The organism is Mycolicibacterium sp. P4_G11, from assembly GCF_056555145.1.
In genome coordinates this window covers 1-111,431 of record NZ_JBFUJW010000008.1, presented here as the reverse complement: position 1 = coordinate 111,431, position 111,431 = coordinate 1, and the positions used below count along the sequence as shown (strand labels likewise).

Here is a 111,431-nt window from a genome sequence, read left to right as displayed (position 1 = left end):
CGTTGGGCCGCCCCCTTCCGGCGGGCAGCGAGGGCATTCCCCGCGTGCCAGACGACCTTGAGCTGTCGCCGACCGAAACCCTCGCCTATGCCCAGGATCTATTGAACGAGGGTTTCGCGTTCAAGGCGCATGAGGTTCTCGAGGCCGCGTGGAAGAACGGCCCAGACGATGAGAGACCGCTGTGGCAAGGCCTGGCCCAGCTCGCAGTCGGCATCACTCACGTCCAGCGTGGCAACCGCAACGGTGCGATTGCTCTGCTTCAGCGCGGGTCTGGTCACCTGGGCGAGGTGCGCCGGCCGGCGCCGCACTGCGTTGACATCGACGGCCTAGGCTCCTGGGCCGGTGCGCTGATAACCGACCTTGCCGCAGATGCCGACATCTCACCGACACGTCTGCGCCCGCCGCTGACGACACGCTAGCGTGCGCTGCTGCCCTGAGACAGTCCGCAAACGGCTAAGTCAGCCCTAACGGGGACACGGCGGTAGTGAGAAGCTATTGCGGACAGAACCAATAGTGCCCAAGTCGCCCAAAAAGGCTTCAGCACAACGCTTCTAGGGCGTCGATCCGCTGACTGCCGACGTCGCCGCATCGGCGAAACGCTGTGTAGATGATGCGCCAGCGTCTCGTTCCGTGCGCGGGTGATCGACGCCGGCTATCCAAAATATCCCACAGGTCGTAATCACGATCGTGACCACCAGAACCACCGGCACCCGCCACCAACGACTGCGACACCACCACGACCGGTCGCCCGGCGAAAAGTCCTCCACGACGGTTCCCTCTGCATCCACGCGGTCTGATATCCGACGTCAATGTCAGACACGTTCTTGCAAGGTGTAGTCGGGAGTCCGTCCCGAAACCGAATGCCGCCCGACGGTGACCTAGCGCACAGCAAACAACAGTGCCGGCAACCGAGCGCGGCTTGTCGGCATCTCCTGGCATGTCGAAGTCATCAGCGCGCAATGGTTTTCGCCGGCGCGATGTGCGTGACGGGTGATATGTCGATCGGCCTCATGTGAGCCCGAACACCATGCAGGCGCGAGAGTTTCGGCAAGCCCCAGGTTCAGCGTTTAATGACAGGGCGCTCGGCGCTAGCGAATCAGCAAGGAGGCGCAATGGCCGGTCCCGACTCGACGGAAGACAGCGACGCGCTGCCACCGCCGCCGATCGCCGAGGGGCAGGTCCACGCCCCGTTGAACCCTGACCGGTCACCGCCGTACCGCGCGGCAGCTCTGGGGCTGGTGCTGTTCGCTGTGCTGGTGCTGGCGCTGACTTGGTCCCAGTTCCGAGGCTATTTCGACACGAAGGCAGTGCTGTACGTGATGTACAACCGGTCCGGATTGTCGATGGATCCCGGTTCTAAGGTCACCTACAACGGGGTGCCGATCGGCCGGCTGCAGGCCGCTGAGGCCCAAAGCGGTAGTGACGGCCGGACTCAAGCCAAACTCGTCCTCAGCGTTGATCCGCGGTACGTGAGCCTGCTGCCCGCCAATGTGGACGTCAAACTGTTGGCCACCACCGCCTTTGGCAACAAGTACATCTCGTTCACCTCGCCGGCGAACCCGTCGCCGCAGCGCGTCAACAGTGGTGACGTGATCAACGCCAGTGGCGTCACCACCGAGTTCAATACGCTGTTCGAGACCATCACCGCGATCTCCGACCAGGTCGACCCGATCAAGCTGAACGCGACGCTGACCGCGGCCGCCCAGGCGCTCGACGGGCTGGGGGACAAGTTCGGGCAGTCGTTGGTCAATGGCAACACGATTCTGGCCGACCTGAACCAGCGGATGCCGACCTTCCGGCACGACACCAAGGCCCTCGCCGACCTGACCGAGGTCTACTCGCAGGCGTCGCCGGATCTGTGGGACGGCCTCAAGAGTGCCGTGACGACCGAGCGCACCCTGAACGATCAGCGGGGCAACATCGACCAGGCGCTGATGTCGGCGGTCGGGTTCGGCAACACCGGTGGCGACATCCTCGAACGGGGCGGCCCGTACCTGACCCGGGGCGCCGAGGACCTGTTGCCGACCGCCCGGTTGCTGGACAAGTACAGCCCTGAGCTCGACTGCATGTTCCGCGGTTTCGCCACCGGTGCGCCGGCCGCGGCCAAGGGCGTGGGCGGTAACGGCTACTCGCTGGCGATGAATCAAGAACTGGTCGGCGCCGCCAACGCGTATGTCTATCCGGACAACCTGCCCCGGATCAACGCTTCCGGCGGTCCGATGGGTCGACCGGGCTGCTGGACGGTCAGCAAGGACATCTGGCCGATGCCGTACATGGTGATGGACACGGGCGCGTCGATCGCGCCGTACAACCACCTCGGCCTGGGTTCGCCTTTCGCGTCCGAGTACGTCTGGGGCCGTCAAGACGGTGAGTACACCATCAACCCATGACCGTCTAGAGGTCCTTGAGTGCCGCCGCGGTCTCGGCGAGAATCTCGTCGGAGAGTTTGGCGTCGCCGACTGCTCGGGACATGGCGAGGGCGCCGATCAGTGCGCTGAGCACCAAGCAGGCGCGACGTCGATCGGCAGCGGCGTCCGAACTTGGCGTCAACCCTGCTAGCAGCTCAAGATACTGCTCGACTTGGTGCCCGTAGGCCGTGCGGGTTCGATCCTCAGCATGCGAAATGTCTTGAGCCAGACCGGCCACTGCGCATCCAGCTTCGGGATGGGCGCGGTGGGCATGGCTGAGGTAGTCGTCGATGATGGTCTCGAACGCCTGTCTGCCGCCTTCGTCGGCCGCTGCCATGGTCCGCGCACTTCCCTGGGTTAGGGCGTGCTCCACCGCGGCGCCGACCAGTTCTTCTCGGGACTTGAAATGTCGGTAGAAGCCGCCGTGGGTGAGGCCGGCTTCCTTCATCACCTCTGCTACGCCAACGCCGTTGATGCCACTACGGCGTATACGGGTGGCAGCGATGTTGACGATGCGATCGTGGCTTGCCGCCTTGTCGGCCTGCGAACTGCCCACGAATGAACCTCCGAGCCTGGTGCGGCATCAGTCTGACGCCGGCGAACTTAGTGATTACCTCGTGCAGGCGAACGTACGCCATGGGATTGGCTGCACTCAGGTGAGCCGCTCTGCGTCGTCAGTTGGTGTCGTCGCCAAGATCGCCGAGGTGGTGGCCGAAACGTGCTTCGAAGTCAGGACCCACTTCACCGGCTCTACGTTGGATTCGGGCTCCCCGCTGCGGCACGGTGGGCCAGGAAAATGCGTCGAGGAACGCGTCCTGTGTTTGCAACAGATCATCAGCGGACGGCAGCGTCCTCCGGTTGATCAGCCGCTTCGCTTCGGCGAGTGCAGGCTTGTCGAACGACGCGATGCGCCGAGCGAGATTGTCGACGTAGGCATCGAGCTCATCGTCGGGCAGAGCGCGATTGACCCAGCCGTAGTCCGCGGCAGTCGCCGCATCGAAATCGTCACTGCCCAGGACGATTTCGAGTGCCCTGGCCCGTCCGACGAGCAGGGGCAGGCGCTCGATGCCGCCACCTCCCGGGAAAACGCCTGCGCCGACTTCGATTTGCGCGAAGATCGCACGCTCCAGACTGGCGAAACGCATGTCACATGCCAAGGCAATCTCCGACCCGCCGCCGCGCGTGCGGCCTCGGATGGACGCGATGGTTACCACGGGGGAGGTGGACAGCCGTGTCGTGGTGTCGATGAACGTTGGCAGGCCAGTCGGTCCGGGCGCCAACGGGAACTCGGCGAACTGGGAGACGTCGTAGTGATTGATGAAGAAGTCGGGGTCAGCACTGTCGAATACGACGACCCGCAACGTGTCGTCGGACTCGATGAGACCGACGACGCGCTGAAGCTCCAGGAGGGTGGCTGTATCCGACAGGTTGATGGGCGGATTGCTGAACGTCACCCGCCAATATCCCGCCGCTACCTCGTTGATCGTGAACTGGGTCAATGATTCGGTCATGCGGGGGTGTCCTTCATTCTCGAGCGCTGCGCACCCGAACCGGGTCCACACGCGCATTCAGCCGTCTTCAATCAGGATGATGATCATCATCTTGATTGTCAACCGTCGGACTGCGGCGGTGCTCGACCGGTGCGCATGAGGGTTGGCTAGTAGATCGATGAGCGCGCATGCCGGCGGCGCGAATGATCGGGACCGCATCGGCGAATAAATTGCGCCGCAGCACATTTGGCGATTGACAATAAGGATGATGCCCCTCTTCCTTATTTGGGCACCGAATGAAAGTCCCGCCTGCGCAATGTCGATGACGGTGACGCGGCGTCGATCCTCACAGGGACCTACCGTCCCGGTGTCGACGGTTCTGGAGCGGGGTCGGGCGCTGGCCTGAGCAGTCGGTGTGCGATCACGCCGATCACCAGCGCCCAGAACGCCGCACCGACACCGGCCACCGTCGTCCCCGAAGCTGCAACGACAAGCGTCACCGCGGCAGGGAGTCGCGCCGATTCGTCGGCCATCGCTCCCGCGCAGGCGCCGGCAAAAGCACTGAGCAGCGCCACACCGGCAACGGCCTGCACGACACCGGCCGGGGCGGAGAGAACAGCCGCTGTCAGTCCGGTGGAGACCAGGCCGAGCCCGCAGTACACCGCGCCGGTCGTGAACCCGGCGATCCAGCGGCGGCGGGGGTTCGGATCGGCGTCCGGTGCGGCTGCCAACGCGGCGCTGATCGCGGCCAGGTTGACGGCGTGTCCGCCGAACGGAGTCGCCAGCAAGGAACCGATCCCGGTCACCGTCAGCGCCGGACGCCAGGGAACGCGGTACCCGAAACCCGACATGACTGCGACGCCGGGGATGTTCTGCGCTGCCATGGTCACGATGTACAGCGGCACAGCGATGCCGGTGAGAGCTTGCAACGTGAAGCTGGGAGCCGTGAACTGCAGGTGGGGGATCCATGCACTGGCTGCGGGCAGGGCGTGGTTTCGGACCAGCGTCACCGCGATCACGAACAGGGCGGCGCCGAACGCGGCCGGTACCGCCCAGCGGGGTCGCAGCGCCACCATGATCAGCCACACAACCAGCACCGGCGCGATCGCGCCCGGATCGTGGGCCAAGGCGGTTACCGGAGCAACGCAGAGCGGGAGGAGGACCCCCGCGAGCATCGCCTGAGCGACGGGATTGGGGATGCGGGTGACCAGGCGTGCGAGCGCCGGCCAGAGGCCCGTCGCCAGCAGCAGCACCGCCGTGAGCGCGAACGCACCGACGGCCGCGGACCATCCGCCGGCCACCGCACCGGTCGTGACCAGCAGCGCCGCGCCGGGCGTAGACCATGCACTGGTGATCGGCATCCGGAACCGCCGCGACAACAGCATCGATGACGCGCCCATCGCCAAACTCACCGCCACCAAACCCGAGGCCGCCTGTTGCGGATTTGCGCCCGCTGCCCGCAATCCCGCGAGAACCACCGCGAACGACGACGTGAAGCCGACCAGCGCGCACACCACGCCGGCACTGATCGGGACTGCCTTCGAGACGTCCTGTTCCATCCGCACTCTCCGTTCTGAATACGGAACGTTCTGTAAACAGAACGTATCATGGCGAGATGTACGCAGGAGAGGTCGGTCGCCGGCTGCGAGAGCTACGGGTCGAGCGGGGTCTGAGCCTGTCCGAGCTCGCCCGCCGAGCGGGGGTGGGCAAGGGGTCGTTGTCCGAGATCGAGTCGGGCGGTCGCAATCCCACGGTCGAGACCCTCTACGCCCTGTGTGAACCCCTGGATGTGCCGCTGACCGCGCTGGTCGGCGAGACCCCGGGCGTGCACCCTGCCGCCGGCGGCGGGATGCGCACGGTGCTGCTCTCGGTGCGGCACCTGCCCCGGGTGACCGTCGAGGTGTTCCGCCTGGAGTTCCCCGACGGCGCCGAGCACATCTCGCCGTCGCACGGGGTGGGCGTTCGCGAGCACCTCACGGTCGTCGACGGCAAGGTGCTGGCCGGGCCGGTCGGTGAGGAGAGCCTGGTCGAGGAGGGGGCGACGCTGAGTTGGCTGAGCGATCGCCGCCACCGGTTCGCCGCCGTCGATGGTGCTGCCGAAGCGGTAGTGGTGATCACCACCCCGCGGTGAGGCCGGCGGAAGGACGCAAGCCGTCCGGTTAGGCGGGGAAATCCGCGCTGCGAGAGAGTGTTTCGCTGGCTCGGATGTCGGCCAGGTTCTGCTCCAGCGCATCGATCACGGCGTCGTATCCGCTGTTGCCCAGGACCAGTCGGCGCGGCGGCGGGTCCTGGGCCATCGCCGCGAGCACCGCACGAGCTCCGCGGCGCGGATCGCCAGGCTGCGCTCCGTCCATCCCGACGAAGGCGGCGCGGACCTGCTCCAGCATGTCGTGATACTCCGGAATCGACTCCGCGACAGGCTCGTTGGTGAAGCCGGCGTAGGCGTTCGTGCGGAACGCCCCCGGTTGGACCGCCAACACGGAGATTCCCTGTGCGGCAACCTCGTCGCGGAGTGCATCGGTGATGGCTTCGATGGCGAACTTCGTCGCGCTGTAGTAGCCGAATCCGACTGCCGACACCCGTCCGGCCACCGAGGACACGTTGACGATCCACCCGTTTCCGCGGGCGCGCATGCCTGGCAGCACGGCACGCGTCACGGACAGCACAGCGAAGAAGTTCAGTTCGAACATTGCCCGCAACGAGGTCTCGTCCATCCCCTCGATTGAGCCGTACCAACCGCGACCGGCGTTGTTGACCAGCACGTCGATGCCGCCGAAGTGCTCCTCGGCTGCGCGCACCGCGCGCTGCACCTGCGCCCCATCGGTGAGTTCCAGCGGCACGACGAGAACGGCATCACCGTACTGTTCGGCCCAGGTCGCCAGCTCTTGTGGACGCCGGGACGTGAGCACCACGCGGTCTCCCGTCTCGAGCGCCGCCTCGGCGAAGGCCACCCCGAAGCCGCCGGGCGTGCCCCCTGTGATGAACCATCTCCTGCTCATGGCTCGATCACCAGCCGGCTGATCGATGCGCCGTCCAACGTGAAGCGGTAGTGCAGGTCGACGACCCCGCCGGGGAAGTTGCCCTCCAGATGCTGCCCGACGTCGATGGTCGTGTCGGTGGTGGTCGCGCCGGTGAACTCGGAGGTATAGGTGTACTCGCCGGCCGAGGCGGTCAGCCAGGCCCCGATCTCGTCACGGCCTGTGTAGTCGCGCCCCTCATCGGTCACGACGGCATCGGCGGTGAAGGTGGCAACCGCGCGGCCGTCCTGCGGGGTGCTGAGCGCGGTCATGAACGTCTTTATGTTGCCCGGGAGGGCATCCCAATCTGTGATCATGACCCCACGGTGGAGCTTCCCGTAGGGGGAGGGTCAAGCCTGGGCCGCGATGTTGACCTTGCCCCAGGGGGAGACTGCAGGATGGCCTCAGCCGATAACGCAGGCGGCCGATCGCATGAGGAGGACGTCGTGGGCGCACAGGTTTCGATCGGTGACTTCGCCGTGATGACCAGCCTGAGTAGGAAAGCGCTACGGCACTATCACGACATCGGGATTCTCGAACCAGCTCACATCGATGCGCACACCGGCTACCGCTTCTACGACACCAGCCAGGTCGATCATGCGCACATCATCCGCCGGTTCCGCACTCTCGGCATGTCCATTCCCGACATCAAGGCGCTGCTGAGCACAGACGACGCCGCGACGCGCACCGAGATCATCACGACTCATCTCGAACAGATGGAGGTGCAGCTGCAGCAGACGCGTGACACCGTTGGCGCGCTGCGCGAGTTGCTTTCTCCCGTGCAGACTCCCGCCTTCGTGCAGGTGCGCCAAGAGCCGGCACTCGCCGTCTGGTCCATCGGCGCCACCATCGAGGTATCCGAGATCGACAGCTGGTTCGCAGCGACACTGGCGAGACTGCGGGACGCAGTTGCCGCGGCGGCGGGTGCACCATCCGCTGTCGTGCCGGGCGGCCTCTACGACCGCGCGCTGTTCCTCGAATCACGCGGCCACGCAACTCTATTCGTGCCCGCGCCGCAATCGACGGACCCAGCCGAGGGTGTCCGTGTCGAGGTGTTACCCAAGGCCGAATACGCGGTGCTCACCCACTCCGGTGGTCACGACGAAAGTATCGACCGCAGCTACGGGGCACTGGGCGTTTACGCCAACGAGCATCTGATCAGCGGCCAGGGGCCGATCCGTGAGCACTACCTCGGCAGCACGCCCTCTGATCCGACGGCGTTCACCGCCACCGAAATCTGTTGGCCGATCTTCAGCACCACCCCGCTGCCGGAATAATGGCAACGCTCGGCCGGCTCAGAGGCGTGCCCGCATCCAGTCCACGAGGGCCGCATTGTCGTCGTCGGACAACTCGATGCCGAAGGTGTCGGCCAACAACGCCGGCACGTCGCCGACCTCGACGTCGCGTGTGAAGCAAGATCCGTCGGGATTCGTTGTGGTCCAGATGGTTCCGTCGAGAACATGCTGGACGTCGGCGGCGAATCGCTGGACGAACGGCCGGGCGGTGAACGGTGATCGCGGCGAGGTCGACACGAAGTGGTTGCCGACCGCGTAGTCGATCGGGTACTGCGGGTCGAGCGTGAAGACGTGCCGGTCGAGCCATTCGACCTTGCCGTCCACACTCGACCGCTGCCACAACGTCCACTGGTCGGGGTGTAGCACTTCGGTGTCGGCGCCGAGCAGCGCACGGGACAGTCGCAACTGCCATCCGTCTTGATCGACCTCGTTACCCGCGATGAGTTCGATGAGTTCGATGGGTTCGAGTGGTCCGCGGCCGAATCCGACATCGCACAGCCAGCGTCGACTGTCGTCGAATTCGACGACGATCAGCGCGTGCGTCCGCGGGCGCACGGCCTCCGCGCCCAGGGTGACGCGGCCGGCGAGCGCGGTGAACCGGAAACCCAGTCGCTCCAGCGCCGCGGCGAACACCGTGACGTGTTCGTAGCAGTAGCCGCCGCGGTTGTGCCGAATCAGCTTGTTGTGCAGGGAATCCAGATCGAGGACGATCGGCCGGCCGAGCATGATCTCGAGATTCTCGAACGGGATCGACGTGGTGTGGGCGCGGTGCAGTGCCGCCAAGGTTTCGGGCGTCGGGAGTCGCTCGCCATCGAAACCGATGCGCGTCAGGTAAGCATCAAGGTCGAGTTCGTCGCCATGCCAAGTGGTCACAGCCCCACGATAGATGGGCTGGCCCTATGCCTGTTTGCGTGACGCTGAGTCAACTGCCGGCAGGTAGATGAGGTCGACCAGCTCGGCGAGGGTACTGGATTCAATTCCGTTTGAGGAAGGCGTATTCGACCTTGGCGGCCGGTCATCGTCACCGCGATCTACCACGAACGCGACCCCAACATCCCGTACTTGGACCTGACACAGGCAATCGAGTCCATCGCCTCCCAGCTCACGCACCACGCCCGCCAGTAAGAGTCGGAACGGCGTCCCAAGAATTTCCCAAGGCGGCCACGGCAACCTTGATGCCGACATGGTGGAGCGACAACAGCGGATGCGTCGTGAAGTCGGCGGCGGACTGACGTGCCGGCTGATTCAAACTCGAGGGAGTCAGATGTCTACGGGAATTCGGTTGACTGCGTTGATGGGTGCGGCCGTGATTGCCGGGGCTACGGCGTGCCAAACGCCGAGCTCTCCGTCAGTGACGACGACGGTCACCGCGCCGCCAGCGGCGACCACCACTGTGTCTGTATCGACCACCACCGCGAGTGCGACACCCAGCGCCACTGCGAGCGCAGCGCCGAGTCGCACGGCTGCGCCAACAAGCGCGGCGCAGACGACGCATCCGTGCGACCTGCTCACCCCAGACGTCGCCAGGAAATACGTGGGCGACGATGCCCAAAGGCAGTTCTCCTACGACGGTCACCCGCCGGTACCCGTCGGCGATGGCGCCTGCTACTACACGGGCCCCACCCGCGAAATCGAAGTGTCGATTCGGCCGAGGCCAACCGACCCGACCGCCCCCATCAACCATTTCCACGTCATCAGCCCGGACAACCGAGTCGACGCCCTCGGTTTCGAGGCCTACTGGTTCGGCCCCGGTGAGAGCCTCGTGGCAGTCAAGGACGAACTGGTGGTTTCCGTGAAGGTCGCAAATATCAAGGGTGACTGGTCAGATCAGGATCGCGCAGACGACGTCGAACTCGCGAAGCTGGTCGTTCCGCGCGTCGGCTGACGGCGTATCCCGGCGTGCTAACACTGCCCGCGTGATCGCCGATAGGACAGGCATGATTTCACCGCGTCCTGCCGCAGCTCTCGTCGCCGCGCTGTTGGCGCCGTCGCTGTCGGTGGCAACGGCCAATGCCGACGCCTTCGCGCAACTCGCAGCGATTCCGGTCGTGGCCTCCCCGACGTGCGGCGGCACCGTCAGCGCCGACGCGCAGGCGGCGCCGGTACAGATCGGTGACCAGGTCGGGCACGGCGTCGGAGTGTCGATTCGCTACGACGCCGGCATCTACGACGGTTCGTGCACCCTCACCGTGACGGCCGCATGGAAAAACCTCGACACCGGCGCAGCTGGACGTGGCGACATCACCTCGGTGTCGACCATCGACGGCCATTACGGATTCATCGGCTACGCGAGCACCTCGTTCGCGACGGGCAGCGGCACCGTGGTCATCACGCTGAGTTCGCACCCGGGCGCTGAAATGCGCGTCACGGCGTAAGGCGACGGTCAGTCGATGTCGTGCGGCGCCTGATGCTCGGGCAGGGCCGCGACGTCTTCGCCCTCGTCCACCAGGCAGGCGCGGCAGAAGTCGACGCCGAACGGCGTGAGATGGATCGAGCGACGGACGACCTTGTGCGCACGCACCGAGTGCATCGCGGCCAGGACGTCCGGTTGCGCCTCGACGACCTGGTACTCCAGCGGGTCGCGCAGTTGCTCCTGCGAGAACCAGATCAGTCCCAGCCGGAACAGATTGTTGAGGTAGGCGGGAACGTTATCCAGGTAGCGCAGCCCCGCCCGCGGGCCGATCATGTTGAGGCCCGGAGCCACCAACCTCGAGGACACCATGCCGATGGGGCCACCCGTGCGGACGTCGACCGCCGGCTGCGGTCCGCCGCGCAGGAGTAACAGCAGGATGCGGGCCTCGTCGGGAGCCATCTCCTCGAGAATGCGGGCGTATGCGGGGTGGCCGCGCTCGGTGTTCCACACGTCGCGTGAGCGGGTCAGCAGCGCCTGCCCCTGAGCCCGCAACGACTGCTCCATCTTGAGCTGGCGCTCTTGCTCTTCCTGCTGATGCGACACGTCGTGCGTCGTCGTCACCGTCTCGGTGAGCGAGGCACTGACCTGGACGACGGCCTGTGACACCGAGACGCCGTTCGAGACTGCTTTGGCCACCTCACCGAAAACAGCGCCGGCCTGGGCGACGCCGGCGATCAGCTCGCGGGCGGAGTCGGCCGCGGATGCCGGGTCAGCGGCTATCTCGAGTGCGCGACGACCGGTTTTGAGCCCCGCAACCAGCGTCCACTCGGCGGTACGTACCCAGGCTGTCGCGGCCAGGCGGACCAGGCCGGGCAGTGCTTCGCCGACGCCCGTGGGGATAAGCGACGAGGACTGCTCCGGTGGGGGAGAAAACGTGGCGCTGAACGGTCCCCACTGGGCGTGGCGCCGTCCGGAACCCTGACGTCGGTCGTCACTCATGCCACACCAAGTCCCAAGAAAATGCCGTAGTGAAGGAAGCCACCCGCCGCGCCCATGATCGCGCCGTGAGCGTAGAGCATCCACTCATCTTCCTTGATAGCCGACCGCAGCATCTCTACGAAGTCGGTGGGCGGAAGTTCTTTGGTGCGTTGGGCAATCAGCGTGCGAATTTTCCCTGACTGCGCCTTCGAGAACTCTTCGTCCTTGAAGGGTGTCAGCGTCCGGCCGACAGCCTCGGCGGCAAAGCCTGCCTTGATCGAGTCGTAAGCCTGGGCTCCGAGTGCTACGCGTGCGGCGCCCCGGATCGGGCCGGCGGCCCGGTCGATGGCCGGGCCCAGCGCGGCGCCCATCAGCTGGCGGGTGCGGTCGCCGCTCGGGCCGTCGATCAGGAAGTCGCCGATGCGTTCCAGCGTAATGACGTCGTCGGCAATGATCCCGGCGTAGACCTCGGCGGCCTGCTCCTGCCGCCGGAGGAACAACCCCTGGACCTTGATGCCGAAGTAGCGGGTCGGTTCGGTCGGTTCGAAGATGAGCCACATACCGAGCGCGTTGGTGATCCAGCCGACGAAGACGCCCAGCGTCGGGAGCATCCACCACGTGTGGAACCAGTGATCGATGAACGCGACGGGAATGCCCAACACGAACCCGAAGATGAAGCCGAAGTTGACCATCAGGTTGAGCTCGCGCTGGCCGATGTCCTTGAAGACGCGGATGACTAGGTCAGGGTTCTTGCGGAAGTGCTCGATGACCATGATCTTGGGGTCGAGCAACTGGTCGATGTGGATGCCGATCTCGGTGGTGATCGACTGCACCACTTCCGGTAATTGCGACTGGACCCTGGCGACGATCGCGCGTTTGCCGACGGTAGGTAGGTCGCGCCAGAACTGCGGGTCGTTGGCGACCATCACCTCATCGACGAGCTGCGGGATCTCGGGCTGGAAAAGCCGGACGATGTGCTCGGCGATCTTGTCCGGCTCGAGCTGCTGATAGAACTCCGCAGGCGTACCGAGCTTGGCAATGGCCTTGTCGGACGCGATCGAGCCCATCTTGGCCGCGCGCGCCGGCACGATGCCCTGCCAGCCGACACCGCCTTGCAGGATGCCGGGGATTTCCTGCAGTTTGTGCGGCAGCAGCCGTGCCAGCTCCCGCATCCCCGGGATTCTGAACCCGTGGAAGTTGACCGGGTAGAACAGCATGATCAGGCCGGTCCAGTTGATGAGCCAGCCGATCACCGCGGTGAACAACGGGATGCTGAGGAACGCGAACCACTCCATCGGGGTGTGGATCTGGCTCAACGTCCAGTCTCGATTGACAAACCAACTCCAGAATTCGCCGAACGTAGTCCTCACCGCCTTTCGTCGAGCACGTTGATCCGCGACCATGCGTGGCTTTGCCGCCTGTGCGAGTGCACATTATCGGTTGGTGCCGCGTCAGGTTGCTGTACTGAGCCACGCTTTCGCCTCAGCCCGGTATCAGTCGGAGTGGACACACTTACCGTGACTGCCGCGCGGACTCGTACTCAACCAAAAGGTTGACAAAGCTCGGTGCTGGCGCGCACACTCGTACTCAACCAAATAGTTGAGGAACAGAATGACGGACCAGTTGTCGAAAGTATTTGCGGCGCTGAGTGATCCGCTCCGTCGGGACATTGTCGCCCGGCTGACGACGGCCGACGCCACGGTCAGCGAACTCGCCGAACCGTACGACGTCAGCATGCAAGCGGTCTCCAAGCACCTCAAAGTGCTCGAGGACGCGGGACTGGTCAGCCGGGGCCGCGCGGCACAGACCCGCCCGGTGCACTTGGAAGCGCAGGTGTTCGACCTGATGACCAAGTGGATCGAGCGCTACCAACAGCAGGCCGAACAGCGTTACCAGCGCCTGGATGCGGTGCTGGCAGAGATGAATGACACCGAAGCGAAACCGCGACGAAAGGGCAAAGCATCATGAACACCGCACAGGCCGTGATCGAAGCCGACAAGGATGTGCCACTCATCCGCATCACCCGCGATTTCCATGCCACCCCAGCACAATTGCTGAAGGCACATACTGATCCCGAGGTGTTCGCCCGCTGGGTCGGACCCGACGGTATGGACACCCGGATCCTGGAGTGGGACGCCCGAGACGGCGGCAGCTGGCGCTATGTCGCGAGCCGCGACGGCCAGGAGTTCGGCTTCCGCGGCTGCTTCCACACCGTTGGCGAAGACAAGATCGTGCAGACCTTCACCTTCGAGGGCATGCCCGACGACGTTTCCCTGGAGACATTGTGGTTCGAAGATCTCGGTGACGGCCGCACCAGGCTGCATGCGCAATCGTTGGTGGACAGCTTCGAAGGACGCGACGCCTGGCTGGCGTCCGGGATGGAGACGGGCGTCGATCAGGGCTACGCGAAACTCGACGCACTGGTCGGCGGTCTCTGAGCGCGATGGTTGTTCTCAACGCACTCACGCTCGCCGACCGGCACCGCGCCGTCGCCGCTGGGTTCACCGAACATGCTGCGGCGGTGCGGGATTGGTCAGCTCCAACGCCGGTGACCGACTGGACCGCAGGCGACATCGTCGCGCATCTGGTCGGTTGGTTCACCGAGTTCCTCGGTGCGGGCGGTGTGACGCTGCCTGCAAGCCCACCCGTCGCCGACGACCCGCTCGCGGCGTGGATCGCACACGCCGCGGCGGTGCAGGGCCTGCTCGACAGTGACGCAGCCGACGGCGACTTCAGCCATCCGATGGCCGGTTCTCACCGGCTTGCCGACGCCATCGACCGGTTCTATACCGCCGATGTGTACATGCACACCTGGGATCTCGCCACGGCCAACGACCGAAAATCGGGACTGGACCCCGAATTCGCCGCGCAGATGCTCGCCGGGATGACCGAAATCGAGGACCTGCTGCGCTCATCGGGGCAATACGGGCCACCCGTCGCAGTGGCGGACGATGCGGACCCGGTTACCCGGCTGATGGGGTTCATCGGTCGGGACCCGGCGTGGTCGGGCGGCACGCGCCAACCCGCGTAGGGGCTTGCCCGGTATCGGCGTGCCGCCGTGATGCGACCATTGACCCATGACCGCAACGCTTGTCACGAACAATCTGGCCGGCGGATTTGCCCACCGCACGCTCTTCGAGCGGCTCGACCTGACGGTGGCGCCGGGCGATGTGATCGGTGTGGTCGGCTCGAACGGTGCCGGTAAGAGCACGCTGCTGCGGATTCTGGCGGGGGAACTCGCACCGCTGGACGGGGTGGTCAGCCTGGCGCCGGCCGACGCGTTCGTCGGCTGGCTGCCGCAGGAGCACGAGCGGGTGCCGGGGGAGACCGTTGCCGCGTACGTCGCGCGGCGCACCGGATGCGCCGCGGCGACGCAGGCAATGGATGCGGCGGCTGAGGCGCTCGCGGATTCGGCAGCGGACGCCGATAGCTACTCACACGCGCTGGATCACTGGCTCGCGACCGGCGCGGCGGACCTCGATGAACGACTGCCGGCGGTGCTGGCCGACCTGGGGCTCGACTCCGACGCGGTGCGGCCGGAATCGACTTTGATGACCGCGTTGTCGGGCGGCCAGGCCGCGCGAGTGGGGCTGGCGGCGCTGATGCTGTCCCGGTTCGACATCGTCCTGCTCGACGAGCCGACCAACGATCTCGACCTTGACGGTCTTGCCCGGCTGGAAGAGATCGTCGGCAACCTGCGTGGTGGGGTCGTGCTGGTCAGTCATGACCGAGAGTTTCTGGCCCGCACCGTAACCCGCGTCCTTGAACTCGATTTGGCGCAGAACAGGACCACCATCTTCGGCGGCGGTTACGACAGCTATCTGGAAGAACGCGAGGTCGCCCGTCGGCACCGTCGCGAACAGTACGACGAATTCGCTGATAAGAAGGCCGATCTCGTGGCGCGTGCACGCACGCAGCGGGAGTGGTCCAGTCAGGGTGTGCGCAATGCGATGCGCAAGGCGCCCGACAACGACAAGAACCGGCGCAGCGCACAAACCGAGTCCAGCGAGAAGCAGGCGCAGAAGGTGCGGCAGATGGAGAGCCGGATCGCCCGCCTCGAAGAAGTTGAAGAGCCCCGCAAGGAATGGACGCTCCAGTTCACCATCGGTGCCGCACCGCGGTCGAGTTCCGTTGTCGCGACATTGGACAGTGCCGTTGTGCGCCAAGGCGATTACGTGCTGGGGCCTGTGTCGCTGCAGGTCGACGCCGGCGAGCGGATCGGCATCACCGGCCCCAATGGGGCGGGAAAGTCGACCCTGCTGCGGCTACTGCTCGGTCGGCAGCAGCCCGATGAGGGCCGGGCGAGCCTGGGCGCGAACGTCGCCATCGGCGAAATCGACCAGGCGCGTGCAGATTTCACCGGTGCCAGCCGGCTCGTCGATCGCTTCGAGCAATTCGTACCGTCCTGGACGACCGCGGATGTGCGCACCTTGCTCGCCAAATTCGGGCTGCGCGCCGACCACGTGGAACGCACCGTCGACGAGCTGTCGCCCGGTGAACGAACCCGCGCGGGCCTTGCCTTATTGCAGGCACGCGGGACGAACGTGTTGGTGCTCGATGAGCCGACCAACCATCTCGACCTGGCGGCCATCGAGCAACTCGAGGAAGCGCTGAAGAGCTATGACGGGGCACTGCTGCTCGTGACCCATGATCGCCGGATGTTGCAGAACGTTCGGTTGGATCGCTCGTGGCTGGTCGACAACGGGCGCGTTGCAGAGCTATAGCTGGTGCTATCGCCTCAGGGATGCAGGTTCCACTGCCCGACGTCGGAGGCCAGGGCGTCGCTGACGTCCACTTCGAGCCCACCCACGACCGGGCCGGGGTTCGACGCGGTGCTCACGATGCGCTGGTACATCACGGCGGCCGGGTAGATCTTCCCGCCGGACCAGGACCGGGTCTGCCACGCCCACACGTGACCGGGCGTGGTCGAGCGGCCGATGACACCGTCGGCCGCGGCCCACTGGCACGTGTTGATGCCGCCGTAGACGCCGGTGCGCTGCGCACCGATCACCGAGTTGATGCCCCGAAACCACGGCAACGCAACGTTGTTCCACGTTTCGCGGTTGATGTCGTCGTCGACGGAGAAGAAGATCGGTGCGCTCTGGCCGCCGCCTGCCGCGGTGTGCAGCTGCCAGGCGGTGCGCGCATCGGCGACGCCGCCCGCGTATCCGCGGGTGAAGTCCGACGGCGCGGTCCCACCCGGCTTGCCGTATTGATAGTTGCTCACGATCGCCAGTCCCGCCGCGGCCAGCGACTTGGCGTAGGGCAGGGTGATCGGCTTGGCGCCCATGGTCGAGCCGGGGCGCGACGTCGAGACGTAGTTGACGACGCCGGCATGGCCTGCGGCCCGAATGTCTTGCGCCGGAATCTGCTTCATGGCGAAGTCGATCAGCGTGGGAGCGGCGGCTGACGCCGTCGGCATGCCGAGCCCTGCTGCGCCGAGGCCGGCCAGCGCCGATGCGGCGCCGGCATAGCGCAGCGCGTCACGTCGCGAGAACGGGCGCCGAAGGCCGGTGGTCTCCGGGAAGTCCTGCATCTCGAGATGTTAACAATGCGACAGATGTGAAAGTTGTGGCCGGTCCTTGCTGAGTTCAGATCGTGACCGGACTGTTTCATCGGTCAACGCGACGGCTCGCTTCGATTCAGAGTGACGCTAACGATGTCGATGGCGACCTTCCTCGCGGACACTTGAGTCCGGATCGACAAGGGAGAGTGGATGTATCAGGGCCGCGCCGTCCGGGCATCGCAGCTGGTGCTGACGGTGGAGCTTGCCACCGCATCCGGCGATGCGCTGGCACAGGTGACGGCCCTGATGGACGAGTTCGGCGCGTATCTCGCGTACCGGGTGCCTGGCGCCCGGGTCGAGAAGTCGGCCGTCGCCGCGGGCCCGGCTCGTAGTGCTCCACCGGCGCCGATAGGTGGATTGGTCATTGACCGAACTACCCGGCAGGTCAGCGCCGACGGTCGCCTGATCGCGATGGCGTACAAAGAGTTCGAACTGCTGGCATATCTGGCGCAACATCCCCGGCGGATCGTCTCGCGAGAAGAGCTGATCGAAAACGTGTGGGACGCGGGGTTCGCCTCGATGCGGACCATCGATACCCATGTGCGACGGCTCCGGGTGAAGCTGGGTGTGCATGCTCTGACGTTGACGACTGTTCGGGGCAAGGGCTATCGCTTTGATCCGCAGCCTTCGACGCGGTTCCGGGATCAGCGTCCGATCCGGTCTGCCTGATCGTCAGAACGCCGGCACGACGAGGTCTCCGTACGACCGGGCGATGAACGAGCGTAAGGAATCTGATTGCAAGGCTTGGGCCAACATTCTGATTGGTTCGCTCTCGTGGTTGTCCGGTCGCGCGACCAGGTATTCGGCATAGCCGCGATTCGCGCGATCGCAGTAGAGGGCTGACTGCAGGTCGATCTGACGGTCCATGGCGTAGTTGCCGAAGAGGAAAACCAGTTCGAAGTCCGCGAGGACATCGGCCAGATGAGCACTGGCGATTTCCTTGAACAGCAACTGTTTTGGGTTCTCGACGATCGAGTCGACGCCGGGGGTGGACAGCTCGTCATCACGCAGAGTCACCAGACCCAGGTCATGAAGGATGCGCAAGGCCCGCCCCACGTTCGCGGTATCGCCGGGCAGCGCGACCTGCGCGTACTGCGGCACCTCGCCAACGGCGGCAATCGATTCCGAATAGAGCGCGAACGGTTCGATGTGTACCGGTGCGACCGGGACCAGCCGCTGGGCCGACGAGGCATTGAATTCGTCGAGGAATGGCAGGTACTGAAAGAAGTTGGCGTCGATCGCTCTGGCGACCAGGTGCTGGTTCGGTTCGTCGAAGGTATCGAACACTTCGATGTGGAGGTCGATTCCGGCGCGCGCTAGGGCGGGGCGGACGTGCTCGAGGATTTCGGCGTGCGGCACCGGGGTCGCGCCCACGCGCAGGACGCGGCCCGCGCGATGTATCGATCGAATGGTCCCCACGGACAACCCCTTTGGCTATGCGCACACGGCGCTGTGTCACGAAGACTACCGACCCGCTCCCGAATCTGACGTGCCGAGTGTTACCGCATGTGACGCATTGTCAGCGCCGGTGTCCCGCCGGCTGGAGCGGGACGAGTGTGGCCAATAGCTTTTGCATACAACAATATTCGCCGAATAGTGAGGGGTCCGGCCATGTCGGTCGAAGATACTGCGGTGCGTACCGGCGGTGGGCCTCCTGCCGTCGCTCAGCGCCTACGCGGGAATTTGGGCATTCCGGCCATCGTCTTCATGGTGCTGGCCGCGGCGGCACCGCTGGGCGTCATCGGGGGACCGGTGCCGTTGGGCATCGCCACCGGCAACGGACCGGGGTTCCCGGCCACCTTCGTCATTGCCACCGTCGTGCTGCTGCTGTTCGCCATCGGCTTCACCGCGATGACGCCTTTCGTCCGCGAGGCCGGCGCGTTCTTTTCGTATGTGCAGCAGGGCTTTGGGGTTACTGCTGCCATCGGCGCCGCCTTCGTGGCGATCCTCACGTACGCCTCGATGGAGGCTGCGGTCTACGGCTTGTTGGGGCCGCAGCTCGGTGGATTGTTGAGCTTGGTCGGTGTACCGCAGTTGCCGTGGCCGGTGTGGGCATTGGCAGGGCTGGCGGTGATCACCTATCTCGGCTATCGCAACATCGAGCTCTCCAGTCGAGTACTCGCGGTCCTGCTCGTCGCCGAGATCGCCATCGTCGTTGTCCTCGACGCGGTCATCATCGGCCGCGGTGGAGACCATGGACTGTCAACGGGATTGCTCAACCCGGCGCAGATCGTCTCGGGGGCACCGGGAATCGGATTGCTCTTCGCGATCATCTCGTTCCTCGGATTCGAGGCGACGGCCATCTTCCGGGATGAGGCTCGCGATCCGGACCGCACCATTCCCTATGCGACGTACCTCGCGCTGGCCGTGATCGGCATCTTCTACACGGTGTCGAGCTGGGCACTGATCTCGGCGTGGGGTGATCACGAAGCTGTTGAGCGCGCGACGAATTCGGGTGGCACCATGCTCGTGGACACCGCGCAGCGCTACCTGGGTGTGGTGGGAGCCGACGTCATTCAAGTCTTGTTCGTCACCAGCCTCTTCGCCTGCATCTTGTCCTTCCACAACGTGGTATCCCGGTACCTCTTCGCGTTGTCCGGACGTGGCGTGCTGCCCGCTGCCTTCGGTCGGCCGCACACCCGCCACGGCTCGCCGCACGTCGCATCGCTGGCTCTGTCGGCACTGGTCCTCGCGGTCATCGGCGTCGCGACGGTGACTCAGCTGGACCCGAGCACGGAGTTCTACACCTGGCTGTCCGGGATCACCACGGTCGGTGTGCTGGTTTTGATGGTCCTCACCAGTGCGGCGGTCCTGACATTCTTCGCGAAGGACCGACGGCATCATTCGGTGTGGCGTGTCCGGGTTGCCCCGGCCCTCGGCTTGGTCGGCCTGGTGGCGTTCCTGGGACTGATCCTGGTGAACCTCAAAGACCTGGTCGGCGGCTCGTCGGGTCTGGCACTGGCCGTAATCCTGGTGCTCGTAGTGGGTTTCGTGGGCGGTGCCGTGCTGGGCTACCGCCGCGCCCGAACTGAGTCGCTGACGCCGGCCGCAGAGGAGGGCTGAGATGTCTGTGACCACCGAAGCCGCAACGGACCAGCGGCACAGGAGCGTTGTCGATCTGCTCGACTCCGGAGTCATCACCGAGGTCGAGGTGGCGTGGAGTGATCAGTTCGGCCACGCGCTGGGCAAGCGGGTGCCCGCCGACCAGTTCCGCAGTCGCGCCGAAACATCCGGCTTCGGCTTCTGCGATGGCGCGCTCGCGTGGAACTCCAACGCGCGAGTCATCGAAAGCCTCCGGTCGACCAACTGGAACACGGGTTACCCGGACGCTTTCGCGGTTCCCGACCTGAGCACCTTCCGGGAGTTGCCGTGGCGGCCCGGTGTGGGACACGTCATCTCCGACATCGTCACCCACGACCGGACGCCGTCACCGCTCGATCCCCGCGGTGTCTTGCGGCGGGTCATCGAGCGTCTCGAGGCACTCGGATACACCGCCAAAGTTGGCGCCGAGTTCGAGTTCTACCTGCTCAACCCCGACGGATCGATCTTCCAGAACGACGTCCACGCCTACTCGCTGCAGAACGCCAACACTCTCGAACCCCTACTCAGCGAGCTCTATTCGGTGTTGCGCTCATTCACCTCACTGGAGGGCCTGCTCACCGAATACGGTCCCGGACAGGTTGAAGCAAACCTGGTCTACAGCGACGCACTCGATGCCGCCGACAACAGCGCTCGGCTCAAGTACGCGGTCAAGGAGATCGCTCGCCGCAACGGCAAGCTGGCCACGTTCATGCCCAAACCGTTCTCCGAGCACTCCGGAAGCTCTGCGCACCTGCACATCTCGTTGTGGCGAGACGGCGAGCCGGTCCTCGCCGGCGCCGACGGCGCAGAGAGCCAGGTCAGCCTCCATGCCATCGCCGGCCTGCTCGAACACCTGCCGTCGATCACGCTGTTCGGGGCCCACTCGGTCAACGCGTACCGCCGATACGTCCCCGGCTCGTTCGCCCCCGCAACCTTGACGTGGAGTCGGGACAACCGGACGTCCGCGGTCCGGTCCCTTCTGGAGTCGACGCCGCAGGCCACCCGAATCGAGCTGCGCACGGGCGCATCCGACGCAAACCCCTACTGGCTCATCGCATCTGCGCTGGCCGCTGTCGTGGCGGGCCTGGAAGCCAGACGCAATCCGCCCGGCCCTCTGACTGGCAACCTCTACGACGTGGGGGTGCGGCTACCTGAATCGCTTGGCGTCGCCATCGCGCTGGCGCGTAGCGATGACGCCATCGTGGACATCTTGGGCGGGGACTCCGTGCACGACTTCGCCGAGATCGCACAGAGCGAGTGGGATGAGTATTCCGGTGCGGTCACTGACTGGGAGTTCCGGCGCTACCTGGAGAATTCATGACTGCCACACTGACCGCGCCCCGGTTCGGGGTGTGGGCGCCCGTTTACGGAACTTGGGGCGCCAGAACGCATCCCACCGAGATCCCCGACGCCAGCTACCAGCGGACGCGCGATCTCATCGTCAGGGCCGAAGAGCTGGGCTTCGATTCAACGTTGGTGGCCCAACACGTGCTCCATCCTGGTGGCGCTGAACACGATGTGCTGGAAACCTGGTCGACGCTCGCCGGGCTCGCCGAGGCCACCAGCCGGGTCGAGCTGATCGGCGCGATCAAGCCGTTGCTGTTCAATCCGCTGGTATTCGCGAAAACCGTTGCCAACATTGAACAGATCGCCGCCGACCGATTGGCGATCAACCTCGTCAGTGGCTGGTTCCTCCCCGAACTGGAGGCGATTGGGCTCGGCGACGTCAACCATGGTGATCGTTACGAATACTCCCGCGAATGGCTCGACGTCGTGGGCCGGCTGTGGCGCGGCGATGCCATCGAGTCGGGACTGGACGGGGCCGTGGCGGCGGGTGCTCAGTTGCGGCCGGCGCTCGAACGCACACCCCGGGTGTACCTCGGCGGTGAATCCGAAGCAGCGCGCGCGTTGGCGGCCGCGGAGGCCGACGTGTTCTTCCTGAACGGACGCCCGCCACAGGAGGCCGCAGAACTCATCGATGACATGCGGCGTCGTGAACGGAACAAGCCGGACCCCTTGCAGTTTGGCTTGTCTGCATTTGTGATTGCCCGAGAGTCGGCGGAGGAAGCGGAGCACGAGTTCCGGTACTTGCAAAGTCTCGTCGGCGGGGAGGGGCAACGGGACCGCACCGCTGGAGCCGATCCCGCCACCGCGATGTTCAAAGTGCATGAGGGTGTTGCGCGGGTGGGCACCAACGGCGGCACCCTGGCCGGCCTCATCGGCAGTTATGAGCAAGTGGCCGAACGGATCACGACGTTCGCCAACCTCGGTATCGACCTGTTCATGTTGCAGTTCCAGCCTCTGGAAACCGAGATGGAACGTTTCGCGACCCACATCCTGCCCCTGTTTCGATGAGCTGAGAAGGAAACTCCCATGACCGTTACGGCGTTGGCCGCAGGCTCCGTCGCTGACCGGCGGGCGCTGTTGGCGTCGGTCGTCGAAAAGCTCGGCGACGACGACGCCCACCATGAACTGAACCGCACCCTGCACCACGAGTCGACTAGGGCGATCGCCGACACCGGCGTACTGGCACTGCGGATCCCACCGGAGTACGGCGGCCCAGGCGGTTCCATCGTCGACGTCGTCGAGACGGTGATCGACATTGCGCAGGCCAGCTCCAACGTCGCCCAAGCGCTCCGCGCCCATTTCGGATTCGTGGAACGGCTCCTGGGCAACCGGGGCGATGAAGGTCTGCGTGCCCAGTGGTTCCCCGAGGTCCTCAGCGGAAAGATCGTCGGCAACGCGATCACCGAAGCGGTGGGCGCGTCCCCAGCAGCAGTGGGCACCACATTGCGTTCCACCGGTGACGGTCGATATCGGTTGGACGGCAAGAAGTTCTACTCGACCGGAACCCTGTACGCGGATCTGATCGCGGTCTCCGCCGAACGGGAAGACGGTCGCGAAGTGCACGCGATCATTCCCGTCGACCGGCAAGGCGTGACGCTGTACGACGACTGGGACGGCTTCGGGCAGCGACTGACCGCCAGCGGTGCAACAACATTCGATGCCGTGCCGGTCTACGACGATGAGGTCTCGCTGGTCCCTGAGGACCACCGGCTCGCCCACAGCCAGACTTTCCTGCAGCTGTACCTGACTGCGGTGGCAGTGGGAATTGCCAACGGCGTCCTGCGCGATGCCATCTGGTTCGTCCAGAACAAGGCGCGCCCTGCGGCACACGCACTCAGCCCCGCGGCGACGCAGGATCCGTTCATCCTGCAGGCAGTTGGGGAGATCGCGGCCTGGACGTCGGCGGCCACGGCGGTCACCCTCCATGCCGCGGAGGCGCTGGATCGCGTGGTGGATGCCGGCCAGATCGACGATCAGCGCGCCATCGGTGAGGCCGCGATCGAGGTGGCGAAGGCCCAACTCGTCGCGGAACGACTCACCCTCGACGCCGCGCAGCGGCTGTTCGACACCGGCGGTGCGTCGGCCACCGCGCGAACACTGAACCTGGACCGGCACTGGCGCAATGCGCGAACCATCGCAAGCCACAACCCGCTCGCGTACAAGTCCTGGGCGACTGGAGATTTCGTTGTCAACGGCGCGCTTCCGCCCAACTCCGGATACTTCTGAACCCGTGGCGACAGGAGTGGCCTCGCCCGTTGTTGTCGTGCCGCGCCGGTTCTCACTGGGAGACGACCCACGAGTCGTCGCGGCGAATGACCTCTTCGACCGGATTGTCGATCTGGTCGCCGATGCCGGGCTTACCCCGCTGGTCGTCGACGACCCGTTTGTCGCACTGTCCGGCGTCAGTGGACTCGTGCTGCCCGGTGGCGGCGATATCAACCCGCAACGGTACGGACAGGCCACTACCGAGGTGGTGTACGACGTCAACGACGAGCAGGACGAACTCGACTTCACCTTGGCGGCGCGGGCACAGGACGCCGGCTTGCCGGTGCTCGGCATCTGTCGTGGAGCGCAGGTACTGAACGTACTTCGGGGCGGCGATCTCCAGATCGACCTGGTACCAAGCGAAGTCCCGCACCAGAGCATCACCGCCGGCGAGCTGTTCGGTTGGCACACGGTTGCCCTGACAGCAGATAGCCGAGTCCACGCCGCACATGACTCTGACCGGATCGTCGTGGCGTCGGCGCACCACCAGGGCATCGCATCGCTGGGCGCCGGGCTGGTGGCGACGGGTTATGCTGCCGACGGCCTGATCGAGTCGTTCGAGGCCGTCGACGGTTGGGTGCTTGCGGTGCAGTGGCATCCGGAGGCACCGGGCACGTCGGAAGCGGTGCGGCGCGCGCCATTCGTGGCATTGGCGCGGCTGATCGAATCAGCTGCAACGCCCGACCGCAGCGCACCGACAGCCTGCTAGGACAACCGTTCGACGATGGGGCCCAACGCGAGTGCCGGCAGGTACTCCAGTCCGACCACGATCAGGGCGGCGCCGATCATCAGCCCCACGAACGATGGTTGGTGAGTGCGCAGTGTGCCGTCGGTGACTGCCCCGGAACTCTGCCTGGCGAAGCTGGCGGCCAGGGCGAGCACCAGCATCATCGGCACGAACCGGCCGATGATCATTGCCGCCGCCAGACCGATGTTGAATCCTGTTGTGTTTCCGCTGAATCCGCCGAACGCGCTGCCGTTACCCGCGACACAACTGGTCAACGCATACAGCACCTCGGACAGCCCGTGTGGCCCGGAGTTGGTCGTGGCGTTGGCGCCGGCCGGCAGCGCCATCGAGATCGCGACGCCGGTCAGTACCGTCACCGGCGGGGTGAGCACCGCCAGGCTGACCAACTTCATCTCCCGGGCGCTGACCCGCTTGCCCAGATACTCCGGCGTGCGGCCGATCATCAGACCGCCGAGAAACACGGCGAGCAGCGCGATGACGACCAAACCGTACAGCCCGCTGCCCGTGCCGCCGGGGCTGATCTCGCCCAGCATCATGTTGGCCATCAGCACGCCGCCACCAACGCTGGTGAAACTGTCGTAGGACGAGTTGGCCGCGCCGTCCGCGGTAGCGGTGGCCACCTGGCCGAACTGCGCACTACCGGGTATTCCGAAGCGAATCTCCTTGCCTTCCAGCGCAGTACCGACTGCGCTGGTGACGGTGCCGTGCGGCATCGCTTCCGACATCCCGACGGCCGCGGTACCCAATCCGAACAGTGTGACAACTACGGCCAGCAAGGCCCAGCCCTGACGCCGGTCGCCGACCATGACACCGTAGGTGCGGACCAGCGATAACGGGATGGCGGCCATGGTCACGATCTCGATGACGTTGGTCAGCGGTGTCGGGTTCTCGAACGGGTGCGCACTGTTGGCGTTGAAGGCACCACCGCCGTCGCCGGACATCAGCTTGATGGACTCCCACGACGCAACCGGCGCGGACGGCAAGGTCTGCGAGCCGCCGGCCAGGCTGCCGATCGCCTGTGCCGGACCGAAGGTCTCCATCACACCGAGTGCGGTGAGCAGGACCGCGATGATCAGCGCCATCGGGATCAGGATCCGGATGATGCCGCGCACCAGGTCCACCCAGAAGTTGCCGAGTTCGAATGTCTGACGACGCACGATGCCGCGTATCAGCGCGATGGCCACGGCGATGCCGACGGCGGAGCTGGCGAAGGCCTGCACGCCCAGGCCGACGGTCAGTCCGAAGTGACCGAGCGTCGACTCGCCGGCATAGTTCTGCCAACTGGTGTTGGTGACGAAGCTGACGGCAGTGTTCAGCGCGAGCAACGGCGTCATTCCTGGTACGCCCCAAGGTGCGGGCAGCTGGGTTTGCAGCATCAGCAGACTGAACAGCACGGCCACGCTGACCACCGAGAACGCGACCACCGATGCCGCGTACCAGACCCAATGCTGTTCGCGATCCGGCTGCACTCCAACTATTCGATAGATCAATCGCTCAGCACGCCAATGCCTTTCGCTGGAGTAGACCGATGCGATGTAGTTGCCCAACGGCACATGCAGCAGTGCCAGGATCGCGACGATCGTGATGAGTTGCAGCCACGCCGCCGGTCCCCAATGCATAGTCACTGCCCCTCCTGCGTCAGCCTGCGGCATGCCACGCGCCGCGGGGGCCGACGTTAGACCCGCATCCGAGGAATATGACCTGGTCTTGACGCGATCTGAACACCCGCTGTAAAGATCGCCTCCAGCTGCGTAAGGATTCCGTACACATCCCGTCCGCCCCGCCGGCGAGCGAGTAGACCGACATACATGGAGAACCCGCACTACTGGGTCGGCGGTGATCGCTGGCCCCAGCCGCTGCCCAGTTGGGCGCCTGCCTCCAGGCGGTGGTGGACTCGCCTGCTGGACGGCGACCACGTGTGGGGGTCGTTGAGCGTCTCACCCACCCGCTACGGCGTCACACGCTATTGGCTGGTCGTGTACCCACCTGGCATCGACAATGTCGAGCGCCGTTGGCTGCGCGCGTGGCGGGCGTGGCCGACGTGGGGCACCGTCCTGTGGCTGTTTTCCCTTCTGCTGCTTGGTGCTGCGACATCCTGGCTGCAGTTCGCCATTCCGACCGTCGTGTGGCTGGGAGTTGGGGTCGCGCTCTTCGCCCGGGTCGCACGATCGCACGCTCAGATTCGGACACTCTGCATCACCCGGTTCGCCGGCCGACCCGATGAGCAATTCGAAGCCGAGTACGTCGAGCTGAAAGTACTGGTGGGCAAGCTCCGGGCCGCAGACATGTTGCGTGATCAGGGCCGCTTGTCGGTAAGCGCTCACGAAGCGATCTGGTGGCAGGTCTACGACCGGCTCGGAGCAGCCCAAACCGCCAACGAACACCACTGTCCCTGAACGGTTTCGACTGAATCTGACAGACGGCCGTTCCACCTCACATCAAGGAGATTCTCAATGGTCATGGTTGCACGTCACCACCACGAAATGACGACTTCGCTGCTACCTTCGTGGATTGCATTGGCGCGACAGGGATTTCGACGCCTGTGGGCCCGACGGAATTTGACCCTTCAAGAACGGGCCAACTTGTTCGCTTCCTACACGCCACCCGCGCTGATCACGGCGTCGCTGGGCGGGCACATCCGTTGATCTGCGGCGGGCCGCCCGAAGTCCCATGGCCTGCACCGTCACCGTCGGTCGCGACGCTGCTTCCTGAAGGCGCTTACGCCGCGGATTGCGGTCACGTAGTGACTGCGATCCGCGGCATAGGCGTCGGTAACCGTAGGCAGCACCGCCAACGGCGCGATGTCCTACGAGGAAGCCCGGGCACTCACTGATGAAGTGAATAGCTCACGGTAACAACGGAATTACGCGGCTGCTGCCAGCTCCGGCGTGGCTGCCGGTGCCCGCCGCAACCGGAGGCGCGGCAAGCGCATCGTCGCGTATCGGTTGGGCAGGGAGAGCCGGAACACCTTCCGCCACGCCGACGCAACCTGTCGCGGCAGTGAGCCGCTGGTGTAGGTCAGCCCGTTGCGCTCGAAGAGTTCGGCGACCTGCGGCGCGATCTCCTGGTAGCGGTTACTGGGCAGATCGGGGAACAGGTGGTGCTCGATCTGGAACGACAGGTTGCCGGTCATGAAGTGCATCCACCGACCGCCGGAGATGTTGGCCGAGCCGAGCATCTGCCGCAGGTACCACTCGCCGCGGGTCTCGCCCTCGATGGACGCCTTCTCGAACGTCTCGACGCCTTCGGGGAAGTGTCCGCACATGATGACCGAGTGGGTCCACCAATTGCGGATGAGGTTCGCCGTCAGATTCGCGGTGAGCGTGGTCAGCGCCGACGGTCCCGACAGAAGCGGGTGCAGGACATAGTCTTTCAGCGCCTGGCGGCCGGTCTTGGCCAGCACTTCCTTGCCCTGACGGCGGAACTCTTCCTTGTCGGTCTTGCCCTTGAGGTAGCGGCCGATCTGCAGGTCGTACGCGGCGATGCCGTATTGGAAGAAGCAGGCGTTGATGAAGTTGGTCAGCGGCTGCATCAGGTAGAAGGGAGTCCACCGCTGATCTTCGTCGACGCGCATGATGCCGTAGCCGAGGTCATGGTCCTTGCCGAGCACGTTGGTGTACGTGTGGTGCAGTTCGTTGTGTGAGTGCTTCCACATCGCGGCGGGCGACGCGCTGTCCCATTCCCACGTCGTGGAGTGAATCTTCGGGTCGCGCATCCAGTCCCACTGGCCGTGCATCACGTTGTGGCCGATTTCCATGTTGTCGATGATCTTCGACACGGCCAGTCCGGCGGTGCCGGCGATCCATGCCGGCGGGAACAGCGAGAACAACAACACGGCGCGGCTGGTCAGCTCGAGCTTGCGCTGGCCGGCGATGACCTTGCGGATGTAGGCGGCGTCTTGTTCGCCGCGGCTGGCGATGACGTTGGCGCGGATCGCGTCGAGTTCGATGCCGATGTTCTCGATGTCGGCCTCAGAGAGGTGCGCGACGGGGTTGTTGAGTTTGCGTTGGATTGCGGTCATGGCGTAACTCCTTGTGTGAAGGCAGTTTTCGATCAGATGTCGATATCGCAGGCGCCGGCGGCTGCGCTGATGCAGGTTTGGATTGCGACGCCGTCGCCTTCGACGGCGGTGGTGAGGTCGCCCGTGCGCACGTCGCGCACTGCTCCTCGGCGGAGGGGGACGACGCAGCCGAAGCACACGCCCATCCGGCAGCCCGAGGGCATCAGGACGCCGGCGGCCTCTCCGGTGTCGAGCAGCGTCTGACCTCCGGCGGCCTCGGTGGTGGTGCCGCTCTTGCTGAATGTCACGGTGCCGCCGTCGCCGGTGGCGAGGATTTCGGCGCGGAACCGTTCGGTGTGCAACCGGTCGGCCATGCCGGCCGCGGTCCAATGCTGTTGCAGCGCATCGAGTAGTCCGGCGGGTCCGCACGCCCAGGTATGGCGCCCGGTGAGATCGCCGACCAGTTCCTGCAGGCGCGTCACGTCGACCCGACCGTCGGTGGCGGTGTGGACCTCGATCAGCCGGATCCGGCCGCGCGCAGCCAGTTCGCGCAGCTCGCCGGCGAAGATCATGTCGTCGGGCGTCGGCGCGCAGTGCACGACCACTGTGTTGGTGTCCGTGCTGTCGGCGAGGTTGCGCAGGATGCCCATGATCGGGGTGATGCCGCTGCCGGCGGCGACGAACAGCAGCTTGTCCGGCGTAGCGGTGGGAAGGACGAAGTCGCCGGCGGCCTGGTCGAGGTGCACCAGCGTGCCGACACTGGCGCGACGCACCAGGTAGTTGCTGACCGTTCCGTCTGTGACGGCTTTGACGGTGATCGCGATGTGCCCATCGGGGCGATCGGTGTGCGAGGTCAGCGAGTAGGTGCGCCATTGGCGTACCCCGTCGACATCGATCCCGATGCGGGCGTACTGGCCGGGGATGTGCGATTGCCATCCGCTGCCGGGCTTGATGGTCACGGTGACGCAGTCGCGCGTCTCGGGATGTACAGCGGTGATCCGGCCGCGCAGCGGGGCTCCGGAACGCAGGGGTGCGACGAGGTCGAGGTAGTCGCCGGGCAGCAGTGGGGTGGTGATCCGCTCGGCCAGCTCGAGCACACGCCGGCGCAATCCTGCAGCGGTCGGGCGAACTGATGTCGTGGTCATGCTCTTAGCTTCCATGAGCAGGCGGTACAAAGTCCTATGCTGGGAGGGTGATAGATCCGGATCAATTTGTTCGGAAAGAACAGTTATGACGGATCCCGCTGCCCGATTCAGTGGCCTGGACCTCGATGAGGAGATAGTTCGGGCGCTGGAAGGGGTGTTGCCTCAGATGGCCGAGCGGACCGTCGCGGCGGTCACGGCCGAGGTGCCGAGCTACACCGACGCGTTCAGCGGACCGATGGGGCAGACCATCGAGAACGCGGTACAGCTGGCGCTGGGCGCGTTCCTGCGTCTGACCACCCGGTCCCACGACACCGATCCGGGGCCGAGGCTGTCTCCGGCGCTCGACGGTGCCTACGACCTGGGTCGGGGTGAGGCCCGCACCGGCCGATCGATCGATGCCCTGCTGTCGGCCTACCGGGTCGGCGCTCGCGTGTCGTGGCGAGAGCTCTCGGCCACCGCGGTCGCAGCAGGACTGTCTGCGGCGACCACCGCGAGGTTCGCCGAAATGGTGTTCGCGTTCATCGACGAACTGTCGGCGGCCAGCGTGTCGGGCCACGCAGATGAACTCGCCGCCGCCGGCCGGGTCCGGCAACGCCACCTCGACCGGCTCGCCGCGGAACTGTTGGCGGGCGCGCCCATGAACCAGCTGCTCGCCAGTGCCGAGCAGGCCGACTGGAAGCCGCCGAAAACGCTGAGCGCCGTGCTGCTGCCGGAGGTTGAAACCCGCAAGCTGTCAGTCCTTTTCGCCCAGGAAACCCTCCACACGAGTCTTGACGTGTCTGAGGTGGACGCCGGTGAATCGCTGGCCGTGGTGCTCGTACCCGACGCCGACGGTCAGCAGCGTCAGCGGGTCCTCGACGCCATGACCGGCAGCCGCGTGATCGTCGGACCTTCGCGTCAGTGGTGGCAGGTGAAATCCTCCTACCTGCGCGCGATGCGCACCCGGGCCCTGGTGCCAGGTGGCTCCGGTGTCGTCGACACCGAAGAACACCTCGTCGACCTGGTGCTCAGCGCCGACCACGACGCCGTCGACGACCTACGTCGGCGCGTGCTTGCGCCGCTCGCCGGGCTGCGACCGAGCACAGCCGAACGGCTCGAGGAAACGCTACGGGCCTGGGTCCTGCACCTCGGCCGCCGAGACGCCGTCGCCGAGTCGCTGTTCGTGCACCCGCAGACGGTGCGTTACCGCATGACCCAGCTGCGCGACTTCTACGGCGACCGGCTCGACGATCCAGACGCGGTATTGGAAATCACTGTGGCACTTGGCCTTACCGGCGTGCGGACACCTGCAGCCACCACGACGCCGGAATCGAGCAGCGGATCAGCTGGCGGCGTTGGGTAGCAACGGAGGGCAGTCCCCGTGGGCATCGGTGGCCAGCTCGAAATGCCAGAGTTCGTTGGCGTAGATCTGACACAAGCCGAAGCGCCCACCATTGGCGATCAGCCACTTGTCGGCACTCTGGCCGCCGATGTCGACGGCCTGGCCGCTGACATGTTTGGACTGCTGCGGCGTCTGGACGTACTGCCGCGCAGCGTTGTAACTGCCGTAGGTCTGGATCGCGTCGTCGAGCAATTGCTGCTGGAACTCTGGAGAGCGCCAGCCGGAGGTGATCGTCATGGGGATCCCCTCGGCAGCCGCCGCGGTCGTCGCATGCTGGACCGCTGCCAACAAGGCCGGATCAAGCCGGCCGACCGCCGGATCAGAAACATCGAAGGGGCTCGCCGCATCGGCGGACGCGGATGGCATCGGTCCGAGCAGCGTGAGCGCACCTGCCAAGGCCAATACGGTGCCCGTGAGTCGCATGGGGGTCGAGACTACTTGAGGTTGCGAATCCGTCTCGCCGTCGAGCACCGGGCGCTACCCTCCGCTCAGGCCGGTGCTCATCGACCGTCGCCATCGCCGCGGAGGAGAAATCATGACCGGCACGACTTCGTCGGATCGGGCCGACGCCGACGCGGCACTCAAGGCGAAGCACCGCGCCCTGTGGGCCTCCGGCGACTACGCCACCGTCGCCTCCGACCTGATTTCGTCGCTCGGCCCGGAGCTGGTGCGCGCCTGCGGAATCCGGGCGGGAGATCGCGTGCTCGACGTGGCGGCCGGGTCGGGCAATGCGGCGATTCCCGCGGCGGCGCTCGGTGCGACGGTCACGGCGAGCGACCTGACCCCCGAGCTGTTCGATGCCGGCCGAGCCAGCGCTGCCCAGCGCGGCGTCGAACTGGAATGGATGACGGCAGATGCCGAAGCGCTGCCGTACGAAGACAACAGCTTCGACGTCGTGATGTCCTGTGTCGGCGCGATGTTCGCACCACATCACCAGATCACCGCCGACGAGCTGGTCCGGGTGTGCCGTCCCGGTGGCACCATCGGCATGATCAACTGGACGCCAACAGGTTTCATCGGTCAGTTGTTCGCGACCATGAAGCCCTACGCACCCCCGTTGCCCCCCGGCGTCAGCCCGGCGCTGCTCTGGGGCGACGCCGACCACGTGCGAGAGCTGTTCGGCGACAAGGTGACCGAGCTGACGGTTCAGCGGCAGACGGTGACGATGGCCCGTTGTCCGACGCCGGTCGAATTCCGCGAATACTGGAAGACCAACTACGGGCCGACCATCGCCGTCTACAACTTCAACGCTGACCAACCAGATCGAATCACGCTGTTGGACAGTGACTTCGAACAGTTCCTGACTGCGGCCAACCAGTCGACCGAGTCCGGTCGCACGCTGTATCAGGCCGAATACCTGCTGGTCATCGCGGTCAAGCGGTAGCGTTTTCCCGCAGCGAGATCGGCGGCGTCGTCGCGGCGGCCAATGCAACGGCGTCGATCGTCTGACACCGGTACGGGAGTGTCTCCAGCCGTGCCGTCATCGTGCCGAGCGGATCCTCGAGCACCCCGGTGGTTCCCGACAGGAACGCCCACTCGTGCTCGACGCTGCCGAAATAGACCACGGTGGCGAAGGTTTCGCCGAAGCGCTCCCACGATCGGATCAGCGTCTCGTTGCGCCAGAGCGTGGGGCAGCCCGCCTGGCCGACCACGATGGCGCCGATGTCGCCGCACAGCTTCATGAAATCGGCGCCGTAGAGGCGGTTGTGTTGGGCGGGCTCGGTTCGTTCGTCCGGCAGGTCGATGACGACGACGTCGTAGCGGGGGCCGGTGTGGTTGGCGACGAACTCGTATCCGTCGGTGTAATGCACCGTGACGGGGCCGAGTCCGGCTTCTGCGCTTGCCAATTCAGCGGGGGTGTAACCGTAGGGCAGATGTTCGGCACAGAGCCGGACGGCGTCGCGGTCGATGTCGACGTGATCGACGTGGGTGGCGCCGGCAGCGACCGCCATCTGGCTGGCCACGCCCTCGCCGGAGCCGATGATCAGTACCCGATCGACCGCCTCGGCCAGCAGCATTGCCGGCACCATCAGAGCTTCGTGATAGACGAGCTGGCTCAATTCGGTGCTCTGCCGGTCCGAGTCGCTGAACAAAGAAATGCCCTGCTCCGTCCGGCCGATCACCAGATGCTGGAACTCGGTGTGGACGTCACACAGCACGTCGGTCAGCTGCCAGGTGCGGGTGATACCGGGTGCCATCGGCTCGACGATCTGCTTGCCGGCGCCGCGAAACACGGTGTGGACGTGAGCATCTGCTGCGCCGACAGCCTGGCGCAGCAGCCGGACGGCCTCCTCGGCGTCGGCGGACTCGCCGCAGGTGAAGACGTCGACGAACATGGCGCCGCGCTCCGGGTAGCTGTGGATCGAGGCGTGCGACTCCGCGAGCAACGCCAGCACCGTCACGCCGTGCGGCTCGAAGCGCTTGTCCACCATGTCGCACACAGTGGCTCCGGCGCGTTCGACCGCGGTGCGCAGTAGGTGGCGCAGCCGCACGCGATCGTTGGCCAGTTCGCGATCGACGCCAGTGAACTCGGCCAGCACGTGACAGCCCGCGAAGCTGCTACCCGGTTGTGACTGCATCATCGACCTCCACGAATTCTGTTGCCAAAAAAGCAAATCCATTGAATGACGACGAATAGCTCGTCGTATACGCGCCGGCCGATTCGATCTCGGCCAGATCGCCCGGACGTAGCGTCACGGGCAGCGGATACCGCCGATACAGCACGTCGTCGCCGTCGCACGTCGGGCCGGCGACGACGGCGTCGTCGACGGGATCACCATCGCGGCTGGTGCGCAGCCGGTACCGGATGTATTCGTTCTCGGTTTCGGCGAGCCCGCCATAGCGCCCGATGTCCAGGTACACCCAGCGGCGGCCGTCGGTACCGGTCCGCACCGACACCACTTCGCAGTAGAGCGTGCCCGCCGACCCGACGATCGCGCGGCCCGGTTCGATGACGATATGGGGGAGCATCGGGAAGTGGCGCTGCAGCGCGTCGGCGATGGCGTCGCCCACGACCTGGACGCTGGGCACGCGCGAATCGTACGAGACCGGGATTCCGCCGCCCAGATTGAGCGTGGCCATGCCGGGTACAGCGTCGAAAACATCACGTGCGCAACGGATGCCGATCTCCCACGCTCCCGGGTCGAGCTGCTGTGAGCCGACGTGGAAGGCCAGCCCGTCCCCTCGCAGACCCAACCGGGCAGCCTGACTCAGCAGCCCCACTGCCTCGTCCGGTGCACAGCCGAACTTGTGCCCGAACGGTGTCACCGACGACGGGAACGCCGGTGCGATGCGGCATTCGACGCTCGACCCGGGCGCGTTCTCGGCGATCGCCTCTAAGCCGGCCGCGGTGTCGAAGGTGAATCGCCGCACGCCCCGCGCAAACGCGTACGCGACCTCGGCGGGCTTCTTGAGCGGGTTCCCGAACGTCATCAGGGCGCCGTCGACCCCGGCCGCCGCGCACAGGTCGATCTCGCCGACGGACGCGACGTCAAACGTGCAGTCAAGGCCGGCGAGGAGCCGGAGGACGGGTTCGGCCGGATTGGCCTTCACCGCGTACCGAATTTCGGCCGTGGGCAGCGCACCGCGCAACGCAGCAACGTTCCTGCGCACCGTCGCGAGGTCGATCCTCAGGTAGGGCCTACTGGGCACAGGCGGCAGACTACTGAACAGTTCCCGTCGGCGCGCCGTGATGACTCCGACCTGGCGATCAGCGTTGCACCGGTTGCTCGATCTGCTCCCGCAGAATGTCGCCGTGACCAGCGTGCCTGGCGAATTCTTCGATCATGGCGAGGAGCGTCCAGCGCATGCTCACGGTTCCTTCGCGAGGGATGTCCAGGGTGTCGTCCAGGGCGAAGCGTCCGGCGATCTCCCGCGATCGTCGGCTGGCGCGCTCGAACTCGGCGATCACGTCGGGCAGCGACTCGTCGTCGGAGACCGCGAACGTGCCTTCGTCTCGGTTGGAGTAGCCGTCGCAGTCGGCTTCATCGAGCCCCGCCCAGAACCGCTGAAACCAGATTCGTTCCGCGGCCGCCGCGTGCTTGATCAACGAGATCGGAGTCGTCAGCGACGCGACGCGCCGCTGACGGGCCTCGGCCTCGGGCAGACCTCGTACCGTCGCGATGAGTGCCTCGCGGTTGCGGTCCAGCATGTTCTCGAGGAGCGCCCGTTCGGCGCCATTGGTAATTCGGTTGGTATTCATGGTTGTTCGACCCGATCTGTGGTTGCGATTGAGGACATCGCCGTCGGCGGTATGTGGTGACTGCACGGACGACAACCGGATGCTGGATGCAGGACACCGGAATCGGCCGAGTCGTGAAGGCGGCCGCGCGTTGATCGGCGAGCGGAGGATTCAGCCGACGAGGTTGATCACGAGATTGATCGTGCACGCGATGATCACGGTGCCATAGATGTAGCTGAAGAGACAGTGCCGGAGGACTTCGGCCCGAATCTGCGAGCTCGTGACGTCGGTATCGGACACCTGGTAGGTCATCCCGAGGTTGAACGAGAAGTAGTAGAAGTCGCTGTACTGCGGATCGACACCGGGACTGTTGAAGTCGATTCCGCCGGGTTCGTCGTCGTAGTAGATGCGGGCGTAGCGCGCCGTGTACATGGTGTGGAGCAACGCCCACGTCGCGAGGATCGCGGCCAGCGACATGCCTGCGTACGACGCCTTGTCCGCGTCGTTGGCGGACAACAGGAGGATTCCGATGGAGGTCAGGCTGGCCGTCAGGATGAGGAACAGGACCAGATCGCCGATCTCGTCGTCGACGTCGGCTTCACCCGCGTGCTCCTTTGTCTGCTCGGGGCCCATCCGCCAGAGCGCCACGAGCGCCCATGAGACATAGCTCGCCGCGGTGACGATGACGACCGCCAGCAGGCCGACGGGCCAACGCTGCAACAGCAGCCCGGTCGCCAGGCCGACGCCGAGGCCCGCGGTCAAGCTGATCCAGAATCTGTTCGCGCCGGAGATTGAGGTCACCCACGCATTCTCCTGCGGTGGCGGTGATTTCGGCGCGCTTCTGGCGGCGTCAGCTCCCGTAGAGCCGCAGAGCCCGTGCGGCCTCTGTGGCGATGTCGCCGCTCAGCCGCGCGATGGGCGGACCGCCGCGTTGGTGGATCACGTTCGCCAGCACCACCACGTAGGTGTCGGACTCAGGGTCGATCCAGAGGGTGACGCCGGTGAAGCCGGTATGGCCGAAGCTGCCGACGGGAAACACCATGCCGCGCGGTCGCGAATGCTCGGTGTCGATGTCCCAGCCGAAGCTGCGCAGCTCCTGTCCCGGGATAGCCGGGTAGCTCGGTGCCAGCAGCGGATCCGTTGTGTTGGGGTGCTTTTCGATGGCGTACCGACTTGCGGCATTCGCTGCCTCAACTTGAGATGCCGTGTGCCCGGGCTGTTGCGGAGTCGCCATCAATGCCGCGGTCGACTGCTGGAGTGGGAACGGGCTCGGGCGGCCGGCGAGACGGTCGAGCAGAGCCTGCGCGTAGCGGCCGACGTCGGTGACCGTCGAGAACACGCCCGCGCTCCCTCCGGTGCCGCCCATGCGTCGAGCCGTCGGGTCGTGCACCGTCCCGCGGATCAGGTGATCGAAGTCGGGGTTGATGCCCGGGGTGTCGTCGTCATGCGCCGTCGGCGCGACGCGCGCCAACAGGTCGGTGCTCCACGTCCCAGCCGGGCACGGACCGGAGGGAACGCCCTCGAAAACGATTGCCGTACCGCGAACTTGGTGCGGGCCACAGGCCTTGGTGGCCGGGAGGTAGCGGGTATCGGCAAGCCCGAGCGGTGCAAAGACGTTGTCCTGCACGTAGTTGTCCAAAGATTCGCCGGTGATCTTCTCGATCAGCGCGCCGAGAATGATGAAGTTGAGGTCGGAGTAGTGGAATCCCTCGCCGGGGCCGAACTCCAAAGGCGCGGTGAGCGCACGACGAATACCCTCGGCCTTGTCGGCACTCGTCAGCCCCCACGGGCCCTGGTGACTGAGGTCGCCGCCGGTACCGGACGTGTGCGTCAACATCATCCGCACTGTCACCTGGGCACGCCGCGGGTCGTTGGTGGCGTTGAATTCCGGAAAATACGTCTGGATGGGCTCGTCGACCTGCACCAGGCCTTTCTCGTACAGCTGCAGGAAAGCCACCGTCGTCGCGATGCTCTTCGACAACGACGCGAGATCGAAAATGGTGTCGTCGGTCATCGGCTCGGCCGGGGACGCAGACCCGTCCAGTCCGGGCTCGTCGCCGAGCCGGCGCGCACCATAGGCCTGCCGGAAGACGACCTGCCCGGCGTGCCCGATCTGAATCACCGCGCCGGGCAACCGATGTGCCGCGATCGCGTCATTGACCAGGCGGGAGACCGCAGCGAATGGGCCGGCGGGGACGACGGTCGGTATCGGGACGGGACTCGGCGCCGCGGCAGCCGCGCGCGAGGCCGGCGGTGACGTGACGGATGCCGGTGGCGGCGCCGGATGCCCGCACGCCGCGAGGGCAAGCGCGACGGCGGCCAGCCGTGCGCAGCGAGACACCTTCACCGGTCCGACGCTAGCGCCTGACTCTGCTCAGCACGAACCCGACGATGAGCAGCCCGCAGAACCACAGAGGCAACGCGATCGCTCCGGAGTGCGACGACGGGTCCTGGGTCATCAGCAGGTAGATGAGCGCGAAGTACCCGAGGCACAGGTAGTTCGTGATCGGCGACCACGGTGCCTTGAAAACGCCCGCGCCCTCGCGGGCCCGGAATCGCAGGTGGCTCAGCACGATGATGCTCCAGGTGATCAGTTCGCTGCCGACCACGACGGGAATGAGGATCGCCAGGGCCTTGCCGGGGAGCACGATGTTCAGCAGCACCGCCACGGCGACGAATCCGGAGTTGAGCAGGAGCGCGCGCACCGGCACGCCCTGCTTGTTGGTGTGCGCGAGGAACCGGGGGGCCTGGCCGCTGGCGGCGAGGTCGTACAGGACCCGCGCGTTGCTGTAGGTCATGACGTTGGCGACGGACAACGCGGCGGTCAGCACGACAACGTTGAGCAGCGTTGCGGCGCCGCCGATTCCGAGGCCGACGAGCATCAGCACGAACGGGCTGCCCTCGGTGCCCACCTGGTCCCACGGCCAGATGATCAGCATGACGCCGATGGCACCGACGTAGAAGACCAGGATTCGCAGCAGAACCTGGTTGATGGCGCGGGGGATGTTGCGGGCGGGTTCTTCGACTTCGCCGGCGGCGGTGCCCAGCGACTCGATGCCGCCGAACGAGAAGGTGATCGCGACCAGCGAGATCATGAAGGCACCGAGCCCCTTCGGGGCGAAACCGCCATGCGCCCAGAGGTTTTGCAGGCCGTGCACGTTGTAGTCGCCCGCGCCGAAGATGATCGCGATGCCGAGCCCGATCATGGCGATGACGGCCGTCACCTTGATCAGCGTGAAGTAGAACTCGAACTCGCCGAATGCCTTGACGTTGATCATGTTCGCCCCCGTGATCAGCACGAGACAGACGGCAGTCGTGATCCAGCGTGGCAGACCCGGGAACCAGAAGGCCATGAACTCCGAGGCCGCCGTCAACTCCACCATGCAGACGACGACGCAGACGTACCACCAGTTCCAGCCGGCGATGAATCCCGCTGGCTTGCCGAGGTATTCGCGCGCGTAGGCCGACCATGACCCGGCCACTGGATGCGCGACGGCCATCTCGCCGAGCATCCGCATCACCCCGTAGAGCACGATGCCGGCGATGGCGTACCCGACGAGAACGATCGGCCCCGCGGTCTGCACCGACGTACCGGAGATGAGGAACAGCCCGGTCCCGATCGCCGAGCCGAGCGAGATCATCTGCAGGTGCCGGTTTTTCAGCTCGCGGTGCATCGGGGCGTCAGTCGTGGTGACGGCGACCTCCGGTCCCTCAGTGGGACGGGTGCTCGGAGCCATCGGGTTGCCTTCCATTCGCCGAATGAGTCCGTAGAGGCTATCCCGACGCGCTGGCGTACCGATCTGAATCACGGCACCGGAGTGAGTGCGACACTGGTGCCGTGACGACACCGGACCCGATCGAACCCGACAACAAGGACTGGACGTGGGTGCTGTCGCGCGCCTGCCCGGAATGCGGTTTCGATGCGTCGTCCCTGCAGTCCGCCGACGTCGCCGCCAGGATTCGCGACGATGCCGCCGACTGGGTGCACCGACTCGCGTCACCCGCTGTCCGGACCCGACCCCAGCCCGGCGTGTGGTCGACCCTGGAATACGGGTGCCACGTCCGCGACGTGCACCGAATCTTCGAGCACCGCGTCCGGTTGATGCTCACGGAAGACGATCCGCGGTTCCCCAACTGGGACCAGGACGAGACGGCGCTCGCCGATGACTACCCGTCGCAGGACCCCGCCGTCGTCGCGACGGAACTCTTCGATGCGGCGAACATCGTCGCCACCACGTATGCCAACGTGCCCGCCGACTCCCGGGGCCGCCGCGGATTACGCAGCAACGGAAGCGAATTCACCATCGCGACCATCTCGCTGTACCACCTGCACGACGTCGTCCACCATTCCTACGACGTCAGCCGCTGACTACTCGGCGGCGGCTTTGATCGCCCGCAGGGTTTGACGCATCCCTTCGCGCATGGATTCGGTGAAGGCGTCCTGCCCACCGAGGTAGGTGGCGATGACCTGGACCGTCGCATCCGGGCTGCCGTCGGGGCTCTCGCGCCGCTGCGTCAGTTTGGTCCCCTCCGGGGTGGGCTCCACGTGCAGGGACCAGATGGCCCAGTTCTCCTTGATCCGGAACGCGATCTCGCGACCACTGTCCAACCGCACCACGGTTCCGTGGGTCGTCCATTGGAAGCTGCCATTGGTGTTCAGGTTGGTGAACTCGACGCCGTCGGCGACCTGCTCGGCACCGTTGCGCAGCCGGGTTGATTCGACCTGTGGGCTCCAGTCCGCCATGCGGCGGACATCGCTGACCAACGTCCACACCGTGTCCGGATCGGCGGCAATATCGACGCTCTCCTCGAGCACCGGTTGCGGATTCGAAGTCATGTGGGCACCCCAATCGCGAAGTTAAGCGTCCGATCGGACGTATTTGGGAGCCTAGCTATCGCGGAGATTTACGTCCAGTCGAACGTATAAAATGAGGAGGTGGCAACCGACGATCAGCTCGATGGGCGACGCGCCCGCGGCGACGCGACGCGGCGGAAGGTCGCTCGTGAGGCGGCCATGATCGCGACGACGCACGGGCTCGACTCGATCACGGTGGGCGCGTTGGCCACTGCCACTGGGGTCAGCAAGAGCGGCATCCTCACGGTGTTCGGAAATCGTGAGGCCGTCCAGATCGCCGCGGTGGCCGAGGCACGGCACATCTACCGCGAAACCGTGCTCGCCAAGGTGTATGAGGCCGCCCCCGGGGCGCCGCGACTGCGCGCATTCATCGATATCTGGACCGACTACCTGCTCGCCGGGGTGTTCCGGGGCGGATGCTTCATCGCCGCGACCACGGCCGAATACGGCCGCCGCGACGGCCCGGTAGCGGACGAGGTCAGGAAGCTCAAGCGTGGCTGGCTGACGTTCTTGGAAACCGAGCTGACGGCCGCGGGCTCGACGAACCCAGCTGTCGACGCGTTCAAGATCGACGCGTTTCTCAACGCCGGTAATGCCCGACGGGAACTGTTTGCCGACGATACCGAGTTGGTGAGCGCCAAGGACCTCGCGATGGGCGTCGTCGACGCACTGGGCGATTAGTTCCTGCATTCCTGCTACTCGTGCGCTTTGCCGGCGTAGCTTCAGGTGCATCTGACGATGGGACCTGGGGGTTGCTATGGCGTCGAGAATGAGTGGCCTGTTGGCCGCGGGCGCGGGTCTGACGGCCGTTGCGCTATTCGGCGCGAACCCGCCGGCGCACACGTCGCTGGCGATCCAGCCCGCACCCGCCTGCTGGCCGTGGGAACCGAACTGCAGTGCCGGGGATTGGAACACGCCGGCCGACGACGGCATTCCGGGAGACAACGCGGCAGAAGGCGGCATCCCGGCCCCGGCCATGGTGCCCAACGTCGACGGCTCGATGAGTCCGCCTGGCATGCCGGGCGACGTGTAGCCCCAACGCGGGTTGGCGGTGCCGTCAATTAATTCGCCAATTCCGATTTCGTGCGGGTTGTCCGGCGTACCTTGAGCTACGCCGAACGTCCGAACGAAGGGACGACCCTCATGGCGGCCGATGTCGACTTTTGTGTCGTGGGTGCGGGCTTCGCCGGGTTGACGGCGGCGCTGCGCTTGAAGCAGGCGGGTCATTCGGTGGCCCTGCTGGAGGCCCGGGACCGGGTCGGGGGCCGCACTTTCACCGAGATGCTCCCGGACGGGACGTGGATCGACCGCGGTGGTGCGTGGGTCGGACCGGGACAGGACCGCATCAAAGCGCTGATGGCCGAATACGGGGTCGGCGAATACAAGGAGTATGTCGACGGCGACGCAATGATGATCGTCGACGGCAAGAAGCACCGGTACTCCGGGACGATCCCATGGGCGATGAGCCCATGGGCCATCGCGAACCTCGGCGCCGGCCTGCTCGAGATCAGCCAGATGTGCAAGGCGATTCCGTTCGATGCCCCGTGGGAGGCCAAGAAGGCCGCCGAATGGGACCGAATCACCTTGGGGGAGTGGCTTCATCGGAACATCCGCTCGCACCAGGCGCGCGAGATGCTCGACATGGCCATGGCCGGCATCTACACCTCGGCGGCTTCGGAGACGTCATTGCTGTGGGCTCTGCACCAGATGGGCTCGGGTGGCGGACCGACGTTCGTCATCTCCAACTCCGGCGGCGCCCAGGATGCCCGGGTGCGCGGTGGCATGGGAGCCATCTCCGGGCCCATGGCCGCCGAACTCGGTGACGCGCTGCATCTTTCGCGGCCGGTGGACCTCATCGCGCAGGACGACGACGGTGTCACGGTGCACTCGGAGCGGCTGACGATCCGTGCGCGGCACGCGATAGTCGCCGTCCCGCTGGCCGTCGCCACCCAGATCGATTATGAGCCAATGCTTCCCGTCGACCGGACCTTCCTGCATCGGCGGATGCCCGGGGGTGCCGTGTACAAGATCTCGATCGTCTATGAGACGGCGTTCTGGCGTACGGACGGTCTGTGCGGGCAGTCGGCCGCACCGGGCAGTCCGGCCACCCTGACCATCGACGCCTGCACGGACACCGGTACCCCGGGCATCATGTGCGTCATCACCGAAGGCCCCGCCGCGCGCAAGCTCGGGCTGCTCGACCCGGCGGAACGCAAGGCTGTCGTCATCAACGAGCTGGTCGACCGGTTCGGGCCGAAGGCCTCGTCTCCGGTCAGCTACCACGAGCAGAACTGGACTGTCGAGCGCTACTCCGGCGGCGGCATGATCAGTCACGCGCCGCCCGGCGTGCTCACCGAGTTCGGCCACGCCCTGCGCACCCCGTGCGGACGGATCCACTGGGCCGGGAGCGAGAGTTCGGCCATCATGTGCGGCTGGATCGACGGCGCGGTGCGGTCGGGCGAACGCGCCGCGGCCGAGGTGATGGCCGCCGAAAGCGTTGTGGCCCAGTAAGTCAGCGGCTCGCGCGCCAGCGGGCGATCTCGCGGCCGATCTCGGTCTCCGGTGGGCCGTCGAGGAACCACTCCTGGCCGATCCGGTACCAGTTGTTGGTGCTCTGCAGATGTCCGAGGGTGCCGAACGTGAGGAAATCGGCGCGCCGGGAAAAGACGTGCTCGGGCGGCAGCATCTGCTGCTTCATTCCGGCGAATTCGGTCTGGCGCGGGTCGATGGCTGACATGACGGCACCGGTGGCCAATTCGGGGGTGATGGTGAGGTCCTCGTCGACCATGTGCCATTCGCTCGCAGCCCAGATGTAGTCCAGGCAATCCTGCGCTGTCACACCGGATTCCGCGTCGACGATGCCGCGGTCGAGCATCAGGCGGTACAGGTCGTCGGCGCGGCCTTCGATGGCGGTGTGGAAGCAGTCCAGCTCGAATGCGACGTTGGCCGGATCCATGCGGTTGTACAGCCCGAAGTCGACGAAGCCGACCCGGCCGTCGGCGGCCAGCATGATGTTGCCGGGGTGCGGGTCGCCGCAGAACTCGTGGTTGGTGAACAGTGACCCGATGTAGAAGCGGTAGATCAGTTCGCCGATGTGGTTGCGGTCCGCGGCCGGCAGCGTCCGCATGTGATCGAAGCCCGCGGCGTCGAGGTATTCGGTGACCAGCACCCGCCGCGTACAGAACTGCGGCACGCTGTCGGGGACGACGATGAACGGGTGCCCGCGGTATTGCTCGGCCACCAGGTGCTGGGTGTCGGCCTCGCGTAGGTAGTCGAGTTCGCTTTCGAAGTTTCGGGTTATCTCGTCGAGCATCGCGGTGTTCGCCGACGGCCACAGCCGCCAGAGCTTCATCAGCAGCGCGAGGTTGCGCATGTCGGCCTGGATCGCCCGGTCCACACCCGGGTACTGGACCTTGACGGCGACCTCGCGGCCGTCGTGCAAGCGGGCTCGATACACCTGGCCGATTGACGCTGCGGCCGTGGGGTTTTCGTCGAAATCGGCGAACGCGGCCGACATCGAACCCAGGTCGGCTTCCATCACCGCACGCATGGCGCTGAACGGCGCTTGCGGTGCCTGATCACGCAGTGCGGCAAGCTTTTGCCGGAACTGCTCCCGATGCGATTCGGGCACCAGGTCCAGTTCGATCACCGACAGCATCTGGCCGAGCTTCATCGCGGCGCCCTTCATGGACCCCAGCACCGTCACGAGGTTCTCGGCCATCTCGATGGTGGCGCGCTCGGACAGCAGCTCCTTGGCGCGTTCCGACCGGCCGACCATGGACAGTCGGGTTCGGCCACCGCGCACCGCTTGCTTGGCGGCCAGGGCGCCCAACTTCCCGCCCCGCGCAATACGACCCTCAGGTAGTCGGCGTGCCACGCTGCCTCCCACGGAATCGGTGCGACGATCCCCTCAACGTACCGGCCCGATCAGGCGGGAGTCTCGTGCGCCCAGGACTCGGCTTCGCGGGCGATGCGTTGCCAGGCTTCCAGGCCCGCGAGCCGGGCCCGGGTTTCACCGTCCAGCACGGCGGAAAGCTCGAGCGCCTCCACAACAACGCCTTCGGCCATGGCCACCTCGAGTACGTGCACCACGACATCGACGTCGGAGTGCCCGAGCAGTTCGGTGACCGCGGGCCTCGCGAGCGCGGGGTCGATCCGGTTCAGCAGCGACAGCAGCGCGGCCAGCACTTCTGGTTTGCCCGCCGTTGCCGTCCGGGCCATCCGCAGCGACCGGTCCGGTCCGGCCGCACGCATGATGTCGTTCATGACCTTCGTGTCCGACACCAGGACGCCGGTCAGGATGATGCCTTCGTCATCGTCGATGGCCTGCTCGAACGCCACGATGTGGTCGTCGGTGGCGAATTCGACGAACCGCGACGCCGTCAGGTAGTCGCGCCGACGCAGCAGCTCCTTCGCTGCCGGGATCAGCAGTGTGGCGGGCAGCCGCGGAGCGAAGTGCGGGATGACGCGAGGATCGACGTACGGCGCCGCGTCGGCGAGGTAGGCCGGCTTCATGCCGGACAGGACACCGATGGCGCGGTCTCCATGCGCCAGGCCCACTGCACCGCCGACGCGCCCCGCGACTTCCGGCGGCACCGCACGATGAGCGACGGTGACCACCAAGGCATTTGGCACCAGGGGCGCCAGCTTGCCCACCCGGGCGAAGGCCTCGGCCTGTTCGTCGAACAGGGCGTCGGAGAGGGCGCCACGTAGGGCTTTGAGGTCGTCGGCGCCGAGCCGTTCGAGGCTGGACAGGTTTGCGGCATCGGTCTGTAGCAGCGCGGCGAGCAGTGACAGCTGTGCTCGGGTCAGGATGTCGGCCATCAGTGGGTCACCTTCCGAACAGGATCTTGCGGGCGGCGGGCCGAATCAGCCGGGGCAGGATCTTGAGCCCGTCGTCGAGTGAGTCGTTCAGGCTGCGCTGGTGGGCGACCTTCGCCTTCCTGAGCAGGCCGAGCAGCTGCGCTGATTCCTCGGGGGTGAGCTTCTCCAGCACCGCCCGTGGTTGTCCGAGCTCGTCGAGCAGGGGGTTGTCGGCAGCTGCAGTGGCCATGTCCATCCTAAATAACTAACACATTGGGATTGTAATGCTATCCGAAGGCGCGCAGTCGGACCAAAAAGTACCCTTAAGCTGGCTCGTTATCTGGATAGCGATAGTATCGAGGCTCGTTGCACGGAGGAATCGGAGGATGTGGTGGCTGCTCGGAAGGTGCTGACTCGGGCGGAGAGCCAGGCGCAGACGCGGCAGGAATTGCTGGACGCCGCGGAGCAACTGTTCTACGCAAACGGGTACCACGCCACGTCCCTGGCCGCGATCGCGGCGGAAGCCGGACGCACCATCGGCGCGGTGTACAGCAACTTCGAGGGCAAAGAAGCGCTGTGCCTCGAGGTAATCCGTAATCGCTCCATGGCCGAGCTGAATCAACTCCTGGGGCCGCTGGTGGCTGCCGGTGTCTCGACTGACGAGCGGCTCGCGGCCCTCGCGAGTTGGTGGGCACGCATCGGCGCGGAACCCAACCTCGTCGTGCTGACGGCTGAATACGTGACCAGTACCTTCCACAATCCAGAGCAACTCGCCAAGGCCCGTGAGGCGCTCGAACGGTTCAAGGAATCGACCCGGGTCCTGCTCGAAGACGCGGTGCCAGAAGGGGTTCCGGCGGATCACCCGCTGATGGACGACGCCATCGAGGTGGCCGTGGCCACCGGTGCCGGCATAGCCATGGCCCAGGCGCTGGGGACGATCGACGCCGAGCGGGGCGCCTCGCTGATGGTGGCCAGCATGCGGTTATGGTTCGACGCGCTGGCCAACGGCACGTCTGACTAGGCCGTCACCCTCGGCCGGGCGGCGGCGCGAAGTGCGCCGACCACGTCGGCCCCTGCGGCCAGGTCGGCGGCGTACCGTGCCCGGTGTTCCCACGTGACCCGTCGGCCACCTTGTTCGACGACGAACACTCCACCCAGCCGGTTCGGATCGCCGGTGCGTTGATACGGGTACATTCCGGCCCGGACGAAGTTGATGAACGCAGTCGCGTTCCGGATCGGGTTCAACAGTCGCCGTCGAGAGGCCAATCCCATTGTGCGATAAAGCGTGTGGTCCTGGGTGACCATCACCGGAAAACGGGAGCCGGCACGTTTGCGGAAGGTGAAGCCCTGGATCGACGTGCCGATTCCGATCAGGATCACCTGCGCGCCAAGCGCTTCCACTTCGTCGAAGCGTGCGGTCAACGCTCTGGCCTGCGCCAGGCCGAAGGTGCTGCCGAACTGCGGCAAGAACACCAGCGCCACCGGCCCGTCACGCCAGAAGTCCCGGAACTCGTGCAGGTGGTGACGGTCATCGAAAACGCGCTCGTTGCTGATGACGTCGACTCGGCTCATATCCCCACTCCCGCAACGGTGTTCGTCTCGTTCGCCGAGTCGGGGGTCGCGGGCGCAAAGGGGCACATCGTGCCGTGTTTGCCCTGCTGCAACTTCAGGCCCGGATCGTGCGTCATCTCCACGAAGCCGGTGCTGTCGGCGTGCCGGATGACGTTGTGCAGGTAGCCCCACATTTCGGGGCCGAAGTAGGGGATGAAGAGCCGGTCGAAAATCGGATTCTCCAGGGCCTTGACGGTCGCCCGCACCAGGACCGAGCCAAGTCGTGGGCGCAACCGGTAGTCCTCGAGGCCGCAGATCTGTCGCACGTACGGCGTCAGTAGCGGGATGGCCGCCCAGATCGCCACCCGCATGAGTATCCCGATGACCAGATTCGGGTACAACGGCGTCACCGGGGGGTGGGTCATGAAATCGGTGAGTTCCTGCGCCGGCCGGGTGAAGGCCATGAGCTCCTGCTCGGCGCGCTGCACCCAGGCTTCGACGTCCTCTGGGGTGTCGGGCAATTCGTCGGCCGGCATCCCCATCAGCTGGCAGACCTTGACCTGCTCCCGGTAGAACTGCCGCTCGTCTGCGTCCGTCGCGTTCGGGTCGCCGAAGGTCTTGTACGCCCGCCACAGGTGCGGCCAGCCGACCACGTAGGTGAACTTGAGCGTCTCGACGTGGTTGGCTTGAAACAGCTCACCGGTCGCGGGAATCTCGCCGTTGATGTGAGAGTGCTTGCGGAACAGGTCAACTCCCACTTTCTCGGCGTTGACGGTATCGCCGGCGACGGCGCCGGCGAAGAAGTGCAGGCTACGCCGGATTCGGCCGATGGTGTCGTAGTAGTAGGTCGTGTGGTGGCCGACGCCGTACGCACCGTCAGGATCCAGGACCGAGATGAAAAGCCCTGAGAGGGCGCCCATTCCGGCGACCATGACGTTCTCGTAGACCTTCCAGCTGATCGACTCTGGTCCGAAGTAGCCGTTGTCGATCCGCGGGGCCTCCGCGATCGCCAGCGCTTTCTTCCCGTTCTTGCCGTGCAGCTTCAACAAGAAGTCGTACCGTCGGTCGATTCTCTGCCGCTCCGCTTTGGGCATCGCAACGTCCTGCAAGCGAACTGCCTTCATGGTTCCTCCTGCTTTGAGATAGCCACGCTATTCGAATGGCGACGCTACCCCAAAATCAAGGGGCGAGGCAAGGGTCTTCTGCCGATGTTCCGCCTCGCGGTACGAAAGCAGGAGTCGGCATTCGCCCGCCCATAAGATGCCGGGGACCAACGCGAGGAGGGTCAGGTGTCAGGAGACGTACTGCCGGTTGCCGTACAACGGCTGGTGGACACGTTCCGCCGGTACCTCGAAAACTGCGGTGGTACACAGCATCTCATCGGGTCTATCCAGATCGAGGTGCGCGACGACGACACGGCCGTGACCCGGGCGTATGTGCAGGCGCGCCATCAGGGCCTCGGGCCGCTCGCGGGCGATACCTTCGACACCAACGGCGAATACACCGATACCTGGGCCCGCCGGCCCGCAGGCTGGCGCATCGTCAACCGGATCAGCCGGTGGTCGGCGATGTCGGGCAATCCGGCGGTGCTGTTCGCGCAGTAGTGCGCTCGCCCGAGATCAGCGGAAGCGGACGTCCATGGTGGCGAGTCCGAAGATCTTCTTGCCGCCAGACTTCGCGCCGACGATGACCACACCGGTGCGGGTCGCCGGGTCCAGCGACTTGATCTTGCCGGTGAACTCGATATCGCAGCCTTCGGTGGCGGGCACGACCGCGGGCGCGGACAGCCGCACCGTGTAGCGGGTGACGGCGCCGGGGTCGCCGGACCACGCCGACGCGTATCCGCCACCCAGGCCCATGGTGAGCATGCCGTGGGCGATCACGTCGGGCAGGCCGGCCAGCTGGGCCAGCTCCTTGTCCCAGTGAATCGGGTTGGCGTCGCCGGCCACGCCGGCGTAGTTGACGAGGTCGCCGATGGACAATCGCAAGTGGCTGCTGGGCAGCTCATCGCCGACGGCCACGTCATCGAACGACAGAGTGCCCGGCGTGCGCGCCGAGTCCTCGGCGATCCGGACCTCGCCCTCGGGGCGCACCGTCTTGTGGTACGCCTCGCTGCCGATGTCGAGGATGTTCATGTCGTGCATCATGGCCTTCTGCGCGGCTGCCTTGATGTCGGCGTCGACATCTTCGGCCGTCACGCCGACGACGGTGGTGTGCAGGGTGTGGACCCGCTCGCCCTTGGTGTCGGTGAAGGTGTTGGTCACGGTGATGAAGTCGCGGCCCGCGGTCCGGCGCACCGCTGTCAGTTCGACATCGATGACCAGTTCATCGCCCGCCACGATCGGGCGGTGCTGCTCGAAGACCTCTTCGGTCTGTAGGTAGGTGTCGTAGCCGACGACGATCGTCTCGAACATCCGCCGGTTGCACTTCATGCCGGGGGTCGAGGTGAACGTGATGGGCGCGATGACATCCGCGTAGCCGAGCTCATTGGCAGCAGCGACGTCCCAGTGCGCGGGGTGGTAGTCCTGCACCGCGCGCGCGTACTCCCGGAGCTTCTCGCGGCCGACCAGATAGGTGCCATCCATCTGGTAGTGGTGGCCGATCCGCGCTTCGAGCGGCGACGCGTCTGCTGCTGTCGTCATAACTGTGCCCAACTTTTCTATCGGCATGTTCGCTGAGGCCGACCAAAGCACACTACGTGGCGAGGTGCCGACAACACACGTCGATCCGTCGTCTACCTGCGCCGAACAGGCACAATTGTGCGGAAAACCATGCGATTCAGGCGACATCCGTGGCTCTTCGCGGGTGTTGGTGGGTCCGTGCTTGACTGGCAGCATGGCCCGCACACCCACTTTGGCCCGTCGGTTGTTCGAGCGATTCGAACCCGTGCACGCGATCACCTACTTCGCGCCCGAGTCGCGGGCCGCTGCCGTCGACCTCGGCTATCGCAGTTTCTGGAGCGGATACTTCGTCACCCGATCAGCGCCGCTGGGGCCGGTGCCTCCGCAGGTCGTTACGGCGATCTTCTACAACTTCGCCTCCCACCGCGTCGCGAAGTCGCTGGCCGGCGCGTGGGACATCGCCACGCCGCAGCAGGCACTCGCAGCCAGGGAAACGGGAGCGGTCGCCGCATTGAGCCGGTACGGCCTCACCGCTGACGACAACCTGCGCACCGCCGTCGACTTGCTCGGCCGCGTTGCCCGCGACGCCGCGGTCGACGGCAGGCCGCTGTTCGCCGCACTGTCGGCGGTGCCGTGGCCCGATGAGCCGGTCGCCGCGCTGTGGCATGCGGCGACCCTGCTGCGTGAACAACGGGGTGACGCCCATGTGGCAGCCCTGGTGGCTAGCGGCATCACGGGCCGCCAATCCAACGTGCTGCACGTCGCCGCGGGGCGGACCACCAAGGAGAAGGTCATCACCACTCGCGATTACGACGAGGCCGAGTGGGCGGCGGTGACCGCGCAGCTCGTCGAGTGCGGTCTGTTGACGTCCGACGGTGCGCTCACCGACGACGGACGTGCCCTCAAACGCGACATCGAGTACCGCACCGACGCTGCCGCATTGCCCACGCTCGACGTGCTGAGCGACGACGAGGTCGAGACCCTGTTCCAGGTGCTCACCCCGATCGCCCGACAGGTGGTCGCCGGCGGGGACTTACCGGTGATCACCCCGATGGCGCTGCAGCACAGCGATCTCGAGGATCCCAGCGCGCGCCTCGGCTAGGCAGCCAGGGCGCCGCGCTTGCGCAGCAGCGGCAGTACACCTTCGGCGAACCAGTAGGCCTCTTCGAGGTGCGGGTAGCCGGAGAGGATGAACTCGTCGAATCCGAGGTCGTGGTACTCGGAGATCAGCGAGGCCACCTCCTCGTGGCTGCCGACGAGTGCGGTGCCGGCGCCGCCGCGCACCAAGCCGACGCCCGCCCAGAGGTTCGGATAGACCTCGAGGTGGTCGAGCCGTCCACCGTGCAGCGCCGTCATTCGTCGCTGTCCTTCTGATTCGGAATTGGCATGCAGGGCAGTGGCTTTGGCGATCTGTTCGGGCGTCAACTCCGCGAGTAGGGAATTGGCCACGGCCCAGGCGGCCTCGGAGGTGTCGCGGGTGATGGTGTGCAGCCGGATCCCGAACCGCAGATTGCGTCCGCGGGCCTTGGCCAGTTCGCGTACCTGCGCGATCTTGGCGGCCGCCGCGGCCGGCGGTTCGCCCCAGGTCAGGTAGACGTCGACGTGCTCGGCGGCGATCGGCAGCGCCGCCGGCGACGAGCCACCGAAGTAGAGCTGCGGCAACGGGTTCGGTGGTTCGGAGACCCGGGCGTCGGTGACGGAGTAGTGCCGGCCGCGGTAGTCGACGGGCTGGCCGCGCCAGACGTCGCGCACGATCTCGAGGAACTCGCCGGTGCGCTCGTAGCGCTGGTCGTGGCTGAGCCAGTCGCCGAATCGGCGCTGCTCGACGTCGTCGCCGCCGCTGACGATGTTGAGCAGCAGCCGGCCTTCCGAGAATCGCTGGAAGGTCGCCGCCTGCTGGGCGGCCAGGGTGGGTGGCACCAGGCCGGGCCGGAAGGCGACCAGGAACTTGAGTCGGTCGGTCTGTTCGAGCAGTGCAGCGGACGTCAACCAGGCGTCCTCACACCAGGTTCCGGTGGGGGTCAGCACCCCTTCGAAGCCGAGTCGGTCGGCGGCCCGGGCCACTTCACCCAGATAGCGCAGGCTGGGCTTTCGGTATCCGGCAGGGACGGTGTGGTGCGAGGACGCGTGCGACGCGCCGACAATCGAGCGGCTGTCACCGTTGGTGGGCAGGAACCAGAAGAACTTGGCAGACAAGGTGACTCTCCTATTTCTCGGTGTTCCAGAACTGCGACAACTGGTCGCCGAAACGGTTGTCGACGAAGTGCGAAAAGGTGGGCTTGTGCTCGATCTGTCCGGACTGTTCGAACACGTCGGCCAGCTGCTGCTCGGACGCGATCACCGCGTCGTTGATGGGGATGGCCAGGCGCAGACTGCGTGACTGTGCGACGCGGGCGACCTGCGGATCGATTCCGATTGCGGCAGCGTACTTTTGGTACCACTGGTCAGGGTGGTCCTTGGCCCAGCGCGAAGCCCGGGCCACTCGCTGGACAAGATCGGCCAGCGCGCTGTTGCGCTTGGCGTCCTGCAGGGCGGCCACCGAAGCGATCCCGAATCCGTACCCATTGGTGACGCCTTGGGCGGTGACCAGGGTGCGCACCTTGAGCTGGTTCTGGGCCAGCGCCGTGTACGGATCCCAGATGGCCCACGCATCGGCCTGCCCCTGGCTCAGTGCGGTGAAGGCGTCGGCCGGCTGCAGGAACACCAGCTGAATGTCCTTGACCGTCAGGCCGGCCTTCTGCAGTTGGAGCAGCAGATGGCCGTGCGCCGAACTGCCCTTACCGACAACGACCTTCTTTCCGCGGAGTTCGGCCACCGAGTGGACGGGCGAGTCGGCGGGGATGAGGATCTGGTCGCCGCCCGCATCGTTCGAATATGCGGCTATGACACGAATCTTCGCGCCGGCCGCGGCTCCGAAGACCGGTGGCGTGTTCCCGGTGACGGCGAAGTCGATCTTGCCCGCGGTGGCTGCCTCAACCTGCGGCGGCCCGGAGGTGAACGTCGAGAACTGGACCTTGTAGGGCACATTGTCGAGCTCTCCGGCGGCACGCAGCAGCGCTTCGGTGCCGCCCTTCTGATCGCCCACCTGGAGCGTCAGTCCGGACAGGTCCGATACCGGAACCGTTTGGGGCACCGCCAGTTCGTCTTTGGCGTCGCGACTGGAAACGCAGGCGGTGAGCAGTGCGCCGGCGGCCAGAACTGATAGCAGCCGCGATATTCGTGAATGCGTCACAGTCGTCTCCTGTCAGACACCGAGTTGCGTCAGCAGCTCGGCGCGGTGTTCGTCGGTGCGTTGGTCCCGTACGCCAGGGGGCTGGCGGGGGTTGTCGATGTGCAGGGTGTGGGCCACTCGCCCGTGCTCGAGCACGACGATGGTGTCGGCCAGCGCGATCGCCTCGTCCACGTCGTGCGTGACCAGCAGTACCCCGAAGTTGTGCTGGCGCCATAGGTTCAGCAGGAGGCGGTGCATGGAGAGCCGGGTCAGCGCGTCGAGTGCGCCGAACGGCTCGTCGAGCAGCAGCAGTTGTGGCTCCGCCACCAGCGCGCGGGCCAGTGACACCCGTTGCGCCTGCCCACCCGACAGGGTCAGCGGCCACGACTCCGCCTTGTCGGCCAGGCCCACCTCGGTCAGGGCCTGGTCGGCTCGTGAAAGCGATTCGCCGCGAGACAATTTGGCCCGTGTCAGGCCGTAGCGCACGTTGTCGCGAACGGACCGCCAAGGGAACAGCCGCGGCTCCTGGAAGGCGACGGCCGGCGCGCCCTGCACTTCGCGCTCGCCCTGAAAATCACCGGCCAGGCCGGAAAGGACGCGCAGTATCGTCGATTTGCCCGAACCGCTGCGCCCGACCAGCGCGACGATCTCACCGCGTTTCACCTGGAGATTGACGTCATCGAGCACCCGATTGCCGCCGTACCACTTGGATACCGAGCGCAATACCGCCGCGGGCGGCTCGGACACGGCGGGCGTCTCCACGGGTACTTCGTAAAGTGCTGTCATGGCGTGCCTTTCAGACTCGATAGCGCAAGGCGCGGCGCTCCAGGATTCGCACCAGTGCGTCGGTGATGATGCCGAGCAGCGCGTATACGACGAGCCCGAAGATGATCACGTCGATGCGCAGGAAGTCGCGCGCGTTGTTGATGAGGTAGCCGACACCGGAGTCGGCGTTGATCTGTTCGGCAACGATGAGCGTGAGCCACGCGATGGCCAATGACTGCCGCAATCCGACCAGGATCTGGGGAGCGGCGCTCGGGATGACGACGGTCCGTAGCCGCTGTAGCGGTGAAAAGCCGAGTACTGCAGCGGTTTCGAACAGCTTCGGGTCGACCTGGCGAATCGCCGAGGAGGTATTGAGATAGAGCGGGAATGCCGCACCCAACGCGACCATGAGCACCTTCGGCAGTTCGCCGATGCCGAACCAGAGGATGAACAGCGGGATCAAGCCGAGGTGGGGCAGCGCGCGGATCATCTGCATCGTCGGATCGACAGTGGCATCGGCCCACTTCGAGAAGCCCACGAGGGCACCGAGGGCGGCGCCGATGACTCCGCCGAGGAACAGGCCTTCGGCTGCGCGGATGCCGGAAATGCGCAGTGCTTCGGCGAGCTGGCCGTTTCCGATCAGTTCGATGCCGGCCTCCGCGATGGTCTGAGGCGCCGGCAGGATCGCGGGATCGATGAGGCCCCAGGCGCTGCCGGCCTGCCACAGGATGAGGATCGCCAGCGGCGACAGCCAGCGGAGGATTTCCCAGCGCCGTGCATGGACGCGGCCCCGCCAGGAAATTGCCTGCACCGCAGCAGGTTCGGTACCGGGGGCCGCGGCGGCCACCGGGGCCTCGCGGGTGGTCATCACGCTCCTTACGTCGACGGCAGTTGGTCAGGCGGGTACGCCGTAACACCGAACGTAGGAGGCCGGCCGCGGGACGTGAAGATTTTGGGTCGCCCTGATTCCACGGGAACGTCGCGGAGGAGATTGTCGCGGTGTTGGCGTGAGTGATGCGATGGGTTGGTGTGCCTGCCAGCCGATGCTCTGCCGAATGTGTAGGTATCGGTCGATGTTTCACGAATCCACGTCCAAAAGCTGCACATTCGGCGTAGTGCCCGGAAGCGAAGGTCTAGACCTGACGCCTTACGGTCACTGCGTGTCGAGGTCCTTCACCTCTGGTCAGTTGACCAGGCCGGCCGGATCGACAGCCAAGACGATCACGCATGAATCTCAGACGAAAGCGCATTGATCGTCGCGTTCAGCGCGCCTAAGTTCTGACCTATGAAGACAGTTTTGATCACGGGTTGTTCGTCGGGCTACGGGCTGGAGATCGCGCGCCACTTCCACGCGCAGGGCTGGAACGTCGTCGCGACGATGAGAACCCCACGGCCCGAACTGCTGCCGGACTCGGACCGTATCCGGGTGCTGGCCCTCGACGTGACGGACTCGCAGAGCATCGCCGATGCCATCGCGGCGGCCGGCCCGATCGATGTGCTGGTGAACAACGCCGGCGTCGGGGTGGTGGGTGCGTTCGAGGCCACGCCGATGGCGACGACTCGGGAGGTGTTCGAAACCAACACCTTTGGTGTCATTGCGATGACGCAGGCGGTTGTTCCGCAGTTCCGCGAGCGGCGGTCTGGTGTCATCGTGAATGTGACCTCCAGTACGACGTTGGCGCCGATGCCGCTCGCCGCGGTGTACACAGCGAGCAAGGCGGCCATCGAGGGGTTCACCGGATCGTTGGCACTGGAGCTCGAATTCTTCGGTGTGGCAGCCAAACTCGTCGAACCGGGCTACGGCCCGGGCACCAATTTCACGGTCAACGGCGCTTCCCGGATGGACGGCTTGCTGCCACCGGAGTACCAGGATTTCGCGGCACCGGTCATGGCCGCTTTCGGGGATGTCGACGTGTTCACGACGGCGGCCGACGTCGCCGAGGTCGTCTACGCGGCCGCGACCGATACGTCGGGCCAACTCCGGTTCGCGGCGGGCCCGGATGCGCTGGCCCTGGTCGCTGCGCAGGCCCATTGAGTGTCGCGGGTACCGTGTCGAAATGGCAACGGACCCGCTTGATTTCACCATCGCAGTGTTGCAGCCTCGCGCGGTGCGATCGAAGATCGTGGCGGGTGGCGGGCGATGGAGCATCCGCAAGCGGCGGTACGCCGATCCGTCCTTCTCTCTGATCCTCGACGGGACGTGTTGGTTCATCCCGGAGGACGGCGACGCCGTCGAGCTGCGTGCGGGTGATTTTCTGCTCCTGCCGGAGACACCGAGTTTTGTGTTGGCCAGCGACCCGGACCTGGCGCCGACGGACACGCCACTCGGCGTCGACGCTGATGCCGTCTACGGCGACAGCGCGGCGACGATGCGGATGCTGGGCGGATACTTCCAATTCGATCGGGCGAACGCCGCACTGATCGTGCAGCTGTTGCCGGCCGCGATCCTGATTCGCCGGGACGATCCAGGCGCCGCCCGGCTCGGTCGCATGGTGGAACTGATCGCCGAAGAGGCCGGCGAGCGAAACCGGTGCCGGGACCTCATCCTGGAGCGCCTGGTGGAGGTGCTGCTCATCGAGGCATGGCGATTCGAGACCGAACACGGTGCCGTGGAGCGGGGATTGCTTGGGGGACTGGCAGATCCAGCACTGGCCCGCGTCCTGCGGGCGATACACGCTGACCTGGCCGAGCAATGGACGGTCGAGAAGCTCGCGCGCACCGCGGGGATGTCCCGGGCCGTCTTCGCGGAGCGATTCTCCCGCACGGTCGGGATGCCGCCCATGCAGTACCTCACGGAATGGCGGGTCGTGCGGGCCAAAGAACTGATGTTGGGTGGGAAGCCATCGCTGTCTGCCGTGGCAGGACAGGTCGGTTACGGCTCGGCGAGCGCCTTCAGTGCGGCTTTCGCGCGGGTGGCGGGGTGTTCACCGGCCGAGTTCGCTCGGCGGGCAAACCGTGATGGCGGGTAGCGCCGAACTTCATCGAAAAAGCTTCAGAGCCGGTACATTTCGCGCTCCATCGCGGCGTCACCGAGCAACCCGACCAGTGAGGGCGGGTAGTACTCATGTTGTCGTGGTCTTCGTGGGGCCCGGGTCCGGGACCACGAGGCTTCAGCAATGATTCGTGCGATCCAGCCCCGCAGCTGATGTCCGAGAGCTGGGACGTGTGCCTGTGTCATGTCATCGACGCTACGAATACACGCGGCTGCAGGCATCGCGCCGCGGACTGATCTTTGTCTCCGCCTACGGTATGGCTCGGTATTCGATCAGGGACGGATGCCGCCGCCCGCGACTGGCCAGATGTCACACGCATCTGCTGAAAAAGCGTGCGCCAATTGGCCGCTCGGCGTTCGGTGCCTAACGCGTGGGACCGACGAAATCGTCGAGCGCCGACTCGATTTCGTGTGCGAGTCGCTGCGGGGCGTCAGTGTCTCCGGTGATCAGGTCGCGCAGTGCGCGGTGGAAGAGGCCGTCGGCCGTCGCATAGACGATCGCAGGCGTCACGATGACAGAACTACCGGTCAGCCGCGCGTAGGCGGTGACTGCCTTCCAGGTGAGCGCGGCGAGGCTGTCGTCGATCTCGTTGATGCTCAAGGCGAAGCGATCGTCGAAGAGCGCTTGGGTGCGCAGGTCGTACCAGAGTCGGTGCATCACTGCCGACTCGCGCAGTGAGTTGCTCAGCGCGGTACTGATCCGGGTCTTGAGCTCCGGGCCGGAACCGCCGTCGATGACGATGGAGCTGTACCGGTCGATGAAGTGGTCCTTGTATTGCCGCACGCAGCACATGACGAGGTCGTCTTTGTCGTCGAAGTAGTAGTGCAGAACGCCGAGCGATATCGAGCAATGCTGGGCGAGCTCGCGCATGCTGGCCCGCGAGAAACCCAGTTCAGCAAGCCCACTGGTGGCCTGGGTGGCCAGCGCCTGACGGCGCGCAGCGAACTTTTGCCCGCGCGGACCCGTCAGTCGCCCAGCGACGCGGCTCGAAGGGGTATCCACAGGGCTCCAGTGGCAGATGAGGTGTCAGTGAACTGGCGGGAAACTCTAAGTCTATTCCTCTGAGCAGGCACTTCTGCACTCGGCGGCAAAGTTTGGACGATCGTCTTGAAATGCCCCCGAAGAGTGGCGCAGATCACTATCATGCTCCGCGGGTGCTCGAAATTCAACGGAAATGGTGCCGATGAGCGAACAAGAAACCGCTGCGAGTTCCGCTGCGGACGACAGGTTGGCGTGGTTACGGAAATCGGCGGCGGAGGGTCAATCGGGGGCAGTTGACTCGGCATGGAGCTGGATCGTCGAGCTGTCCACGTTGGCCGACAACGACGCGGACGCAGCCGAAGCGCAGCTCAACGACCTTTTCCGGCTGGGGACACCGCCGGTCGATCTGGATGGCCCGACGGAGGGCATCCTGGTCATGACGACAACGAACCCGGCTCTCGACACCGTGGCCCGGGCTGTCACAGCCTTGTGGATGCCGTGGCAAGGCAAACGCTTCGACTCGGACAGCGGTACCGGCGACAACCGGCTGACCCGCAGCACAGGCCTGGTCGGCAAATTGTTGTGGCCGCTGTACTCGATGCGTGACGCTGAATCCGGCAAACTCGCTTTCGATTTCGCCACGTACGTCGAGGCCGGCAAGGACGACCCCGACCGTCAGGTGATGGTCATCGACTACGCCAACGTGGAATCCAACCCGCGCCTGGTGATCCGCAGCATTCGCGACGAGCTGGTGGAGCTGGTACCGGGCGTCTACCTCGGCAAGATTCTGTTCAACACCGGCTCCGACCGGTACAGCAAGATTGGATATTTTGCGCTGCGCACGCCTCGCTGACGGACCCCAGATCATCCGACGACCACCGACAAACTTCGAAAGAGAAACGGCGACAACATGATTCCGTCCCAGTGGCACGAATACCCCTCTCTCCTGCTGCAGCTGAACGCGCTGGCGAAGACCCGCGACGAGCTGCGCGAGCACAACTTGTACGAGGCGTACGGCATGCGGCCGTCCGACGACCTGGGCCAGCCCAACGACGAGGTGCGCCGCGCCCGTCAGCCTGATGGCACCTGGAACGATCTCCAAGATCCGCATATGGGTGCCAAGGGCACCGGCTTCGGGCGCAACGTGCCGCTGTCGATGACCGTCACCGACGTCAAGCGACTCCTCAAGCCGGATCCGCGCGTCATCAGCCGCAAGCTCATGGCCCGCGACGACTTCAAGCCCGCCGGCATCATCAACGCCCTCGCCGCCGCATGGCTGCAGTTCGAGAACCACAACTGGTTCTTCCACGGCGACGGTGTGCCCGACAAGACCATCGACATCCCGCTGAGCGCCGACGACCAGTTCCCCGAGAACCCGATGAGGATCCGGTGCACCATCCCGCTGCGCGGCGAGATCGCCGACGGTTGTCCCGCACCGGTTTTCGCCAACGCGGAGACGCACTGGTGGGACGGCTCCCAGGTCTACGGCAGTGGCAAGGAACGCCAGTCGGAGGTCCGGACCTTCGTCGACGGCAAGGTCAAGGTCGACCCGAACGGCCGCCTGCCCGAGAGCGACATTCCGGGTATCGACCTGACCGGTATGAAAGAGAACTACTGGGTCGGCACCGGTTTGCTGCACACCATGTTCGCGCGTGAGCACAACGCCGTCTGCGATGCGCTGAAGAAGGCCTACCCGAGCTTCGATGACCAGCGCCTCTTCGAGATCGGTGTGCTCGTCGTCTCTGCGCTGATCGCCAAGATCCACACCGTGGAGTGGACACCGTGCGTGCTGCGCCACCCCGCGTTGCAGATCGGTATGAGCGCGAACTGGTATGGCGCACTGGGGGAGACGTTCCAGGAGAAGTTCGGCCGGATCAGCGACAACGAGGCAATCTCGGGCATCATCGGTTCGCCGACTGATCACCATGGGGCGCCGTTCTCGCTGACCGAGGAGTTCGTCTCGGTCTACCGGATGCACCCGCTGATCCCGGACGACTGGAACTTCTTCTCGCTGGAATCCGGTGAGCACCTGGTCAAGGCGGACTTCACCCAGCTGCAGGGCAGCTACACGCGTGACTTCATGGACAAAATCCAGATGGGCGACATGTGGTACTCGTTCGGCCTGGCCAGTGCCGGTGCCGTGTGCCTGCACAACTACCCGAACGCGCTGCGCAACCTCAAGCGCGTCGACGGTCAGGTCACCGACCTCGCGACCCTCGACATCGTGCGCGACCGCGAGCGAGGTGTGCCGCGCTACAACGACTTCCGTGAAGCGCTGCGGATGCCGCGCCGCAAGACCATCGACGACATCACCCCGAACAAGCAGTGGGCGCGGGAGATCAACGAGGTCTACAACGGCGACGTCGACGCCGTCGACCTGCAGATCGGCATGCAGGCCGAGCAGCCGCCGAAGGGATTTGGCTTCTCGGATACCGCTTTCCGCATCTTCATCCTGATGGCATCACGCCGGCTCAAGAGCGACCGCTTCTTCACCAACGACTTCAAGCCCGAGGTGTACACGCAGGTCGGCTTCGACTGGGTGAACAACAACACGATGAAGGACGTCATGCTGCGGCACTATCCGGAGCTGGATCCGGTGATCGGCGACGTCGAGCGGGTGTTCGCGCCGTGGCCGAAGCTGGGTGCACCGGTGCCGGGGAAGAAGAACCCGGTGGTGCAGCTGGCCGACTCCGTCCGCGCCTACCTGCCCTGGGGCTGACACGATGCCCGAGGATTTCCCGCACGCATCCATCGTCGAAGGTGTTCGGTTCACCGCCCAGATCGGTGTGCCGAATGTCCTTCTGGGACTGTTCAACAAGCGAGAGTTGCCCACGCGCATCGCATCTGGGCTGAGTTCGGACTATCTGGGATACCAGCTGGTCGAAGGCATGGTGCGCAGTTACGGCCCCGGCCCGTTCTACGTCCGGGTCGTCGCCGACGAGGCGCTGCTGGTGCACCACCCTGATGATCTGGAGTTCGTGCTGGGCGGATCGCCCGATCCGTTCGCCTCCGACCCCAAGCCCAAACGGGAGGGCATGGCGGCGTTCCAGCCAGATGCGCTGACCATCTCCCGCGGCCAGCCGTGGGAGGACCGCCGCCGATTCGCCGAAGCAGTCCTGGACACCGGGCACCCGGTGCACCGGCTGGCGCAGGCGTTCGTCGAGAAGGGCGCGCAGACCGTGGCGGGCCTCGAGTCCGGGGCGCTGAAGTGGTCGGACTGGAATGCCGCGTTCCAGCGTCTGACCCGGTGTGTGGTCTTCGGTGACAAGGCCGCCGACGACACCCGGCTCACCTCTCAGCTCAGCGAGCTGATGTCGGCGGGCAACGGCATGCCCGGCGAGCCCGCGCCGGGATATCCGGAATTCCTGTCGCACATCGAGTCCTATCTGCAGAATCCGGAGCCGAACAGCCTGGCTGCGCTCATCGCGGAGACCACCCCGCCCGAGACCGCGAGTCCCGCGAGCCAGGTGATCCACTGGCTGTTCGCGATGGGGGACACCCTGGCAGCCAACGCTTTCCGGGCCCTCGCGGTGCTGTCCACCCACCCCGAGCATCTGCGCGAGGTGCGGGCGGAACTGGAGTCGGCCGACATCGCGTCGGGGCAGGGCATCGCCTCGCTGAAGTACCTCGGCGGGTGCCTGCTCGACACCATGCGGCTGTGGCCGACGACAGGGTTGTTCGGCCGCGTCGCGACCCGGGACATCGAATTCCCCAGCGGTGCAGTGCTGCCCGAAGGGAAGCAGGTGCTCATCTACAACGTCTTCAACCACCGGAACCGGGACCGGATCCCGTACGCCGACCGGTTCTCGCCGGGTGAGTGGGTCAGTGGGGACGCGGGAAGCGACTGGTCGTACAACTTCCTGAGTCACGGCCCGCAGGGCTGCCCGGGCGCCGGCCTGTCGGTGTTCCTCGGGCAGGCCTTCCTGGCGCACGTGTTGAAGGGGACCACTCCGGTGCTGCGCGGGGCTACGCTGAATCCGCAGAAGTCACTGCCGCACAGTATCGATCTGTACGGCATCAGCATCGAACGCTAGATGGACCATTCGGTCGTCAACGCGACCGTGCCACGGAGGGGACCCTTGTGACGACGACCGCCGAACATCTCCGCTACGCCCTCGACGGGCGTTGGCGCGAGGTGAAAGACCGTATTCGGCAAGAGCTTTCCGTAGACCTGTTCAAGCCGCACTACACCCCGGACACCGCGGTGGCCCGAGCCAAGGTCACCGAACAGATGAAGTACATGGCGTCGCGCGGCGCCGCCGAAGATGCCTTCGCCAAGGGCCATGGCGGCAACGGCGATGCGGGTGCCACCATCGCCCGCATCGAGATGCTCGCCATGAGCGACCTGTCGCTGATGGTCAAGGCCGGAGTGCAGTGGGGCCTGTTCGGCGGCGCGATCGACAATCTGGGCACGGAACGCCATCACGAGGCGTACGTGCGCAAGGCCATCGATCTGGATCTGGTCGGCTGTTTCGGCATGACGGAGACCGGGCACGGCAGTGACGTGCAGTCCCTGGAGACGACCGCCACGTACGATCCGGCCACCGAGGAATTCGTCATCGATTCCCCGACCCCCACCGCACGCAAGGACTACATCGGCGGTGCCGCCGAATCTGCCCAGGTGTCAGCGGTTTTCGCGCAGCTGATCACCGGCGGCGAGAGTCAGGGCGTGCATTGCTTCATGGTGCCGCTGCGCGATGAGTACGGCAGCGACCTGCCCGGTATCCGGACCTCGGACTGTCACTACAAGGGCGGACTGCCCGGGGTCGACAACGGCCGCATCCAGTTCGATCATGTGCGGATCCCGCGGGAGAACCTGCTCAACCGCTACGGCGACGTCGCCGAGGACGGGACGTACACCTCGCCGATCGACAATCCGAACCGGCGGTTCTTCACCATGCTCGGCACGTTGATCCGCGGCCGGGTGACGGTGGGCGGAAGCGCCGCGGCCGCCGCCCGCGTCGCACTGGACATCGCCACCCGGTATGCGTTGCAGCGCAGGCAGTTCGAGGCGCCGAAGACCGACGACGAAGTCCTCATCATGGACTACCTCGTGCACCAGCGTCGACTGCTGCCGTTGATCGCCAAGTCGTACGCGCTGCAGTTCGCCCAGAACGAGTTGGTGTCCGACCTGCACGATCTGAGTGCGGTCGCCGAACCCGACGGCGAGGTACAGCGCGAACTGGAGGCACGGGCCGCGGGACTCAAGGCGGCCGCGACGTGGCATGCCACCCACGCCATCCAGGAGTGCCGCGAAGCCTGCGGCGGCGCAGGGTATCTGGCGGAGAACCGGCTCATCGCGCTCAAGGCCGACACCGACGTCTTCACCACCTTCGAAGGTGACAACCACGTCTTGACCCAGTTGGTGGCCAAACACCTGCTCACCGAGTACGCCGACGACATCAAGGGCATGAGCCCGTTCGAGTGGGTGAAGTTCGCCACCAGCACGGCCCGCGAGCGCGTGCGCCGGAGCACCGGCACCGAGACCATCCTGCAGAACCTGCTCGACACCCGGCAGGACAACGAGGAAGAGGGCAGCCTCTTCAACCGCGGCACGCAGGCGAAGATGTTCGAGGACCGGGCCGACTACCTGCTGTCGACGGTCGCCCGCCGCCTGCAGGCCAACTCCAAGGAGATGAGCGCGTTCGAGGCGTTCAACTCCGTGCAGGACCACGTGCTGCACGCGGCGTCGGCACACATCGACCGCATCGTGTTCGAGTCCTTCGCTGCCGGTATCGACGCGTGTCCTGATCCTGAGGCGCGCAAGATTTTCGAGCTCGTCTGCGATCTGTACGCGCTGTCGGTGATCGAGGAGGACAAGGCCTGGTACATCGAGCACCGCTTCCTGTCCACGGACCGGGCGAAGGCCGTGACCGCCGCGATCAACGACCGCTGCCGCAAGCTGCGGCCCTACGCCGAAGTGCTGGTCGACGGGTTCGGGATTCCCGAGCAGTTGCGCTACGCCGAGATGCTGCATCCGGAGCGCATCCCGGACATCTGACGGGCGCAGGGTGTCGGCAGGCGCGGCCCCGCGCGGACAGTGACGCGCGGCGGTAGTTTCGTGCACACACAGTCTGCGGACAGCGAAAGGGAACCGCCATGGATCTGAAGAAGAAGGCGACGCTCTTCGCGGCGGCAGGCGTGGCAGTGGGCATCCTGGTCGCCCCGGCCGCACAGGCCGACATCTGCGACCCCTCGGTCACCGTCTGCCAGGGCAGTGAAATCAGTGGTCCGACCTCGGTGCCGGCGGCTTCGCCATCGGTCATCGCGGACAACGACGTCAAGGAAAGCTGACGACCTCAGATCGGGAGTGATGGGGGAGCGCCGACATGCCGGCCGACCTCATCCAGCGTCGTTGGTGGTCGAGACTTTCTTGGCCAGGGCGGCGAGTTTGCCGTCCAACACAAGTGCCGCCGCCAGCAGCGGAGGGTTCTCCTCGACAACCATCAGCGACGACGGCTTGACGTAGGTCAAGGCGCTGTGGTCGTCGTCCTCTTCCGTCAGAAGAACCTCCACAGGAGCGAACAGCCCGGCCGTGAGGTCGTGACGAATCATGGTGATTGCGATGAGCGGATTGCCGAGTATGACGCGGAGGGCCCTGCGTTCTACGCCGGCTGCTGGGAGCCATAAACCGTGGTCGATCAGGTGCATCAACATGAAACCGCTCGGCCCGGCCTGGCGCTGGACGTCTGCCGCGAACGCGTTCCAGTCGCGATCTGCCAACGCCTGGAGATCCGTTATCTGCGCGGGCCCCGTACCGATATCAGCCAGCAAGTCGGCACTCAGTTCGTCGAACGTCTTGTCACTGTCGAACCGCACCCGGACCCCGCTGAAGGGGAGCTCGTGAACATCACTTGTCGCCATACACACATACTCCGACTGTCGGAGGCGCGCAGGAAGGCCGAGATGGTCCTGGTGTTCGCGGGGTCAGGATGCGGGTCACCTCCGGGCGAGTAGGCGTGGCAAGTCGCCACATCGATCACTCGCACACCAACTTTGGCCCCCGATTGGCGCTTATTGACCAACTCGAACTATTTTCCTTGAGGTGATCTCCTCAGCTGTTGGCGTTGTTGCCCGCTGGACTGCTCCTTTCCTCGCTGTTGCCGCCGTCGCGAGCGTGGGCCTGTCCCTCGATCCCGCTCCGCGCGCCGACGCCCCGGCGATCCGGCTGGTCGATGACGGCAACCCGCTGGCCGGCCGGCCGTTCTACGCGGACCCGATCTCGAAGGCTAGGACTGCCGCCGCACAGGCTGACCCGCCGAGCCCCGAGCTGACCGCCATCGCGAACACGCCGCAGGCCTACTGGCTGGATCAGGCGTTCCCCGCCTCCACGGTCGGCGGCACCGTCGCCGGGCTCACCGGCGCCGCGAACGCCGCGGGCGCCACGCCGGTGCTCGTTCTGTACGGCATCCCGCACCGCGACTGTGGCAGCTACGCCGCAGGCGGCTTCGGATCGGCCGACAGCTACCGAGGCTGGATCGACAGCGTCGCGGCAGGCCTGGGCGGCTCGCCCGCGGCGATCATCGTCGAACCCGACGCCCTCGCCATGGCCGACTGCCTGTCCGCCGGTCAGCGTCAGGAGCGCTACGACCTGATCCGCTACGCCGTCGACACCCTGACCCGTGACCCGGCCGCGGCGGTCTACATCGACGCCGGACACTCGCGCTGGGTGAGCGCCGAGACGATGGCCTCGCGGCTCAACGACGTCGGTGTCGCGAAGGCGCGGGGCTTCAGCCTCAACACGACGAACTACTTCACCACCGGTGAGGAAATCGGCTACGGCGAGGCGATCTCCGGACTGACCAACGGCGCGCACTACGTCATCGACACCTCGCGCAACGGCGCCGGGCCGGCCGAGGGCGACCCGATGTACTGGTGCAACCCCGATGGCCGTGCACTGGGTGCCGCGCCGACCACCGACACCGCCGGCGCGCACGCTGACGCGTACCTGTGGGTCAAGCGGGTCGGAGAGTCCGACGGGTCGTGCGGCCGTGGGGAGCCCGGTGCGGGCACCTTCGTGCGGTCGTACGCCATCGACCTGGCTCGCAACGCGGCGCACTGATTACCGCGCGCCGGGACGGAGGTTTCGGCGAAAGGGCGATACCTTGCCGTCATGCATGGGTGTGGCACTGACTGCGCCGACAGCGTCGACGCGATCTCCCGGCGGACCGCGATTGCCGCCTCGGTGTCGGCGCTGCTCGGCGGCGCCGCACTGGCGACATCGGCAGGCAGTTCAGCCGAGCCGCAGGGCAATGAGCTGCCGCAGAACGCACTGATCACGCTCGGGGTACAGGCGGGGCCGCCGCCTGTACCCAACCGGACGGGCATCTCGTCGGCGCTCAAGATCGGCGGCGACGTCTACCAAATCGACTGTGGCTTGGGCTCTTTGAACGCATTCACCAATGCGGGACTGAGATTCGACCAGCTGCGCAGCCTCTTCATCACGCACCTGCACACCGATCACATCGTCGACTACTACAGCTTCTTCCTGTCCGGCGGCTACACCGCGTCGCCGGGCAAGGGCGCGGTGGCGGTGTACGGGCCCGGCCCGGCCGGTGGTCTGCCGCCCAGCGAGGTCGGCAACCCCAGCCCACCGACCGTCGAACCGGCCAGCCCCACGCCGGGGATCGCGGCCATGACCGATGCGTTGCACCGGGCTTTCGCCTACACCAGCAACATCTTCATCCGGGACATGGGCACCGACGACATCCAAAGCCTGGTCAACGTGAACGAAGTCGTCGTGCCGCCCGGCTCGGACTACCGGAACAGGTCGCCGCGCACCGACCCCTTCCCGGTGATGGTGGACGACAATGTGCGGGTCACCGCGACCCTGGTGAGCCACTACGACGTCTACCCGGCCTTCGCCTTCCGGTTCGACCTGGTGAAATCTGGTGTGTCGGTGACCTTCTCGGGCGACACGACCAAGTCCGACAACCTGATCGCGCTGGCTCAGGGCACCGACATCCTGGTGCATGAGGCGCAGTTCAGCCTGGCTGACGGCGGTAACAACAGCAGGTTCCCGCCGGGATATCTGATCCGTTCGCACACCTCCGCCGAGCAGGTCGGTGAAGTCGCCGCCGCCGCGGGCGCCAAGCATGTTGTGTTGAGCCACTATTCGCCCACCGACCTGCCCGACTCGAAGTGGCGGGACGCGATCGGCAGCCGTTACCAGGGCAAGATCACCGTCGCGCGCGACGGCCAAGTGTTCGCTCTCTGACCTATCCTCGGCCTATGTATCTGATCGCGCTGGAGGAGCACTACGCCTGGAATCCGGCGAGCGATGGCAACGTGGTCGCGACGTGGCTGGAGTCCAACAACCGCACCGGCTTCGATCGGCTCTACGATCGCGGGCCGCTCCGGCTGGACCAGATGGACGCCGCCGGCATCGACTTCCAGATCCTGTCGCTGTTCGACCCTGGGGTGCAGGAGTACGACGACGCCGCGCTCGCCGTCGACTACGCGCGCCGCGCCAACGACGATCTAGCCGAGACTGTGCGCCAGTACCCCGACCGGTTCGGGGGCTTCGCCACGCTCGCCACCCAGGACCCCGAGGCGGCGGTGGCCGAATTACAAAGGGCCGTCGTTGATCTCGGACTGGTGGGCGCCCTCATCAACGGCCACACCCATGGCCGCTACCTGGACGACCCCGCCTATGAGCCGCTGTTCGACACCGCTGAGACGCTCGGTGTCCCGCTCTATCTGCATCCGACCACCCCGCACCCGGCGGTGATGGACGCCTGGTTCGCGCCGTACGTCGACCAGGGTCTGCACCTGGCGTCGTGGGGGTTCGCCGTCGAAGCGGGGACGCACGCGCTGCGGCTGATCTACTCGGGGCTGTTCGACCGCCACCCGAACCTGCAGATGATCCTCGGTCATCTCGGAGAGATGTTGCCGTTCACCGCTTTTCGCACCGACCGGTACTACGGGCTGGGCGGCTCGGGCGGCCACTTGCAGAAGCTGCCGTCGGAGTACCTGCGGAACAACTTCTACTTCACCACGAGCGGCAACTTCTCGCCGCCGGCCATGGCGTGCACGTTGTCGGTCATGGGCGCCGACCGCGTCATGTTCTCGGTGGATTACCCGATGGACGACAATGTCGACGGGGCGAACTTCCTGGCGTCGTATCCGATGGACGAGCCGGACCGGCGCAAGGTGGGCTACGAGAATGCGTTGCGGCTCTTCGGAGATCGCATCCCGGCAATCGGCGGCTAGAGCGCGCGGCCCATCCAGCTCAGGTTGAGCGACCTGCCCACCTGGTTGAGTTGGCTGATGGCCTCTTCGATCCGCCGCCGCGGCACCTCGACCCGCCATTCGGGCATCCGGCCGGTCAGCTGCAAGGTTTCCGGACTGAAGCTGACGGACGTTGGCGTGAGTTCGCGGGGCAGCTTCGGCAGCTGAATCCGGTAGGCGGGCAAGCGGTTCGGCAGGTGCCACCGGGCTTTGCGCAGCGCGACCATCCTCGGTTTGATCAACAACGTCGACCCGTCGATGGTCGCGTCGACCTCGAGGTGACCGATGTCAGGCTTTCGGGCCCAACGGATTTGAGCGACGCCACCGGCGTCGATCTGGCCGAGCAGCCGCGGCGCGGCACGACCCGGCAGCGACGACGCCTTGTCGATCATCTTGTCGAGCGCCGTGGTGGACATTTCGATGGTCAGGTCGAGCGGTGCCGCAACCAGCACCGGCGTGTTGCTGGGTTTGATGTGCACGTTGTGCAGGACGGCAGTGGCCTTGTCGAATTGCCATCCGTTCCAAACGATGTCGGACGCCGAGATGGAGACGTCGCCCAGTTGCCCGACCGACAGACTGCGCATGTCGAGATCGGCGTCGATCGCGGTGACCGTCAGCGTCATCTCGCCGGACTTGAGTTTGACGGTCATCCGGCGGCCGACGATCTGCTTGCGCAACGTGTCGAACAGACTCTTGTAGGCCCCGGCCGGCCCGCTGGCGAGCGCGCTGCCCGCGGTCGATGACCAGAAGGACGACAGCGCGTCCAGCGGCTTGAACGCATCCCAGTTGGGGAGCGAGTCCCAGCTCGGAAACGAGTCCCAGGATGGGAACGGTCCGGAGTTCGCCATGATCAATCATCGCTACTGCGTCAACCGTCGTGACGCCGTATGTGCCGCTGACTGGGATACCGGACTAGGCGGTGCCCAGCGACTCCCGGAAGCGACGGCCCAGAATTCCGCGCGCCGCGCGGGTCCAGGTGAACCCGACGTGCCCGGCGTTGACCCAGCGCACATGGTCGGCATGCCACGAATCAGCCAGTGCCTCAGACTGTTCCACCGGGATCAGCCGATCGGCCTTGGCGATGAACAGCGTCCGGTCCCGTGGCGCGACGACCGTCGGCAGCGCCAACGGCGATACCACTTGGAAGACGGTCCGGGCGTCGTCGGACGCGATGACGTCCCGGTACTCCTCGGGCGGCCCGTGGTGCGTCAGCAGCGCCAACGGATCGGCGAACGGCAGCGCCGCGGCCACCGCGTCGAAGCGCTCCAGGCCGGCCAGCACGGTGGACAGGTAGCCACCGAGTGAAACGCCATAGAGACCCACCGGGGCATCAGTGGTGCTGCGAATCCAGCTCACCAATCGGCGGACATCCCACACCGCCTGGGTGATGCCGTGCAGCATCGAAGTCAGATCCAGCGACAGCAGCTGTCCGTCCGCGGACTCGCGCCGGGGCCCGTGTAGTGGCGAAATCGGAAGTGCCACATTGTATCCGAGCTTATGGTGCAGGTAGTTGGCCCAGAGCACGTTCAGGTCGAAACGTGACGACCCCATCCCGAAGCCATGCAGGATGACGACCCACGGGGCGGGCGAGTCGGGGCGGCGCAGCAGCCGGACCGTGACGGTGTCGTTGCGGTCATTGCCGGGCCAGCGGCCCGCGCCCAGTTCGAATGACCGGACGTCGAATTCCGATGTGAAGGACATCGACTCGTGGCGCAGCGGTCCGTTGTGAGTGCTCCAGTGCAGGACGTCGGCGTCGTTCAGCTTCGGCGGAGTGCGGTGGTACTTCGATGGTTTGGAGACCCAGCCGCGCCTCTTGAACATGGCCGCGGCCTTGTCCAAGTCGGCGGCGAGCCGTTCCGGAGCGGCTTCTGTCGGCAGCTTCGGCTGGCGCAGGCGCATGACGGCGAGCACGGCTTCATCGATGGCGATGTGCGGGGCCACGGCCATGCGCTCGTTGATGTCCATGCACTCCGGACGGCTCACCATCGGCGGCTCGGGCAACTCATCGTTCCTCAGTGGGGCAGACACCATTGTCTCCTTGCTTGAAGTCGTCCTGCCCGCAGATGCGCGCCGATGGCCATCGGCGCGCACCCGCGTTCAGCTCAAACATGCTGACCTGACGGACGATTGGCTGGTCGCCTGTTCAGTTATTGACCCATCACGTACTTGACGGTGGGTCCGGTGGTCCAGCCGCCGTCGACCGCGATCTCGGCTCCGGTGACGTACGAGGCGGCGCGGGAGAGCAGGTAGGTCACGGCGCCGGCGATCTCGTCGGCCTCGCCGACGCGACCCATCGGGGTGTTGGGGTAGTTGCCCTCGCCCTGCTGGATGCCGATAGCAGCCGTCATCGGCGAGTAGGTCATGCCGGGATGCACGGAGTTGACCCGGATCCGGTCGGTGCCCAGTTCGACGGCGGCGATCTTGCTGAGGCCACGCACCGCCCACTTGGAGGCGCCGTAGCCGGCGGTCAGGGCCAGGCCCATCAGGCCGGCGGCCGACGAGATGTTGACGATGGAACCGCCGCCGGCAGCACGCATCGGCGCGATGACGGCCTGGATGCCGTTGAAGACACCGACCAGGTTGACGTCGAGCACGGTGCGGAAGTGATCCAGCGGCTCGTGCTCGATGAACTGGCCGGTGGAGATGCCCGCGTTGTTGACCAGACCGGTGATCTTGCCGAACTCGGCGACCGTCAGTGCGACGGCGGCGTCCCACTGGGCGCGGTCGGTGACGTCGAGGTGCGCGTACCGGGCCGCGTCCCCGAGTTCGGTGGCCAGTTGTTTGCCTTCGTCGTCGAGGACGTCAGCGATGACGACCTTGCCGCCGCCGGCCACGATGTGCCGGGCCATCGACGCACCGAGACCGCGTGAGCCACCGGTGACGATCGCCACCACGTCCGACAAGCTATCCGAATCTGCCATCGCAGCAACTTCCTTTCGACGTCGTCAGGGCGCGGATCGCTGTCGCGTCCGCCCTCGTGTGAAGGCAATCACATCTATTCGGTGCTGCCGGACGAACTCCCACCCGGTGGGACTGTGGCGTCTGTTTTTTGCTTGGCGGCCGGGGCGTCCTTCTTCGGTGCGGGCTCCACCCAGCCGGATGCGGCGAGCAGCCGGTCGAGTTCGGCCTTGGCGCCCTCGAGGATCTCCCACGGGTCTTCGACGAGGTCCGGATCAGCCTGAATACCGACGTCGACGTTGCCGCCGTAGCTGAAGACGGTGACGTTGATGCCCATGCCGACGGTGAGCGGACCGACCGGCACGATGTGCTCGATCTTGGCGCCGGCCATGTACAGCTGAAGCGGCGGGCCGGGCACATTCGAGACGATGAGGTTGCTGGCCAGCGGCAGCTTGTCCTCGAGCTTGGCGGCGCGGAAACCCTTGAACACCAGGTTCAGCAGCACCGGCGGCGCAAAGTCGGTGAGGCCGATGGACTGGCCGGCCTGCAGGTCCTCGGCCAGGGCCTTGGCGCTGTTCATGCCGTTGTGGATGGCGGACAGCCGCTCGACCGGATCGTCCACGTCGGTGCACATCGAGGCGATCATGGTGTGCACGTGGTTACCGGGGGTTTCGTCGCCCGCGTCGCGCGTCGACATCGGCACGGTCGCCAGGACCGGGGTCTCGGGCAGTGCGTCGCGCTTGGTCAGGTAGGTGCGCAGTGCGCCTGCCACGACGCTCAGGATCACGTCGTTGACCTTGACGCCGAGCCCGTTCTTGACGTGCTTGATGTGCGCCATCGGCAGCGACGTGTACGCGAAGCTGCGGTGTGAGCTGAGCGCGCCGTTGAAGCTGGTCTTGGGGGCGCTCATCGGGCGTGGCGGCGGATCGTCGCGCCGCAGGTGGCTGATGGTGGTCACCGCGTTGCGGACGGTCTGGCCCAGGTACTGGACGACCTTCGGCGGCGTGCTCGCAGCGGTCAGCGCGCCCTTGGCGAACAGTTCGAGGCTCGAGTGGCGCGTCTGCTCGCCCTCGTTGGGCAGGTCCACGATCGGCTTCGTGGCATCGGGCGTCACGTCGCACAGGACCGACGACAGGCCCGCGCCGGACACGCCGTCGACGATGGAGTGGTGGGTCTTGGCGATGAAGGCGACGCGGCCGCCTTCGAGGCCCTCGGCGAACCAGCTCTCCCACAGCGGCTGGTTGCGGTTGAGCTGACGGGCCAGGATCTCGCCGACGACATCGGCGAGCTCTTTCTCGCCACCGGGAGCGGGGAGTGCCGCGCGGTGGATGTGGTAGTCGAGCTTGAACGCGGGATCGTCGACCCACACGGGCCGGTCCAGGCCCAGCGGAACTTCTTGGATCCGGCGCCGGAACGACGGCAGGTAGGGCAGGCGGCGATCCAGGTGATCGCGGAGGTGCTCGAAGTCGAATCCCGGTGCGTCGCTGGGGTCCAGAATCATCAACCCCAGCGTGTGCTGAGGCCATTCGGTGCCCTCCATGGACAAGAACATGGCATCCATGCCGGACAAGCGCTTCACCGAAAACTCCCCTCGCTATACCACGGACGTGTGGCGGCAATAACGTATCGACACGCGAGGGCTTTACAATTGCTACTTCCCAGTCAGCGAGATTGAAATTCGCCGCCTATCAGCGGTTCTCCGCTATTCAGCGGGTCGCTACCAAGTGAACTGAGTTAGTTGTTGCACTTTTTCTGCAATTGTCGAAAAGACGTAGAACTGTCGCATTCGTGTGGAAACGACAGCTTTATGTCTGTTCGCGAGAAATATCATGAATGCACTTTCGCGGGGGTGATGCTCTGCTCGAACTGGAATATATTTTCCGGGTCGTACTTGGCCTTGATGGCACGCAGTCGGTCGACATTGGCTCCCCAATAGGCATGCTCCCAGTCGGGCATCCCGGCGTTGGGGACATTGGTGTAGGCGCCGGTTGTGAAGGGTTGCAAGGCTTCTCCGAACTCGGCGATCCAGGTCAGGCAGGTCGCCGTCAGTGGGTCATCGGATGCGGGAATGTCGCCGCGGACGCCCCACCCCGCGCCGGGTTCTGCGTAGAAGAGGGCGTTGCGGTGAGCGTAGGCCGCGCCGCCGCGTGGCTCACTGGTGATGACTGCGCCACCCAGCGCGTTGGTGAAGTAGTTGCTGGCGGAGGTGGGCGCTGCAGACATGTAGGCGCCGATGACTTGCACGGCCTCGGGCGGAAAAGGCTGAGAGATGAACTGTGACAGGAACTTCCAATTCGCGGCTTCGTCTTCGGCGGGTATCTGAAAGCCGGCATACGTGCCGGCCCAATCCGAGGCCGTCGCCTCGACGCGGGGTGTGCCCACAGACAGGATCGGCGCCAGGATCTGCTGTGCTTCGGTCTCCGAACCGGACACGAGAACGCCGATCATCGAAATCTGGTCACGCAGGATCTCCAATTGGGTGGTGAGGCGATGATCCAGGAATGGCGCGCACCGTTGCCATGCCTGAAAAACTGCCGGCAGGTCGTCCAGTCCGGACCACGTGGCGACGATGTAAATGGTCTGTGCCAGTGGATGAATCGCGTAGGTCAGTGACGTCACGATGCCGAAATTGCCGTTGCCGGCGCCCCGGAGGGCCCACAACAGATCCGGGTTGGAGTTCAGGTCGGCGGTGACGGACTCGGCGCCGCCGGTACCTGAGGCCACGACGATCTCAGCGGCGACCAGGTTGTCGCACGCCATCCCGAAGGCCCGGGTGAGTAGCCCGAAGCCGCCGCCGAGCGTCGCGCCGACCAGTCCGACGGTGCCCTCGGTTCCGGTCGCGGTGGCGAAGCCGGCCTCGCCCAGTGCGGCGACCGTCTCGGACTGATTGAGGCCGGCGCCGACCGTGGCGGTCCTGGCCGCGGCGTCGACGGTCACCGACTTCATTTCGCTGACGTCGATCACCAGACCGTCGTCGACGGTGGACCAACCTTCGAGGCAGTGCCGTCCGCTGCGTGCGCGGACCGGCACATCGTGGTGGCGTGCCCACGTCAACGCATTGACGACATCTGTTGTGTCCCTGGCAAATACGATAGCCACGGGCCGGTTGGTGTAGAGCAGGTTGTATCCGGCGCACGCTGCGGCGTATTCGGTGTCATCCGCGCACACCACCCGTCCGGTGAGTGTCCCGGGTCGGGACGATAACGGGATCATCGGTCGGCCGCTGCCACGGCGAATTCGTCGATGCCAGGCTCGGTGTCGAGGACCTCGCGATTGAAGACCAACATCTTGACGAAGTATCCGAGGCCGACGGCGATGAGGCCGAGCACGATGAAGCTGGGTACCCGCGCGGATTCGGGTGTCACGAGAACGAAGAGTGCGAAGACCACCCAGATCAGTGCGACGGCGGCGACGGGCAGTTCGAAGCGGCCCAGCCCGAACCCACCTTCCTTGTGCTCCAGACGTTTCCGGACGGCGAGGTACAGCACGACGATGGCTCCGTAGATCAGCGCCGGCAGGATCGTCGACGCGATGATCAGCTGGATGAGCGCCCCGCCGCGCAAGGTCACCATCAGCACCACCCCGACGATCAGAATCAGCAGGGTCGCGGGAACCGGTGTCTGGGTGCGTGGATTGACCCGGCGCATCAGCGCGTGGGCGGGGAAGCGGTCGTCACGTGCCATCGCGAAAACCTGCCTCGAGCACGCCGCCATCACCACCATGCCGGCACCGAACATGGCAAAGGCAATGCCGGCCAACAGGATTCGTTCAGTGAAGGATCCGAGCTGCTCACGGACGATCATGGCCACCGGCGCACCACTGTGGCTGACTGCGCCGACGTCCTTGATCGCGATGGTCAGGGCGATGAGGAACACCAGACCGGCCACACCCGCCGCAACGACCGACGCCACGATGGCCCGCGGCACGCTCCGGAACGGATCCTTGGCCTCCTCGGCCAGGTTCGCGGCCGAGTCGAAACCGACGAGCGTGGTCAGCCCCATGACCATGCCGGCCATCAACCCGCCGCCGACCGCGAAGTAGTCGGGGGACGACGACGCGATTCCACGGCTGGTCAGGTTGTCGACATTGCTGTCGCCGGTGACGGCCATGACGATCCCCAGCGCGACCACGATCAGCACGATGATGGCGAGCTCCAGCCCCACCGCGCCGGAGGTGATCAGGCCGAGCAGGCGAGTGGAGGCGATGACCAGGATGGTCTGCGCGATCAACACCGCCACCGTGATCACTCGTGCGGTGTCTTCGCTGGCGGACATGCCGAGTAGCGGCATGACAGCCTGGCTGGCCAACGCGTTGTCCACGGCCACCACCGCTATCGCGAGGTACCAGAACGACAGCCAGCCGAACAACCAGCCGACTTTCGGATTGGCCAACCGCGACGCCCACTGATACGACGATCCGCTGAGCGCGATGCGGGCAGCGAACTGCGCGACCACGAGGGCCACGAGAGTCTGTCCGACGGCGACCAGCACCCACAGCCAGATGCCCACTGGGCCCGAAGTACTGAGGAGGTCGTCGTAGGTGCCGAATATCCCGACCGCCACCGACATGAAGGCGAACGAGACCGCGAAGACCTGAAAGCCGCCGAGGGTCCGTTTCAGCTCTGGTGTGTATCCGCAGTCGACACATTCTTCGTCGGCTGCGGTCTGGACCGCTACTCGCTCGGTTGTCATGGCTTGCCCCTTCCGTGGCGCCGGCCGTAATTGTCGCCCTCGTCAACCCCGGATGTCGGGAAACCGCAGATGTCGGCAGGTATTGCCGGTCATCGGTGGCGCGCGTCCCGCTGGCCGGCATCTCGATCGGCGTCACATTTCGTGATATCGGGTAGCCAATCCGTGACGAATCTTTGACCGAAATATTGACGCGCCGTACGGATTTCGGCGTTCGCCGGCCCATACCATGACGGAGTTCAACCATGCGGCCAGCGCACGAAGGGGTCGGATAGATGCGGGTGTTTGTACACGGTGTCCTTGCCGTGGTCGTGGTCGCCACGACCACCACTGGCGGCGCGCTCGGTATCGAGACGGCAGGCATTCGACTGCCGCTGGGCTCGATCATCGAGTCGACGCAGCCGACGCAGGGCGTTCCGGTGGGCGTCGCACATCCGATCGTGGTGACGTTCAAGCGGCCGATCACCAACCGTGCGGCCGCCGAGCTGGCGCTGGACGTGACATCGACGCCCGCGATGACGGGCAAGTTCGAATGGCTGGATAACAAAGTGGTGCAATGGGTTCCAGATGGTTTCTGGCCCGCGCACAGCACGATCAAGTTGACGGTCGGCGGTCAGCCGATGGCGTTGACCACGGGTCCCGCGGTCATCGGGACCGCTCACGTCGCCGATCACACCTTCACCGTCACGATCGACGGTCAGACTCCACCGGACATGCCGGCGCCGCACCATCTTCCGCATCTCGGCGAGTCGGGCGTGCTGTTGGCGACCATGGGTCGGCCCGAGTACGAGACTCCGCCTGGCAAGTACACGGTTTTGGCGAAAGACCGCAATGTACTTATGGATTCGAGCAGCGTTGGCATTCCCGTCGATCATCCGGACGGGTACATGACGGAGGTCGAGTTCGCGGTACGGATCAGCCGACGCGGACTGTTCGTGCATTCGGCGCCCTGGGCCGTCGAGTCGATGGGCTTCGAGAACGTCAGCCACGGTTGTATTGGTTTGGCGCCCGCGGGAGCCGAGTGGTACTTCAACACCGTCAACGTCGGCGATCCCGTCATCGTCGAGCCATAGCCTGCGCCGCAGGACAATTCGCGTTCTTGCGCCGCGTTGACTCTGAGTCCACGGCGTTCGTCACTCGCACAAACGCGCCCTCAGTACAGAGTCAGCGTGGGGTGGCCGTTGACTCTGAGTCCACGGCGTTCGCTACTCGCACAAGTGGGCCCTCAGTACAGGGTCAACCTCCACAACGCACGAAGCACCCGAGCCGCGAGGGCTCGAGTGCTTCGGTGAAAGCGATTGTGCAGCTGGATGGTTCAGTTCTGCGGGCCCGGCTGGGTCGGCAGGTTCGGGGTCGGGCCGCCGGCATCGACGGGACGCAGGGTGCGGGCTTCCTTGCCGTCTGCGATGCCGCCCATGTCCATCGGGATCGCGGCGGGGGCCGCGGCGATCGGGATCGGGGCGCCGAGCGGCAAGCCGGCGGGGATGGGCGGCACGACCGGAGGCACGCCTACCGGGACCGGCGGGACCACCGCAGGAACCGGCGGGACCGCTGCCGGGACCACCGGAGCGGCGGCCAGGGGGCCGATGATGCCCGACGATTCAACGGCGGGGGCGGCGCAGGGCGCGGCAGCTGCTGCCGCGGCGGGTGCCCCGGCTGCAGGCGCTGCGGCGCCCGTGTCGCACGCGTATCCGCCAGTCTTGAGTGGGACTGCCGCTGCAGTCGGGCTCAAGGCCACGGCGGCAGCGCACACACCGGCGCTGGCAACTACTTTCACAGCGATTCGACCAAAGCTGATCATCACCGGCGTCTCCTTGAACGTGCCCTTAAATTACCAGCGCCGAAAATTTGCGCAGCTGAACCGTAGAGCACCGCGGGAGGCCGGTTCAAGACATGTTCTCAATCGGATGCGCGCTCGACATGGGACTGAGCCGCGACCGTGACCGCACCGTTTCAATCGCCTCAAAGTCCTCACAGAAAGGTCTCAAAGGGTAACGGGTTGGCGCTGGAACCCGTTGTGGCGCCAGCAAACTCGGCGCTCCGCCGAGTGGGGGACCTACCGGGCGTCGGAGCTGGCGGCCAACAGCCTGGTCAGCTCGTCGTCGGCACGTCGCTCGACGAGGAGCGGCACGAAGTCCCGAATCGTACTGCCGGCGAACTGCTCGCGCGCGCCGTCGATGACGGTAGTCACGCGAGCCGGAGGCAGGTCCGCAAACTTGGCCGTCAGGCGGCTCTCGATTTCGTTGAATACCTGTTCTTCAGTCTTGGCGGACACGCCGCCGATCCTTCTCGGCGGCGTTGACAGCTGTCAACGCAGATGGGGTGACGTGTAGGCGAACTAACAACTACGGGTGCCGTGTGAGCCGCAGGAAATGTCGACGATGCTCCTACGGTTGTGAAGGGCGGCGGGCCGTTGGGTCCCGCCCTTCACCTGACTCATGCGGCGCCGGGAGGCCAGCATCAACGATCTGCAGATCACCGAAGAGGAGCGACGGTGGTTCGGCGTGCGGCCGGAGTCGGAACGCGGTCCGGGGCACGACATTCCGCTGCAATAGCTATCGCTGTCGCAGCGCTCCGATGCCCTCATCCAGGGCGGCCTCCAGATAGGTGAGGTCGCCGGTGGCCAGCATGATCCCGACGCCGCCCTGGATGCCGGCCAGCAGCGCGGCCGCCGCGCGCTCGGGGTCGACGGTGCCGGCGATCTTCTCCTGCTGCTGCATTGCCGTGATGCCGGCGGCGATGGCGCCCCGCCACGAGTCGATCAGTTCGGTGGTGACGGCCTGCGCGCCGCTACTGGTGCGTCCGATCTCGGACATCAGCACGGCGATCGGGCAGTTCTGGCCCTGTCGGCGGTACCGCTCGACCACGATGTCCCGCCAGCGTTGCCAGGCGGCCCACGAGGTGAGCGAGCTGAGGTGGGGCTGCTGGTCGTCGAGTACCCGCTGCGATTCGAGAGTTGCGACGGCGAGCAGCAGCTGGTCTTTGCCGCGTGGAAAGTAATGGAAAATCTGGCTTTTCGAGGTTCGGGTACGTGCCATCACGTCTTCGATGGTGGTCTGCGCGACACCGCGTTCCCGGATTTCGGCTGCGGCGCCGTCGACGATCCGGGCGCGGGTGGCCTGTCCTTTGGCCGTCAGTTTCTGGACTTGCAGGTCCATTTTGTCCCGTGCAGCATGTGGACTCATGAGTCCAGAACATACGCGATTGTCCGGCCGCACAGCACTTGTCACGGGTTCCACCGGAGGACTCGGCACGGCCATCGCACGCAGGCTGGCCGAGGAAGGCGCACATGTCGTGGTCAGCGGCCGGAACGCAGAACGCGGTGCCGAGCTGGTGACGGCTATCCGTGCTTCAGGCGGCGAGGCGTCGTTCGTCGCGGCAGACCTGGCGGGTGGCGACGACGCGATCCGCGACCTCGCCGAACGCGCCACGGAGGCGGTGGGTGGGCGCCTTGACATCCTGGTGAACAACGCCGCCACGCTGCTGATGCCGACCCCGACCGGTGACATCGCGCCTGCAGTGCTGCGAGAGGCGTTCGAGGTCAACGTCTTTGCGCCATTCCTGCTCACCGGTGTGATCGCCCCGGCAATGGTGCGTGCTGGTGGCGGTGCCGTGGTGAACATCGGATCGATCACCGGGCTGCGTGGGGCGAGCGGGTCGGCGATCTACAACTCCAACAAGGCGGCGATCCATTCGCTCACCACATCCTGGGCCGACGAGTACGGGCCGTTCGGGGTGCGGGTCAACGCGGTGGCCCCGGGGCCGATCGCAACCGAGCGGCAACAGGAGTTCGCAGACCACATCAAACCGGTGCTGGACCGGTTGCCCTCTCGGCGGATGAGCACACCGGAGGAGGTCGCCGCATCGGTGGCGTTCCTGGCCAGTGATGACGCCGCCAACATCCACGGCGCCGTCCTCAGTGTCGACGGTGGGTGGGCGGCCGTCTGACGCAACGCCGTGACCAGACCTCATCTCTGAAATCGATGTCAGCCATCAAAATCTATCGTTGGACACGATACGCATCAGCGGGTGAGATAGGTGCCGTGCGCCGCGGTGGTGAATCGTGGGCGGCCTACCGAGACGCTCTGGAAGGAACGACGAACCGTGAACGGCTTCAGCAGAAGACAGTTCGGCTTGATGGCGACGGCAGCGGTCGGCGCCGCGTCGCTGGCGGCCTGTGGGTCGTCGTCCGAGCAGCCGGTGGCCGTGAAGACGACGCCGTCGCCCGCGCCGGAGCACAACCTGAATGCGGTCAAGCAGGTTCGCGCCGGCGACCTGAACGTCGGATACGTCGAAGCGGGGCCGGCAGACGGTCGGCCGGTCATCCTGCTGCATGGCTGGCCCTACGACATCCACAGCTACGCAGACGTTTCCGCGCTCCTGGCGGATCAGGGCTTCCGGGTGATCGTGCCATATCTGCGCGGCTTCGGATCGACCCGCTTCCTGGCAGATACGACGGTCCGGAACGGGCAGCAAGCCGCGCTGGCCGCGGATGTCATTGCCCTGATGGACGCGCTGAACATCCCGCGGGCGATCCTCGGCGGCTTCGACTGGGGCGGGCGGTCGGCGAATGCCGTTGCCGCGCTGTGGCCGCAGCGGGTCGCCGGTCTGGTTGCGGTCAGCGGGTACATCGTGGTCAATCGCGCGGCCAACCTGCAGCCGCTGGAGCCGCAGGCCGAGCTGGGGTGGTGGTACCAGTACTACTTCGCCACGCCGCGCGGTGAACTCGGCTACCGCAAGAACACCAAGGAGTTCAATCGCCTGATCTGGGAGAAGGCCTCACCGTTGTGGCACTTCACCGACGCGACCTACGGACTGAGCGCCGGGTCGTTCGACAACCCGGACCACGTCGCCATCGTGATCCACAACTACCGCTGGCGGCTCAGCCTGGCAGAGGGAGAAAGTCGTTACGACGCAGACGAACAACGCCTCCAGACCAAACCGCTGATCCATGTCCCCACCATCACGATCGGCAGCGACTTCGACGGTGCGGCGAAAGACGGCGCGGGATATCGCTCGATGTACACCGCGGCGTACGAGCACCGTGTCCTCGACGGCATCGGTCACAACGTGCCGCAGGAGGCGCCCACGCAATTCGCGAACGCCGTCATCGACGTCAGCCGGATGTAGTCGGCTGACGTCGGAATGACCGGCGTTCACAGCAATTGACTGAAAGGAGCAAGACCGGATGGCGATCGTCGACGCAGTGGAAGCCCGATCGGCGCAGCTCGCGCCTGGGTCGAGTGGTTGGCTCACCGGCTGGCGGCTGACCTGGACGCTCGTGTTACTGATTGCCGTTGGCACGACCGCGGTGGCGGTTGTGGCGGGCGGCGTTGCCGGAGCCAACGAAGGCATCCGGATCACGGCACGCACCTCAGCGGTGCTGTTCCTTCTGGCGTTCACGGCGTCATCTGCATATCGGCTGTGGCCCAACAATTTCACCAGATGGGTGCGGACGAATCGACGCTATCTCGGCGTCGGCTTCGCGGGTTCTCATTTGGTCCACGCCGGGTTCATCGTCGCGTCTGTGGTGCTGAGCAGCGAGCGGTTCAAAGCGGGTGTCGAGCGCACCCCGCACGCCGTCTATGCCCTCGACACCGTCGCCTACGGATTTCTCATCGCGATGACGGTGACCTCGTTCGACCGTATTGCCAAGCGGATGCAGTATGCGACCTGGCGGAAGCTGCACGTCGCCGGAAACTATGTCATCTGGCTGACATTCTTCGTCGCGTACTGGCGTCGCGGGATCACCTACCCGCTGTTCTACGGACCGTTCTTGTTGATCATCCTGGCGGCGTTGGTGATTCGCGCCGTCGGCAAGTCCAGGCGCGCGTCGGTGCCTACTTCGCCAGGCTCCGGCTGATCACCAACCGCTGAATCTGGTTGGTGCCCTCGAAGATCTGCATGATCTTGGCTTCGCGCATGAAGCGCTCCACGCGGTAATCGCGGGTGTAGCCGGCACCGCCGAATACCTGGACCGCGTCGGTGGTGACCTTCATGGCAGCGTCGGTGGCGACCAGTTTGGCCACCGAGGCGTTGCGCGAGTACGGCAGCCCGGCATCGCGTCGGCGGGCGGCATCGAGGTAGGTGGCCCGCGCAGAGTCAACTGCCGCAGCCATGTCGGCGAGCAGGAAGCCGAGGCCCTGGTGATCGATGATCTTGCGGCCGAACGTCGTTCGTTCCTGGGCGTAGGCCACCGCCTGATCCAGCGCGGACTGGGCCAGGCCGACGGCGACCGCGGCGACACCGAGCCGGCCGGAATCGAGCGCGCTGAACGCGATCGGCAGGCCTTGGCCTTCGGCGCCGATCAGGCGCTCGGCGGGCAGGAAAGCATCGTCGTAGTGCGCGGAGGTGGTGGGGACCGCGTGCAGGCCCATTTTTTCCTCGGGCCGGCCGAAGGACAGTCCCGGCGTGTCCTTCGGCACCAGGAAGCACGAGATGCCTTGGGAGCCTTCACCGGTGCGGGCGAACAGGGTGTAGAAGTCGGCTAAGCCGCCGTGCGTGATCCACGCTTTCGAGCCGGTGATGCGGTAGCCGTCGTCGGACCGAACGGCCTTGCAGGCCAGCGCCGCGGCGTCGGAACCGGCCTGCGGTTCGGACAGGCTGTAGGCACCGACCAGGGTGCCGCTCAGCATCTCCGGCAACCAACGCTGCCGCTGCTCGTCGGTGCCGAACGTCATCAACGGATGGCACGACAGGCTGTGCACACTGACCGCGATGGCCACCGAAGCCCACCGCGCCGCGAGCTCCTCGAGCACCTGGAGGTAGACCTCGTAGGGCTGGCCTCCGCCGCCCCACTCCTCGGGGTACGGCAGGCTCAGCAGCCCGGCCTCGCCCAGTGTGGGGAACACCCCGTCGGGGTACGTCTCGTCCTTCTCGTGCTGATCGACGATGGGGTCCAGCACCTTGTCGGCGATGTCGCGGGTGAGTTCGATGAGCGCGTGGGCTTCGTCGTTGGGCAAGAGGCGATCAACAGGCACCGGGCACTCCACTAATACGTCGGACAGTACTGAATTACCTCACACAGTACTGTTTGAGTAGTACTGAGTAAAGGGTCCGCAGTACTATGCCGATGTGAGCGCGCGCACGTCCCCGGCATTCGGCACCCGCCGACGCACCGAGCTGTTCGACGCCCTGATCACGCTGTTCCTCGACGAGGGATTCGCGCACCTCACGCTCGACGACATCGCCGGGCGGCTGCGGTGCTCGAAGTCGACGCTGTACACCCTGGCCGGCAGCAAGGAACAGTTGGTCAGCGCCGCGACCGTGCAGTTCTTTCGCCAGGCGACCGACGAGGTGGAGCGACTCGTGGCCGGAGTCGATGGCGCCCGGGCCCGGATCACGGCCTATCTGTCGGCGGTCGGGACGGTGCTGGACGCCGCGTCCGACCAGTTCATGGCGGACCTCGACGCCTTCGCCCCAGCTCGCAGCGTCTACGAGAAGAACACCCAGATCGCCGCCGGCCGGGTGCAGGAGATGATCGCCGAAGGCGTCGAGAGCGGCGAATTCCGCGATGTCCATGCGGCTTTCGCCGCAGACCTGGCGTCGACCATGATGGTGCGCATCCAGCAGCGCCGGGTCCGCGAGAGTACCGGACTCGACGATGCCAGCGCGTATCGCGAGCTGGCCGCGATTCTCACGGCGGGGATCAATGCCTGACGCGTCGGCTTCAGCGTCACTGCCCGACAACTGGTTGATTGCAACTCGATAAGCACGGCCCAATAGCCCCATCAAGATCAGTAGCCTCGTGCGGTGGACCGCAGAACCGCTCTCAAGGTGCCGCTGCTCCTGGCAGCGGGTTCTGCCATGGCCGGATTCTCCGGACCGGCCCTGGCGTCTGCGGCCGGGGCCCGCTGGACGCCCGAGCGGGCCAACAGCTGGTACCAGGGGCAGGGCTGGCTGGTCGGGGGGAACTACATCACCTCCACCGCGGTCAATCAGCTGGAGATGTTCCAGTCGGGTACCTATGACCCCGGCCGGATCAACGCCGAGCTGGGTGCCGCCCGCTGGTTCGGATTCAACACCGTCCGGGTCTTCCTGCACGATCTGCTGTGGGCGCAGGACCCGCAGGGCTTCTCGCAGAGGTTGACCCAGTTCGTCAGCATCGCCTCGAGCAACGGCATCAAGCCGCTGTTCGTGTTCTTCGACTCGTGTTGGGACCCGCATCCCAAACTCGGCGTGCAGCGGGCCCCGACCCCGGGCGTCCACAACTCGGGATGGGTGCAGAGCCCGGGCGCCGACCGGATCGCTGATCCGAATTACCGTGCCGTACTGCAGAACTACGTCACCGGTGTGCTGAACCTGTTCCGCAACGACAACCGCGTGCTCGGCTGGGATCTGTGGAACGAGCCCGACAACCCGGCCGCGGTCTATCGCAAGGTCGAGCGCAGCGACAAGATGAAACTCGTTGCCGACCTGCTGCCGCAGGTGTTCGCGTGGGCCCGAGCCGTCGACCCCGTGCAGCCGCTGACAAGTGGTGTGTGGCAAGGCAGTTGGGCCAACCCCGCGCAGCGCAGCGCCATCGCGTCGATCCAGCTGGACAACTCGGACATCATCTCGTTCCACAGCTACGCCAAGCCGGCCGACTTCTCGGCCCGGATCGATGAGCTCGCCCCGATGGGCCGGCCCATCCTGTGCACCGAGTACCTGGCTCGCAATCAAGGCAGCACCGTCGAGGGCATTCTGCCAATTGCCAAGCAGCGCAACGTCGGTGCGTACAGCTGGGGGCTCGTGGCAGGCAAGACCCAGACCTACTTCCCCTGGGATTCGTGGGACCACCCGTACCCCTCGGAGCCAAAGACCTGGTTCAGCGACCTGCTCTACCCCAACGGGCGGGCGTTCCGCGACAGTGAGGTTCTCACCGTCCGCAAGCTGGCCGGAACGGCCGGCCAGACCTGACGACCGTCAGTGCGCCAGCAGCAGGATCAACTGGGCCTGCAGCTCACCGAACAGGAAGCCGAGGGTGGCGCCGAGCACGACGACGATCCACTCGTCATCCTTGAACGCCGGCCGCAGCAGGTTCTCGAACGACAGGGAATCCAGCAGCATCATCTTGGTCACCATGACGTTCTCCAGATCGAGGCGATCCCGCATGTATCCCTCGATGTAGGTGGACGTTTCGGGCAGCTTGTCGATGATCGAATCGGTGATCTGCTTCTTCATGTCCACGTACTGGCGGCCGCCGACGGACTTGATGATCTTGCCGGTGAAGCCCATCTGGGTGTCGATGGTCGCGCTGATCTCGGTGGAGATCATGTCGAAGAACCGGTCCGACGACGGACCGTTCAACATGCTTTCCATGATGGCCTGGGGCGTGAAGATCTCCCTGGCCATGAGCGCCGCGTAGCCCTCGACGACCTGTGCGCGCTCGCGCTGGAAGACGCCCTGCCATTTGATGCCGAGGAAGACGTTCTTGCGCTCCAGCGGACGGAAGATCATTTGCAGCGCAACGTAGTCGGTCAGACCACCGGTCAGCAGGCCGAACAACGGCAGGGACCAGTGCCAGTTGGTGATGCCGAACACCACGGCCTGGACCAGACCGATCAGGAAGCCGAAGAGCAGGCCGGACATGATGAGGAACTTGAACGCCGGCTTGCCGATGTCCTGGAACACCGTGTTGAGCGTGACCTTGTCACGCACCAGGTTGGTGACGACCATGTGCTTGATGTCGAAGATCTGGTCGACCTGGCCGCGCAGCTTGTCGAACATGGCGGCCATGGCCGTCGGGATGCGCTTCTCGACGTTCTTGACGACGACGTCCTTGAGCTGGTCGGGCGTAGCGCGCCAGACCTGCGGCTGGAACGACATCATGATGGTGTCGACCATCTCCGCCGAGGTCTGCCGCAGTGGTTCGGCGAGTTCCTTGACCAGCTCGTTCGGATCGATCTTGTCGAACATCTCCTCGGGTTTGAGAATCTCCGAGGTCAGCGAATCCACCGCTACCGCAGCCATTTTCGGCGCGCGCTTGGGGATCTGGCCCTGCCAGCCGAGGTAGGGCGGGATGCCCTTGAACTCGACGGGATAGAACATCATCTTCAGGGCCATGATCTTGGTGATCCAGCCGACGAACGCCGCGCCCAACGGGATGGTGACGTACACCCACCAGGGGTAGGCGAACGCGTTCGCCATGAGATTCTCCACCTGGCTGTCTCCCATCAGTCGCGTCCAGCGAGTAGCTGGACTACGTTAACCGGCGACTACGTGCGAGAAGACTAACGGGCACGTCAGATCCGCAACGCGGGATCGCGTATTTTGTTAACCCCGCTCGAACCGCCTGATGATTCGGTATTGCGTGCGGAAACTGCGCACAGAAACAGTCCGCTGTTCGCCGCGGAGTGCGGCGAAACAGCGGACGATTTCGCGGCGTGGCCTAGAGGTCGAAGACCGTCGACCCGTTTGCGGTGGAGTAGTCGATGTAGATCCGGTTGTGCAGGAACGGCATTGCACCGGTGTTCGACAGTTCGGCGTTGTAGTCGTCGGTGGTCACCGTCGGTCGGTACGTCGAGGTGGTCGTGAAGGAGTAGAGCAGATTGCCGGCGGCGTCATACACCGAGATCGGCGTGCCCGCGGCCAGCACGTAGTACGCGACCGTGCCGTCGGTGTTCTTGATGGGGACCATTTGGGAGGAATTCACCAGCGTCGACGGGATGGTGCCGTAGACGCCACCCGAGTCGATCAGCAGATTGATCGGTGTGTTGACCCCATTGACGGTCATCGAACCGATCACGTTCGGCGAACCCGACGTGGTGACGCGCGCCGGCAGCGGGTTGGGGCCGAAGGTCAGCGTCTTGGCGACCTCGTCGATGTAGATGCCGTTCTTCAACGCGCCCGGCAGGCCGGTGGTGACCAGCCCGGGGCCGGGGCCCACCGCGTTGGTGCCGACACCCAGGACACCCACGACGCCGTTGTTCTTCAGGAAGTTGGCGAACGCGGCCTGCTGCGTCGGGTCGGTGATGACGTCGACCGAGACGGGCGCCGTGACGATGCCGCTGCCGAAGTTCACCGTGGTGTTGTAGGTGTTGTAGTTGTAGGTCAGGCCGCCGCTGTAGGCGCCGGTGCCGGTACCCACTGAGTTGCCGAGGCCGGTCTGGCCGACGTTCTTGGCGTTGACCACCAGGCCGGACGATCCGGTGTCCACCAGCACCTTGATGCTCGGCCCGCCGTTGACCGAGATGGTGACGATCGGCTCGACGCCCGCGTACATGGACAGTGGGACCGAGGCGTAGATGCGGGCGTTGGTGGTGGCATCGACGATGACGGCCTTGATGTCGCGATTCGCCGCCCAGTAACGCGCGGTCTTCAGCGCGGTCACAGCTTTGCCGATCAGCGCCTCGTTGGACTTGAGGGCCTTCAGGGCTGTCGCATTGGTCGGATCCGCCGCGTAGGCGTCCATCAGATTCTGCTGGTTCGCTTGGTACGTCGTGAGATAGTTGGCCGCCATCCGCAGCTCGTACCGGGAGTACCCGTTGGCCGAACTGGTGCCGAGGAGGGTGCGCGCCTGCGCGATCTCCGCCAGCGCGGTGTTGATGTACTCGTCCGCGGTAACGGTCTGGCCCGGCTGCCACGTCTCGGTGGGCGCCGGCGTGAGAGTTGCTGCGGCACTGGTCTTTTCCGTGGTGGTGGCCAGGGCGGGGGTAATGCCCAGCAGCTTGCTCACGGTCTTGGTCGTGCCGACCACGGCCCCGGCCAGGGACTCCTCGGTGGCCAGGGTGGCGGCGCCGAGTGCCTGGCCGACGGCGGCGAGCACCGAGAGCAGTCCGGAGACGTTGGCGGGAATGGTCGGCGCCGCGACGCTGCTCAACGCCTTGGTGTTGGGAATCGAAGTTATTGTGGCCGAAGGTGTTTCGGCTGCGGCGACGGTGACGTGCGGAGTGCTCGTAGCTGCCGGTGCCGATACGGCGGCCGGCGTCGCGGCGGTCGGTGAGGCCGTGTCCTTGGCCGCGGGGTCCGTGGTCGGCTTCACTGCGGCCGCGGTCTTCAGCGGATTCTTCGTCGACGGGTTGTTGGCTACCGCCTGGGCGGCGGCCGACGGGAGCTTCGCGACGGTCCCGGCATTCGGGGCGGTCGTCGACCGGCCGTTGTTCTCGGCCTTCGTGCGGCGATTGCGTGCCGGCTTCGCGTCGTTGTCGGTGTCCGCGGACGCGTCAGCCGAAGCCTCGGTGTCTGAGGCGGCCTTGGCGTCCGACGCCGCCTTGGGGGCCGCCGCGTCGGCAGCGGCAGCGGCGTCCTTCTTCTTGTTCTTGGCGTTCTTCTGCGCGGGCGGCTTCTTGGGCTGTGCCGGCGCCGATGAGGACGACGCGGAGTCCGAATCGGCGGACGGGGTGGCGCTCGCGACCGCCGCGCTCCCCAACAATGCCGCGCTGACGCCGACGGCAGCGACTCCCGTGCCCAGCCACGTCGATACGGCTAACTTCCGTGGCTGCGAACGACGGTGCGCACCAGGCATTTCGGCTCCTCCAGAGTCACGCCGCGCGGCCTCGTGACCCCGGCAGATCAACCGCTGCTGCGGCATTACCGCATAGCAGTGTGGCAGACCGGCGTCGTGCCGCAGTACTGACAGAAAATTAACAGTTGTGAACGACTGTCGCAGCGCTTCTGGCAAAGATTTTTGCCAGTATCGTCAATAACGCTGGGTCGGCTGTCGACGAGGAAGTACCGCCGGTAGGTGCCACCACCTCACTCTGCTGCCGCTCGGTGGGTGAGGGGACTCCGGCAAATCGCCCACGGGTTACCATCCCCGGACGTAAATTTGCCTCGAGCGATGATTACGCGTCGCACGTACGGCACTGGCAAGGGGGCTTTGGTGGCTGGACGTATAGGCAAACTCGGACTCGCGGCACTGCAGCGCATGGTGATCGTCTTGCTGCCGCTGGTGGTGTTCTGTGCGTACGTCACCCGGCCGGTGCAGCCCGTCGTGCACACCGAGGTGACGCCGACCGCGGAAATCGTTTCGGCGCCATCGACCATCGGTATGGCTGACTCCAGCCTGTACGGGATGTCGCAGCAAGACATCGACACCACGTTGGACATGCTGCAAGCCATGGGTGTCCAGGACGTTCGGGTCTACATCCCCTGGGTGTACACCGAGCCACTGCGTGGCCAGTACAACTGGGCACCGATCGACGCGATCATGAATGCGGCGAAGGCACGCAACATGGGCGTTCTCGCGATGGCCAACAGCACGCCCGTCTGGGCTGGGACGGCGGGGAGCTTCCCCGGGGCGAAGACGCCCGACCCGGTCGCCTATGCGAATTTCATGACCCAGGTCGCCACGCGATACGGCAAGACCATCTCGGCGTACGAGGTGTGGAACGAGGTGAACTGCGTTTGCTTCTACGACCCGGTCTCGCCGTCCAGCTATGCCCAACTGCTGCAGGCCGCCTACCCGGCCATCAAAGCGGCCGACCCCACGGCGACGGTCATCGCAGCCGGGCTCGGCAGCGTCTTCACCTTTGGCGGCGTCACCATGAACCCCGTGGACTACGTGAACGCCATGTATGCCGCCGGCGCCAAGAATTTCTTCGACGCGTTGGCATTCCACCCGTACCACGAGGGGTTGAAATTCTCTGACGGTGAGGGCGTGCCACTCGCGCCGCTCACCCAGATTCAGAACATCTACGACCTCATGGTGGCGAACGGTGATGCTGCCAAGAAGATCTGGATCACCGAGTACGGCGTGCCGACCGATCACGTCAGCGAGCACACCCAGGCCGAGTACATCAAGGACCTCATCAACACGTGGCAGACCATGACGTTCGGCGGGCCGCTCTTCATCTACACCACCCGTGACGACCAACCGGGCAGTGGCAAGTTCGGCGTCTTCTATGCGGACTGGATTCCGAAGGAAGCCGCGTTCGTCATCGCGCAGGAGATCCTGCGGCTCAATGGCGTCGGAGGTGTCGAGGGCATCTTGGCCCGGGTGTTGGCCGCAGTGCGGCTGGCGATCGGGGCGGTTGTGGACGTGGCCGTCAACATCGGAAGAGCAGTGGTGAAAGTCGTCGATGCCGCCTGGAACGCGTTTGTCGACGTCACCAAGGCGGTGACGCAAGCGGTGGTCAACACGGTCAAATGGGTCACCAACGCCGTCGTGCAGGGCGTGAAATGGGTTGCCAACACAGCGGTCGACGTGACGAAGGCTGTGGTCGCCGGTATTTCGAACGTGATCAAGAAGATCGGCGACATCATTCGTCCGCCGGCATCGGTCGCCGCAGTGAACCCGACGGCAGCGCTGAAGGCAGTGGCCGCGATGAAAGAGGTTGCGGCGGAGTTGGATTCGCCGAAGGCAACTGCCGCGACGAAACAGGAGCAGGCGGCCGGTGTGAAGGTTGCCCCGGTCAAGGGGGCCGACGTCAAGGACGCCGACGGTCCTGATGCCGTGAAGGCACCGGCCAAGGGGACGGAGAAGGACACCGCGGCCGGGCCCGAGGTCAAGCCGGTGGATGCGAACGCGACACACCCCAAGGACCCCGTGACCGTCGAGCCCGAGGTGAAGACACCCGAAGCGCAGACATCTGAGTCGAAGACCCCTGAGGTCAAGGGCGTGCCCAAGGCAGAGTCCGACGACAAGAAGCCTGTGAGCCAGAAGGACTCGGCGGGATCCAAGAAGGCCCAGCCGGATTCCGATGCGCCGAAGCAAGCTGATTCGCCCAAGCGTGGCAAGGGCAAGAAGGCCGGCCAGCACCCGACCGGCAGCGGCAAGCCCGCGGCCGGCGCGGCCGCCGATGACAGCCCGAAGGGCCAGTCGCCGCGCGGTGAGGCGCCGAAGTCGAAGCCGGTGAAGGCTGGTGCGGCCGGGACGTCGGCGCCGGGGTCCTCACACGACGAGTGAGTTGGTGTTTGCCAGCATTCCCTATTAGCGGTCAGTGACGCTCAGTGGCATAGTGGAATATGTGACATCTGATGGGCTGACGAGGAGCTGGACATGTCTATCAAAAAATTCGCAATCATTACCGCAGGCGCCTTGAGTTTTGCTGCCATCGGGCTCGGCACGGGTCAGGCGAACGCTGACAGTGACTGGTGGTGGGTACCCGCGCCATCGCCGGGTCAGATCGGCCAGATAATCGGCGTTCCGCCAGGTCAGGTCGGTCAGTTGCCGTTCGTCCCGCCCCCCGGGCACTGGGACAAGCCGGGCAAGTGGCTGCACTAGATCGCGTCTGACAACGGCCGCTTCGCTTTCGGCGAAGCGGCCATTTTATTCATTGGCTCGTAAATTTTTGCAAAGGGCACAGGGAATCTTCTTTCTCTCCGCGGCTTTCTCCCCGAGGCCGAATTGTTCGCATTCGTAAATTTGCGGGATATCGGCGGCAGGTATCGGCGTAATCGGCCCGCGTGGGTCGAAATACGAAGGTGCTGACGAACGGGGACGGCGAGCCGGGGGAAAGCTGACGAAGTCGACGATGAACGAGATTCAGCTCGGCAAAGTCAAACACTCGGACGTGATCTCAGCGAAAAACGTCACCGTCGACGGCAACCGGCAGTCGGTGGACGAGTTCGTCGGCCTGCTGGACACCTTCCCGTTCTGGTTCAACATCATCACGCCGCAAGGAGGGCATTCGCAGGTAGGTTTTGGCTCAGTGCGATTCAATCCGGGTGAACCGAAGCAATTGCGTTGAGTCGACCTGCATCTTCGGTTATTGACGACGTCACGTTCGACTTCTTTTGCGTTGACAGCAAACTGGTGCCTTCCTAACGTCCGGGCCAAGCTCTACGAAAATTGGCACTGGGAGGCAGCTTGTGGCGCAAACGCTTCAGTCGTCTCCGCGCGCCTCCGCGGCCTGGGCGCGTCCCGCTGTGGCGGTTGGCGATTTCATCGTCCTGACCGGCGAGACGTTCGCCGCGATGCTGCGTCCGCCATATGCCTGGCGTGAGCTGATCGAGCAGATCTGGTTCGTCGCCAGGGTCTCCGTCGTCCCGACGGTCGTGCTGTCGATTCCTTACACGGTGCTGATCGTCTTCACGCTCAACATCGTGCTGATCGAGGTAGGCGCCGGCGACTTGTCCGGTGCCGGCGCCGCGCTGGCCTCGGTGACGCAGGTGGGGCCGGTGGTCACCGCGATCGTCGTGGCCGGTGCCGGTTCGACCGCGATGTGTGCCGACCTCGGCGCGCGCACCATCCGGGAAGAGATCGATGCCATGAAAGTCATTGGTGTCAACCCGATTCCGGCATTGGTCGTGCCGCGCGTCCTGGCCGCGACGTTCGTCGCGGCGATGCTCTATTCGATGGTCGCCGTCGTCGGCCTGGCCGGCAGCTACTTCTTCGTCGTCTATATCCAGCACGTGACCCCCGGCGCGTTCATCGCGGGGATGACCCTGCTGACGGGCCTGCCCCAGGTAGTCGTCTCCCTGGTCAAGGCGTTGCTGTTCGGTCTGTCGGCCGGCCTGATCGCGTGTTACAAGGGGCTTTCGGTCGGTGGCGGCCCGACCGCGGTGGGCAACGCGGTCAACGAGACCGTCGTCTTCTCCTTCATGGCGCTCTTCCTCATCAATATCCTGGCAACCGCGTTCGGCGTGAAAGTCGCGCCATGACAACCGATGTGGATGTCGACCGCCCATCTCAGCTCAGCGAACTGGCGGGCCAGGCGGTCGCGGCGACCCGTCGGCTGGGGGAGCAGACGGCCTTCTACGGCAGCGCGCTGGCCGCCACAGGGGACGCCGTCCGGCGGTATCCGGGCGAGGTGCTGCGGCTGATCGCCGTCATGGGTATGGGTACCGGGGCCCTCGCCGTCATCGGCGGCACCGTGGTCATCGTCGGGTTCCTCACCTTGTCCACCGGCGCGTTGATCGCCGTCCAGGGCTACAACACCCTGTCCAACGTCGGTATCGAAGCCCTCACCGGCTTTTTGGGCGCCTTCCTGAACGTGCGCTTCATCGCGCCGGCCACCGCCGGGGTGGCACTCGCCGCCACGATCGGCGCCGGGGCGACGGCACAACTGGGCGCCATGCGCATCAATGAGGAGATCGACGCCCTGGAAGTGATGGGCATCCGGGTCGTCACGTACCTGGCCGCGACCCGGATCGTCGCCGGTGTGGTGGCGGTCGTCCCGATCTACACCGTCGCGGTGCTGATGTCGTTCCTGGCCACGCGCTTCGGAACCACGATCATCTACGGCCAGTCGCGCGGCGTCTACGACCACTACTTCACGACGTTCCTGCACCCGAACGACCTGGCATGGTCGTTCTTCGAGGTACTGGCCATGGCCGCCGCGGTGATGGCGGTGCACACCTACTACGGCTTCACCGCCACCGGTGGGCCGGCCGGTGTCGGCGAGGCCGTCGGCCGCGCGGTACGCACCTCGATCACCGCGGGCGTCTTCATCCTGCTGACCATCACGCTGTCCGTCTACGGGCAGTCCGGCAACTTCCACCTGGCGGGCTGAACCGAATGACGAAGGGCGCTAACGGAATTCGGCGTGAGCAGATCGACCCGATCTGGTGGGCGCCGGTGCTGGTGATCGTGGTCGTCGTGATGACCGCGATGACCTGGCTGCTGTTCTCCGGGTCGCTGCGGGGATTCGTGCCGTTGACCCTGGTTTCGGATCGGGCCGGTCTGGTGATGGAAGACGGCGCGAAGGTGAAACTGCGGGGCGTGCAGATCGGCGAAGTGGAATCGATCGGCAGCCGCACCGATACTGCGGGACACGTACTTTCGACCCTGAAACTGCGGATGGACCCCGGTCCCTTCGCGCAGCTGCCCAGCAACGTCGAAGCGCAGATCAGGTCCAGCACCGCGTTCGGCGCCAAGTATGTCGAACTCAACGTGCCCCCGACCGGTCCAAGCGGAGGCCACCTTCGGTCAGGTGCGGTGCTGCAGTCGCGGAATGTGACCGTCGAGGTCAACACGGTGTTCGAGAACCTGCAGTCGGTGGTCCAGGTGATCGACCCGACGAAGCTCAACTCGGTGCTCTCGGCGGTGGCCGAATCATTGCGCGGCAAAGGCGACGTCATCGGACAAGCCATCACGGACGCGAACCAGGTACTGCTGGCGGTGAATCCGCGCATGGACACGGTGCGCAGGGACTGGCAGTTGTTCGGCCAGACCGCGCAGGCGTATTCGACTGCGGCGCAGGACATCGTGTCCACCCTGGATTCGTTCTCGACGACCGCCACCACCATCGCCGGGCAGTCGAAAGAACTCGACGGACTCCTGCTGTCCGCCGTCGGATTCTCCCGCTCGGGCATCGACACCATCGGCGCGAACGAGACCAACCTGGTGCTGGCGATGAATCTGCTGAGGCCGACCACCGCGCTGCTCGACAAGTACTCGCCGACCTACACCTGCCTGTTCCAGGGCGCCCAGTGGTTCCTGGACCACGGCGGTCGATATGCCATGGGCGGCAACGGGAAATCGGTGATCATGGATGCCGCGCTGCTGGCCGGTGCCGACCCCTACCGTTTCCCCGACAACCTGCCGGTCGTCAATGCCAGCGGCGGACCGGGCGGCAAACCGAGCTGCGGTTCGCTGCCCGACGTCAGCAAGAACTTCCCGGTCAAGTATCTGGTGACCGACACCGGTTTCGGTGACGGATTGGATATGCGGCCCAACCCGGGCATCGGATTCCCTGGCTTCGCCAACTACTTCCCGGTGACCAAACCACAACCGGAGCCGCCGCGAATCCGGTACCCCGGTGGCCCGGCGCCAGGGCTGCCAGGGGTTGAGATGGGTGAACCCCAACCCGATTCGGGGTCACCGTGAGAAGCCGCCTCCGCGGGACCGTAACCCGCGTCGTGATCTTCACCCTGGTCAGCCTGCTCTTCATGTTCGGCCTGCTGACGGTGTTCGGGCAGTTCCGATTCGACTCGCGCGCCACCTACCAGGCGGTGTTCACCAACGTCTCGGGTCTGAAGGGCGGCAACTTCGTTCGCATCGCCGGCGTCGAGGTCGGGAAGGTCAAGAGCCTCGCCCTGCACAAGGATGGCACCGTCACCATCGACTTCGCCGTCGACCGGCAGCTGACCCTGACCGAGGGCACCACGGCGACGATCCGCTACGAGAACCTGATCGGCGACCGCTACCTGTCGCTCGACGAAGGGCCCGGGTCGGTGCGGAAACTCCTTCCGGGCCAGACGATCCCGTTGTCCCGTACCGCACCAGCACTGGATGTCGACGCGCTCATCGGAGGCTTCCGACCACTGTTCCGTGCACTCGATCCGGACCAGGTCAACGCGCTGAGCGGCGAACTGCTTCGGGTGTTCCAGGGCCAGGGCGGCACCATCTCGTCGGTGCTGGCCCAGACCTCGGCTCTGACAACGACATTGGCCGGTCGGGATCAGCTCATCGGTGAGGTCATCACCAACCTCAACACCGTGGTGGGCACCTTCGCCGCCCGCGACACTCAGTTCGCCGACGGCTTGGACAAGCTCTCACAACTCGTTCAGGGCCTGGCCGAACGCAAGTCCGACATCGCCACCGGGGTCGCCAACATCAACGCGGCGACGAAATCAGTGGCAGATCTGCTGACCGTGGCTCGTGAACACATCAAACAGACTGTGCAACAGACAGATCGGGTGTCGGGGCAGATCATGGCGGACCACGACTACGTCGACGACCTGGTGAGGACGCTGCCCGACGCATACCAGATCCTCTCGCGCAACGGGCTGTACGGCGACTACTTCGGCTTCTACCTCTGCGACGCGCTGCTCAAGCTCAACGGCAAAGGTGGACAACCCGTGTACGTCAAGGTCGCCGGCCAGGATTCCGGGCGGTGCACACCGAAATGACACGAAAAAGGTTCAACATCAAGCCACTAGCCGAACGCAACCGGTTGGCGGTCGGTGCGACCGGCATCGTGCTGATCGTCGCCATCGTCGCCGCCGCATTCAGCTACGACAAGATCCCGTTCATCAAGGGGACGTCCGACTATCAGGCGTACTTCGCCGATGCCGGCGGCATCAAGACAGGCAGCGACGTGCGGGTGTCGGGCCTCGGGGTCGGGCGCGTCTCGGGAATCCATCTGGAGGGCGCCAAGGTTCTGGTCGATTTCACGGTGCGTGACGGCGTCGAACTCGGCGACCGCACCGAGGCCGCGATCAAGACCGAAACAGTGCTCGGTACCAAGGTGCTGGAGCTGACACCGCGGGGCGACCGAAACCTGGCCGGTCCCATCCCGATTGAACGCACCACGTCGCCGTACGATCTGCCCGCTGCGCTGGGTGACCTGACGACCACGATCAGTGGCCTGGACACCACCCAGCTGTCGTCGGCGCTCAAGACGCTGGCGCAGACCTTCCAGAACACCCCGCCCGATCTGAAACTGGCGTTGGAGGGCGTGGCGCGCTTCTCCGATACCCTTGGCACCCGCGATGCGAAGCTGCGCCAGCTACTCGCCGATGCAGAGAAGGTGACAGGAGTGCTGGCGAAGCGCAGCGACCAGATCGCACGACTGGTGGTGAACACGGACGCGCTGCTGAGCGAGATTCTCTCGCAACGCAACTCGGTCGAGACGCTGATGGTCAATGTCAGCGCGGCCACCCAGCAGCTGTCCGGCCTGGTCAAAGACAATCGGACGCAACTCAAACCCGCCGTCGACAAGCTCAACGGCGTACTGGGCATCCTCGACAACCGCAAGAAGGAACTGCAACGCACGCTGTACCTGCTGCGCCGGTACGCAATGTCGTTCGGCGAAGTGCTGGGTGCGGGACCGTTCTTCAAAGCGTCACTGGTCAACCTGTTCCCGGGACAATTCGATCAGCCGTTCGTCGACGCGGCGTTCTCCGATCTGGGGCTGGACCCGAATGTACTGCTGCCGTCGCAGCTGACCGAGCCCGGCGCCGGCCAGCCCGGTATCCCGCCCCTGCCGACGCCCTACCCACGCACCGGTCAAGGTGGACCGCCGAATCTGTTTCTGCCCGATGCGATCACCGGCAATCCGGGAGATCCGCGCTACCCGTATCGCGAGCCGTTGCCCGCACCCGCGCCGGGTGGTCCGCCGCCCGGACCGCCGGCGCTGGCCCCGGCTCCCGGTGAGGTGCCCGCACCGACCGTCCCGCCGCCCACCCCGCTGCCGCCGCCGAACCACTCGCCCAGCGGTTCACCGGGCGTGGTTTCGGATCCGGTTTCCCCAGTGGGAGGGCGGTGACGATGGCTGTCGACCTCGGTACGAAAGATTCTCGCGGACGCGGGATTTGGCGGATCGCCATCGCGGTGAGTCTCGCTGTCACGCTGACCGTCGCGGTCACCGGACTGGCCCGATCCTGGTGGGTCACCGCCACGACGAGCACCTACGTCGCGTACTTCGCGAACACCAACGGCCTGTACACCGGCGACGACATCCGGATTCTGGGCGTCACCGTCGGCACGGTCGAAAAGATCGAACCGCAGCCGCGTGCCGCCAAGGTCACTTTCTCGGTGGACTCGCAATACGCACTGCCCGCCGACGTCCGCGCCGCGATCTTGTCGCCGTCACTGGTCAGCGCGCGGGCGATCCAGTTGGTGCCCGCCTACACCAGCGGCCCGAAGCTCGCCGCGGGGTCCACCATCGCATTGGATCGCACCGTGGTGCCGGTGGAGTGGGACGACTTCCGCCAGCAACTCGAGAAGCTGACGGATTCGCTGCAACCGACCAGCCCCGGCGGTCCCAGTGCGGTAGGCGAATTCATCAACAGCGCCGCGGACAACCTGCGTGGCCAGGGAGACACCGCACGCGACACCGTGATCAAGCTGTCCCGCGCGATGTCGGCGCTCGGCGACCACAGCACCGACATCTTCAGTACCGTCCGCAATCTGCAGATGCTGGTGTCCGCACTGTCGTCGAGCAGCGACCTGCTCGCGGACTTCAACACCAACATGGCCGCCATCACCACCGCGTTGTCGAGTACGCCGAACAACATCGCCGACGCGACACGCAATCTGGACACCGCGGTCAAGGATCTGCGCGGGTTCATCGCGGAGAACCGGGAAGGGTTGGGGACCACCTTCGACCACCTCAACGCGATCACCACGGCGCTCAACGACAGCCGCACGGACCTCAAACAGGTCCTGCACATCGCGCCGACGGTGTTCCAGAACTTCACCAACATCTACGACCCCGCGCAGAGCGCCATCACCGGCATCCTGGCGCCGGTCAACTTTGCCGACACCGTGCAATTCCTGTGCGGCGCAATCCAGTCCGCGGCGCGGGAGAACTTCGCTCAGTCGGCCAAGCTGTGCGTGCAGTATCTGGCGCCGATCATCAAGAACCGGCAGTACAACTTTGTGCCGATCGGCGGGAACCCGTTCGTCGGTGCAACTGCCCGGCCCAACGAAGTCACCTACAGCGAGCCGCGGCTGCGACCAGGCGGGGCTCCGCCGCAAGAGGCCCCGACGCCGGCTCCGCTGCCGGCAGAGGTGCCCGCGGCCGCGCCGACCGACCCGAGCCAGGGACTGGCCGGCCTCATGGTGCCGCCGCAAGGGACACAGCCATGAAGCGACTCGTGACCGTGACGCTCATCGTCGTCAGCGTGCTGGTGCTGCCGGGATGCCAATGGCGGGGCCTGAATTCGCTGACGCTGCCCGGCACTGTCGGCGACGGACCGGGCTCGTATGTGATCCAAGCGCAGTTGCCCGACGTCGTGGTGATCCAGCAGAACACCCGGGTGCGTGTCGGCGACGTCAACGTCGGCAACGTCACCAAGATCGAGGTGCAGGACTGGCACGCGCTGGTCACCATGAGGATCGACGGAGATGTCCACCTGCCCGCCAACAGCACCGCCAAGGTCGGGCAGACCAGCCTGCTCGGCTCGATGCACATCGAGCTCAGCCCGCCCACCAACGAGCCGCCGCAGGGACAGCTCACGGGCGGCGCGGTGATCCCGTTGTCCAGGGCCGCAACGTATCCCACCACAGAGCAGGCCCTCGCGTCGGCGTCGATCCTGCTCAACGGTGGCGGGTTGGCTCAACTCCAGGAGATCAACCAGACCTTCGCGAAAGCGCTGGCCGGGCGCGAGAACGACATGCGCAGCCTGCTGACCCAGCTCGACACGTTCATTGCCCGGCTCAACGCCCAGACCGACGACATCATTTCTGCCACAGAGAATCTGAACTCCCTGGTCGGCCAAGTCGCGGCGAACCAGCACACCGTCGACAAGGCGCTGACCACGATCCCGCAGGCATTGGCCGTGCTGGCCGAGCAGCGCGCGAACCTGGCCAACGCGATCGACGCCGTCGGGCGGTTCGGCGCCGTTGCCTCGTCGACCGTGACGCAGACCAAGGAAAGCCTGGTCGCGAATCTGCGGAACATGGTGCCCGTGCTGCGGTCGCTGGCCGATTCAGGGCCCGCGCTGACCAAGGGACTGGACTTCCTGTCGACCTACCCGTGGGTGAAAAGCAATCTGGGCAACTGGTTCCGGGGCGACTTCGCCAACATCACGATGGTCATCGACCTGACTTTGAGCAGGCTCGACAGCAGCCTGTTCACCGGAACCCGGTGGGAAGGCAACCTCACCGAACTGGAGATGCAGTGGGGCCGCACCATCGGTCAGATGCCCAGCCCGTACACCGCGGGCAACCCACTGATCGCTCCCTACCACTTCGGGGGGTACTGACATGCTGCGTCTGCGCTTGTCCCGCACCGTCTGGACCCAGCTGGCGATCCTCGGTGCCGTCACCGTAATTGCGTGCAGCGTCATGGCATTCGGGTTCGTGCACGTGCCGACGTTGCTCGGGTACGGCCGCTACACCGTGACCGTCGAACTGCCCGAATCGGGTGGCCTGTATCCGACATCGGTGGTCACCTACCGCGGCACCGAGATCGGCCGGGTCAGCGCGGTCGATGTCACCGCGGGTGGCGTCCGCGCCGAGCTGAACCTCGACTCGTCGATCAAGGTGCCTGCGGACGTGTCGGCCGCGGTCCACAGCCGCTCGGCCGTCGGCGAGCAGTTCGTCGAATTGATCCCTGCGGCAGGCCAATCCGGCAGTGGATCGGAACTACGTAGCGGCGCGACCATCCCGGTCGCGAAGGTACGAATTCCGCCCGATATCGGCAACCTGCTCGATGCCACCAACCGGGCGTTGGAAGCCATCCCGCAGGACAACCTGCGCACTGTCGTCGACGAAGCCGACAAGGCGGTCAGCGGGCTCGGGCCCGAGTTGTCGCGCATCGTCAACGGCTCGACGGCGCTGGCCATCGAGGCCGGCAAGAACGTCGGCCCGATCACGCAGCTGATCGACCAAAGCCCCGCGGTGCTGAACTCCCAAGTGCAGACCGCGGATTCGATCGCGACCTGGGCGCAACGGCTGGCCTCGATCACGGGCCAGTTCAAAGCGCAGAACGTCGCATTCGCCGAACTGCTGAAGCTGGGGCAACCGACCCTGGACGAGGGCCGGGCCCTGTTCGACAGGTTCGCCCCCGCGCTACCGCTGTTGCTGGCCAACATGGTGAGCCTGGGTGACATCGCGATCACCTATCGGCACGACATCGAGCAACTGCTGGTGTTGTTCCCGCAGGGCACCGCGCTGATGTCGGCGATCGCCGTCGCCGACTCGGACCTCAAGACGCCCTACCGAGGCATCTATCTGGACTTCAAACTGAACATGAACCTGCCGCCACCGTGCAACACCGGGTTCCTGCCGATCAAACAGCAGCGGATACCCAGCGAGGTGGACTACCCGGAGCGGCCGGCCGGTGAGCTGTACTGCCGGGTGCCGCAGGATTCCGATCTGAATGTTCGCGGCGTGCGGAACATTCCGTGCGAGAACAACCCCGCCAAGCGGTCACCGACCGTTGAACTCTGCGAGAGCAACGAGCCGTACGTGCCCCTCAACGACGGTTACGTCTGGAAGGGCGACCCCAACGCCACCCTCACGGGTCAGGGGGTTCCGCAGTACGCGCCGGGCACCGATCCACGGCAGCGCCCCGGCGCTCCGCCCGGACCGGCACCACCGGTGGCCTTCGTGCCCTATGACCCCGCGACCGGCGGGTACGTGGGTCCGGACGGCAAGCCGTACACCGACTCAGACCTGGCCGCCACCACGAAAGGCAAGACATGGCAGAGCATGCTGACGCCGAACAACTAGACGCAATTGCCGATCTCAGCGACACAGTCGACGAGACGGACGTAGCGGCCAAACCGTCCTTGCGGCAACGGTTGCCGCGCATCGCGCCGGTGGTTGCCGTGGCGCTGGTGCTGGTGGTCGCCGTCGGTGCCCTGGCGGGCTGGCTGGGTTTGCGCGCTCACCAGGCGCAGGAGGGGCAAGCGCTGAAGAACTTGTACGTGCAGACCGCGCGCCAGGCAGCGCTGAACCTGACCACGATCAGCTACACCGAGGCGGACACCGACATCCGGCGAATTCTCGATGCATCCACCGGTGCGTTCCGGGAGGACTTTCAGCGTCGGTCGGAGCCGTTCGTCGCCGTGGTGAAACAGGCCCGATCGAAATCCGAGGGCACTGTCACCGAGGCCGGCCTGGAGTCGGTGACCGGTGATGGCGCACAGGTACTTCTCGCGGTGTCGGTGCGGACATCGTTGGCCGAGGCGCCGGCCGGCCCACCGCGAAACTGGCGCATGCGGATCAGTGTCGCGAAAGACGGTGCCGGCGCGAGGATCTCCAACGTCCAGTTCGTGTCGTGAGACACCGGACGATCAGGGCAACATGAAGGACAGATCATGACAGTGGACATCGAAGAACGCCCCGTATCGGTCGAGGCGGCCGAAATTGTCGAGGCCGAACCTGCGGTAGTGCAGAGTGATTCGGGGAGACCGTGGGCGCGGTGGGTTGGGGTTGCGCTGGCGGCCGTGGCAATGCTCCTCGCCGTCGCCGCGGGATACCTGAAATGGCAAGATGATTCGGTGCGGCTGGCGCAGACCGCGGCCACCGAGTCGGTGCGGGCCGCCAGCGAGGGCACCATTGCCATGCTGTCCTACCGCCCGGACACCGTCGACACCGAACTCAAGGCCGCTGCTGACCGTCTGACGGGAGGTTTCCGCGGCGAGTACACAAAGCTGGTCGACACCGTCGTGGCCCCTGGGTCCAAGCAGAAGCGCATCTCGGCGGTAGCGACGGTGCCTGACGCCGCTTCGGTTTCGGCCACCGAAAATCATGCGGTGGCACTGGTTTTCGTGAACCAGACCACCACCATCGGCAATGATGCTCCCACCGGTTCGACGTCGACCGTGCGGGTGACTCTCGACAAGGTGCACGATCGATGGCTGATTTCGCAGTTCGACCCGGTGTGATCCCCGGGATTCTGGTCGTGGTCGCCGCCGGATTCGGGTGGACGGCGCCGTCGGCCCTTGCCGATCCGGTGACGTACGTGAACAGCGTCAATGCGCGGCCCGGGTTTGCATTCCCGAGCGGTGATGCCGCCATCGCCTACGGGCGCGGCGTGTGCGACAAGATCTCCGCGGGCCGTAGCTATGCGCAGATCATCGGTGACATCAAGGTCGACGTCACGGGCGGCGACGAAGGCCAAGCCAATTACCTTGTCGGACAGGTTGCCAACGAACTGTGCCCCGAACTGATCGGGCCGCTGCGCGATTCCGCGGCCAACTACCGGCCGAGGGCACAGTGAGCACCCGGTTGGCCGGGGTGATCCTGGCGGTCTTCGCGTTCGGCGCCGCGCTGCCTGCGGTGGCCCACGCCGACAACGCGCGCCTCAACAACAGCGTGGTTGCCAACGTCTACACCATTCAGCACCAGGCTGGGTGCACGAACGATGTCGCGGTCAGCCCGCAGCTGCGGCTCGCGGCGGAGTGGCACGCCAACGACGTGCTGAACAACCGCGACCTGGACGGTGACCTCGGCTCAGACGGGTCGACCCCGCAGACGCGGGCCCAGGCTGCCGGCTTCCGGGGCAAGGTGTTTCAGACGGTGGCGATCAACCGGTCGATCGCCATCAACAACCTGGACGTGCTCAACCAGTGGTACTACGACCCGCCGACCTACGCGATCATGGCCAACTGCGCCAACACGGTCATGGGTGTGTGGTCGGAGAACAGTTTCGACCGCTCGGTGGTCGTTGCCGTCTACGGTCAGCCGGGGGCGTAGAGACTCACCGTCTGGGTCTTGCCCTTGAGCGGGACGGCCGCGCCAAGAGGCGCAGCAGTACCAGGCGGCCTGGCGGGTCGTAGGTGGTCAAGGCGCCCTCCGGCTCAGGAGTGTGTGCCCATCTTCCCGTGGCGGCCCGCGGTTTGTCCCCGATCTAGACCAGGTCGCGCAGCTCCTCGATGAGCTTGACGCGGTCGGCGGTCGTCGCGCCCATCGGCACCACGTTGAGCACCGTCACGCCGGACTCCCGGAACGCGGCCACGCGTTCCTTCACGAATTCGCGGCTGCCGATCAGCGAGATGTCCCGAACCAGTTCGTCGGGAACGACTTTCGCCGCGCCGTCCTTGTCGCCGGCCAGGTACAGCTCCTGGATGCGGTCGGCTTCGGCGCCGTAGCCGTACTTGGTCGCCACGTTGTGATAGAAGTTCTTGCCCTTGGCGCCCATGCCGCCGATATACAGCGCGATGTGGGGCTTGATGAACTCGCGCATTCCCTCGACATTGTCGCCGATGGCGAGTGCCGGTCCGGCGTAGATGTCCATGGGCGGCAGCGTCGCGTCGCGCTTGGCGTACCCGGCCTCGAGTGCGTCGCCCCAGACGTCCTTGGCGCGTTCCGGCAGGTAGAAGATCGGCTGCCAGCCTTCGGCGATCTCCGCGGCCAACTCGACGTTCTTCGGGCCGAGGGCTGCCAGCAGCACCGGAATGCGCTCGCGCACAGGATGATTGATCAGCTTGAGCGACTTGCCGAGCCCGGTGCCCTGGCCCTCGGGCAGCGGGATGGTGTAGTGCTTACCCTGGTAGGTGAGTCGCTCACGGCGCCACACCTGCCGGCAGATTTCGACGACCTCGCGCGTACGCCCGATCGGGTTGTCATAGGGCACGCCGTGGAAGCCCTCGATCACCTGCGGGCCCGACGCGCCGAGGCCCAGGATGTACCGGCCTTCGGACACGTAGTCGAGGCCGGCGGCGGTCATGGCCGTCAGGGTCGGCGTGCGCGTGTAGAGCTGCAGGATGCCTGAGGCCAGTTGCACCCGCTCGGTGGCGGCGGCCAGATAGCCGAGTGCGCTGACGGCGTCGAAGGAGTACGCCTCCGGGACGAAAACAACGTCCAAGCCGGCCTTTTCGAGGTCGGCGACCTCGGCCACGACCTCCTTGAAGCCGCCGGCGTAGTTGATGCCCAGACCGATCTTCATGTCACTGCTCCTTCGCGGCGAGGGCGGCGATCTCTTCGGCTGCCTCGGCCTGGATCTGGGGGAACTGGGCGCCCATCGCCTCCGACAGGGCCTGGGCGCCGGACAGCGGCCGGACCATCACCATGAAGTCGTCGATCAGGCCCTCGTTGTTCACGTGGATGAAGTCGCATCCGGTGATCTTCTTGCCGCCCACGGTGGCCTCGAAAACCAGTGCGTGGCTGCTGGTTTCGGGGTCGTTGATCTCACGGACGTAGCGGAAGTCCTCGAAAACCCGCATCACACCGCGCAGGATCGCTGCGGTGATGGGCTTACCGGGATAGGGCTTGAACGCAACGGGGCTGGTGAACACCACGTCGTCGGCCAGACAGGCCACCATGGCGGCGGGGTCGTGGGTCTCCACGGCCTTGCGGAATGCCTGCATCGCATACCTCGCATAGTCAATTTGTTGATTAGGTATCGGTGACGCTAGCGGGACAAGCTCAGCATGTCTATATGTGACTAATCACTTTGTTGACTATTAGACTCACGGGCATGGCTCTGCGCGACGCCGTATTGGCGGCCCTGCTCGACAGTGAGGCCTCGGGATACGACCTGGCCAAGGGCTTCGACGCGTCCGTTGCCAACTTCTGGATGGCCACCCCTCAGCAGCTGTACCGGGAGCTCGACCGCCTCGCAGCCGACGGGCTGATCGAGGCTCGCGTCGTGGAACAGGAGCGGCGGCCCAACAAGCGGATGTTCACGCTGACCGATGCCGGCCGGGCCGCGGTATATGAGTTCACCGAAGCGACACCGAAGCCGCTGGCCATGCGCGATGACTTGCTGGTCCAGGTGTCAACCGTCGACAGCGGCAACGATGTAGCGGTGTGCGCGGGTCTGCGGGATCGAATCCAGTGGACCACAAAGCAACTCGAACTCTACGAGCGAATCCGCGCGCGGATACTGGGTGGCCGTAGCGAAGCGGTGTTCTTGACCGAGGCGGATCGGGTAGGGCCCTACCTGACCCTGATGCGCGGCATCTCGTTCGAGCAGGAGAACCTGCGGTGGGCGCAAACGGCGCTGGCGGTCATCGAGCGGCGGCAGCCGCGGCGTTAACATCGGGTATGCCCGTCTGGGAGCCGGGTCCGGCGCAGATGATGGTCGTCGGCACCTTCGGCGACCTGGACCTTCACCACCATCCGATCGGTGGTCAGTTGCCTGATGATGCACCTGAGTAGGTTGGTCTGAAGTCGGCGGGGGAGGAACATATGCGGGGTCTGGTCAACTGCGGAGCGGCACTCGTGGTGGCAGTGCTGGCTGCGGGCTGCGGCGGCGGGTCTACGCAGTCCAGCCCAGCCACCTCGTCCGCCAAACCGGCGACCTCGACGGCACCGCCACCGCCGGCGATCGTCGCCCCCGCGCAGCTGAAGCCGGGGGCCTACCCGACCAAGGCGCATGAGCCCTACGGCACCGCGGGTGCCCCGGAGATCGGCGCGAAGGTCGAGGCGCAACAGCTGGCCGGCTACGTGGTAGGGCCGTGGGAGGTCGACAGCACCCTCACCGAGCCTTATCTGTCAACGTATTTCGTGATCGATGCGCCGGGTGCGCTGGCTCAGTTCGGACCCGAGAGCATCGCCTCCGCTGCCGGCCGGCACAACTTCATCGACGGGTTCGCCTCGGCGCGGGAGTCCGCGACCAAGTCCGTGTTGATCAACGGCGTGCTGCGGTTCGCCGGACCGGCGGATGCCACCGCCGCGGCCAGTGAGATGAATGCGGCGGCCTTGCAGCTCAAGATCCGCGGCGCGGAGCCGAAACCTGTTGCACTCCCCGAGCATCCGGATGCGCTGGCGTCGACGTACGACGTCGATTCGCGTGGCGCGAAGGTGACCACCGCCCGGTCGTTCACCGCGCGCGGCCCGTATGTGCTGATCCAACTGGCGCAATCGACAGGTGGTCCGGATCCGGCCATCGCGTTGGCGGCCAAGGCGATAGGGGCCCAGGTCCGTGCGATCGAGCCGTTCAAACCGGCGGCTGAGCTGGCTGCGGTGCGGGTCGACCCGACGGGACTCCTGGCGTTGACATTGCTGACCGATGCGCCCCGCAACTCCCAGAACGCCGTCTACTCCGGTACCGGGGCCTTGCACTTCCAGAGCAACCCGATCACGTCGAGCAAGGTGTTCCAGGACAACGGCGTGACCGGGTTCGCGCGGGGGAAGACCAGTGTGTATCAGGCCAAGGACCCGTCGTCAGCGGTGAACGTGGCGAACGCCTTCGGTAAAGAGGTGTCGGTCGACGGGACCGAGACCGCCGATCCGGTGCCGGCACTGACGCTCAGCCGCTGCATCTTGTTGGCCAACCCGAAGCAGTTCTACTGTGTCGCGCCGGCGGGCAATTACGCCATCGAGGCGCGTGGCGCCGAACTGAAAGACGTGCACGAACAGGTTGCCGCGCAGTACATTCTGTTGACAGCTAAGCCTTAGCGGAGCCGTTCAGCGACAGGCCGGTGGTCGACTGCAAGAGGCAGATGACCGTGCTCGGTAGCGGCGTGTGTCCCGTCCGGTCCATGTTGGAGTCGATCAGGTAGGTCGAGGTGTACCCGCCGTTCTGGCCGGTGTACTGCGTCAGACCCGCCGCGCACCGCTGATCGGCGACACCGGAGACGGCGTCGTTGACCGCGACGCTGGCCCGGAGGAAGACCTCGGCGATATGTGGTGCGGAACAGTCGACCAGGGTCACCTCCACGACGCTCGGGTCGGTGGGCGGGGGCGTGTTCAGGCAGTCGCCGACCTGCAGGTCGACCCACTTGGCCTGCCGCGCATTCGGTTTGATCGGCACGATGGGGACCGGTGAGGGTAACGGGGCCGCGGTCGTGGTCGCGGCGGGCCCAGCGGGCGCTGTGCCCGCAGTGCTCGACGATGGTGTCGCCGACGTATTCGAACCACAGGCCGCGAGCAGCGACATTGCCGCGACCTGCCACACGAGCCGATGTGGGCGAACGGTCATGCTGATCATGTTAGTGCTTCGGGGCGGCAATCATGTTGATATCCAACGTGATTGCCGTGGCGTGAAGGTCACCTGCTCTGGCCGGATCGGATTCCGAATATGTCGGCCAGCACCCCCGACAGCGTCGCGGCCGGATCAGGTGGCAACGTCTCGGCACGCCACGCGACGAACGCATCCGGTCGGATCAGCAGGGCGCCGTCGGTTTGCAAGCCGGTCGCGGCGAGCCACGCCGGCCGATCATTTGCTGTAATTGTCTGCACAGCAACGCCTTCCGGTGCAGCACGATGCCAGCTGCCGGTGTCGTCCGAGGTCAGGAGGGCGCACTCGGGGCCGACGAGATCCAACGTGGAAACGCGGCCGCCTTGCAGCCACACGTGTGGCATCCGGGTGCCCGGCTGTCCGCGCAACTCGGTGACGAGTTCGGGTTGTGCCCCGCTGGGTGGGGTGTCGGCGATGACGGCCGTCGACCGGTACCGATACCCGGCCAACAGCGCGAACATCGGCTGTTCTTCGTCGACGTCGAAGCCCGAGGGGGCATCGAAGTCCAGGGTCGCGAGGATCGGTCCGGTCAGCGACTGCCGGCTGCTGAACACCCCTACCGGATGCCGTTCGTCGTGATAGGTGGCCAGGAGTGCAGGGCCGGCGCGGCCCTGCAGCACAGCGGCCAGTTTCCAGGCCAGATTGTCGGCGCTCTGGATCGCGACGTTGGCACCACCGGCCCGGAACGGCGGCATCGCATGGGCGGAATCGCCGACGAAGAAGGTGCGGCCGCACAAGAATGACGCGGCCACCCTTTGGTGCGGCTGCCACGGTGCGACGTCGATGATCTCGATGTCGATCGGCTCGCCCACTGCCGCCAGGATCAGGTCGCGGCAGCGTTGCTCGGTGAACTGGTCGGCGGACTGACCATGCTGCGGAAAATAGGTGGTGATGAACAGGCAGAGATCACCGTCCGCCGGGACGAAGATGCCGTCCACCCCGGTGTTTTTCACTTGCACGCTGGCACCGTCGCCGAGGTGCGGGACGAACTGGAGCCAGGGGCCGCGGAAGTAGATGAACACCACGTAGATCGGCAGCGTGTCGAGGCCGGTCGTGTGGACGCCGAGGGTGCTTCTGATGCTGCTGTGTACACCGTCGGCGGCGACGAGGTAGTCGGCGCGTATCGCGGTTCTCTGGCCGTACGCGATGTCACGCAGCACAGCGCTGACTCCCGATGCGTCCTGGTCGAGGGACGCCAGCTCGGTGCCGTACCGGACTTCGCCGTCACGATTTCTGATGTGGCGCAGAAGGATTGGCTCCAGCCGACTCTGTGGACAGTATTGGATCACCGGTTCGGGGCTGAGGTGGTCCAGCCCGGCGAAGATGGCGCCGATGTCGAGGGCGGGCAGTTCTTCCGAACTGTTCAGGGCCGGCTTGATCACCATGTCCGCCGTCTGGGCGCCGACCGCGTGCACCTCGTCGGACAGTCCCAACCCGCGCAAGATTTCCAGCGTGCGGAAACTCAGGTTGCGGGCCTTCGGATAGCGGAAGAGCTCTGGGCGCTTCTCGACGACGAGGGACTCGACACCGTGCTTGGCCAGCAGGGCGGCTGTCGCCAGCCCGGCCGCACCGGCCCCGACGATCAGGACGGGCGTGCGTTGGGTAGTCATCGGGGCCTCCCGAATTTGAATGGAACTAATTAGTTCCGTTCAACGGTGACACGGTTTCCGGCCAGGCGCAAGCCCTGACGGTCAGGAAGGCGACGCGGTGGCCAGCGGCAGCACCACGTCGTCCAGCACCCGCCGGACGTAGATGCGGTCGATGGGGCGTCCGGAGATCATCCGCAGGATGTTGAGCCCGAGGACTGCGTCGGGCAGCAGCGTCAGATCGCGCGCGGTGGAGATCTCACCGCGGGCGACTGCCCGATCGAGGATCGAGCGCAGCACTTGGCGCGGCACGCTCAGCACCAGATCGTCGAGGGCTGCCGACAGTACGGGGTCGCGCATCGCGGCCGTCGCGACCCCGACCACCACGCGAATCGTGTCAATGTCCTTGGCGTCGTAGTCGGGAACAGCATCCACCAAGGCGTCCAGGTCGCCGCGCAACGAGCCGGTGTCGGGGGCGGGTGGCGTCCCGAGCGAGCGCCGCCAGTGCGCGATGGCCTGTGCCACGACCTCGCCTTTCGACGACCAGCGCCGGTAGATCGCCGCCTTGCCGACCCCGGCGCGCGCCGCCAGGTCATCCATCGTCATCCGGTCGTAGCCCAGCTCGGTGACTGCCGCCAGGGTCGCGTCGAGGATCGTGGCCTCCAGCGTCGGATCCCAGCGACCGGCCGCACGCTTGGGAGCTCGACTGGTCGGCATGGGGCCCTCCTCGTTTTCAGCGGAACAAGACAGTTCCGCAACTGTAGAGCGACTCCCCGCCGATGTCCGCGATCTCGCCCAGCCTCTCTGCGTCGAACGACTGTGGCGATCGGCCGATACCATCGCAGTACCCGCGAATCCAGGAGGCCGGCATGCCCGAATACACCGTCGGTGACTACCTGCTGGACCGGCTCGCTGAACTCGGCGCCACCGAGATATTCGGGGTCCCAGGTGATTTCAATCTGGAGCTGCTCGACCATGTGATCGCGCATCCGGATATCCGGTGGGTCGGCAGTGCCAACGAACTCAACGCCGGATACGCCGCGGACGGCTATGGGAGGCTGCGGGGGATGGCGGCGCTGATCACCACGTTCGGTGTCGGGGAGCTGTCCGCCGCCAACGCGATCGCGGGCAGCTACGCCGAGCACGTGCCGGTGGTCCACATCGTCGGCACCCCATCCATCGACGTCCAGGGCTCCCGCCGGGTGATCCACCACTCGCTCGGTGACGGCGACTTCGACCACTTCCTCCGTATCGCCCGTGAAATCACCTGCGCACAAGCCAAACTCGTGCCGGCCACCGCCACTCGGGAAATCGACCGGGTGCTGTCCGAGGTGCACGAGCGCAAGCTGCCGGGCTACCTGATGCTGGCCACCGACGTTGCCCGGTTCCCCGTGGAACCTCCGACGGGACCCCTGCCGCGGTACACCAGTGGCACCAGCCCGCGGGCGCTGTCGCTGTTCACCGCGGCCGCCGCCCGCCTCATCGGCGAGCATCAGCTGACGGTGCTGGCGGACCTCCTCGTGCATCGACTGGAAGCCGTCCCGCAGCTGGAGGCACTGCTGGCGGCCGACGTCGTCCCGCACGCCACGCTGATGTGGGGCAAGAGCCTGGTCGACGAGTCGGCGCCCGAATTCCTCGGCATCTATGCGGGCACCTCCAGTCAGGAGTCGGTCCGTCGGGCCATCGAAGAGGCCCCGGTGCTGGTCACCGCCGGGGTGCAGTTCACCGACATGGTGAGCGCATCGTTCACGCAGCAGATCGACCCCGCGCGGACCATCGACATCGGCCCCAATCAGAGCGTCGTGGCGGGTGAAGTCTTTGCGCCATTGGACATGTCAGCGGCGCTCGACACGATCACCGGCATCCTGAAGGGCCGGCCCACTCGGTCGCCGGCGGTGCCCCAACCCGTGCCTGATACGTCTGACGCGATGCTGACACCGGATCAGCCGCTCACGCAGAAAGCTCTGTGGGACAAGGTTTGTGGCGCCCTCACCCCGGGCAATGTGGTCTTGGCCGAGCAGGGCACGTCGTACTACGGCATGGCCCGACACCGACTGCCCAGCGGCGTGGCGTTCATCGGTCAGCCGCTGTGGGCGTCCATCGGCTACACGCTGCCGGCCGCACTCGGCGCGGGTCTGGCCGAACGGAGCCGTCGTCCGGTGTTGCTGATCGGGGACGGTGCCGCACAGTTGACGATCCAGGAACTCGGCCAGTTCGGGCGCGAAGGCGTGCCCGCGGTGGTGATCCTGGTGAACAACGACGGCTACACCGTCGAGCGCGCGATCCACGGTCCCACCGCGCCGTACAACGACATCGTCAGCTGGCGGTGGCGCGACATTCCGGCAGCGCTCGGCATCCGAAACCCGTTGTCCCACCGGGCCACCACCTGCGGAGAATTGGACGCCGCCTTGGCCGACGCGGCAGCACACCCGAACGATCTGGTCTTCATCGAAGCCGTGGTGACCGCTCTGGACGTGCCGCCGCTACTGGAGGAACTCGCCGAGGCAATCGCCAAGGCGAACGAGGCTACTTAGCTCCCAGATAGGCGTCGGCCCAGGCGCCGATGATCCGTCCCGCTCGCTTGGCCTGACCAGGTCCGGTGAGCAAGTGTTCGGTGCCCTCCAGCGAGACGAAGCTGCGTGGGTGCCGGGCAGTCCGGAAAATCTCACTGGCGTTCTCGATGCCCACGGTGTTGTCGGTCGGCGAGTGCAGGATCAGCAGCGGCAGGTGCAGCTCCTTGATCTTGCTGTGCAGCTTGGCCGCGCGGACATCCTCCACGAAGTCGCGCTTGAGGGTCAGTTCACGCCCGCCGACCATCCACTGTGCGCTGCCGTTCGCGAGCACGCAGTCGAGGATGTCGTCGTACTGCTTCTCGACATGAGACGGGTCGATGGGCGCACCGACGGTCACGACCGCGCGGACGCCGGGAGCCTGCCGCGCCGCGGACAGGACCGACGCCCCGCCGAACGAGTGCCCGACCAACAACGCCGAAGGCGTGCCGCGCTCGGTCATGAACTTGCACGCCTCGATGACGTCGTTGGTCTTATGGGTGAAGGACCCGTCGCCCCAGTGGCCTTCCGAGTCGCCCAGCCCGATGGCGTCGAAGCGAAGCATCCCGATGCCGTCGGATGCCAGCTGCTTGCAGATGCGTGCCGCGGCGGGGGAGTCCTTGCCGAGCGTGAAGCCGTGGGAGAAGACGCCCCAACCGCGCGGGGTGCCTTCAGGTAGGTCGATGATCCCGGCCAGCATAGGGCCGGTGGAACTCTGGAACTTGACGCGTTCAGCCACGGGACGGGTTTATCACGTGTGGCAAGCCGGACGTGGCCGATTCTTTGCTGGAGGCCATCGGTAGGGTGGAGGTTTCACGGGAAACACGGCCTGCGGGTCGTAGCGGTCAGTGACGCCTGCGCCCCGTATGCAGTCCTGAGATCCGGAGCAGAGTCGTGACCCTGAACACCATCGCCTTCGAACTGGTCCCGCCCAATATTGAGCGCGGTCCCCAGTTTGCGGTCGACGAGGCGCACAAGGTGCTGCTCAATGCGGCCGCGGTGGGTATCGAGGGCCGTATTCGGCACGTGATGATCCCGGGGATGATCGAGGAAGACGGCGATCGGCCCATCGAGATGAAGCCGAAGATGGACGTCCTGGACTTCTGGCAGTTGATGAAGCCTGAGCTGCCGGGGATGCGTGGGTTGTGCACGCAGGTGACGTCGTTTTTGGATGAGGATGCGCTCGGCAAGCGGCTGAGTGTGCTGCAGGATGCGGACTTCGATGGCATCGCGTTCGTGGGTGTGCCGCGCACGATGAGCGACGGCGACGGTACGGG

The 111,431-nt window shown here is 65.7% G+C and carries 113 protein-coding genes and 1 pseudogene (1 of these 114 running past the window's edge); 62 read left to right on the top strand and 52 right to left on the bottom strand.

Translation table 11 applies throughout. From position 1 onward, the window contains the following. Both AC1U2B_RS19035 and AC1U2B_RS19030 read left to right on the top strand, forming a co-directional pair. Positions 1-419, top strand: the 3' portion of a protein-coding gene (locus AC1U2B_RS19035; RefSeq protein ID WP_480217999.1) for a DUF309 domain-containing protein. The gene continues 58 nt to the left of window position 1, outside the view; only the last 419 of its 477 coding nucleotides appear in the window; its start codon lies off the left edge, out of view; the stop codon is at positions 417-419. Positions 420-1,112: 693 nt separating this feature from the next. Continuing rightward, positions 1,113-2,390 (top strand): MCE family protein, encoded by a 1,278-nt coding sequence (locus AC1U2B_RS19030; RefSeq protein WP_480217998.1) that lies wholly within the window; start codon positions 1,113-1,115, stop codon positions 2,388-2,390. A 4-nt stretch (positions 2,391-2,394) separates the two neighbouring features. Here the strand turns inward: AC1U2B_RS19030 and AC1U2B_RS19025 are convergent, their stop codons facing one another. From AC1U2B_RS19025 to AC1U2B_RS19015, 3 genes are all read right to left on the bottom strand, one after another. Continuing rightward, positions 2,395-2,964 (bottom strand): TetR/AcrR family transcriptional regulator, encoded by a 570-nt coding sequence (locus AC1U2B_RS19025; protein WP_480217997.1) that lies wholly within the window; start codon positions 2,962-2,964, stop codon positions 2,395-2,397. A 118-nt stretch (positions 2,965-3,082) separates the two neighbouring features. Then, the gene (locus tag AC1U2B_RS19020) at positions 3,083-3,919 is read right to left on the bottom strand and encodes an enoyl-CoA hydratase/isomerase family protein (RefSeq protein WP_480217996.1); all 837 of its coding nucleotides are present in this window, start codon (positions 3,917-3,919) and stop codon (positions 3,083-3,085) included. Between the two features lie 335 nt (positions 3,920-4,254). Beyond that, on the bottom strand, positions 4,255-5,457 hold the full coding sequence (locus tag AC1U2B_RS19015; protein ID WP_480217995.1) for a benzoate/H(+) symporter BenE family transporter: 1,203 nt from the start codon (positions 5,455-5,457) through the stop codon (positions 4,255-4,257). Positions 5,458-5,513: 56 nt separating this feature from the next. Between AC1U2B_RS19015 and AC1U2B_RS19010 the strand changes: the two genes are divergently transcribed. Further along, positions 5,514-6,029 carry a type II toxin-antitoxin system RelB family anti-toxin gene (locus AC1U2B_RS19010; RefSeq protein ID WP_480217994.1) on the top strand — a complete coding sequence of 172 codons (516 nt, stop codon included), beginning with the start codon at positions 5,514-5,516 and terminating at the stop codon, positions 6,027-6,029. A gap of 28 nt (positions 6,030-6,057) precedes the next feature. Here the strand turns inward: AC1U2B_RS19010 and AC1U2B_RS19005 are convergent, their stop codons facing one another. Together AC1U2B_RS19005 and AC1U2B_RS19000 are read right to left on the bottom strand one after the other, a co-directional pair. After that, the gene (locus AC1U2B_RS19005) at positions 6,058-6,897 is read right to left on the bottom strand and encodes an SDR family NAD(P)-dependent oxidoreductase (RefSeq protein ID WP_480217993.1); all 840 of its coding nucleotides are present in this window, start codon (positions 6,895-6,897) and stop codon (positions 6,058-6,060) included. Further along, on the bottom strand, positions 6,894-7,232 hold the full coding sequence (locus tag AC1U2B_RS19000) for a nuclear transport factor 2 family protein (RefSeq protein WP_480217992.1): 339 nt from the start codon (positions 7,230-7,232) through the stop codon (positions 6,894-6,896). Before AC1U2B_RS19000 ends, AC1U2B_RS19005 begins: the two co-directional genes overlap by 4 nt. A 129-nt stretch (positions 7,233-7,361) precedes the next feature. On the opposite strand from AC1U2B_RS19000, the gene AC1U2B_RS18995 reads away from it, so the two are divergent. Then, positions 7,362-8,192 (top strand): MerR family transcriptional regulator, encoded by an 831-nt coding sequence (locus tag AC1U2B_RS18995; RefSeq protein WP_480217991.1) that lies wholly within the window; start codon positions 7,362-7,364, stop codon positions 8,190-8,192. Positions 8,193-8,210: 18 nt separating this feature from the next. Here AC1U2B_RS18995 and AC1U2B_RS18990 read toward each other — a convergent pair whose 3' ends face one another. Beyond that, positions 8,211-9,083 carry an arylamine N-acetyltransferase family protein gene (locus AC1U2B_RS18990; protein ID WP_480217990.1) on the bottom strand — a complete coding sequence of 291 codons (873 nt, stop codon included), beginning with the start codon at positions 9,081-9,083 and terminating at the stop codon, positions 8,211-8,213. Between the two features lie 138 nt (positions 9,084-9,221). Here AC1U2B_RS18990 and AC1U2B_RS18985 point away from each other — a divergent pair. Then, a pseudogene (locus AC1U2B_RS18985) lies at positions 9,222-9,335 on the top strand (MBL fold metallo-hydrolase); the annotation flags it as partial. 135 nt (positions 9,336-9,470) lie between these two features. Here AC1U2B_RS18985 and AC1U2B_RS18980 read toward each other — a convergent pair. Further along, on the bottom strand, positions 9,471-9,671 hold the full coding sequence (locus AC1U2B_RS18980; protein WP_480217989.1) for a hypothetical protein: 201 nt from the start codon (positions 9,669-9,671) through the stop codon (positions 9,471-9,473). 73 nt (positions 9,672-9,744) lie between these two features. Here AC1U2B_RS18980 and AC1U2B_RS18975 point away from each other — a divergent pair, with 73 nt between their 5' ends. Continuing rightward, complete coding sequence (locus tag AC1U2B_RS18975; protein ID WP_480217988.1) at positions 9,745-10,095, top strand: hypothetical protein; 351 nt, start codon at positions 9,745-9,747, stop codon at positions 10,093-10,095. 52 nt (positions 10,096-10,147) lie between these two features. After that, complete coding sequence (locus tag AC1U2B_RS18970) at positions 10,148-10,585, top strand: hypothetical protein (protein WP_480217987.1); 438 nt, start codon at positions 10,148-10,150, stop codon at positions 10,583-10,585. A gap of 8 nt (positions 10,586-10,593) precedes the next feature. On the opposite strand, the gene AC1U2B_RS18965 is transcribed toward AC1U2B_RS18970, so the two are convergent. Together AC1U2B_RS18965 and AC1U2B_RS18960 are read right to left on the bottom strand one after the other, a co-directional pair. Beyond that, positions 10,594-11,562: an Abi-alpha family protein gene (locus AC1U2B_RS18965; RefSeq protein ID WP_043391625.1), complete on the bottom strand. Its 969-nt coding sequence runs from the start codon at positions 11,560-11,562 to the stop codon at positions 10,594-10,596. Further along, positions 11,559-12,857, bottom strand: a complete 1,299-nt coding sequence (locus AC1U2B_RS18960) for a DUF445 domain-containing protein (RefSeq protein WP_260934945.1) — start codon at positions 12,855-12,857, stop codon at positions 11,559-11,561. The genes AC1U2B_RS18965 and AC1U2B_RS18960 overlap by 4 nt, the downstream gene beginning before the upstream one ends. A 295-nt stretch (positions 12,858-13,152) precedes the next feature. On the opposite strand from AC1U2B_RS18960, the gene AC1U2B_RS18955 reads away from it, so the two are divergent. The 4 genes from AC1U2B_RS18955 to abc-f are packed head-to-tail and all read left to right on the top strand — an operon-like array spanning position 13,153 to position 16,265. Continuing rightward, positions 13,153-13,509: an ArsR/SmtB family transcription factor gene (locus tag AC1U2B_RS18955; protein ID WP_480217986.1), complete on the top strand. Its 357-nt coding sequence runs from the start codon at positions 13,153-13,155 to the stop codon at positions 13,507-13,509. Then, entirely contained in the window at positions 13,506-13,979 is a 474-nt protein-coding gene (locus AC1U2B_RS18950) for an SRPBCC family protein (RefSeq protein WP_260934950.1), read from the top strand. Before AC1U2B_RS18955 ends, AC1U2B_RS18950 begins: the two co-directional genes overlap by 4 nt. Before the next feature lie 5 nt (positions 13,980-13,984). Then, the gene (locus AC1U2B_RS18945; RefSeq protein ID WP_480217985.1) at positions 13,985-14,572 is read left to right on the top strand and encodes a TIGR03086 family metal-binding protein; all 588 of its coding nucleotides are present in this window, start codon (positions 13,985-13,987) and stop codon (positions 14,570-14,572) included. A 46-nt stretch (positions 14,573-14,618) separates the two neighbouring features. Then, on the top strand, positions 14,619-16,265 hold the full coding sequence (gene abc-f / locus AC1U2B_RS18940; RefSeq protein ID WP_480217984.1) for a ribosomal protection-like ABC-F family protein: 1,647 nt from the start codon (positions 14,619-14,621) through the stop codon (positions 16,263-16,265). A 14-nt stretch (positions 16,266-16,279) separates the two neighbouring features. Here abc-f and AC1U2B_RS18935 read toward each other — a convergent pair whose 3' ends face one another. After that, positions 16,280-17,077 carry a DUF1906 domain-containing protein gene (locus AC1U2B_RS18935; protein ID WP_043985561.1) on the bottom strand — a complete coding sequence of 266 codons (798 nt, stop codon included), beginning with the start codon at positions 17,075-17,077 and terminating at the stop codon, positions 16,280-16,282. Between the two features lie 180 nt (positions 17,078-17,257). On the opposite strand from AC1U2B_RS18935, the gene AC1U2B_RS18930 reads away from it, so the two are divergent. Beyond that, on the top strand, positions 17,258-17,776 hold the full coding sequence (locus AC1U2B_RS18930; RefSeq protein WP_480217983.1) for a winged helix-turn-helix domain-containing protein: 519 nt from the start codon (positions 17,258-17,260) through the stop codon (positions 17,774-17,776). 3 nt (positions 17,777-17,779) lie between these two features. On the opposite strand, the gene AC1U2B_RS18925 is transcribed toward AC1U2B_RS18930, so the two are convergent. Then, on the bottom strand, positions 17,780-18,481 hold the full coding sequence (locus AC1U2B_RS18925; protein ID WP_480217982.1) for a MetQ/NlpA family ABC transporter substrate-binding protein: 702 nt from the start codon (positions 18,479-18,481) through the stop codon (positions 17,780-17,782). Between the two features lie 237 nt (positions 18,482-18,718). Here AC1U2B_RS18925 and AC1U2B_RS18920 point away from each other — a divergent pair, with 237 nt between their 5' ends. From AC1U2B_RS18920 to AC1U2B_RS18900, 5 genes are read left to right on the top strand one after another with little or no spacing between them, the layout of a single operon-like run. Next, entirely contained in the window at positions 18,719-20,170 is a 1,452-nt protein-coding gene (locus AC1U2B_RS18920) for an APC family permease (protein WP_480217981.1), read from the top strand. Position 20,171: 1 nt separating this feature from the next. Next, on the top strand, positions 20,172-21,509 hold the full coding sequence (locus AC1U2B_RS18915) for a glutamine synthetase family protein (protein ID WP_480217980.1): 1,338 nt from the start codon (positions 20,172-20,174) through the stop codon (positions 21,507-21,509). Then, the gene (locus AC1U2B_RS18910; protein WP_480217979.1) at positions 21,506-22,543 is read left to right on the top strand and encodes an LLM class flavin-dependent oxidoreductase; all 1,038 of its coding nucleotides are present in this window, start codon (positions 21,506-21,508) and stop codon (positions 22,541-22,543) included. Before AC1U2B_RS18915 ends, AC1U2B_RS18910 begins: the two co-directional genes overlap by 4 nt. 18 nt (positions 22,544-22,561) lie before the next feature. Then, complete coding sequence (locus tag AC1U2B_RS18905; protein ID WP_480217978.1) at positions 22,562-23,761, top strand: acyl-CoA dehydrogenase family protein; 1,200 nt, start codon at positions 22,562-22,564, stop codon at positions 23,759-23,761. A 4-nt stretch (positions 23,762-23,765) separates the two neighbouring features. Continuing rightward, positions 23,766-24,509 carry a gamma-glutamyl-gamma-aminobutyrate hydrolase family protein gene (locus AC1U2B_RS18900; RefSeq protein ID WP_480217977.1) on the top strand — a complete coding sequence of 248 codons (744 nt, stop codon included), beginning with the start codon at positions 23,766-23,768 and terminating at the stop codon, positions 24,507-24,509. On the opposite strand, the gene kdpA is transcribed toward AC1U2B_RS18900, so the two are convergent. Further along, entirely contained in the window at positions 24,506-26,167 is a 1,662-nt protein-coding gene (gene kdpA / locus AC1U2B_RS18895) for a potassium-transporting ATPase subunit KdpA (protein ID WP_480218108.1), read from the bottom strand. The two genes, AC1U2B_RS18900 and kdpA, sit on opposite strands and share 4 nt — an antisense overlap. 189 nt (positions 26,168-26,356) lie before the next feature. Between kdpA and AC1U2B_RS18890 the strand changes: the two genes are divergently transcribed. Further along, complete coding sequence (locus AC1U2B_RS18890) at positions 26,357-26,944, top strand: DUF6611 family protein (RefSeq protein WP_480217976.1); 588 nt, start codon at positions 26,357-26,359, stop codon at positions 26,942-26,944. Positions 26,945-27,411: 467 nt separating this feature from the next. On the opposite strand, the gene AC1U2B_RS18885 is transcribed toward AC1U2B_RS18890, so the two are convergent. Both AC1U2B_RS18885 and AC1U2B_RS18880 read right to left on the bottom strand, forming a co-directional pair. Then, a complete protein-coding gene (locus tag AC1U2B_RS18885; protein ID WP_480217975.1) occupies positions 27,412-28,569 on the bottom strand; it encodes a fatty acid desaturase family protein in 1,158 nt (385 codons plus the stop codon). Positions 28,570-28,601: 32 nt separating this feature from the next. Next, a complete protein-coding gene (locus tag AC1U2B_RS18880) occupies positions 28,602-29,693 on the bottom strand; it encodes a ferredoxin reductase (protein WP_480217974.1) in 1,092 nt (363 codons plus the stop codon). Positions 29,694-29,778: 85 nt separating this feature from the next. Here AC1U2B_RS18880 and AC1U2B_RS18875 point away from each other — a divergent pair, with 85 nt between their 5' ends. Continuing rightward, entirely contained in the window at positions 29,779-31,035 is a 1,257-nt protein-coding gene (locus AC1U2B_RS18875) for a PucR family transcriptional regulator (RefSeq protein WP_480217973.1), read from the top strand. Here the strand turns inward: AC1U2B_RS18875 and AC1U2B_RS18870 are convergent. Next, positions 31,015-31,497 carry a M15 family metallopeptidase gene (locus AC1U2B_RS18870; RefSeq protein WP_480218107.1) on the bottom strand — a complete coding sequence of 161 codons (483 nt, stop codon included), beginning with the start codon at positions 31,495-31,497 and terminating at the stop codon, positions 31,015-31,017. The genes AC1U2B_RS18875 and AC1U2B_RS18870 overlap by 21 nt on opposite strands. Before the next feature lie 112 nt (positions 31,498-31,609). On the opposite strand from AC1U2B_RS18870, the gene AC1U2B_RS18865 reads away from it, so the two are divergent. Continuing rightward, a complete protein-coding gene (locus AC1U2B_RS18865) occupies positions 31,610-32,458 on the top strand; it encodes a class I SAM-dependent methyltransferase (RefSeq protein WP_480217972.1) in 849 nt (282 codons plus the stop codon). Here AC1U2B_RS18865 and speD read toward each other — a convergent pair. From speD to AC1U2B_RS18835, 6 genes are all read right to left on the bottom strand, one after another. Next, on the bottom strand, positions 32,448-33,656 hold the full coding sequence (gene speD, locus AC1U2B_RS18860; protein ID WP_480217971.1) for an adenosylmethionine decarboxylase: 1,209 nt from the start codon (positions 33,654-33,656) through the stop codon (positions 32,448-32,450). The genes AC1U2B_RS18865 and speD overlap by 11 nt on opposite strands. Next, positions 33,634-34,725, bottom strand: a complete 1,092-nt coding sequence (locus AC1U2B_RS18855; RefSeq protein ID WP_480217970.1) for a type III PLP-dependent enzyme — start codon at positions 34,723-34,725, stop codon at positions 33,634-33,636. Before AC1U2B_RS18855 ends, speD begins: the two co-directional genes overlap by 23 nt. A 58-nt stretch (positions 34,726-34,783) precedes the next feature. Then, on the bottom strand, positions 34,784-35,275 hold the full coding sequence (locus AC1U2B_RS18850; protein WP_260935002.1) for a DinB family protein: 492 nt from the start codon (positions 35,273-35,275) through the stop codon (positions 34,784-34,786). 150 nt (positions 35,276-35,425) lie between these two features. Next, positions 35,426-36,046: a DUF1345 domain-containing protein gene (locus AC1U2B_RS18845; RefSeq protein ID WP_480218106.1), complete on the bottom strand. Its 621-nt coding sequence runs from the start codon at positions 36,044-36,046 to the stop codon at positions 35,426-35,428. A 58-nt stretch (positions 36,047-36,104) separates the two neighbouring features. Continuing rightward, positions 36,105-37,601, bottom strand: coding sequence for a serine hydrolase domain-containing protein (locus tag AC1U2B_RS18840; protein ID WP_480217969.1), 1,497 nt, complete (start codon positions 37,599-37,601; stop codon positions 36,105-36,107). A 10-nt stretch (positions 37,602-37,611) separates the two neighbouring features. Then, positions 37,612-38,991: an amino acid permease gene (locus tag AC1U2B_RS18835; protein WP_480217968.1), complete on the bottom strand. Its 1,380-nt coding sequence runs from the start codon at positions 38,989-38,991 to the stop codon at positions 37,612-37,614. Positions 38,992-39,092: 101 nt separating this feature from the next. Here AC1U2B_RS18835 and AC1U2B_RS18830 point away from each other — a divergent pair, with 101 nt between their 5' ends. After that, on the top strand, positions 39,093-39,623 hold the full coding sequence (locus AC1U2B_RS18830; RefSeq protein ID WP_480217967.1) for a DinB family protein: 531 nt from the start codon (positions 39,093-39,095) through the stop codon (positions 39,621-39,623). On the opposite strand, the gene AC1U2B_RS18825 is transcribed toward AC1U2B_RS18830, so the two are convergent. Then, positions 39,624-40,091, bottom strand: coding sequence for an SRPBCC family protein (locus AC1U2B_RS18825; RefSeq protein WP_480217966.1), 468 nt, complete (start codon positions 40,089-40,091; stop codon positions 39,624-39,626). It abuts the gene before it with no gap. A 99-nt stretch (positions 40,092-40,190) separates the two neighbouring features. Between AC1U2B_RS18825 and AC1U2B_RS18820 the strand changes: the two genes are divergently transcribed. The 3 genes from AC1U2B_RS18820 to AC1U2B_RS18810 all read left to right on the top strand — a co-directional run bounded on the left by AC1U2B_RS18820 (position 40,191) and on the right by AC1U2B_RS18810 (position 42,620). Then, positions 40,191-40,790 (top strand): TetR/AcrR family transcriptional regulator, encoded by a 600-nt coding sequence (locus tag AC1U2B_RS18820; RefSeq protein WP_480217965.1) that lies wholly within the window; start codon positions 40,191-40,193, stop codon positions 40,788-40,790. Between the two features lie 88 nt (positions 40,791-40,878). After that, positions 40,879-41,142 carry a hypothetical protein gene (locus tag AC1U2B_RS18815; RefSeq protein ID WP_480217964.1) on the top strand — a complete coding sequence of 88 codons (264 nt, stop codon included), beginning with the start codon at positions 40,879-40,881 and terminating at the stop codon, positions 41,140-41,142. A gap of 110 nt (positions 41,143-41,252) precedes the next feature. Next, positions 41,253-42,620, top strand: a complete 1,368-nt coding sequence (locus tag AC1U2B_RS18810) for a flavin monoamine oxidase family protein (protein WP_480217963.1) — start codon at positions 41,253-41,255, stop codon at positions 42,618-42,620. 1 nt (position 42,621) lies between these two features. Here the strand turns inward: AC1U2B_RS18810 and AC1U2B_RS18805 are convergent, their stop codons facing one another. The 3 genes from AC1U2B_RS18805 to AC1U2B_RS18795 are packed head-to-tail and all read right to left on the bottom strand — an operon-like array spanning position 42,622 to position 45,162. Beyond that, positions 42,622-43,986 carry an ABC1 kinase family protein gene (locus AC1U2B_RS18805; protein ID WP_480217962.1) on the bottom strand — a complete coding sequence of 455 codons (1,365 nt, stop codon included), beginning with the start codon at positions 43,984-43,986 and terminating at the stop codon, positions 42,622-42,624. A gap of 50 nt (positions 43,987-44,036) precedes the next feature. Next, complete coding sequence (locus AC1U2B_RS18800) at positions 44,037-44,933, bottom strand: hypothetical protein (RefSeq protein WP_480217961.1); 897 nt, start codon at positions 44,931-44,933, stop codon at positions 44,037-44,039. Positions 44,934-44,940: 7 nt separating this feature from the next. Next, entirely contained in the window at positions 44,941-45,162 is a 222-nt protein-coding gene (locus tag AC1U2B_RS18795; RefSeq protein ID WP_260935031.1) for a hypothetical protein, read from the bottom strand. Between the two features lie 141 nt (positions 45,163-45,303). Between AC1U2B_RS18795 and AC1U2B_RS18790 the strand changes: the two genes are divergently transcribed. After that, positions 45,304-45,933, top strand: a complete 630-nt coding sequence (locus tag AC1U2B_RS18790) for a TetR/AcrR family transcriptional regulator (RefSeq protein ID WP_071287386.1) — start codon at positions 45,304-45,306, stop codon at positions 45,931-45,933. Here the strand turns inward: AC1U2B_RS18790 and AC1U2B_RS18785 are convergent. Then, positions 45,930-46,484 (bottom strand): peroxiredoxin-like family protein, encoded by a 555-nt coding sequence (locus AC1U2B_RS18785; RefSeq protein ID WP_480217960.1) that lies wholly within the window; start codon positions 46,482-46,484, stop codon positions 45,930-45,932. The two genes, AC1U2B_RS18790 and AC1U2B_RS18785, sit on opposite strands and share 4 nt — an antisense overlap. Further along, positions 46,481-47,587 carry an oxygenase MpaB family protein gene (locus AC1U2B_RS18780; RefSeq protein ID WP_480217959.1) on the bottom strand — a complete coding sequence of 369 codons (1,107 nt, stop codon included), beginning with the start codon at positions 47,585-47,587 and terminating at the stop codon, positions 46,481-46,483. Before AC1U2B_RS18780 ends, AC1U2B_RS18785 begins: the two co-directional genes overlap by 4 nt. Before the next feature lie 165 nt (positions 47,588-47,752). Between AC1U2B_RS18780 and AC1U2B_RS18775 the strand changes: the two genes are divergently transcribed. Next, positions 47,753-48,067, top strand: a complete 315-nt coding sequence (locus AC1U2B_RS18775) for a nuclear transport factor 2 family protein (RefSeq protein ID WP_480217958.1) — start codon at positions 47,753-47,755, stop codon at positions 48,065-48,067. A 15-nt stretch (positions 48,068-48,082) separates the two neighbouring features. On the opposite strand, the gene AC1U2B_RS18770 is transcribed toward AC1U2B_RS18775, so the two are convergent. Beyond that, positions 48,083-49,105, bottom strand: a complete 1,023-nt coding sequence (locus AC1U2B_RS18770) for a fused (3R)-hydroxyacyl-ACP dehydratase subunits HadA/HadB (protein ID WP_260935045.1) — start codon at positions 49,103-49,105, stop codon at positions 48,083-48,085. Positions 49,106-49,298: 193 nt separating this feature from the next. On the opposite strand from AC1U2B_RS18770, the gene AC1U2B_RS18765 reads away from it, so the two are divergent. After that, a complete protein-coding gene (locus tag AC1U2B_RS18765) occupies positions 49,299-50,186 on the top strand; it encodes an SCO6745 family protein (protein ID WP_480217957.1) in 888 nt (295 codons plus the stop codon). Here AC1U2B_RS18765 and AC1U2B_RS18760 read toward each other — a convergent pair. The 4 genes from AC1U2B_RS18760 to AC1U2B_RS18745 are packed head-to-tail and all read right to left on the bottom strand — an operon-like array spanning position 50,183 to position 53,928. Continuing rightward, complete coding sequence (locus AC1U2B_RS18760; protein ID WP_043391695.1) at positions 50,183-51,280, bottom strand: LLM class flavin-dependent oxidoreductase; 1,098 nt, start codon at positions 51,278-51,280, stop codon at positions 50,183-50,185. The two genes, AC1U2B_RS18765 and AC1U2B_RS18760, sit on opposite strands and share 4 nt — an antisense overlap. A 10-nt stretch (positions 51,281-51,290) precedes the next feature. Further along, positions 51,291-52,316 carry an ABC transporter substrate-binding protein gene (locus tag AC1U2B_RS18755; protein WP_043985534.1) on the bottom strand — a complete coding sequence of 342 codons (1,026 nt, stop codon included), beginning with the start codon at positions 52,314-52,316 and terminating at the stop codon, positions 51,291-51,293. Positions 52,317-52,328: 12 nt separating this feature from the next. Further along, positions 52,329-53,081 carry an ABC transporter ATP-binding protein gene (locus AC1U2B_RS18750; RefSeq protein ID WP_480217956.1) on the bottom strand — a complete coding sequence of 251 codons (753 nt, stop codon included), beginning with the start codon at positions 53,079-53,081 and terminating at the stop codon, positions 52,329-52,331. A gap of 10 nt (positions 53,082-53,091) precedes the next feature. After that, positions 53,092-53,928 carry an ABC transporter permease gene (locus AC1U2B_RS18745; RefSeq protein ID WP_260935063.1) on the bottom strand — a complete coding sequence of 279 codons (837 nt, stop codon included), beginning with the start codon at positions 53,926-53,928 and terminating at the stop codon, positions 53,092-53,094. Between the two features lie 417 nt (positions 53,929-54,345). On the opposite strand from AC1U2B_RS18745, the gene AC1U2B_RS18740 reads away from it, so the two are divergent. Further along, entirely contained in the window at positions 54,346-55,095 is a 750-nt protein-coding gene (locus AC1U2B_RS18740) for an SDR family oxidoreductase (protein WP_480217955.1), read from the top strand. 22 nt (positions 55,096-55,117) lie between these two features. After that, the gene (locus AC1U2B_RS18735; RefSeq protein WP_480217954.1) at positions 55,118-56,029 is read left to right on the top strand and encodes an AraC family transcriptional regulator; all 912 of its coding nucleotides are present in this window, start codon (positions 55,118-55,120) and stop codon (positions 56,027-56,029) included. Between the two features lie 387 nt (positions 56,030-56,416). Here the strand turns inward: AC1U2B_RS18735 and AC1U2B_RS18730 are convergent, their stop codons facing one another. After that, positions 56,417-57,055, bottom strand: coding sequence for a TetR/AcrR family transcriptional regulator (locus AC1U2B_RS18730; RefSeq protein ID WP_480217953.1), 639 nt, complete (start codon positions 57,053-57,055; stop codon positions 56,417-56,419). Positions 57,056-57,236: 181 nt separating this feature from the next. Between AC1U2B_RS18730 and AC1U2B_RS18725 the strand changes: the two genes are divergently transcribed. The 5 genes from AC1U2B_RS18725 (at position 57,237) to AC1U2B_RS18705 (ending at position 63,328) form a co-directional block, all read left to right on the top strand. Further along, positions 57,237-57,887: a hypothetical protein gene (locus tag AC1U2B_RS18725; protein ID WP_480217952.1), complete on the top strand. Its 651-nt coding sequence runs from the start codon at positions 57,237-57,239 to the stop codon at positions 57,885-57,887. Between the two features lie 57 nt (positions 57,888-57,944). Further along, entirely contained in the window at positions 57,945-59,753 is a 1,809-nt protein-coding gene (locus tag AC1U2B_RS18720; protein WP_480217951.1) for a peroxidase family protein, read from the top strand. A 4-nt stretch (positions 59,754-59,757) separates the two neighbouring features. Further along, positions 59,758-61,068: a cytochrome P450 gene (locus AC1U2B_RS18715; protein WP_480217950.1), complete on the top strand. Its 1,311-nt coding sequence runs from the start codon at positions 59,758-59,760 to the stop codon at positions 61,066-61,068. Between the two features lie 47 nt (positions 61,069-61,115). Further along, the gene (locus AC1U2B_RS18710; protein ID WP_480217949.1) at positions 61,116-63,035 is read left to right on the top strand and encodes an acyl-CoA dehydrogenase family protein; all 1,920 of its coding nucleotides are present in this window, start codon (positions 61,116-61,118) and stop codon (positions 63,033-63,035) included. Positions 63,036-63,133: 98 nt separating this feature from the next. Beyond that, positions 63,134-63,328: a hypothetical protein gene (locus AC1U2B_RS18705; protein ID WP_480217948.1), complete on the top strand. Its 195-nt coding sequence runs from the start codon at positions 63,134-63,136 to the stop codon at positions 63,326-63,328. 48 nt (positions 63,329-63,376) lie between these two features. On the opposite strand, the gene AC1U2B_RS18700 is transcribed toward AC1U2B_RS18705, so the two are convergent. Next, complete coding sequence (locus AC1U2B_RS18700; protein ID WP_480217947.1) at positions 63,377-63,898, bottom strand: DUF302 domain-containing protein; 522 nt, start codon at positions 63,896-63,898, stop codon at positions 63,377-63,379. Between the two features lie 169 nt (positions 63,899-64,067). On the opposite strand from AC1U2B_RS18700, the gene AC1U2B_RS18695 reads away from it, so the two are divergent. The 3 genes from AC1U2B_RS18695 to AC1U2B_RS18685 are packed head-to-tail and all read left to right on the top strand — an operon-like array spanning position 64,068 to position 67,246. After that, the gene (locus AC1U2B_RS18695) at positions 64,068-65,096 is read left to right on the top strand and encodes a glycoside hydrolase family 6 protein (protein ID WP_480218105.1); all 1,029 of its coding nucleotides are present in this window, start codon (positions 64,068-64,070) and stop codon (positions 65,094-65,096) included. A 51-nt stretch (positions 65,097-65,147) separates the two neighbouring features. Beyond that, complete coding sequence (locus AC1U2B_RS18690; protein WP_480217946.1) at positions 65,148-66,251, top strand: MBL fold metallo-hydrolase; 1,104 nt, start codon at positions 65,148-65,150, stop codon at positions 66,249-66,251. A 14-nt stretch (positions 66,252-66,265) separates the two neighbouring features. Next, entirely contained in the window at positions 66,266-67,246 is a 981-nt protein-coding gene (locus AC1U2B_RS18685) for an amidohydrolase family protein (protein WP_480217945.1), read from the top strand. On the opposite strand, the gene AC1U2B_RS18680 is transcribed toward AC1U2B_RS18685, so the two are convergent. From AC1U2B_RS18680 to AC1U2B_RS18655, 6 genes are all read right to left on the bottom strand, one after another. Further along, positions 67,243-68,112, bottom strand: coding sequence for a hypothetical protein (locus AC1U2B_RS18680; protein ID WP_480217944.1), 870 nt, complete (start codon positions 68,110-68,112; stop codon positions 67,243-67,245). The two genes, AC1U2B_RS18685 and AC1U2B_RS18680, sit on opposite strands and share 4 nt — an antisense overlap. A gap of 64 nt (positions 68,113-68,176) precedes the next feature. Further along, positions 68,177-69,292: an alpha/beta hydrolase gene (locus AC1U2B_RS18675; RefSeq protein ID WP_480217943.1), complete on the bottom strand. Its 1,116-nt coding sequence runs from the start codon at positions 69,290-69,292 to the stop codon at positions 68,177-68,179. 119 nt (positions 69,293-69,411) lie between these two features. Continuing rightward, positions 69,412-70,185: a glucose 1-dehydrogenase gene (locus tag AC1U2B_RS18670; RefSeq protein ID WP_480217942.1), complete on the bottom strand. Its 774-nt coding sequence runs from the start codon at positions 70,183-70,185 to the stop codon at positions 69,412-69,414. Between the two features lie 74 nt (positions 70,186-70,259). Further along, positions 70,260-71,741: a WS/DGAT/MGAT family O-acyltransferase gene (locus AC1U2B_RS18665; protein ID WP_480217941.1), complete on the bottom strand. Its 1,482-nt coding sequence runs from the start codon at positions 71,739-71,741 to the stop codon at positions 70,260-70,262. A gap of 248 nt (positions 71,742-71,989) precedes the next feature. After that, the gene (locus AC1U2B_RS18660; protein WP_480217940.1) at positions 71,990-73,261 is read right to left on the bottom strand and encodes an FAD-binding oxidoreductase; all 1,272 of its coding nucleotides are present in this window, start codon (positions 73,259-73,261) and stop codon (positions 71,990-71,992) included. 110 nt (positions 73,262-73,371) lie between these two features. Next, on the bottom strand, positions 73,372-74,853 hold the full coding sequence (locus AC1U2B_RS18655) for an APC family permease (RefSeq protein WP_480217939.1): 1,482 nt from the start codon (positions 74,851-74,853) through the stop codon (positions 73,372-73,374). Between the two features lie 272 nt (positions 74,854-75,125). On the opposite strand from AC1U2B_RS18655, the gene AC1U2B_RS18650 reads away from it, so the two are divergent. Continuing rightward, positions 75,126-75,923, top strand: a complete 798-nt coding sequence (locus AC1U2B_RS18650) for a L,D-transpeptidase (RefSeq protein ID WP_480217938.1) — start codon at positions 75,126-75,128, stop codon at positions 75,921-75,923. Between the two features lie 242 nt (positions 75,924-76,165). Here AC1U2B_RS18650 and AC1U2B_RS18645 read toward each other — a convergent pair whose 3' ends face one another. From AC1U2B_RS18645 to AC1U2B_RS18635, 3 genes are all read right to left on the bottom strand, one after another. Further along, positions 76,166-76,588, bottom strand: coding sequence for a hypothetical protein (locus AC1U2B_RS18645; protein WP_480217937.1), 423 nt, complete (start codon positions 76,586-76,588; stop codon positions 76,166-76,168). 318 nt (positions 76,589-76,906) lie between these two features. After that, positions 76,907-77,125, bottom strand: coding sequence for a three-helix bundle dimerization domain-containing protein (locus AC1U2B_RS18640; protein WP_480217936.1), 219 nt, complete (start codon positions 77,123-77,125; stop codon positions 76,907-76,909). A 280-nt stretch (positions 77,126-77,405) separates the two neighbouring features. Continuing rightward, positions 77,406-78,008, bottom strand: coding sequence for a TetR/AcrR family transcriptional regulator (locus AC1U2B_RS18635; protein ID WP_480217935.1), 603 nt, complete (start codon positions 78,006-78,008; stop codon positions 77,406-77,408). Positions 78,009-78,033: 25 nt separating this feature from the next. Between AC1U2B_RS18635 and AC1U2B_RS18630 the strand changes: the two genes are divergently transcribed. The 3 genes from AC1U2B_RS18630 to AC1U2B_RS18620 all read left to right on the top strand — a co-directional run bounded on the left by AC1U2B_RS18630 (position 78,034) and on the right by AC1U2B_RS18620 (position 80,713). Continuing rightward, entirely contained in the window at positions 78,034-78,798 is a 765-nt protein-coding gene (locus tag AC1U2B_RS18630) for an SDR family NAD(P)-dependent oxidoreductase (protein ID WP_480217934.1), read from the top strand. Between the two features lie 189 nt (positions 78,799-78,987). Further along, entirely contained in the window at positions 78,988-79,980 is a 993-nt protein-coding gene (locus AC1U2B_RS18625; RefSeq protein WP_480217933.1) for an alpha/beta fold hydrolase, read from the top strand. A gap of 58 nt (positions 79,981-80,038) precedes the next feature. Next, entirely contained in the window at positions 80,039-80,713 is a 675-nt protein-coding gene (locus tag AC1U2B_RS18620; protein WP_480217932.1) for a hypothetical protein, read from the top strand. Here AC1U2B_RS18620 and AC1U2B_RS18615 read toward each other — a convergent pair. After that, positions 80,691-81,830: an acyl-CoA dehydrogenase family protein gene (locus AC1U2B_RS18615; RefSeq protein WP_260935109.1), complete on the bottom strand. Its 1,140-nt coding sequence runs from the start codon at positions 81,828-81,830 to the stop codon at positions 80,691-80,693. The two genes, AC1U2B_RS18620 and AC1U2B_RS18615, sit on opposite strands and share 23 nt — an antisense overlap. Positions 81,831-81,924: 94 nt before the next feature. Between AC1U2B_RS18615 and AC1U2B_RS18610 the strand changes: the two genes are divergently transcribed. Then, positions 81,925-82,509 carry a TetR/AcrR family transcriptional regulator gene (locus AC1U2B_RS18610; RefSeq protein WP_260935112.1) on the top strand — a complete coding sequence of 195 codons (585 nt, stop codon included), beginning with the start codon at positions 81,925-81,927 and terminating at the stop codon, positions 82,507-82,509. A gap of 147 nt (positions 82,510-82,656) precedes the next feature. After that, positions 82,657-83,748, top strand: coding sequence for a cellulase family glycosylhydrolase (locus AC1U2B_RS18605; RefSeq protein WP_480218104.1), 1,092 nt, complete (start codon positions 82,657-82,659; stop codon positions 83,746-83,748). A 6-nt stretch (positions 83,749-83,754) separates the two neighbouring features. Here the strand turns inward: AC1U2B_RS18605 and AC1U2B_RS18600 are convergent, their stop codons facing one another. Further along, positions 83,755-84,978, bottom strand: coding sequence for a DUF445 domain-containing protein (locus AC1U2B_RS18600; RefSeq protein WP_418004233.1), 1,224 nt, complete (start codon positions 84,976-84,978; stop codon positions 83,755-83,757). 241 nt (positions 84,979-85,219) lie between these two features. Beyond that, on the bottom strand, positions 85,220-87,295 hold the full coding sequence (locus AC1U2B_RS18595) for a PecA family PE domain-processing aspartic protease (RefSeq protein WP_480217931.1): 2,076 nt from the start codon (positions 87,293-87,295) through the stop codon (positions 85,220-85,222). A gap of 357 nt (positions 87,296-87,652) precedes the next feature. On the opposite strand from AC1U2B_RS18595, the gene AC1U2B_RS18590 reads away from it, so the two are divergent. The 15 genes from AC1U2B_RS18590 to AC1U2B_RS18520 all read left to right on the top strand — a co-directional run bounded on the left by AC1U2B_RS18590 (position 87,653) and on the right by AC1U2B_RS18520 (position 101,809). After that, positions 87,653-89,677 (top strand): beta-galactosidase, encoded by a 2,025-nt coding sequence (locus AC1U2B_RS18590; protein ID WP_480217930.1) that lies wholly within the window; start codon positions 87,653-87,655, stop codon positions 89,675-89,677. Between the two features lie 93 nt (positions 89,678-89,770). Further along, a complete protein-coding gene (locus tag AC1U2B_RS18585; protein ID WP_480217929.1) occupies positions 89,771-89,995 on the top strand; it encodes a hypothetical protein in 225 nt (74 codons plus the stop codon). Positions 89,996-90,134: 139 nt separating this feature from the next. After that, complete coding sequence (locus tag AC1U2B_RS18580; RefSeq protein WP_480218103.1) at positions 90,135-90,461, top strand: alkyl sulfatase C-terminal domain-containing protein; 327 nt, start codon at positions 90,135-90,137, stop codon at positions 90,459-90,461. Between the two features lie 226 nt (positions 90,462-90,687). After that, positions 90,688-91,374 carry an MlaE family ABC transporter permease gene (locus tag AC1U2B_RS18575; protein WP_413784731.1) on the top strand — a complete coding sequence of 229 codons (687 nt, stop codon included), beginning with the start codon at positions 90,688-90,690 and terminating at the stop codon, positions 91,372-91,374. Continuing rightward, positions 91,371-92,225: an ABC transporter permease gene (locus AC1U2B_RS18570; protein WP_480217928.1), complete on the top strand. Its 855-nt coding sequence runs from the start codon at positions 91,371-91,373 to the stop codon at positions 92,223-92,225. Before AC1U2B_RS18575 ends, AC1U2B_RS18570 begins: the two co-directional genes overlap by 4 nt. Before the next feature lie 5 nt (positions 92,226-92,230). Next, positions 92,231-93,541 carry an MCE family protein gene (locus tag AC1U2B_RS18565; protein ID WP_480217927.1) on the top strand — a complete coding sequence of 437 codons (1,311 nt, stop codon included), beginning with the start codon at positions 92,231-92,233 and terminating at the stop codon, positions 93,539-93,541. Then, positions 93,538-94,566, top strand: a complete 1,029-nt coding sequence (locus AC1U2B_RS18560) for an MCE family protein (RefSeq protein WP_480217926.1) — start codon at positions 93,538-93,540, stop codon at positions 94,564-94,566. The genes AC1U2B_RS18565 and AC1U2B_RS18560 overlap by 4 nt, the downstream gene beginning before the upstream one ends. A 17-nt stretch (positions 94,567-94,583) precedes the next feature. Further along, on the top strand, positions 94,584-95,924 hold the full coding sequence (locus AC1U2B_RS18555) for an MCE family protein (protein WP_480218102.1): 1,341 nt from the start codon (positions 94,584-94,586) through the stop codon (positions 95,922-95,924). Between the two features lie 2 nt (positions 95,925-95,926). Beyond that, entirely contained in the window at positions 95,927-97,249 is a 1,323-nt protein-coding gene (locus AC1U2B_RS18550) for an MCE family protein (RefSeq protein ID WP_480218101.1), read from the top strand. Beyond that, complete coding sequence (locus AC1U2B_RS18545; RefSeq protein ID WP_480217925.1) at positions 97,246-98,367, top strand: virulence factor Mce family protein; 1,122 nt, start codon at positions 97,246-97,248, stop codon at positions 98,365-98,367. Before AC1U2B_RS18550 ends, AC1U2B_RS18545 begins: the two co-directional genes overlap by 4 nt. 1 nt (position 98,368) lies before the next feature. Beyond that, positions 98,369-99,838, top strand: coding sequence for an MCE family protein (locus AC1U2B_RS18540; RefSeq protein ID WP_480217924.1), 1,470 nt, complete (start codon positions 98,369-98,371; stop codon positions 99,836-99,838). After that, entirely contained in the window at positions 99,808-100,392 is a 585-nt protein-coding gene (locus tag AC1U2B_RS18535) for an Rv1363c family protein (RefSeq protein ID WP_480217923.1), read from the top strand. Before AC1U2B_RS18540 ends, AC1U2B_RS18535 begins: the two co-directional genes overlap by 31 nt. A gap of 36 nt (positions 100,393-100,428) precedes the next feature. Next, on the top strand, positions 100,429-100,998 hold the full coding sequence (locus AC1U2B_RS18530; RefSeq protein WP_480217922.1) for an Rv1363c family protein: 570 nt from the start codon (positions 100,429-100,431) through the stop codon (positions 100,996-100,998). Further along, the gene (locus AC1U2B_RS18525) at positions 100,968-101,333 is read left to right on the top strand and encodes a DUF732 domain-containing protein (RefSeq protein ID WP_480217921.1); all 366 of its coding nucleotides are present in this window, start codon (positions 100,968-100,970) and stop codon (positions 101,331-101,333) included. Before AC1U2B_RS18530 ends, AC1U2B_RS18525 begins: the two co-directional genes overlap by 31 nt. After that, complete coding sequence (locus AC1U2B_RS18520) at positions 101,330-101,809, top strand: CAP domain-containing protein (RefSeq protein WP_480217920.1); 480 nt, start codon at positions 101,330-101,332, stop codon at positions 101,807-101,809. Before AC1U2B_RS18525 ends, AC1U2B_RS18520 begins: the two co-directional genes overlap by 4 nt. Before the next feature lie 154 nt (positions 101,810-101,963). Here the strand turns inward: AC1U2B_RS18520 and AC1U2B_RS18515 are convergent, their stop codons facing one another. Beyond that, positions 101,964-103,001: an LLM class F420-dependent oxidoreductase gene (locus tag AC1U2B_RS18515; protein ID WP_480217919.1), complete on the bottom strand. Its 1,038-nt coding sequence runs from the start codon at positions 102,999-103,001 to the stop codon at positions 101,964-101,966. A gap of 1 nt (position 103,002) precedes the next feature. Beyond that, positions 103,003-103,422 (bottom strand): nuclear transport factor 2 family protein, encoded by a 420-nt coding sequence (locus tag AC1U2B_RS18510; protein WP_480217918.1) that lies wholly within the window; start codon positions 103,420-103,422, stop codon positions 103,003-103,005. 110 nt (positions 103,423-103,532) lie between these two features. Between AC1U2B_RS18510 and AC1U2B_RS18505 the strand changes: the two genes are divergently transcribed. Both AC1U2B_RS18505 and AC1U2B_RS18500 read left to right on the top strand, forming a co-directional pair. Continuing rightward, the gene (locus AC1U2B_RS18505; protein WP_480217917.1) at positions 103,533-104,093 is read left to right on the top strand and encodes a PadR family transcriptional regulator; all 561 of its coding nucleotides are present in this window, start codon (positions 103,533-103,535) and stop codon (positions 104,091-104,093) included. Between the two features lie 152 nt (positions 104,094-104,245). Continuing rightward, on the top strand, positions 104,246-105,457 hold the full coding sequence (locus tag AC1U2B_RS18500; protein ID WP_480217916.1) for a DUF7373 family lipoprotein: 1,212 nt from the start codon (positions 104,246-104,248) through the stop codon (positions 105,455-105,457). On the opposite strand, the gene AC1U2B_RS18495 is transcribed toward AC1U2B_RS18500, so the two are convergent. The 3 genes from AC1U2B_RS18495 to AC1U2B_RS18485 form a co-directional block, all read right to left on the bottom strand. Next, positions 105,447-105,980, bottom strand: coding sequence for a hypothetical protein (locus tag AC1U2B_RS18495; protein ID WP_480217915.1), 534 nt, complete (start codon positions 105,978-105,980; stop codon positions 105,447-105,449). The genes AC1U2B_RS18500 and AC1U2B_RS18495 overlap by 11 nt on opposite strands. Positions 105,981-106,048: 68 nt before the next feature. After that, positions 106,049-107,629, bottom strand: coding sequence for an FAD-dependent monooxygenase (locus AC1U2B_RS18490; RefSeq protein ID WP_480217914.1), 1,581 nt, complete (start codon positions 107,627-107,629; stop codon positions 106,049-106,051). Positions 107,630-107,710: 81 nt separating this feature from the next. Then, positions 107,711-108,322, bottom strand: coding sequence for a TetR/AcrR family transcriptional regulator (locus tag AC1U2B_RS18485; protein WP_043391809.1), 612 nt, complete (start codon positions 108,320-108,322; stop codon positions 107,711-107,713). A gap of 152 nt (positions 108,323-108,474) precedes the next feature. Here AC1U2B_RS18485 and AC1U2B_RS18480 point away from each other — a divergent pair, with 152 nt between their 5' ends. Then, positions 108,475-110,139: an alpha-keto acid decarboxylase family protein gene (locus AC1U2B_RS18480; RefSeq protein WP_480217913.1), complete on the top strand. Its 1,665-nt coding sequence runs from the start codon at positions 108,475-108,477 to the stop codon at positions 110,137-110,139. Here AC1U2B_RS18480 and AC1U2B_RS18475 read toward each other — a convergent pair. Beyond that, positions 110,132-110,893 (bottom strand): alpha/beta hydrolase family protein, encoded by a 762-nt coding sequence (locus AC1U2B_RS18475; RefSeq protein WP_043391812.1) that lies wholly within the window; start codon positions 110,891-110,893, stop codon positions 110,132-110,134. The genes AC1U2B_RS18480 and AC1U2B_RS18475 overlap by 8 nt on opposite strands. Positions 110,894-111,048: 155 nt before the next feature. Here AC1U2B_RS18475 and AC1U2B_RS18470 point away from each other — a divergent pair. After that, a partial coding sequence (locus tag AC1U2B_RS18470; protein ID WP_480217912.1) for a mycobacterial-type methylenetetrahydrofolate reductase occupies positions 111,049-111,431 on the top strand: 383 nt, incomplete at its 3' end.

What these genes read in the sequence shown, in the direction of transcription:
- AC1U2B_RS18970 (WP_480217987.1), top strand. Translation starts at nt 10,148, where the DNA reads ATGATTTCACCGCGTCCTGCCGCAGCTCTCGTCGCCGCGCTGTTGGCG.
- AC1U2B_RS18780 (WP_480217959.1), bottom strand. Translation starts at nt 47,587, where the DNA reads ATGAAGGCAGTTCGCTTGCAGGACGTTGCGATGCCCAAAGCGGAGCGG.
- AC1U2B_RS18585 (WP_480217929.1), top strand. Translation starts at nt 89,771, where the DNA reads ATGTCTATCAAAAAATTCGCAATCATTACCGCAGGCGCCTTGAGTTTT.
- AC1U2B_RS18605 (WP_480218104.1), top strand. Translation starts at nt 82,657, where the DNA reads ATGGCCGGATTCTCCGGACCGGCCCTGGCGTCTGCGGCCGGGGCCCGC.
- AC1U2B_RS18875 (WP_480217973.1), top strand. Translation starts at nt 29,779, where the DNA reads ATGACGGATCCCGCTGCCCGATTCAGTGGCCTGGACCTCGATGAGGAG.
- kdpA (WP_480218108.1), bottom strand. Translation starts at nt 26,167, where the DNA reads ATGCATTGGGGACCGGCGGCGTGGCTGCAACTCATCACGATCGTCGCG.
- AC1U2B_RS18850 (WP_260935002.1), bottom strand. Translation starts at nt 35,275, where the DNA reads ATGAATACCAACCGAATTACCAATGGCGCCGAACGGGCGCTCCTCGAG.
- AC1U2B_RS19020 (WP_480217996.1), bottom strand. Translation starts at nt 3,919, where the DNA reads ATGACCGAATCATTGACCCAGTTCACGATCAACGAGGTAGCGGCGGGA.
- AC1U2B_RS18865 (WP_480217972.1), top strand. Translation starts at nt 31,610, where the DNA reads ATGACCGGCACGACTTCGTCGGATCGGGCCGACGCCGACGCGGCACTC.
- AC1U2B_RS18750 (WP_480217956.1), bottom strand. Translation starts at nt 53,081, where the DNA reads ATGACAGCACTTTACGAAGTACCCGTGGAGACGCCCGCCGTGTCCGAG.
- AC1U2B_RS18880 (WP_480217974.1), bottom strand. Translation starts at nt 29,693, where the DNA reads ATGACCACGACATCAGTTCGCCCGACCGCTGCAGGATTGCGCCGGCGT.
- AC1U2B_RS18815 (WP_480217964.1), top strand. Translation starts at nt 40,879, where the DNA reads ATGAGTGGCCTGTTGGCCGCGGGCGCGGGTCTGACGGCCGTTGCGCTA.
- AC1U2B_RS18565 (WP_480217927.1), top strand. Translation starts at nt 92,231, where the DNA reads ATGACGAAGGGCGCTAACGGAATTCGGCGTGAGCAGATCGACCCGATC.
- AC1U2B_RS18800 (WP_480217961.1), bottom strand. Translation starts at nt 44,933, where the DNA reads ATGGCCGACATCCTGACCCGAGCACAGCTGTCACTGCTCGCCGCGCTG.
- AC1U2B_RS18715 (WP_480217950.1), top strand. Translation starts at nt 59,758, where the DNA reads ATGCCCGAGGATTTCCCGCACGCATCCATCGTCGAAGGTGTTCGGTTC.
- AC1U2B_RS18935 (WP_043985561.1), bottom strand. Translation starts at nt 17,077, where the DNA reads ATGCAGGACTTCCCGGAGACCACCGGCCTTCGGCGCCCGTTCTCGCGA.
- AC1U2B_RS18920 (WP_480217981.1), top strand. Translation starts at nt 18,719, where the DNA reads ATGTCGGTCGAAGATACTGCGGTGCGTACCGGCGGTGGGCCTCCTGCC.
- AC1U2B_RS18825 (WP_480217966.1), bottom strand. Translation starts at nt 40,091, where the DNA reads ATGACTTCGAATCCGCAACCGGTGCTCGAGGAGAGCGTCGATATTGCC.
- AC1U2B_RS18625 (WP_480217933.1), top strand. Translation starts at nt 78,988, where the DNA reads ATGGCGACGGCAGCGGTCGGCGCCGCGTCGCTGGCGGCCTGTGGGTCG.
- AC1U2B_RS18745 (WP_260935063.1), bottom strand. Translation starts at nt 53,928, where the DNA reads ATGACCACCCGCGAGGCCCCGGTGGCCGCCGCGGCCCCCGGTACCGAA.
- AC1U2B_RS18955 (WP_480217986.1), top strand. Translation starts at nt 13,153, where the DNA reads ATGACGGACCAGTTGTCGAAAGTATTTGCGGCGCTGAGTGATCCGCTC.
- AC1U2B_RS18650 (WP_480217938.1), top strand. Translation starts at nt 75,126, where the DNA reads ATGCGGGTGTTTGTACACGGTGTCCTTGCCGTGGTCGTGGTCGCCACG.
- AC1U2B_RS18945 (WP_480217985.1), top strand. Translation starts at nt 13,985, where the DNA reads ATGGTTGTTCTCAACGCACTCACGCTCGCCGACCGGCACCGCGCCGTC.
- AC1U2B_RS18620 (WP_480217932.1), top strand. Translation starts at nt 80,039, where the DNA reads ATGGCGATCGTCGACGCAGTGGAAGCCCGATCGGCGCAGCTCGCGCCT.
- AC1U2B_RS18575 (WP_413784731.1), top strand. Translation starts at nt 90,688, where the DNA reads ATGCTGCGTCCGCCATATGCCTGGCGTGAGCTGATCGAGCAGATCTGG.
- AC1U2B_RS18505 (WP_480217917.1), top strand. Translation starts at nt 103,533, where the DNA reads ATGGCTCTGCGCGACGCCGTATTGGCGGCCCTGCTCGACAGTGAGGCC.
- AC1U2B_RS18535 (WP_480217923.1), top strand. Translation starts at nt 99,808, where the DNA reads ATGGCAGAGCATGCTGACGCCGAACAACTAGACGCAATTGCCGATCTC.
- AC1U2B_RS18835 (WP_480217968.1), bottom strand. Translation starts at nt 38,991, where the DNA reads ATGGCTCCGAGCACCCGTCCCACTGAGGGACCGGAGGTCGCCGTCACC.
- AC1U2B_RS18500 (WP_480217916.1), top strand. Translation starts at nt 104,246, where the DNA reads ATGCGGGGTCTGGTCAACTGCGGAGCGGCACTCGTGGTGGCAGTGCTG.
- AC1U2B_RS18810 (WP_480217963.1), top strand. Translation starts at nt 41,253, where the DNA reads ATGGCGGCCGATGTCGACTTTTGTGTCGTGGGTGCGGGCTTCGCCGGG.
- AC1U2B_RS18870 (WP_480218107.1), bottom strand. Translation starts at nt 31,497, where the DNA reads ATGCGACTCACGGGCACCGTATTGGCCTTGGCAGGTGCGCTCACGCTG.
- AC1U2B_RS18480 (WP_480217913.1), top strand. Translation starts at nt 108,475, where the DNA reads ATGCCCGAATACACCGTCGGTGACTACCTGCTGGACCGGCTCGCTGAA.
- AC1U2B_RS19010 (WP_480217994.1), top strand. Translation starts at nt 5,514, where the DNA reads ATGTACGCAGGAGAGGTCGGTCGCCGGCTGCGAGAGCTACGGGTCGAG.
- AC1U2B_RS18910 (WP_480217979.1), top strand. Translation starts at nt 21,506, where the DNA reads ATGACTGCCACACTGACCGCGCCCCGGTTCGGGGTGTGGGCGCCCGTT.
- AC1U2B_RS18930 (WP_480217983.1), top strand. Translation starts at nt 17,258, where the DNA reads ATGTATCAGGGCCGCGCCGTCCGGGCATCGCAGCTGGTGCTGACGGTG.
- AC1U2B_RS18770 (WP_260935045.1), bottom strand. Translation starts at nt 49,105, where the DNA reads ATGACGACAGCAGCAGACGCGTCGCCGCTCGAAGCGCGGATCGGCCAC.
- AC1U2B_RS18635 (WP_480217935.1), bottom strand. Translation starts at nt 78,008, where the DNA reads ATGGACCTGCAAGTCCAGAAACTGACGGCCAAAGGACAGGCCACCCGC.
- AC1U2B_RS18525 (WP_480217921.1), top strand. Translation starts at nt 100,968, where the DNA reads ATGGCTGATTTCGCAGTTCGACCCGGTGTGATCCCCGGGATTCTGGTC.
- AC1U2B_RS18530 (WP_480217922.1), top strand. Translation starts at nt 100,429, where the DNA reads ATGACAGTGGACATCGAAGAACGCCCCGTATCGGTCGAGGCGGCCGAA.
- abc-f (WP_480217984.1), top strand. Translation starts at nt 14,619, where the DNA reads ATGACCGCAACGCTTGTCACGAACAATCTGGCCGGCGGATTTGCCCAC.
- AC1U2B_RS19000 (WP_480217992.1), bottom strand. Translation starts at nt 7,232, where the DNA reads ATGATCACAGATTGGGATGCCCTCCCGGGCAACATAAAGACGTTCATG.
- AC1U2B_RS18680 (WP_480217944.1), bottom strand. Translation starts at nt 68,112, where the DNA reads ATGGCGAACTCCGGACCGTTCCCATCCTGGGACTCGTTTCCGAGCTGG.
- AC1U2B_RS18915 (WP_480217980.1), top strand. Translation starts at nt 20,172, where the DNA reads ATGTCTGTGACCACCGAAGCCGCAACGGACCAGCGGCACAGGAGCGTT.
- AC1U2B_RS18495 (WP_480217915.1), bottom strand. Translation starts at nt 105,980, where the DNA reads ATGACCGTTCGCCCACATCGGCTCGTGTGGCAGGTCGCGGCAATGTCG.
- AC1U2B_RS18600 (WP_418004233.1), bottom strand. Translation starts at nt 84,978, where the DNA reads ATGGCGAACGCGTTCGCCTACCCCTGGTGGGTGTACGTCACCATCCCG.
- AC1U2B_RS18890 (WP_480217976.1), top strand. Translation starts at nt 26,357, where the DNA reads ATGGAGAACCCGCACTACTGGGTCGGCGGTGATCGCTGGCCCCAGCCG.
- AC1U2B_RS18595 (WP_480217931.1), bottom strand. Translation starts at nt 87,295, where the DNA reads ATGCCTGGTGCGCACCGTCGTTCGCAGCCACGGAAGTTAGCCGTATCG.
- AC1U2B_RS18700 (WP_480217947.1), bottom strand. Translation starts at nt 63,898, where the DNA reads ATGGCGACAAGTGATGTTCACGAGCTCCCCTTCAGCGGGGTCCGGGTG.
- AC1U2B_RS18550 (WP_480218101.1), top strand. Translation starts at nt 95,927, where the DNA reads ATGGCTGTCGACCTCGGTACGAAAGATTCTCGCGGACGCGGGATTTGG.
- AC1U2B_RS18670 (WP_480217942.1), bottom strand. Translation starts at nt 70,185, where the DNA reads ATGGCAGATTCGGATAGCTTGTCGGACGTGGTGGCGATCGTCACCGGT.
- AC1U2B_RS18720 (WP_480217951.1), top strand. Translation starts at nt 57,945, where the DNA reads ATGATTCCGTCCCAGTGGCACGAATACCCCTCTCTCCTGCTGCAGCTG.
- AC1U2B_RS18510 (WP_480217918.1), bottom strand. Translation starts at nt 103,422, where the DNA reads ATGCAGGCATTCCGCAAGGCCGTGGAGACCCACGACCCCGCCGCCATG.
- AC1U2B_RS18965 (WP_043391625.1), bottom strand. Translation starts at nt 11,562, where the DNA reads ATGAGTGACGACCGACGTCAGGGTTCCGGACGGCGCCACGCCCAGTGG.
- AC1U2B_RS18540 (WP_480217924.1), top strand. Translation starts at nt 98,369, where the DNA reads ATGCTGCGTCTGCGCTTGTCCCGCACCGTCTGGACCCAGCTGGCGATC.
- AC1U2B_RS18545 (WP_480217925.1), top strand. Translation starts at nt 97,246, where the DNA reads ATGAAGCGACTCGTGACCGTGACGCTCATCGTCGTCAGCGTGCTGGTG.
- AC1U2B_RS18905 (WP_480217978.1), top strand. Translation starts at nt 22,562, where the DNA reads ATGACCGTTACGGCGTTGGCCGCAGGCTCCGTCGCTGACCGGCGGGCG.
- AC1U2B_RS18490 (WP_480217914.1), bottom strand. Translation starts at nt 107,629, where the DNA reads ATGACTACCCAACGCACGCCCGTCCTGATCGTCGGGGCCGGTGCGGCC.
- AC1U2B_RS19005 (WP_480217993.1), bottom strand. Translation starts at nt 6,897, where the DNA reads ATGAGCAGGAGATGGTTCATCACAGGGGGCACGCCCGGCGGCTTCGGG.
- AC1U2B_RS18685 (WP_480217945.1), top strand. Translation starts at nt 66,266, where the DNA reads ATGTATCTGATCGCGCTGGAGGAGCACTACGCCTGGAATCCGGCGAGC.
- AC1U2B_RS18950 (WP_260934950.1), top strand. Translation starts at nt 13,506, where the DNA reads ATGAACACCGCACAGGCCGTGATCGAAGCCGACAAGGATGTGCCACTC.
- AC1U2B_RS18485 (WP_043391809.1), bottom strand. Translation starts at nt 108,322, where the DNA reads ATGCCGACCAGTCGAGCTCCCAAGCGTGCGGCCGGTCGCTGGGATCCG.
- AC1U2B_RS19015 (WP_480217995.1), bottom strand. Translation starts at nt 5,457, where the DNA reads ATGGAACAGGACGTCTCGAAGGCAGTCCCGATCAGTGCCGGCGTGGTG.
- AC1U2B_RS18655 (WP_480217939.1), bottom strand. Translation starts at nt 74,853, where the DNA reads ATGACAACCGAGCGAGTAGCGGTCCAGACCGCAGCCGACGAAGAATGT.
- AC1U2B_RS19030 (WP_480217998.1), top strand. Translation starts at nt 1,113, where the DNA reads ATGGCCGGTCCCGACTCGACGGAAGACAGCGACGCGCTGCCACCGCCG.
- AC1U2B_RS18785 (WP_480217960.1), bottom strand. Translation starts at nt 46,484, where the DNA reads ATGAGCCGAGTCGACGTCATCAGCAACGAGCGCGTTTTCGATGACCGT.
- AC1U2B_RS18735 (WP_480217954.1), top strand. Translation starts at nt 55,118, where the DNA reads ATGGCAACGGACCCGCTTGATTTCACCATCGCAGTGTTGCAGCCTCGC.
- speD (WP_480217971.1), bottom strand. Translation starts at nt 33,656, where the DNA reads ATGATGCAGTCACAACCGGGTAGCAGCTTCGCGGGCTGTCACGTGCTG.
- AC1U2B_RS18630 (WP_480217934.1), top strand. Translation starts at nt 78,034, where the DNA reads ATGAGTCCAGAACATACGCGATTGTCCGGCCGCACAGCACTTGTCACG.
- AC1U2B_RS18795 (WP_260935031.1), bottom strand. Translation starts at nt 45,162, where the DNA reads ATGGCCACTGCAGCTGCCGACAACCCCCTGCTCGACGAGCTCGGACAA.
- AC1U2B_RS18725 (WP_480217952.1), top strand. Translation starts at nt 57,237, where the DNA reads ATGAGCGAACAAGAAACCGCTGCGAGTTCCGCTGCGGACGACAGGTTG.
- AC1U2B_RS18515 (WP_480217919.1), bottom strand. Translation starts at nt 103,001, where the DNA reads ATGAAGATCGGTCTGGGCATCAACTACGCCGGCGGCTTCAAGGAGGTC.
- AC1U2B_RS18765 (WP_480217957.1), top strand. Translation starts at nt 49,299, where the DNA reads ATGGCCCGCACACCCACTTTGGCCCGTCGGTTGTTCGAGCGATTCGAA.
- AC1U2B_RS18690 (WP_480217946.1), top strand. Translation starts at nt 65,148, where the DNA reads ATGCATGGGTGTGGCACTGACTGCGCCGACAGCGTCGACGCGATCTCC.
- AC1U2B_RS18570 (WP_480217928.1), top strand. Translation starts at nt 91,371, where the DNA reads ATGACAACCGATGTGGATGTCGACCGCCCATCTCAGCTCAGCGAACTG.
- AC1U2B_RS18885 (WP_480217975.1), bottom strand. Translation starts at nt 28,569, where the DNA reads ATGACCGCAATCCAACGCAAACTCAACAACCCCGTCGCGCACCTCTCT.
- AC1U2B_RS18705 (WP_480217948.1), top strand. Translation starts at nt 63,134, where the DNA reads ATGGATCTGAAGAAGAAGGCGACGCTCTTCGCGGCGGCAGGCGTGGCA.
- AC1U2B_RS18740 (WP_480217955.1), top strand. Translation starts at nt 54,346, where the DNA reads ATGAAGACAGTTTTGATCACGGGTTGTTCGTCGGGCTACGGGCTGGAG.